Annotated in this window: 118 protein-coding genes, 1 tRNA gene, 1 other RNA gene and 1 pseudogene (1 of these 121 only partly in view); 31 read left to right on the forward strand and 90 right to left on the reverse strand. The window is 46.3% G+C overall.

All coding sequences use genetic code 11. The features are described from left to right. Window positions 1–174: 174 nt before the first annotated feature. The gene (locus BAZ21_RS02325) at window positions 175–714 is read left to right on the forward strand and encodes a hypothetical protein (protein ID WP_068496683.1); all 540 of its coding nucleotides are present in this window, start codon (window positions 175–177) and stop codon (window positions 712–714) included. Window positions 715–854: 140 nt separating this feature from the next. Here BAZ21_RS02325 and BAZ21_RS02330 read toward each other — a convergent pair whose 3' ends face one another. The 5 genes from BAZ21_RS02330 to BAZ21_RS02350 form a co-directional block, all read right to left on the reverse strand. Then, window positions 855–1,184 (reverse strand): carboxymuconolactone decarboxylase family protein, encoded by a 330-nt coding sequence (locus BAZ21_RS02330; RefSeq protein ID WP_007429852.1) that lies wholly within the window; start codon window positions 1,182–1,184, stop codon window positions 855–857. A gap of 118 nt (window positions 1,185–1,302) precedes the next feature. After that, window positions 1,303–1,527, reverse strand: a complete 225-nt coding sequence (locus BAZ21_RS02335; protein ID WP_068496685.1) for a hypothetical protein — start codon at window positions 1,525–1,527, stop codon at window positions 1,303–1,305. A gap of 138 nt (window positions 1,528–1,665) precedes the next feature. Next, window positions 1,666–2,010 (reverse strand): hypothetical protein, encoded by a 345-nt coding sequence (locus BAZ21_RS02340; RefSeq protein ID WP_007429850.1) that lies wholly within the window; start codon window positions 2,008–2,010, stop codon window positions 1,666–1,668. Window positions 2,011–2,113: 103 nt separating this feature from the next. Beyond that, entirely contained in the window at window positions 2,114–2,686 is a 573-nt protein-coding gene (locus BAZ21_RS02345) for a xanthine phosphoribosyltransferase (RefSeq protein ID WP_068496686.1), read from the reverse strand. An 85-nt stretch (window positions 2,687–2,771) separates the two neighbouring features. Next, window positions 2,772–3,377 (reverse strand): DedA family protein, encoded by a 606-nt coding sequence (locus BAZ21_RS02350; RefSeq protein WP_007429848.1) that lies wholly within the window; start codon window positions 3,375–3,377, stop codon window positions 2,772–2,774. A 140-nt stretch (window positions 3,378–3,517) separates the two neighbouring features. Between BAZ21_RS02350 and BAZ21_RS02355 the strand changes: the two genes are divergently transcribed. Continuing rightward, window positions 3,518–4,624 carry a YkvI family membrane protein gene (locus BAZ21_RS02355; RefSeq protein WP_068496688.1) on the forward strand — a complete coding sequence of 369 codons (1,107 nt, stop codon included), beginning with the start codon at window positions 3,518–3,520 and terminating at the stop codon, window positions 4,622–4,624. Here the strand turns inward: BAZ21_RS02355 and BAZ21_RS02360 are convergent. Further along, window positions 4,621–5,745: a glycosyltransferase family 4 protein gene (locus tag BAZ21_RS02360; protein WP_068496690.1), complete on the reverse strand. Its 1,125-nt coding sequence runs from the start codon at window positions 5,743–5,745 to the stop codon at window positions 4,621–4,623. The genes BAZ21_RS02355 and BAZ21_RS02360 overlap by 4 nt on opposite strands. 228 nt (window positions 5,746–5,973) lie before the next feature. Here BAZ21_RS02360 and BAZ21_RS02365 point away from each other — a divergent pair, with 228 nt between their 5' ends. Further along, window positions 5,974–7,134: a GGDEF domain-containing protein gene (locus tag BAZ21_RS02365; RefSeq protein ID WP_068497069.1), complete on the forward strand. Its 1,161-nt coding sequence runs from the start codon at window positions 5,974–5,976 to the stop codon at window positions 7,132–7,134. Window positions 7,135–7,222: 88 nt separating this feature from the next. On the opposite strand, the gene BAZ21_RS02370 is transcribed toward BAZ21_RS02365, so the two are convergent. After that, complete coding sequence (locus tag BAZ21_RS02370) at window positions 7,223–8,008, reverse strand: pseudouridine synthase (RefSeq protein ID WP_068496692.1); 786 nt, start codon at window positions 8,006–8,008, stop codon at window positions 7,223–7,225. Continuing rightward, complete coding sequence (locus tag BAZ21_RS02375) at window positions 8,005–9,618, reverse strand: RsmB/NOP family class I SAM-dependent RNA methyltransferase (protein ID WP_068496694.1); 1,614 nt, start codon at window positions 9,616–9,618, stop codon at window positions 8,005–8,007. The genes BAZ21_RS02370 and BAZ21_RS02375 overlap by 4 nt, the downstream gene beginning before the upstream one ends. 163 nt (window positions 9,619–9,781) lie before the next feature. On the opposite strand from BAZ21_RS02375, the gene BAZ21_RS02380 reads away from it, so the two are divergent. Continuing rightward, window positions 9,782–10,309, forward strand: coding sequence for a thioredoxin family protein (locus BAZ21_RS02380; protein WP_068496696.1), 528 nt, complete (start codon window positions 9,782–9,784; stop codon window positions 10,307–10,309). An 85-nt stretch (window positions 10,310–10,394) separates the two neighbouring features. Here BAZ21_RS02380 and BAZ21_RS02385 read toward each other — a convergent pair whose 3' ends face one another. Genes BAZ21_RS02385 through BAZ21_RS02395 form a run of 3 tightly spaced genes read right to left on the reverse strand, consistent with a single transcriptional unit; the run spans window position 10,395 to window position 12,894 of the window. After that, window positions 10,395–10,955 carry a DUF309 domain-containing protein gene (locus BAZ21_RS02385; RefSeq protein ID WP_068496699.1) on the reverse strand — a complete coding sequence of 187 codons (561 nt, stop codon included), beginning with the start codon at window positions 10,953–10,955 and terminating at the stop codon, window positions 10,395–10,397. Continuing rightward, a complete protein-coding gene (locus tag BAZ21_RS02390; RefSeq protein ID WP_068496701.1) occupies window positions 10,956–11,765 on the reverse strand; it encodes a GTP pyrophosphokinase in 810 nt (269 codons plus the stop codon). Window positions 11,766–11,799: 34 nt separating this feature from the next. Next, on the reverse strand, window positions 11,800–12,894 hold the full coding sequence (locus BAZ21_RS02395) for a quinone-dependent dihydroorotate dehydrogenase (RefSeq protein ID WP_068496703.1): 1,095 nt from the start codon (window positions 12,892–12,894) through the stop codon (window positions 11,800–11,802). Between the two features lie 219 nt (window positions 12,895–13,113). Between BAZ21_RS02395 and BAZ21_RS28780 the strand changes: the two genes are divergently transcribed. Further along, a complete protein-coding gene (locus BAZ21_RS28780; protein ID WP_007429837.1) occupies window positions 13,114–13,260 on the forward strand; it encodes a hypothetical protein in 147 nt (48 codons plus the stop codon). A 28-nt stretch (window positions 13,261–13,288) separates the two neighbouring features. On the opposite strand, the gene BAZ21_RS02400 is transcribed toward BAZ21_RS28780, so the two are convergent. The 3 genes from BAZ21_RS02400 to BAZ21_RS02410 all read right to left on the reverse strand — a co-directional run bounded on the left by BAZ21_RS02400 (window position 13,289) and on the right by BAZ21_RS02410 (window position 16,551). Beyond that, window positions 13,289–14,707 (reverse strand): L,D-transpeptidase, encoded by a 1,419-nt coding sequence (locus BAZ21_RS02400; RefSeq protein ID WP_068496705.1) that lies wholly within the window; start codon window positions 14,705–14,707, stop codon window positions 13,289–13,291. 158 nt (window positions 14,708–14,865) lie between these two features. Next, the gene (locus tag BAZ21_RS02405; protein WP_007429833.1) at window positions 14,866–15,108 is read right to left on the reverse strand and encodes a ferredoxin; all 243 of its coding nucleotides are present in this window, start codon (window positions 15,106–15,108) and stop codon (window positions 14,866–14,868) included. A 162-nt stretch (window positions 15,109–15,270) separates the two neighbouring features. After that, window positions 15,271–16,551: a DNA polymerase IV gene (locus tag BAZ21_RS02410; protein WP_068496707.1), complete on the reverse strand. Its 1,281-nt coding sequence runs from the start codon at window positions 16,549–16,551 to the stop codon at window positions 15,271–15,273. 300 nt (window positions 16,552–16,851) lie between these two features. Here BAZ21_RS02410 and cimA point away from each other — a divergent pair, with 300 nt between their 5' ends. Next, window positions 16,852–18,468, forward strand: a complete 1,617-nt coding sequence (gene cimA, locus BAZ21_RS02415; protein ID WP_068496708.1) for a citramalate synthase — start codon at window positions 16,852–16,854, stop codon at window positions 18,466–18,468. A gap of 38 nt (window positions 18,469–18,506) precedes the next feature. Here the strand turns inward: cimA and BAZ21_RS02420 are convergent, their stop codons facing one another. The 4 genes from BAZ21_RS02420 to BAZ21_RS02435 all read right to left on the reverse strand — a co-directional run bounded on the left by BAZ21_RS02420 (window position 18,507) and on the right by BAZ21_RS02435 (window position 22,543). Then, window positions 18,507–19,070, reverse strand: a complete 564-nt coding sequence (locus BAZ21_RS02420; protein WP_084011500.1) for a TlpA family protein disulfide reductase — start codon at window positions 19,068–19,070, stop codon at window positions 18,507–18,509. Window positions 19,071–19,275: 205 nt separating this feature from the next. Beyond that, the gene (locus BAZ21_RS02425) at window positions 19,276–20,013 is read right to left on the reverse strand and encodes an exonuclease domain-containing protein (RefSeq protein WP_068496712.1); all 738 of its coding nucleotides are present in this window, start codon (window positions 20,011–20,013) and stop codon (window positions 19,276–19,278) included. Further along, window positions 20,010–21,092: a DUF294 nucleotidyltransferase-like domain-containing protein gene (locus tag BAZ21_RS02430; protein ID WP_068496713.1), complete on the reverse strand. Its 1,083-nt coding sequence runs from the start codon at window positions 21,090–21,092 to the stop codon at window positions 20,010–20,012. The genes BAZ21_RS02425 and BAZ21_RS02430 overlap by 4 nt, the downstream gene beginning before the upstream one ends. 47 nt (window positions 21,093–21,139) lie before the next feature. Then, window positions 21,140–22,543: an ammonium transporter gene (locus BAZ21_RS02435; protein ID WP_068496715.1), complete on the reverse strand. Its 1,404-nt coding sequence runs from the start codon at window positions 22,541–22,543 to the stop codon at window positions 21,140–21,142. Window positions 22,544–22,836: 293 nt separating this feature from the next. Between BAZ21_RS02435 and BAZ21_RS02440 the strand changes: the two genes are divergently transcribed. Both BAZ21_RS02440 and BAZ21_RS02445 read left to right on the forward strand, forming a co-directional pair. Beyond that, window positions 22,837–23,268: a MerR family transcriptional regulator gene (locus tag BAZ21_RS02440; protein ID WP_068496717.1), complete on the forward strand. Its 432-nt coding sequence runs from the start codon at window positions 22,837–22,839 to the stop codon at window positions 23,266–23,268. Between the two features lie 42 nt (window positions 23,269–23,310). Beyond that, window positions 23,311–23,982 (forward strand): zinc metallopeptidase, encoded by a 672-nt coding sequence (locus BAZ21_RS02445; protein WP_068496719.1) that lies wholly within the window; start codon window positions 23,311–23,313, stop codon window positions 23,980–23,982. A gap of 97 nt (window positions 23,983–24,079) precedes the next feature. On the opposite strand, the gene BAZ21_RS02450 is transcribed toward BAZ21_RS02445, so the two are convergent. Further along, window positions 24,080–25,009 carry a LysR family transcriptional regulator gene (locus tag BAZ21_RS02450; protein ID WP_068496722.1) on the reverse strand — a complete coding sequence of 310 codons (930 nt, stop codon included), beginning with the start codon at window positions 25,007–25,009 and terminating at the stop codon, window positions 24,080–24,082. A 96-nt stretch (window positions 25,010–25,105) separates the two neighbouring features. Beyond that, the gene (locus tag BAZ21_RS02455; RefSeq protein WP_068496723.1) at window positions 25,106–25,729 is read right to left on the reverse strand and encodes a rhomboid family intramembrane serine protease; all 624 of its coding nucleotides are present in this window, start codon (window positions 25,727–25,729) and stop codon (window positions 25,106–25,108) included. Between the two features lie 119 nt (window positions 25,730–25,848). On the opposite strand from BAZ21_RS02455, the gene tpx reads away from it, so the two are divergent. Then, a complete protein-coding gene (gene tpx / locus BAZ21_RS02460) occupies window positions 25,849–26,367 on the forward strand; it encodes a thiol peroxidase (protein WP_007429822.1) in 519 nt (172 codons plus the stop codon). Between the two features lie 93 nt (window positions 26,368–26,460). Here the strand turns inward: tpx and BAZ21_RS02465 are convergent, their stop codons facing one another. The 4 genes from BAZ21_RS02465 to BAZ21_RS02480 all read right to left on the reverse strand — a co-directional run bounded on the left by BAZ21_RS02465 (window position 26,461) and on the right by BAZ21_RS02480 (window position 29,901). Then, window positions 26,461–26,853, reverse strand: coding sequence for a DUF1499 domain-containing protein (locus BAZ21_RS02465; protein WP_029390272.1), 393 nt, complete (start codon window positions 26,851–26,853; stop codon window positions 26,461–26,463). 215 nt (window positions 26,854–27,068) lie between these two features. Beyond that, window positions 27,069–27,263, reverse strand: a non-coding RNA gene (gene ssrS, locus BAZ21_RS02470) — 6S RNA. 52 nt (window positions 27,264–27,315) lie between these two features. After that, on the reverse strand, window positions 27,316–28,083 hold the full coding sequence (locus tag BAZ21_RS02475) for a YesL family protein (protein WP_007429820.1): 768 nt from the start codon (window positions 28,081–28,083) through the stop codon (window positions 27,316–27,318). 237 nt (window positions 28,084–28,320) lie between these two features. Continuing rightward, a complete protein-coding gene (locus BAZ21_RS02480) occupies window positions 28,321–29,901 on the reverse strand; it encodes a DEAD/DEAH box helicase (protein WP_068496725.1) in 1,581 nt (526 codons plus the stop codon). A gap of 325 nt (window positions 29,902–30,226) precedes the next feature. On the opposite strand from BAZ21_RS02480, the gene BAZ21_RS02485 reads away from it, so the two are divergent. From BAZ21_RS02485 to BAZ21_RS02500, 4 genes are all read left to right on the forward strand, one after another. Beyond that, the gene (locus BAZ21_RS02485; protein WP_068496727.1) at window positions 30,227–31,048 is read left to right on the forward strand and encodes a YitT family protein; all 822 of its coding nucleotides are present in this window, start codon (window positions 30,227–30,229) and stop codon (window positions 31,046–31,048) included. Between the two features lie 172 nt (window positions 31,049–31,220). Continuing rightward, the gene (locus BAZ21_RS02490) at window positions 31,221–31,409 is read left to right on the forward strand and encodes a hypothetical protein (protein WP_007429817.1); all 189 of its coding nucleotides are present in this window, start codon (window positions 31,221–31,223) and stop codon (window positions 31,407–31,409) included. 220 nt (window positions 31,410–31,629) lie between these two features. Next, the gene (locus BAZ21_RS02495; protein ID WP_068497071.1) at window positions 31,630–32,808 is read left to right on the forward strand and encodes a putative glycoside hydrolase; all 1,179 of its coding nucleotides are present in this window, start codon (window positions 31,630–31,632) and stop codon (window positions 32,806–32,808) included. A 165-nt stretch (window positions 32,809–32,973) separates the two neighbouring features. Continuing rightward, entirely contained in the window at window positions 32,974–34,344 is a 1,371-nt protein-coding gene (locus BAZ21_RS02500; protein WP_068496729.1) for an MATE family efflux transporter, read from the forward strand. Here BAZ21_RS02500 and BAZ21_RS02505 read toward each other — a convergent pair. The 5 genes from BAZ21_RS02505 to BAZ21_RS02525 form a co-directional block, all read right to left on the reverse strand. Next, entirely contained in the window at window positions 34,341–34,550 is a 210-nt protein-coding gene (locus BAZ21_RS02505) for a DUF3906 family protein (protein ID WP_068496731.1), read from the reverse strand. The genes BAZ21_RS02500 and BAZ21_RS02505 overlap by 4 nt on opposite strands. 143 nt (window positions 34,551–34,693) lie before the next feature. Then, window positions 34,694–35,665 carry a 6-phosphofructokinase gene (gene pfkA, locus BAZ21_RS02510; RefSeq protein WP_068496733.1) on the reverse strand — a complete coding sequence of 324 codons (972 nt, stop codon included), beginning with the start codon at window positions 35,663–35,665 and terminating at the stop codon, window positions 34,694–34,696. A gap of 23 nt (window positions 35,666–35,688) precedes the next feature. Continuing rightward, entirely contained in the window at window positions 35,689–36,768 is a 1,080-nt protein-coding gene (locus BAZ21_RS02515) for a tetraprenyl-beta-curcumene synthase family protein (RefSeq protein ID WP_068496735.1), read from the reverse strand. Between the two features lie 215 nt (window positions 36,769–36,983). Next, on the reverse strand, window positions 36,984–38,399 hold the full coding sequence (locus BAZ21_RS02520) for an MATE family efflux transporter (RefSeq protein WP_068496737.1): 1,416 nt from the start codon (window positions 38,397–38,399) through the stop codon (window positions 36,984–36,986). 207 nt (window positions 38,400–38,606) lie between these two features. Further along, window positions 38,607–38,804, reverse strand: a complete 198-nt coding sequence (locus BAZ21_RS02525) for a cold shock domain-containing protein (RefSeq protein ID WP_007429810.1) — start codon at window positions 38,802–38,804, stop codon at window positions 38,607–38,609. A 172-nt stretch (window positions 38,805–38,976) separates the two neighbouring features. On the opposite strand from BAZ21_RS02525, the gene BAZ21_RS02530 reads away from it, so the two are divergent. The 5 genes from BAZ21_RS02530 to BAZ21_RS02550 all read left to right on the forward strand — a co-directional run bounded on the left by BAZ21_RS02530 (window position 38,977) and on the right by BAZ21_RS02550 (window position 42,946). Continuing rightward, window positions 38,977–39,210, forward strand: coding sequence for a hypothetical protein (locus tag BAZ21_RS02530; protein WP_029390276.1), 234 nt, complete (start codon window positions 38,977–38,979; stop codon window positions 39,208–39,210). A gap of 7 nt (window positions 39,211–39,217) precedes the next feature. Further along, the gene (locus BAZ21_RS29460; RefSeq protein WP_007429808.1) at window positions 39,218–39,406 is read left to right on the forward strand and encodes a hypothetical protein; all 189 of its coding nucleotides are present in this window, start codon (window positions 39,218–39,220) and stop codon (window positions 39,404–39,406) included. A 199-nt stretch (window positions 39,407–39,605) separates the two neighbouring features. After that, window positions 39,606–41,402, forward strand: coding sequence for an oligoendopeptidase F (gene pepF, locus BAZ21_RS02540; protein ID WP_068496739.1), 1,797 nt, complete (start codon window positions 39,606–39,608; stop codon window positions 41,400–41,402). Window positions 41,403–41,516: 114 nt separating this feature from the next. After that, on the forward strand, window positions 41,517–41,912 hold the full coding sequence (locus BAZ21_RS02545; RefSeq protein ID WP_068496740.1) for a LapA family protein: 396 nt from the start codon (window positions 41,517–41,519) through the stop codon (window positions 41,910–41,912). Beyond that, the gene (locus BAZ21_RS02550; RefSeq protein WP_068496742.1) at window positions 41,909–42,946 is read left to right on the forward strand and encodes a M42 family metallopeptidase; all 1,038 of its coding nucleotides are present in this window, start codon (window positions 41,909–41,911) and stop codon (window positions 42,944–42,946) included. The genes BAZ21_RS02545 and BAZ21_RS02550 overlap by 4 nt, the downstream gene beginning before the upstream one ends. Before the next feature lie 152 nt (window positions 42,947–43,098). Here the strand turns inward: BAZ21_RS02550 and BAZ21_RS02555 are convergent, their stop codons facing one another. From BAZ21_RS02555 to hemE, 8 genes are all read right to left on the reverse strand, one after another. Beyond that, window positions 43,099–45,048, reverse strand: a complete 1,950-nt coding sequence (locus BAZ21_RS02555) for an ABC-F family ATP-binding cassette domain-containing protein (protein ID WP_068496744.1) — start codon at window positions 45,046–45,048, stop codon at window positions 43,099–43,101. A gap of 148 nt (window positions 45,049–45,196) precedes the next feature. Next, a complete protein-coding gene (locus tag BAZ21_RS02560; protein ID WP_068496746.1) occupies window positions 45,197–46,003 on the reverse strand; it encodes a DUF92 domain-containing protein in 807 nt (268 codons plus the stop codon). 160 nt (window positions 46,004–46,163) lie between these two features. Beyond that, complete coding sequence (locus BAZ21_RS02565; RefSeq protein ID WP_068496748.1) at window positions 46,164–46,787, reverse strand: fumarylacetoacetate hydrolase family protein; 624 nt, start codon at window positions 46,785–46,787, stop codon at window positions 46,164–46,166. 38 nt (window positions 46,788–46,825) lie between these two features. After that, the gene (locus BAZ21_RS02570; protein ID WP_068496750.1) at window positions 46,826–47,596 is read right to left on the reverse strand and encodes a glycerophosphodiester phosphodiesterase; all 771 of its coding nucleotides are present in this window, start codon (window positions 47,594–47,596) and stop codon (window positions 46,826–46,828) included. 33 nt (window positions 47,597–47,629) lie between these two features. Further along, complete coding sequence (locus BAZ21_RS02575) at window positions 47,630–49,009, reverse strand: CapA family protein (RefSeq protein ID WP_068496753.1); 1,380 nt, start codon at window positions 49,007–49,009, stop codon at window positions 47,630–47,632. A 136-nt stretch (window positions 49,010–49,145) separates the two neighbouring features. Next, on the reverse strand, window positions 49,146–50,591 hold the full coding sequence (gene hemY, locus BAZ21_RS02580) for a protoporphyrinogen oxidase (protein ID WP_068496755.1): 1,446 nt from the start codon (window positions 50,589–50,591) through the stop codon (window positions 49,146–49,148). A gap of 7 nt (window positions 50,592–50,598) precedes the next feature. After that, window positions 50,599–51,540 carry a ferrochelatase gene (hemH, locus tag BAZ21_RS02585; RefSeq protein WP_068496757.1) on the reverse strand — a complete coding sequence of 314 codons (942 nt, stop codon included), beginning with the start codon at window positions 51,538–51,540 and terminating at the stop codon, window positions 50,599–50,601. Between the two features lie 29 nt (window positions 51,541–51,569). Beyond that, window positions 51,570–52,616, reverse strand: coding sequence for a uroporphyrinogen decarboxylase (gene hemE, locus BAZ21_RS02590; RefSeq protein WP_068496759.1), 1,047 nt, complete (start codon window positions 52,614–52,616; stop codon window positions 51,570–51,572). A 232-nt stretch (window positions 52,617–52,848) separates the two neighbouring features. Between hemE and BAZ21_RS02595 the strand changes: the two genes are divergently transcribed. Continuing rightward, window positions 52,849–54,069 carry an MFS transporter gene (locus BAZ21_RS02595; protein ID WP_068496762.1) on the forward strand — a complete coding sequence of 407 codons (1,221 nt, stop codon included), beginning with the start codon at window positions 52,849–52,851 and terminating at the stop codon, window positions 54,067–54,069. A 112-nt stretch (window positions 54,070–54,181) separates the two neighbouring features. On the opposite strand, the gene BAZ21_RS02600 is transcribed toward BAZ21_RS02595, so the two are convergent. Then, the gene (locus BAZ21_RS02600; protein ID WP_068496764.1) at window positions 54,182–54,826 is read right to left on the reverse strand and encodes an O-methyltransferase; all 645 of its coding nucleotides are present in this window, start codon (window positions 54,824–54,826) and stop codon (window positions 54,182–54,184) included. A 171-nt stretch (window positions 54,827–54,997) separates the two neighbouring features. Between BAZ21_RS02600 and BAZ21_RS02605 the strand changes: the two genes are divergently transcribed. Then, window positions 54,998–56,152, forward strand: coding sequence for a THUMP domain-containing class I SAM-dependent RNA methyltransferase (locus BAZ21_RS02605; protein ID WP_068496766.1), 1,155 nt, complete (start codon window positions 54,998–55,000; stop codon window positions 56,150–56,152). 242 nt (window positions 56,153–56,394) lie between these two features. Then, window positions 56,395–58,374 carry an LTA synthase family protein gene (locus BAZ21_RS02610; RefSeq protein ID WP_084011494.1) on the forward strand — a complete coding sequence of 660 codons (1,980 nt, stop codon included), beginning with the start codon at window positions 56,395–56,397 and terminating at the stop codon, window positions 58,372–58,374. 105 nt (window positions 58,375–58,479) lie between these two features. On the opposite strand, the gene BAZ21_RS02615 is transcribed toward BAZ21_RS02610, so the two are convergent. From BAZ21_RS02615 to BAZ21_RS29465, 14 genes are all read right to left on the reverse strand, one after another. Beyond that, on the reverse strand, window positions 58,480–58,749 hold the full coding sequence (locus BAZ21_RS02615; RefSeq protein ID WP_068496768.1) for a hypothetical protein: 270 nt from the start codon (window positions 58,747–58,749) through the stop codon (window positions 58,480–58,482). Between the two features lie 99 nt (window positions 58,750–58,848). Beyond that, the gene (locus tag BAZ21_RS02620; RefSeq protein ID WP_007429791.1) at window positions 58,849–59,070 is read right to left on the reverse strand and encodes a DUF1450 domain-containing protein; all 222 of its coding nucleotides are present in this window, start codon (window positions 59,068–59,070) and stop codon (window positions 58,849–58,851) included. 23 nt (window positions 59,071–59,093) lie between these two features. Beyond that, window positions 59,094–59,396, reverse strand: coding sequence for a heme biosynthesis protein HemY (locus tag BAZ21_RS02625; protein ID WP_068496770.1), 303 nt, complete (start codon window positions 59,394–59,396; stop codon window positions 59,094–59,096). 151 nt (window positions 59,397–59,547) lie between these two features. After that, window positions 59,548–59,814 (reverse strand): hypothetical protein, encoded by a 267-nt coding sequence (locus BAZ21_RS02630; protein ID WP_068496772.1) that lies wholly within the window; start codon window positions 59,812–59,814, stop codon window positions 59,548–59,550. Window positions 59,815–59,953: 139 nt separating this feature from the next. Next, a complete protein-coding gene (locus BAZ21_RS02635; RefSeq protein ID WP_068496774.1) occupies window positions 59,954–61,210 on the reverse strand; it encodes a M14 family metallopeptidase in 1,257 nt (418 codons plus the stop codon). Window positions 61,211–61,329: 119 nt separating this feature from the next. Then, window positions 61,330–62,139: a glutamate racemase gene (racE, locus tag BAZ21_RS02640; RefSeq protein WP_068497076.1), complete on the reverse strand. Its 810-nt coding sequence runs from the start codon at window positions 62,137–62,139 to the stop codon at window positions 61,330–61,332. Window positions 62,140–62,348: 209 nt separating this feature from the next. Then, window positions 62,349–62,675 (reverse strand): YtxH domain-containing protein, encoded by a 327-nt coding sequence (locus BAZ21_RS02645; RefSeq protein ID WP_068496776.1) that lies wholly within the window; start codon window positions 62,673–62,675, stop codon window positions 62,349–62,351. A 97-nt stretch (window positions 62,676–62,772) separates the two neighbouring features. After that, the gene (locus BAZ21_RS02650; protein WP_068496777.1) at window positions 62,773–63,420 is read right to left on the reverse strand and encodes a helix-turn-helix transcriptional regulator; all 648 of its coding nucleotides are present in this window, start codon (window positions 63,418–63,420) and stop codon (window positions 62,773–62,775) included. 8 nt (window positions 63,421–63,428) lie between these two features. After that, a complete protein-coding gene (locus tag BAZ21_RS02655; RefSeq protein ID WP_068496779.1) occupies window positions 63,429–63,869 on the reverse strand; it encodes a DUF86 domain-containing protein in 441 nt (146 codons plus the stop codon). A 24-nt stretch (window positions 63,870–63,893) separates the two neighbouring features. Beyond that, on the reverse strand, window positions 63,894–64,181 hold the full coding sequence (locus BAZ21_RS02660) for a Dabb family protein (RefSeq protein ID WP_068496781.1): 288 nt from the start codon (window positions 64,179–64,181) through the stop codon (window positions 63,894–63,896). 81 nt (window positions 64,182–64,262) lie between these two features. Then, entirely contained in the window at window positions 64,263–64,688 is a 426-nt protein-coding gene (locus BAZ21_RS02665) for a phage holin family protein (RefSeq protein ID WP_068496783.1), read from the reverse strand. Window positions 64,689–64,910: 222 nt separating this feature from the next. Next, on the reverse strand, window positions 64,911–66,029 hold the full coding sequence (locus BAZ21_RS02670; RefSeq protein ID WP_068496785.1) for a polysaccharide deacetylase: 1,119 nt from the start codon (window positions 66,027–66,029) through the stop codon (window positions 64,911–64,913). A 634-nt stretch (window positions 66,030–66,663) separates the two neighbouring features. After that, window positions 66,664–67,212, reverse strand: a complete 549-nt coding sequence (locus BAZ21_RS02675) for a hypothetical protein (RefSeq protein ID WP_068496787.1) — start codon at window positions 67,210–67,212, stop codon at window positions 66,664–66,666. A gap of 195 nt (window positions 67,213–67,407) precedes the next feature. Next, window positions 67,408–67,590, reverse strand: coding sequence for a polymorphic toxin-type HINT domain-containing protein (locus BAZ21_RS29465; protein WP_068496791.1), 183 nt, complete (start codon window positions 67,588–67,590; stop codon window positions 67,408–67,410). Window positions 67,591–68,130: 540 nt separating this feature from the next. On the opposite strand from BAZ21_RS29465, the gene BAZ21_RS02690 reads away from it, so the two are divergent. Then, a complete protein-coding gene (locus BAZ21_RS02690; RefSeq protein ID WP_007429779.1) occupies window positions 68,131–68,715 on the forward strand; it encodes a helix-turn-helix domain-containing protein in 585 nt (194 codons plus the stop codon). A 211-nt stretch (window positions 68,716–68,926) separates the two neighbouring features. Here BAZ21_RS02690 and BAZ21_RS02695 read toward each other — a convergent pair whose 3' ends face one another. The 4 genes from BAZ21_RS02695 to BAZ21_RS02710 all read right to left on the reverse strand — a co-directional run bounded on the left by BAZ21_RS02695 (window position 68,927) and on the right by BAZ21_RS02710 (window position 74,144). Then, the gene (locus tag BAZ21_RS02695) at window positions 68,927–70,624 is read right to left on the reverse strand and encodes a ribulokinase (protein ID WP_068496794.1); all 1,698 of its coding nucleotides are present in this window, start codon (window positions 70,622–70,624) and stop codon (window positions 68,927–68,929) included. Continuing rightward, entirely contained in the window at window positions 70,621–71,331 is a 711-nt protein-coding gene (gene araD / locus BAZ21_RS02700) for an L-ribulose-5-phosphate 4-epimerase (RefSeq protein ID WP_068496795.1), read from the reverse strand. Before araD ends, BAZ21_RS02695 begins: the two co-directional genes overlap by 4 nt. 358 nt (window positions 71,332–71,689) lie before the next feature. Further along, on the reverse strand, window positions 71,690–72,796 hold the full coding sequence (locus tag BAZ21_RS02705; protein WP_068496797.1) for a GntR family transcriptional regulator: 1,107 nt from the start codon (window positions 72,794–72,796) through the stop codon (window positions 71,690–71,692). A gap of 196 nt (window positions 72,797–72,992) precedes the next feature. Continuing rightward, entirely contained in the window at window positions 72,993–74,144 is a 1,152-nt protein-coding gene (locus BAZ21_RS02710) for a sn-glycerol-1-phosphate dehydrogenase (RefSeq protein WP_068496799.1), read from the reverse strand. 166 nt (window positions 74,145–74,310) lie between these two features. On the opposite strand from BAZ21_RS02710, the gene BAZ21_RS02715 reads away from it, so the two are divergent. Continuing rightward, window positions 74,311–74,514: a hypothetical protein gene (locus BAZ21_RS02715; protein ID WP_068496801.1), complete on the forward strand. Its 204-nt coding sequence runs from the start codon at window positions 74,311–74,313 to the stop codon at window positions 74,512–74,514. A gap of 143 nt (window positions 74,515–74,657) precedes the next feature. Here the strand turns inward: BAZ21_RS02715 and fabV are convergent, their stop codons facing one another. From fabV to BAZ21_RS02730, 5 genes and pseudogenes are all read right to left on the reverse strand, one after another. Then, the gene (gene fabV, locus BAZ21_RS02720) at window positions 74,658–75,836 is read right to left on the reverse strand and encodes an enoyl-ACP reductase FabV (protein WP_068496803.1); all 1,179 of its coding nucleotides are present in this window, start codon (window positions 75,834–75,836) and stop codon (window positions 74,658–74,660) included. Between the two features lie 523 nt (window positions 75,837–76,359). Further along, a complete protein-coding gene (locus BAZ21_RS02725) occupies window positions 76,360–76,929 on the reverse strand; it encodes an HD domain-containing protein (protein WP_068497077.1) in 570 nt (189 codons plus the stop codon). 117 nt (window positions 76,930–77,046) lie between these two features. Then, the gene (locus BAZ21_RS29470; RefSeq protein ID WP_256019483.1) at window positions 77,047–77,214 is read right to left on the reverse strand and encodes a hypothetical protein; all 168 of its coding nucleotides are present in this window, start codon (window positions 77,212–77,214) and stop codon (window positions 77,047–77,049) included. Between the two features lie 30 nt (window positions 77,215–77,244). Beyond that, a pseudogene (locus BAZ21_RS30090) lies at window positions 77,245–77,352 on the reverse strand (hypothetical protein); the annotation flags it as partial. Between the two features lie 2 nt (window positions 77,353–77,354). Then, on the reverse strand, window positions 77,355–78,098 hold the full coding sequence (locus BAZ21_RS02730) for a YggS family pyridoxal phosphate-dependent enzyme (protein WP_068496805.1): 744 nt from the start codon (window positions 78,096–78,098) through the stop codon (window positions 77,355–77,357). 252 nt (window positions 78,099–78,350) lie between these two features. Here BAZ21_RS02730 and pdxR (BAZ21_RS02735) point away from each other — a divergent pair, with 252 nt between their 5' ends. Beyond that, a complete protein-coding gene (gene pdxR, locus BAZ21_RS02735; protein WP_068496807.1) occupies window positions 78,351–79,775 on the forward strand; it encodes a MocR-like pyridoxine biosynthesis transcription factor PdxR in 1,425 nt (474 codons plus the stop codon). Between the two features lie 217 nt (window positions 79,776–79,992). On the opposite strand, the gene BAZ21_RS02740 is transcribed toward pdxR (BAZ21_RS02735), so the two are convergent. Then, complete coding sequence (locus BAZ21_RS02740) at window positions 79,993–80,532, reverse strand: methylated-DNA--[protein]-cysteine S-methyltransferase (RefSeq protein WP_068496809.1); 540 nt, start codon at window positions 80,530–80,532, stop codon at window positions 79,993–79,995. A gap of 392 nt (window positions 80,533–80,924) precedes the next feature. After that, on the reverse strand, window positions 80,925–81,644 hold the full coding sequence (locus tag BAZ21_RS02745; protein WP_068496811.1) for a type 1 glutamine amidotransferase: 720 nt from the start codon (window positions 81,642–81,644) through the stop codon (window positions 80,925–80,927). Between the two features lie 405 nt (window positions 81,645–82,049). Between BAZ21_RS02745 and pdxR (BAZ21_RS02750) the strand changes: the two genes are divergently transcribed. Then, complete coding sequence (pdxR, locus tag BAZ21_RS02750; RefSeq protein WP_068496813.1) at window positions 82,050–83,480, forward strand: MocR-like pyridoxine biosynthesis transcription factor PdxR; 1,431 nt, start codon at window positions 82,050–82,052, stop codon at window positions 83,478–83,480. A 69-nt stretch (window positions 83,481–83,549) separates the two neighbouring features. On the opposite strand, the gene BAZ21_RS28380 is transcribed toward pdxR (BAZ21_RS02750), so the two are convergent. Next, window positions 83,550–83,879 (reverse strand): hypothetical protein, encoded by a 330-nt coding sequence (locus BAZ21_RS28380; RefSeq protein WP_141694933.1) that lies wholly within the window; start codon window positions 83,877–83,879, stop codon window positions 83,550–83,552. Window positions 83,880–83,985: 106 nt separating this feature from the next. Beyond that, window positions 83,986–84,070: transfer RNA gene (locus BAZ21_RS02760), tRNA-Leu, on the reverse strand. A 379-nt stretch (window positions 84,071–84,449) separates the two neighbouring features. Between BAZ21_RS02760 and BAZ21_RS02765 the strand changes: the two genes are divergently transcribed. Continuing rightward, on the forward strand, window positions 84,450–84,914 hold the full coding sequence (locus BAZ21_RS02765) for a GNAT family N-acetyltransferase (protein ID WP_068496818.1): 465 nt from the start codon (window positions 84,450–84,452) through the stop codon (window positions 84,912–84,914). Here BAZ21_RS02765 and BAZ21_RS02770 read toward each other — a convergent pair. After that, window positions 84,865–85,380, reverse strand: coding sequence for a GNAT family N-acetyltransferase (locus BAZ21_RS02770; protein ID WP_068496820.1), 516 nt, complete (start codon window positions 85,378–85,380; stop codon window positions 84,865–84,867). The two genes, BAZ21_RS02765 and BAZ21_RS02770, sit on opposite strands and share 50 nt — an antisense overlap. Window positions 85,381–85,411: 31 nt before the next feature. Next, entirely contained in the window at window positions 85,412–85,927 is a 516-nt protein-coding gene (locus BAZ21_RS02775) for a hypothetical protein (protein ID WP_068496821.1), read from the reverse strand. A gap of 298 nt (window positions 85,928–86,225) precedes the next feature. On the opposite strand from BAZ21_RS02775, the gene BAZ21_RS02780 reads away from it, so the two are divergent. Next, window positions 86,226–86,558, forward strand: a complete 333-nt coding sequence (locus tag BAZ21_RS02780) for a hypothetical protein (protein ID WP_256019493.1) — start codon at window positions 86,226–86,228, stop codon at window positions 86,556–86,558. Between the two features lie 315 nt (window positions 86,559–86,873). Here BAZ21_RS02780 and nspC read toward each other — a convergent pair whose 3' ends face one another. The 4 genes from nspC to BAZ21_RS02800 form a co-directional block, all read right to left on the reverse strand. Next, window positions 86,874–88,013, reverse strand: a complete 1,140-nt coding sequence (gene nspC, locus BAZ21_RS02785; protein ID WP_068496824.1) for a carboxynorspermidine decarboxylase — start codon at window positions 88,011–88,013, stop codon at window positions 86,874–86,876. A gap of 8 nt (window positions 88,014–88,021) precedes the next feature. Continuing rightward, on the reverse strand, window positions 88,022–89,221 hold the full coding sequence (locus BAZ21_RS02790) for a saccharopine dehydrogenase family protein (RefSeq protein ID WP_007429757.1): 1,200 nt from the start codon (window positions 89,219–89,221) through the stop codon (window positions 88,022–88,024). Between the two features lie 249 nt (window positions 89,222–89,470). Next, window positions 89,471–91,351 carry a molecular chaperone HtpG gene (gene htpG / locus BAZ21_RS02795; RefSeq protein WP_068496825.1) on the reverse strand — a complete coding sequence of 627 codons (1,881 nt, stop codon included), beginning with the start codon at window positions 91,349–91,351 and terminating at the stop codon, window positions 89,471–89,473. Between the two features lie 192 nt (window positions 91,352–91,543). After that, the gene (locus tag BAZ21_RS02800) at window positions 91,544–92,155 is read right to left on the reverse strand and encodes an SMI1/KNR4 family protein (RefSeq protein WP_068496827.1); all 612 of its coding nucleotides are present in this window, start codon (window positions 92,153–92,155) and stop codon (window positions 91,544–91,546) included. 242 nt (window positions 92,156–92,397) lie between these two features. Between BAZ21_RS02800 and BAZ21_RS02805 the strand changes: the two genes are divergently transcribed. Then, window positions 92,398–93,528, forward strand: coding sequence for a phosphodiester glycosidase family protein (locus BAZ21_RS02805; protein ID WP_068496828.1), 1,131 nt, complete (start codon window positions 92,398–92,400; stop codon window positions 93,526–93,528). Here the strand turns inward: BAZ21_RS02805 and BAZ21_RS28785 are convergent. From BAZ21_RS28785 to garR, 11 genes are all read right to left on the reverse strand, one after another. Next, on the reverse strand, window positions 93,522–93,734 hold the full coding sequence (locus tag BAZ21_RS28785; protein ID WP_176718076.1) for a hypothetical protein: 213 nt from the start codon (window positions 93,732–93,734) through the stop codon (window positions 93,522–93,524). The two genes, BAZ21_RS02805 and BAZ21_RS28785, sit on opposite strands and share 7 nt — an antisense overlap. After that, the gene (locus tag BAZ21_RS30170) at window positions 93,701–93,817 is read right to left on the reverse strand and encodes a DUF6386 family protein (RefSeq protein ID WP_373441508.1); all 117 of its coding nucleotides are present in this window, start codon (window positions 93,815–93,817) and stop codon (window positions 93,701–93,703) included. The genes BAZ21_RS28785 and BAZ21_RS30170 overlap by 34 nt, the downstream gene beginning before the upstream one ends. A gap of 193 nt (window positions 93,818–94,010) precedes the next feature. Beyond that, window positions 94,011–95,315: a pectate lyase family protein gene (locus BAZ21_RS02815; protein WP_068496833.1), complete on the reverse strand. Its 1,305-nt coding sequence runs from the start codon at window positions 95,313–95,315 to the stop codon at window positions 94,011–94,013. Between the two features lie 267 nt (window positions 95,316–95,582). After that, entirely contained in the window at window positions 95,583–96,719 is a 1,137-nt protein-coding gene (locus BAZ21_RS02820; RefSeq protein ID WP_068496835.1) for a 5-methyltetrahydropteroyltriglutamate--homocysteine S-methyltransferase, read from the reverse strand. 122 nt (window positions 96,720–96,841) lie between these two features. Continuing rightward, complete coding sequence (locus BAZ21_RS02825; protein ID WP_068496836.1) at window positions 96,842–97,744, reverse strand: LysR family transcriptional regulator; 903 nt, start codon at window positions 97,742–97,744, stop codon at window positions 96,842–96,844. Window positions 97,745–97,889: 145 nt separating this feature from the next. Then, entirely contained in the window at window positions 97,890–99,299 is a 1,410-nt protein-coding gene (locus BAZ21_RS02830; protein ID WP_068496838.1) for a glycoside hydrolase family 1 protein, read from the reverse strand. Between the two features lie 76 nt (window positions 99,300–99,375). Then, entirely contained in the window at window positions 99,376–101,256 is a 1,881-nt protein-coding gene (locus tag BAZ21_RS02835; protein ID WP_068496840.1) for a beta-glucoside-specific PTS transporter subunit IIABC, read from the reverse strand. A gap of 184 nt (window positions 101,257–101,440) precedes the next feature. Further along, complete coding sequence (gene licT / locus BAZ21_RS02840; protein ID WP_068496842.1) at window positions 101,441–102,298, reverse strand: BglG family transcription antiterminator LicT; 858 nt, start codon at window positions 102,296–102,298, stop codon at window positions 101,441–101,443. Between the two features lie 223 nt (window positions 102,299–102,521). Further along, window positions 102,522–103,880, reverse strand: a complete 1,359-nt coding sequence (locus BAZ21_RS02845) for a GntT/GntP/DsdX family permease (protein ID WP_068496844.1) — start codon at window positions 103,878–103,880, stop codon at window positions 102,522–102,524. A gap of 64 nt (window positions 103,881–103,944) precedes the next feature. After that, complete coding sequence (locus tag BAZ21_RS02850; protein ID WP_084011495.1) at window positions 103,945–105,381, reverse strand: four-carbon acid sugar kinase family protein; 1,437 nt, start codon at window positions 105,379–105,381, stop codon at window positions 103,945–103,947. A 42-nt stretch (window positions 105,382–105,423) separates the two neighbouring features. Continuing rightward, a complete protein-coding gene (gene garR / locus BAZ21_RS02855) occupies window positions 105,424–106,317 on the reverse strand; it encodes a 2-hydroxy-3-oxopropionate reductase (protein WP_068496846.1) in 894 nt (297 codons plus the stop codon). A gap of 245 nt (window positions 106,318–106,562) precedes the next feature. Between garR and BAZ21_RS02860 the strand changes: the two genes are divergently transcribed. Further along, on the forward strand, window positions 106,563–107,183 hold the full coding sequence (locus tag BAZ21_RS02860) for a GntR family transcriptional regulator (RefSeq protein ID WP_068496848.1): 621 nt from the start codon (window positions 106,563–106,565) through the stop codon (window positions 107,181–107,183). Between the two features lie 83 nt (window positions 107,184–107,266). Here the strand turns inward: BAZ21_RS02860 and BAZ21_RS02865 are convergent, their stop codons facing one another. Together BAZ21_RS02865 and BAZ21_RS02870 are read right to left on the reverse strand one after the other, a co-directional pair. Further along, complete coding sequence (locus BAZ21_RS02865; protein ID WP_068496850.1) at window positions 107,267–107,608, reverse strand: carboxymuconolactone decarboxylase family protein; 342 nt, start codon at window positions 107,606–107,608, stop codon at window positions 107,267–107,269. Then, entirely contained in the window at window positions 107,605–107,991 is a 387-nt protein-coding gene (locus BAZ21_RS02870) for a tautomerase family protein (protein ID WP_068496852.1), read from the reverse strand. The genes BAZ21_RS02865 and BAZ21_RS02870 overlap by 4 nt, the downstream gene beginning before the upstream one ends. Before the next feature lie 111 nt (window positions 107,992–108,102). Between BAZ21_RS02870 and BAZ21_RS02875 the strand changes: the two genes are divergently transcribed. Continuing rightward, window positions 108,103–108,978 (forward strand): LysR family transcriptional regulator, encoded by an 876-nt coding sequence (locus BAZ21_RS02875; RefSeq protein WP_068496853.1) that lies wholly within the window; start codon window positions 108,103–108,105, stop codon window positions 108,976–108,978. Window positions 108,979–109,077: 99 nt separating this feature from the next. On the opposite strand, the gene BAZ21_RS02880 is transcribed toward BAZ21_RS02875, so the two are convergent. From BAZ21_RS02880 to BAZ21_RS02890, 3 genes are all read right to left on the reverse strand, one after another. Then, window positions 109,078–111,006, reverse strand: a complete 1,929-nt coding sequence (locus tag BAZ21_RS02880; RefSeq protein ID WP_068496855.1) for a PTS fructose transporter subunit IIABC — start codon at window positions 111,004–111,006, stop codon at window positions 109,078–109,080. Between the two features lie 67 nt (window positions 111,007–111,073). Further along, window positions 111,074–111,985, reverse strand: a complete 912-nt coding sequence (pfkB, locus tag BAZ21_RS02885; protein ID WP_068496857.1) for a 1-phosphofructokinase — start codon at window positions 111,983–111,985, stop codon at window positions 111,074–111,076. Between the two features lie 2 nt (window positions 111,986–111,987). Further along, window positions 111,988–112,734, reverse strand: coding sequence for a DeoR/GlpR family DNA-binding transcription regulator (locus BAZ21_RS02890; protein ID WP_068496859.1), 747 nt, complete (start codon window positions 112,732–112,734; stop codon window positions 111,988–111,990). Between the two features lie 662 nt (window positions 112,735–113,396). On the opposite strand from BAZ21_RS02890, the gene BAZ21_RS02895 reads away from it, so the two are divergent. Beyond that, window positions 113,397–113,807: a DUF4183 domain-containing protein gene (locus BAZ21_RS02895; RefSeq protein ID WP_068496861.1), complete on the forward strand. Its 411-nt coding sequence runs from the start codon at window positions 113,397–113,399 to the stop codon at window positions 113,805–113,807. Window positions 113,808–113,966: 159 nt separating this feature from the next. Here BAZ21_RS02895 and narI read toward each other — a convergent pair whose 3' ends face one another. The 3 genes in view from narI to narH are tightly spaced (at most 2 nt apart) and all read right to left on the reverse strand, a layout consistent with a single transcriptional unit that may run on beyond the window. After that, window positions 113,967–114,665 (reverse strand): respiratory nitrate reductase subunit gamma, encoded by a 699-nt coding sequence (gene narI, locus BAZ21_RS02900; protein WP_068496863.1) that lies wholly within the window; start codon window positions 114,663–114,665, stop codon window positions 113,967–113,969. Window positions 114,666–114,667: 2 nt separating this feature from the next. Beyond that, the gene (gene narJ, locus BAZ21_RS02905; protein ID WP_068496866.1) at window positions 114,668–115,333 is read right to left on the reverse strand and encodes a nitrate reductase molybdenum cofactor assembly chaperone; all 666 of its coding nucleotides are present in this window, start codon (window positions 115,331–115,333) and stop codon (window positions 114,668–114,670) included. Window positions 115,334–115,335: 2 nt separating this feature from the next. Further along, window positions 115,336–115,343: the end of a nitrate reductase subunit beta gene (narH, locus tag BAZ21_RS02910; RefSeq protein ID WP_068496867.1), read on the reverse strand. The gene runs 1,495 nt beyond the window's last position; only the last 8 of its 1,503 coding nucleotides appear in the window; its start codon lies beyond the right edge, outside the window; the stop codon is at window positions 115,336–115,338.

The raw sequence follows: 115,343 nt of genomic DNA on the forward strand, positions 1-115,343 counted from the left end.
GATAGATCATACCATGCTCACATCAAGATGTCAAACCTTTTATATTTTTTTATCCCCTTGATAAATAAGGAATAATAAATTAAAATAAGAACACAAGTTCTCAGGAACGTAGGTTCTATGTTCATTCAGCCAAATATGCGTTATCACCATATTCCCCTAAGGCGGTGAATGGTTATGATCTCTTCAGCTACTGCTCAGAATGAATTGTCTCTTGTGAAAAGTTATTTGCTTCTTATCTTTATTCAAAAAGTATTTGAGCGGGACAGTCTGATTCTTGAAGAGAGCGGTGTTCTGAAAACACCTGTTCTTTATGTCGAAATGGTTAACGCAGCATTAGATCGTACTGGAATTCTACTATCGGAAGTAAAACATGAATTCAATAAATATCATATTCGTGTTCTGGATATACAACAAAACCACTCAGGCGTTCACGCCACCTATATAAGTAAAGGAAATAAAAAGCAGTTCAGTATGGCTATGCCTGCATTTCGCAAGGAAATGTATGAACGAATGCGTGCATATCTGGGGCTCCCAACCTCTATGCCTCATACAGCTGCCTTTCCTTTACCTGAAAAACATCGCCCCGAGTTTCCAGACAGCCGCTCAGCTACCAAGCCTCTACGGTTCGCTGAACGGAATCTGTTTACCCCTTCCCAGGTATATAAGCGTAAATCGCTTCGCCCTGCTGCTACTGCCACAAGTGGAAGCGCGTAATCCCCGCACAGCTCGCAAACAATAGAAGCTTCCGCAAGCATCAACCGTGCTCGGAAGCTTCTTTACATCATTATTAGCTAAGGCTATCCATTTCTACCCGCTATGAACGGTGTATGATGAATTCCCATAAATCATTCGCTTTATTGCAGCGCCTTCTGTACACGGGTAACCCCTTGGCTAAGTGCGTGTCCTCCCCCTACCGCTGCAGCTACAGCAATGGTCTCCATAATCTCCTGATCACTGGCTCCCTTGGACCGAGCCTCGTCCACATGATAAAAGGTACATATCTCATTGTTAGCAAATAAACCAATGCCGAGCGCAATCAGTTGCTTGGTTTTCTCATCCAGACTCCCGGCTTGAAAGCACTCTCCGGTGAAACGATGATAGGCATGGACTACCTCCGGGAGCTTATTTTCCAAATGGCTGATTTGATCCTTGTAGGCATGGACTTTTTCATTCATAACCGTCATTGACACAGCACGTCCTCTCATGTTGAGTTATTCTTCATTACTGTGTCCGGTTTGGAGTTCCTGTATGCCTGATGAGCCATCAAGTTATGATATTCAACCACATTTGAAGCACATGCTTCTAATTATCCAGTTCTACCGGATTGTGACGCGGCTCACTGAACGGCTGATATGTATAATTGCGATCCAGCTTGACCACACGTCGATTCTGGCGGCGAATAAGCACTTGCTCATCATCCCACGCCAGAACAATACCAATGACATCGTTGGACTCCAATCCATCCCGCACGACACGCACTTTCTCACCGGAAAGCCGATAGGCATCCAATTCTTCATCTAAAATCATTCTGTTCCCTCCTTTACACACTTTTTGGCACAACGACCAGCACATATATATAATTAAAAAGCTTAAAAAGAGACCTAAACGAATCATCTAGGTCTCTTCTCTCTTACTACTTATATGGATTGCCAACAGAGCGACAAATTATCCCGACTGATTTACACTGTGATCATGTTCTTTTGTATCGTTCTTCTCGTACCAGAAGTCCAGCACTTGTGCAGACAACACTCGCTGATCTACATACTCCACTTGGTGGGCAGTAAACTCTTCTTTCCAAGAGAAGGACAATTCCTCGCATAGGTTAACCAACGTCAACAACTCTGACCAGGCCACATAGCGTTTATACCAAAAAAACTGAGGATGTTCGATCATATAGGGATACAAATCGTCGAATTCCGTATGCTTACAATCCAAGGCGCGTTCAAAATGTACTTTAGCCGCTGCCAGTTTTTCCAGAAAAAACTGTTCGGTCAATTGTTCTTTCCCCATGTTGCTGCCTCCTCTCCCAAAACCTTATCTATATTATAAGCGAAATTGAGGTTCATGCAAAGGTTATTATTACAAATAAGAATCAGGAGCAGCCGAATTGTTACTATTCAGCAAACTCGATCTTACCGTCAGCCAGCGATGAGATTTTGACCAATGACTCTACACGAATGCCCTGTTCACGAATTGTTCTCGCTCCAGCTTGGAAGCATTTTTCCACTGCAACGCCGAATCCGACCAGTTCGGCTCCCGAACGCTGAATGATTTTCACCATGCCTCGCGCGGCATCGCCATTTGCGATAATATCATCAATGAACAACACACGATCATGTTCGTGAATAAATTGACGGGATAGCATAATATCCGTGACAATCCCTTTCGTAAACGAAGGTACGCGTTCGCACAGCGCGTCCGGATCAGCCAATAAAGTCTTTTTTCGACGAGCAAATACCAACGGTACTCCCAACTCCAGCGCTGTCGCAAAGCCGACGGCAATGCCTGAAGATTCCACGGTCACGACTCTGGTGATTTTTTCTTCCCGGAAACGGGCTGCAAACTCTCGTCCCATTTCCATCGTCAGTTCCGGATCAACCTGGTGGTTAAGCAAACCCTCCAGCTTCAACACCTGATCTGACGCAATCACACCCTCATTTAAAATTCGTTTCTTTAATACGTCCATTCCATGACCTCCCAAGGCATTCCTATGCGGTAAAAGTACCATACTTCACCTGCCGCTTTCAAGCCAAAGCCTGCTTTCCATATGGTCATGTAACATTTTTTTTACGCTTGTTCCAGAACCATGCGGTGATTCCACCCAAAACGATCAATAGAATGACGACCAAACCTACCCGATGCGTTACCTTCTCCATCAGCTTTGCCACCTGTTCCCAGTGCATGCCCACCGCATGTCCAATCCCCAGAAACGTACCGCACCACAGCAGCGCTCCTGCTGATGCATAACTGATATAGCGAAAAACGCTTAGACGGGTTGTACCTGCCAAATAGGAGGACACATGTCTCAGGCCGGGGACAAAATAACCAAACAGAATCCCCCAGGTGCCGTAGCGCCCGAACCAATTTTCAGAAGAGGCAATCCTTGAGGGGGTAAGCCTCACCCATTTACCGTATCGGTGCAACAGCGGCTTGCCCAGCAGACGCCCCAGCGTATAGCTAAGCATCATACCCGTCATACTTCCGGAAAATGTAACTGCCAGCGCTGCGATAAAGTTGTAGTGTCCTTGAGACACGAGCCCGCCGAAGGCGATCATCAGCACTTCGTCAGGGATCGGCATACCAGCTACTCCAAGGGCAAGCAAGCCGAACATTGCCAAATATCCGTATTCTAGTATCCATGCAAGGATTTGACCCATAAATTACGCTCCCGTCAAGCTATTCATTGAATTCACTATAATTATTTCAGTTTCATCCAGTCATGTCCCATTTCAGTTGAACATAGTTTGTATTATATGCTCACTGTAGCGTTATTCAAGCAGGCAAGGAGGGACTGGGGATGAAACGTAATATTCATGTTTTGCAGATTGCTTTTACATACATCGGTACAATCGTCGGTGCCGGATTTGCTACCGGACAAGAAATATTGCAATTTTTTACGCAGTATGGACGTTGGGCTACACTCACGATTATGCTGTCCACAATCATATTTGTATGGCTGGGTACGAAAATGATGCTAATCGCTCATGATATTTCAGCCAGGTCCTACGAGGACCTGAACAAGCACCTTTTTGGCGCCAATGCCGGAAAATGGATCACCTGGTCCACGCTCACTGTGCTGGTCGGCGTGAACAGCGTCATGCTGGCAGGAGCCGGCTCAGTTTTTGTGGAGCATCTTCATCTGCACTACCAGACCGGACTGCTCATTACACTGATCGGAACTTACTTGCTGCTGAATAAAGGCATTAAAGCGATTCTGCATATGAACACCATTGTTGTCCCGCTGATGATTACCATATCTCTTCTGCTCGTTCACAGCACACTGTCCATGCCAAATCCGCAGAGCTTTATTACGAATACGACAGATCACAGTACGTTACGGACATGGATTTCTCCACTCCTGTATACGTCCTTCAATCTGACGATGGCACAGGCCGTGCTTGTCCCGCTTGGCAGCCAAACTTTCTCCCGCAGAACCATCCGTTGGGGCGGCATTTTGGGCGGAATTGGTGTCGGGTTTATGCTGATGGCTGCACATTTTGTCATGTCAGCGCATATGCCTGGCATTCAGCAATTTGAAATTCCGATGGGCAGCATTGCTTACCAGTTGGGCTCGATGGTCGAAATTATATACATTGTACTTATTTTTATGGAAATCTTCAGTACCTTTGTGGCCGACATCTATGGAATCAGTCTGCAAATTCGTCAGCATATCCAAATTTCGCCCAAGCTTATCACATTATTCATTATGCTCACATGTTTTCTAATCAGTCAGTTCGGTTTCAGCTCACTGTTATCCGTCCTCTATCCTATTTTCGGAATGCTCAGTCTGATGTGGATTGGTAAACTAATTATGGCAGGACGCAGGAGGCCCTTCCGCTCCTCACGTCCTCACTCCAGCTTTCGGCATTCAGATTCCAAACCAGGTGATAAGCGCCATGGTTAACGTGGAAACTTCAAATACATTTTCTTCAGCTCATTAACCGCCTTACTCAAGGAATAACTTGATTTGGCCTTTTCGCAGGCAGATCTAGCCAGCTCATAACGATAGGCAGGATCTGCAATAACTTTTTCCAATGCGTCTGCCAGTGCCTCCGGATTGTCGGGTGGCACGAGCAGACCATTTACCCCATCCTCAATTTGCTCCGGTATTCCCCCCACCTTTGTACCGACCAATGCCAGACAGCTCAACGCAGCTTCCGCAAATACGGAACCAAAGGCCTCCGCCCGCGAAGGCAGAACGAACACATCAAAAAAAGGCATAAATTCTTCCGGATGAAGAGTATATCCATAAAAAATCGTCTCATGGTAAATATCCAGCTGACGTGCCATCTCTTCCAGCTCAGGGCGAATCGGACCGTCTCCGATAATATGAAGGACATAGCTCTGATTTCTTTTTTTCAATTCAGCACAGGCCTTCAACAATATGTCCAGTCCTTTGGCCGGAACGAGGCGGCAGACTGTAATCAGCTGTGTCACTTCATTTTCGTGTGGGATGGGCTTAAAGCGCTTCTCATCGTATCCATTCGGAATGACCACAATTTCTTCCGGATTCTGTACATACGGTGCTAAATAACGCTGGAAAGAACGAGATACCGCAATCAGGCGATCTGCCTTATACTCCATTTCTCGATAGAGCGATATCAGAAATTGATGTTCAGGCCCGTGTTCCTCTATTTTACCGTTTAGAATGAGCTCCTTCTCATAAGAAGAGTGGATCGTCTGCACGAGCGGGATGTCAGGAAAAACATTTTTCATAGCGATCCCGGCAATCGGATGATGAGCATGAATAAGATCATAGGGCTTCTGAATGCGAAGCCGGGTCCACCACAAATAGTCACGGTACGTCTGGATATATTTTTGTACAACTGGATACTGTCCATACTGCGTCCAGTCAAAGGTTTCAAAGGTTACTTCATCCCTACCCTTGTTGCGAATCCGTTTAGGGATAGAAAATAGCTCCATCTCCCAACGGGGAGAAGCAAATCGCTCTTGCAAATATGGAATCATAGATGAAACGCCACCCGGTTGCTCGGGTGGGAAAAAGAGAGCCTGTAGCAATTTCATGACGTGCTTCCCCTTTCAAGCCATTGTACTGACCGGAACACAGGTTGTATGTATAGGTTTCCGGATTTTCTGAAAGATGATATATTGAGAATAAATGTTAAGTACAAAAGAAAATTATAACATTTTAATTGGAATCAATCCTGTCTATTGTATCGGAACGATATCGCCCGTTCAATAGATTTACTATCTAGACAGATGGAGTCGGTGACGTTGACGTTGTTGTCCTTAATGGGAACATGGGGTTTCCCATCTTTAGCCGGGGCCGTAACTGCAGCCTGCGGTTTGTATATTATACTCATGATGGCACTTATGTGCGTGATCATATATAGCAGACAACGAAAAAAAGCCTATATTCTTTTTTCCGTTGCCGCTATCTTTATTATGACATATGAAGCCATGAATCTCTATTCGGCGAGTGGAGGCAAGATGCTGCTGCACGGAATCGTGTGGAAAAACACGCTGGAGGCATTTGCCTTCGTGCTCATCAATGTCGCCGTATTTCAACTCTACCGAAAGCTAAAACGTGCGGAAACATGGACTCTGCTGTTACTGGGCGCGTTATTGATATTGCCGGTTCTTGCCTGGGCTTTCAGCCTGCTGCCCGCTTGGATTAGCGCAGCAAAGCTGGTGGAATTTACTCTGTTTTATCGAGTATTGGTGCTTATACTGAGTATGGTGTTCATCACCCCGAGAATCGGCCAGCCCAGGAAATTTACAGCCGGCTTGCTTCTGTATTTGCTCTGGCTCGGTTGTCTGTGGCTGGGAAGTGATATCCCTGTAGAGGAAGGCACGGAAAATGCAATTCTGTGGATCTCATTTTTGCCGCTGCTGTATTACACCACGTTGTTTATCATCCTGTTTGAACGGATTGTGGAGCTGCTTCAAAGAATTTACCGTTCTTCCATCACAGATGGTCTGACGGGTCTGTACAACCGTAAATACTTTTCGGGACGACTGCGACGATACTTGGAGCAGGGAATCCGCGTATCGGTCATTTTTTGCGATATCGACAATTTCAAAAAACTGAATGATACACAGGGTCACGCCCGCGCGGATGAAGTGCTGAAGCAGGTCGCGCAGATTATGGAGGATGAGCTGGATGAAATCGGACTGACCGGGCGTTACGGCGGCGAGGAACTGGTGGCGATGGTTGTGGATCGACGAGCCAAGGTCGAACATGTCGCAGAACGCATTCGCGAGCGGGTCGCCGAGGAAAGCATCGTGACCATCAGTGTCGGCCATAGTACAGTCAAAAAGGAAATGGACCCGGATGAACTGGTCAAGCAGGCGGATCAGGCGATGTACATATCCAAAACGACAGGTAAAAACAAGGTTACAGCTTATAAGGCATCGGAAGTGAAAAAAAGCCGAACAGCAAAGGCACAATAATTTGTAGCCGTCATCCGTTATCTATATGATACAAAATGACGCACAGTGAGCTCTAATATGAGCCTGTGCGTCATTTTACTGTATATCCTCATGAAGTCTCCGAGGTTGCAGATGCCAAATCCCGCCCGATCCATGCCAGCTCCTCGTGGGTCAGCTCACGATAGCTGCCCAGCGGCAGCTGTTCGTCCAGCATTAACGGGCCCATGGCCGTTCTTTTAAGATAGGTCACCTTTTTACCAACCGCCTCGAACATACGCTTCACCTGATGAAATTTCCCTTCATGGATCACAAGCGAAATATAGGAAATGACTTCTTTATCCGCCTGCTGCAGATGTTCATACCGAAGAATGGTCAGCTGAGCGGGAAGGGTAACATAGTCGTCATCCAGCTCCACTCCAGCAGCAAATTGATGAATATCCTCTTCCGTGACATGACCCGATACGGTAGCTTCATACGTTTTGGGGACATGACGGCGTGGAGACAGTAGTTCATGCGCCAGCTTGCCGTCGTTGGTCAACAACAATAGCCCTTCTGTATCTTTATCCAATCGCCCTACTGGAAAAGGCTCAAAATGTCGTTCCTCCGCACTCAGCAAATCCAGCACCGTCCGTTCCCGCGTATCCTCGGTTGCAGAAATTACACCGGGCGGCTTGTGCAACATAATATAAATATACTCCCGAAAAACAACACGTTCCCCGTTCACTTCGATCTGATCGTTGTACGGATGAACCTGCAAGCCGCTATCCTTGATGGTTCGACCGTTCACCGTAATGATCCCTTGCTTTACCTGTCTCTTGATATCACTGCGCGAACCGTATCCCATATGGGTTAAAACTTTGTCCAAACGCTGCGTTTGTCTGCCCTTTCCACTCATACCGATGTCCACCTCCAGCCTGTTGGATATTCATTTTTGAGCATACCGTCCTGCCACTTTCCCCATCCGGCTGCATATCCATCAATACATATGAGAACGTAGCCTTTGGGCTGTGCGTCGTTCTTCAATGTGATTCGCTGAACCGGGATGGATAATGTCTCGCCCTTCAAATAACGGATCGCTTCAGCATCTGAACTAGAGAGGTTTATACTTCTAACCGCCTCAGACGGCCGCAAAGCTACCGCCAGCGGGTGTGAAGGGACAAATCGACCATTCTTGTCAGTTCCTATAAACCAGCCCGGACGCACCACTTTAAGGCCGTCCAGACGATGTGAAGCCAGCGGCGACTGATAGATGCGATCTCCATAGACGACCGTATAGCCCGTAAACGATATCTCAAGCTGCTCTTCTACAAACTGGCGATAGGACTCCATCACATCATGCGATGTGCGCACAGCCTTTACAGCCGTTTTGCCGGAACGGGACTTGCTACCCTCAAAGCCGCGTCCGGTCGCTCCTTTGCCTGGCTTCCCATCCATTCCTTTTTTACTTCGTTTGGCATCTCCAGCGGCATGCATGCTCTGTCCGTTTCGAGTCAACGATTCCTCAACAGACAAATGCTGTTTCCTGCGCGGCCGTTCCACATCCATGTTCAAAGCCTTTTCTGCCACAGCGGCACGACTGCCCTGATGCTGCAATACAGCGATAAAATGTCCCTCGCCCTCTACAAGATGCGGCCAAAGGCGTGCCGTCCCACGCAGCTCAGGATGAGCTGACGCAACCGTTTCACTCACCCATTCCGGATGTCCTGGTGCAAAGCCTGCTCCTGAAGGAACAGGAATAACCTCAAAATCGGGGTGAGCCGCCAGAAACTCCGCGATCATCCCCTCATTTTCCTCTGGTGCAAAGGTACAGGTCGAATAAACAATCCTTCCCCCGTCGCTCAACATCGAAGCCGCTACACGCAAAATGTCTCGTTGCATGACCACACATTTTTCCACAGAGTGCGTTTCCCATTGCTTCGCCATGTCTTCATCCTTGCGGAACATGCCTTCTCCCGAGCAAGGTGCATCAATTAAAATCTTGTCAAAAAAATGAGGAAAGGCCTGAGCGATCCGGTCCGGGCTTTCATTCAATACCACAGCATTACGCACACCGTATAATTCCACATTTTTAGCCAACGCCTTGGTTCGTTCCGTGCTAATATCATTCGTCACCAATACGCCGCTTCCTTGCAGCTTGGCGGCTATTTGAGTCGATTTCCCCCCCGGCGCAGCGCACAGGTCCAATACAGCCTCATCCACAGACACATCTAGCAGCTCTACTGGAGACATTGCACTGGGTTCCTGCACATAATACAGCCCCGCATGGTAGTAAGGATGTAACCCGGGCTTCGTACCGTGTGGAATGTAAAAACCTGTACTGCACCACGGTATCGGCCGCAGCTCAAATGGCGAAATCGCCTTAAACGCCTCCACTGGAATTTTTAGCGTATTGACGCGTATTCCTGCGTGTGGCGTGTGATCATAAGCAGCCATAAAAGCTTCAAATTCGTCGCCGAGCAGTTGCTCCATACGCTTCACAAATGCTGTTGGAAGCTGTACACCCATAATCGTAATCATCCTGTCCTGTTAAAATAAAATTTATTGTACCATAATCAACCCATGATGCCGCAATATTCGTGTAATTTGCAAACTTTCACTACAGGCTGTAATGTTGTATAATAATGAGATTCTTAGCCATATAATTTGAATTTTGATAGGAGAGATTGCAGTGAACGCCCAAAAATCCAACAAAAAAAAGCTTATACCTGTCATTGGTTTTTTTGTTGTGCTAGCCATTTTGATTGGAGTGCTGCTCGCTTTAAATTCAGGCACTAAAAACAATCTTTATGGCGTGTCCACAGCTTCTTTAAAGCCAGCCACTCAAGAATTGTTGAATGATCCGAACTATCAGCAGATTATTAAGCCAGAGGATCTGCAAAGCAAAATTGATAAAAAAGAAAGCTTTTTCGTATATCATTTTGCCTCCGACTGTGTTCATTGCCGCGCCACTACTCCCCAGCTGATGCCTTTGAGCAAACAAGAGAACATTACGATGCACGAGTTTAATCTGCGTGAGTATGAGGACGGCTGGGACAAGTACAACATTGAATATACCCCTACGCTCGTCTATTATGAAAAAGGCGTTGAAAAGGATCGCATGATCGGCGGCTTGAAGGAAAACCCTTCCGACAACGGCTATACGCTGGACGATTTCAAAGCCTTTTTCGAAAAATATAAAAAGAACGTAACCTCCTAGAGGTCGTTTGCACATTCTGGAACGATAAAACAGCCCGATCCGTTTTTATGGGATCGGGCTGTTTGCTTATTCGGCACGCTTCGAATTACGTCGTGTCCTTCGTTCCAGGCGAGGAGCCGTCAGCGTCCTGTCTGCGCCTGCTTGAAGCTTCCAACGCCTGCTGACGCTGCTCATGCTTTTCCCCACGTCGCGGGCTTTGCTGCTGCGGATTATTGGCGGGAATGAGCGGCGATGCATTCTCTACGGCCCGGCGTAACCCGGGCTCGACAATTTCAATCGTCAGATCCCGATAAACCGGTGGCTGATGTTGAAGATCTTCCTTGCCAGCGGCAACAAACCCGGCAAGCTGGCGGGCACAAGCGCGCGCCTCGTCCACCAGCTTCGCCATATTAATGCCCAGCGCCTGCGGTGGAGCATGCTCCAGCCTATGTACCGCACTGTCCAGCATCATATGTCCACCACGATAGTTACCATTGCGAAAATGAAACAGCCCTACAGCTATTTGCAGCAAACCTTTATATACAGGGTCACGGTCCAGCTTAAGCCACAGCTCTTCCAGCACCTCATGACATTCAAAATAATCCCGATCCCGATTGAAGTATATCAAGTATGTCACGTACAACGGTTCATAGGAAAGGTTCAGCATTTATTCATCCCTGTCTTCTTCCTTGGTGGAGGATTGCAGCATCTGCTTAACTTCATCGTGAAGCTGCTTGATTCCTTCCATATCGTGTTGCTCCCACAGCTCATTAAACCTGCGCTGTGCATCAATCGTTTCACTAATCTTATGGTAAAAATACAAGCGATGCATACCTGTTAACACTTTGGAAACGATATTTGCTTCATCCTCAAATTTTTTCTGTGCTTCCAATATTTCAAGACGAATGGAAGACATCTCATTATCCAATACAAAGGCTGCCTCAGCGGCCTTTTTCAACCGTGTCCGCATTTCATCCGGCAAGCTCTCACGATACTTATAGCTGAGTGAATGCTCGATGGTGGCCCAGAAATTCATAGCCAATGTACGGATCTGAATTTCCGCCAGCACAATTTTCAATCCCAGCGCCGTCTGCACCGGATATTCCACAATCATATGAAAGCTGCGATAACCGCTATCTTTATAGTTGGTGATATAGTCCTTTTCATAAAGCACAGTCAAATCCTTGCGCCCTCGAATGTACTCGGCTACCCGCCGAATATCCTCAACAAATTGACACATAATACGGATGCCCGCAATATCCTCGATTCCCGTCTCCAGCTGATCAGGAGAAACCTGCAATCTCTTCGCTTTATCGAGGATGCTTGATATTTTTTTAACCCGTCCGGTTACGAATTCGATAGGAGCGTATTCCTCGCGCTTCTTCAGCTCCGCACGCATTGTTTTGAACTTGACCTTAAGCTCCTCCACCGCCTGATCATATGGCAGCAAAAATGTTCCCCAGTCTCTTCCGTCCATCCCGTACCTCCTGTCTCTTCCGATACCACATTTTTTATCTGTGATCTGCACCAACAGCCTCGGTTATGTGTCTAAAGCCGTCCTTTCGAAGCAGTTCACGCAAACCGGCGTGTATAGCCCGGTTCACTTCCGGTCCCTCGTAAATCAAGGCTGTATAAATTTCAATCAGGCTCGCGCCTGCTTTAATTTTGTCATAGGCATCACGGCTGGTGAAAATGCCGCCCGATCCGATAATAGGCAGCTTTCCCTCCGTCTGGCGGTATACCCGTCCGATAACCTCTGTAGAACGGTCACGCAGCGGCTTGCCACTCAGTCCTCCCGTTTCACTCGCATTCCGGTGTGTCAAACCAGCCCTGGATATGGTTGTATTGGTCGCAATAATACCATCCACTCCACTGGCAGCAATCGCATCCGTCATATATTCCAGTTCCTCATCCGATACGTCTGGCGCAATTTTGACCAGCACAGACTTGGCTTCGCCATACTTGGCCGCCTGCACACCCATCTCTGCCCGAACCGCTTCCAGCAATGACTTTAGTTCACTGCCATGCTGGAGCTTTCGCAAATCCGGTGTATTCGGGGAGCTAATATTCACTACAAAGAAGTCCGCATACGGATATAGCGCGGAAATACACTTTTCATAATCCTTATGGGCATCCTCATTGGGCGTGATTTTGTTTTTGCCAATATTAACAGCGACCGGAACAGGCCGATGTTTGAGTGCAGCCAATCGTTCGGCCATACTCTCCGCACCCAGATTGTTAAAGCCCATCCGATTGACCAATGCCTCATCAGGAGGCAATCGGAACAAGCGAGGCCGATCATTCCCGGGCTGTCCGACAGGTGTCACTGTGCCTACTTCCATAAAACCAAACCCGATCGAGGAAAAGCCGGCAACCGCTTCCGCATTTTTATCCAATCCCGCAGCCAGTCCAATCGGGTTGGGAAAATGAAGGCCGAACAGATCAACGGCAAGATCCTCCGTTTTCTTGACTCCGTACATCCCTCGCAGCGTTGCTGCTCCACCGGGTAGCGCCCCCGCGTACTTTAAGCCATCCATAACTACATGATGGGCCGTCTCCGGACTCATTTTGAAAAAAACAGGTTTTACAATCCTTCGATACAACACGTTGTCATCCACTCCGTTCTATGCCCTTGCACAATCCTAAAAAAACATCTCTACAAAATAGTTTAGCTTTTTCCATACCAAAAAGAAAGTAATTTGCAAGGTACGGCAGCAGAACAATTCAGTTGTCATAGAGATGTCATTGAAAATGTATAATCAAACCATTTACAATGGACATAGTAAGACAGGGTCCTAGCCCGTCAGAAAAGAGGGATTGCTGATATGAAGACCAAGCGCAAGCCGCCCAGTCTGCAAAAGAAAAAGGACGAGGTGAACAAGAAGGCGATTGTATGGACCGCCGTCAGCTTTGTTCTCCTCATCGTTGTGATCGTCCTGGTCATTGTTTTAGCACAAGCGGGAACCCGTTAAACAACAAGTAGCTCTTGCACCGAAAAGATTAATTTAACCAGTGATAGGTTTTGCGGGGATTCGTCTGATCATGCTTCGGCTCACTCGTAAATCGGGAATCAGGGACAAGCACTTGATCAGGCAATCCCCCAGTACCAATGACCACTTCCGTACCTGAAGGCACAAGAGCAAACAATTCCTCCACATCCCTCTTGCCCATGCGAACGCAACCCAGCGACTCATTTTTCCCAATGCTGTCTGGCTCGTTGGTACCATGGATGGCATAATTCGTTGCAGACAGCTGCATTCCACGGCTACCGAACTCACCATTGGATTTACCGTTTGGATTCACTACTTTGTCGCTAATTACAAATTTCCCTTCCGGCGTTTTTTCTCCACCCAATCCCACTGGATAATTCCGGATGAGCACATTGCCACTCAACAGTCCGAGCCTGTGCTTGGATTTGTCTACCACAATTCGCAGCGGCTGCCCCAGAAAAGGCCGTCCATGTAGCGACGATGCCAGTAAAGGACTGCTGCCAGCCTGTTGATCTGATTCCTTCCCTGTCCGTTGTCCCGGTGAAGCAAGTAAATTACGCACAGGTATAAAAGCCTTCTTCATCTCCTCTGTCGTACCGTACATCGTGTTATCAGGAAAGTTTCGGGTCAGCTCATCAAGACTCTGGGGAAGACGTTGATGCTGCGAACGAAAAGCACGCATGGAGCTATTCAGCACAGCCAGCTCCTCCTGGCCGGCAGCCCATACCAGACCTGCTTTGCGAAGATTCTCCCTGTCCGACGGCTTGCAAGCACACGCAGCAGCGTCGTAAGACTGAACAGCTAATCCACCATTACCTTTGTTTTGCACACTGAGTAATGGCTGCATTCCATCTCTCCAAAGTAACCATGAGCCGCTTTGCTCCATGCCCAGCACGGTGGTTTTGGGGGGCAGGCGATCCGTCTTTGTCAGCATATCAGCAAGCGCCGTTTCAGCTCCGCTCCCTTTTCGACCTTGAGCCGTAAACACGCCACCAGCATTAGTCCCACCGATCTGAGCTGCCTCATTTGGAACAACATTCGGTACTTCTGCAGCTTTCACGTTATCGACTGCTGTGCGTTCGGTTCCGGGTGGTACGGATGCGTTCTCATTTGAATGCTTCGGTGCGTTGGCTGAGGGGACCCATATGAGCAAGAGCACCATGAGCGCAGTTAGCAGATGGCGTGTTCGGGCTGTTCGTCGCTCCTTCTCCTTGGACATCTGAACCAGTTTATCCTGATATTCCATCCATACGTCTGCCGGAATCTGTTTATGCTCGAAGGCTTCAAACACTTCCCCCGCCCGATTGAAGCAATAATTTGCTTTGCCCTCCTGACCGCTGCTCTCATACTCTTTACCGAGTAAATACCAGGCCATTTTATTATCAGGATGCTTTTTTACATACGATTTAAGATGAGGCGAATGGTCCATCGGATCCTCCTGATCGTGTAATCTTGCATACTTCCTATTATGTATATCGGTCGAAGCGGACCAGATGGACAGCATAAAAAAACAGCACCGTCAGCATACCTTCACCGTTATGCGGCGAAGGTAGCTGTCGATGCTGTGTCCGTCCAAGAAGCCTACACTTAACCTTCTTTGTTGAACGGCTCGTCTGCAACTTTGATGGAATCTGTAGGGCAACCATCACAAGCATCCTGCATATCATCATACAGGTCTTCTGAGATCGCCTTGATGCCTTGGTTTGCATCTCCCTCAAAGATGACTTCCGCCAAACCTTCATCATCATAATCATAAATGTCTGGTGCTGTAGCGCCGCAGGCTCCACAAGCAATGCATGTATCTTTTTCTACCCAAGTGTATTTAGCCATAACTGTCCTCTTCCTCCTATACAATCAAACAAACCAGCTTTTGCATTCTATTCACATATTAATACAAACGAAAAATTATTACAAATTATTTTCCTTTATCCTAGATGCAAAAAACACTTATAGTATAACCCTCCGCTGATCTTCATAAATTTACCAAAAAGTTCACTCAGGGGACGGAAGATTGTCTTTTTGCAGTGAAGTTCCACGCAATTTGGAATTGCGAAGAAGCACTGAAGGATCATCTCCCAGCATCCCGGCAGTCAAAATTGCATTTTCACCAAATTTGTCGCGCAGCGCATCCATCGTCTTCAAAAGACTTTCTTTCTTCGGCTGGTCCTGGTATTCGAAAAGATCCAGCTGAACGGCCGCTTCCTCCTTCGGAATGAGCTGCTGCAGCGTAATCCCCAGCAAGCGCACAGGCTTGTCCTCTCCCCAATGACGACGATACAGCGCACAAGCTTCCTTATATATGTCTTCAGCACTTTCCGTAGGAGTACTTCTAATCTGAGAACGCGTAAAAGTCTTCATATCTGGCGTCCGAATCGTCAGCTGAATACCTCCTGCCAGCATACCGTGTCGTCGAAGCCTCCGGGCTACCTGGTCGCTAATGTTAAGAAGTATCCGCTGAGCCTCTTCCAGCTTCACCACATCCATAGGCAAAGTAGTCGTATGACCGATAGATTTGTTAGGCTCCCGTTCCGTGCTGACTGGAGAATGATTAATCCCGTTAGCCGCCAATTTGAGCCACGATCCAGTCACGCCAAATACACCAATTAACATTTGTTCATCCGCCTTGGCCAGTTGCCCGATCGTACGAATGTTCATTTGCAGAAGTTTGTCTGCCGTTTTGCGACCCACACCAAACAATTGACTGCAAGGAAGCTTCCACAAAATACCGGGCACATCACGCAGACGTAAAACCGATATTCCACGCGGCTTTTTCAGATCAGAGGCCATTTTCGCCAGCAGCTTGTTGGGCGCTACTCCAATGGAGCAGGGCAAGCCAAGCTCATCATCTACTCTGCGCTGGATTTCCTCTGCAATTTCCAGAGGTGTTCCAAACTGCCTGGAACCTGTAATGTCCAGGTAACATTCATCAATCGAAGTGGCTTCCAGCATAGGCGTATACGAATAAGCAATGCTCATAAACGCTTTGGAATAACGACGGTACAAGTGAAAATCAGGCTGTATTACGATGAGCTGCGGACAAATCCGGCGAGCCTGCTGAACAACCATCCCTGTTGAAATCCCCAAGCGTCGGGCTTCGTAGGAGCAGGTTACAATTACACCTCTGCGCAGCTCACTACTGCCAGCTACGGCGGTAGGCACCCCCTTATATTTCTCCGGCTCCTCCGCTGCATGAACGGAACAATAAAATGCATTCATATCCACATGCAAAATAACTCGTCCACCGACCGGATAATAAGCACTGACATCTTTCACGCTCAACCCTTCTTTTAACTGTAAATTCACCCGTTCTTACAGGAACATGTCTCTTGGTTTAAATTTAAATCTGAATTCTCCTTCTATTTTACATGAGATTTTACATGAGAATAAAGACTTTCCGGCCAAAAAATGATAATTATATATTACATTTGAAGTCATTAGTTGATATAATCGAGTATCATACGAACAAGACAGGCTGACGCTTTCCTGTTTTTAAGCGTTAAACAACTAAACAAATCAGCTTAAAAAAGCAACGTTTCATTAAAATCTGAGCAATCCGCAAAGGAGGAGTCCCTCATGTCCACCGCTATTTCTATCTTTGATACAACGCTGCGAGACGGTACTCAAGGAGAAGGAATTAGCTTGTCTGCTGACGACAAATTGAAAATCGCCAAAAAACTTGATGATCTCGGTGTTCATTATATTGAAGGCGGGATTCCCGGGAGCAACAGCAAGGATATCGAGTTTTTCAAACGGGTGCAAGAGCTAGGACTTCAGGCCAAAATTGTCGCCTTCGGCAGCACGCGCCGCAAGAATAGTATCGCCGCAGAGGATGTCAATCTGCAGCGGATTCTGGAATCCGGCGCCCAGGCTGCTACACTGGTAGGAAAATCATGGGATTTTCATGTACACACCGCCTTACAGACGACACTGGAGGAAAATCTGTCCATGATTTATGATTCCATCGCCTTTTTAAAACAAGGAGGCATGGAGGTGATTTTTGATGCCGAGCATTTTTTTGACGGCTATAAAAACAACCCGGAATACGCACTCGCCGTTTTGAAAAAAGCAGAAGAAGCAGGCGCGGACTGGCTCGTGATGTGCGATACAAACGGTGGCACCATGCCGCATGAAATACAGGAAATTGTCACTACGTTGCATAGTCAATTGACAAGATCACAATTGGGTATTCATACACACAATGACTGTGAATTGGCAGTAGCTAACACGCTTAGCGCAGTTCAAGCAGGCGCAAGACAGGTCCAAGGCACCATTAACGGATACGGTGAGAGATGCGGTAATGCCAACCTATGCTCCGTCATTCCAAATTTGCAGCTCAAGCTTGGCTACGATTGTCTGGATGATAACAAGCTGAAGCAGCTCTACAATACAGCCCGCTTTGTTAGCGAGGTGGCCAACGTCAATATGCCTGTGAACCAGCCTTATGTCGGCAATGCAGCCTTTGCCCATAAGGGCGGCATCCATGTGTCAGCTATTTTGCGTGACTCGCGAACTTACGAGCATATCGTTCCTGAATTGGTTGGGAACAAGCAGCGGGTACTCGTATCCGAGCTGGCTGGACAAAGCAACGTGGTGTCCAAGGCGCAGGAGCTCGGCATCACCCTTGATCCATCCAGCGATGAAGCGCGTGGTGTCATTAGCCGCATCAAGGAGCTGGAGCATCAGGGCTACCAGTTCGAAGGAGCCGATGCTTCGCTGGAATTGCTTATTCGGGAAGCAGGCGGTGAAGTGAAAGAAATGTTTTCATTTGAGTCCTTCAAGGTGCTAGTAGAAAAAACAGCAGGCAAGCCAGTCGTATCCGAGGCGTTCTTGAAGCTAAATGTCGCAGGGACGAGTGTTTATACCGCAGCTGAAGGAAATGGACCCGTCAATGCACTTGATAATGCACTTCGTAAAGCTCTTTCCCAATATTTCCCTGCGTTACGCGACATGCATCTGGCTGATTACAAGGTACGTGTGCTCGACGAAAAAGATGCCACCGCCGCCAAAGTACGAGTACTCATAGAATCTAAAAATTACGAAGACGTCTGGAGTAACGTAGGCGTATCCGAAAATGTAATTGAAGCCAGCTGGGAAGCTCTCCTGGACAGCTTCCGTTATGCGTTGCTGGAAGCACCGACTCCCAAAAACGAGCAGGCAGGCCTTACTCACCAGGGGTTAGTTAACCACTAATCAGACGATAGCATGATTCTAAAAGGTGTCTTTAGGGCCTATCGGGACCTCAAAGACACCTTCTTTTTTTGAAGCATCTGTATTTTACGTTCCAATTCCTGCTCACTCAACATGCCGAGTATAATTTCGTGCACCTGTCCATGATGATCAACCAATACATGAGTCGGAAACGCTGCTCCCCCAAACCGTTCGAACAATGCCCCTTGCTCATCAAGCAAAATCGGAAATTGCAGTCCCAAAGCGCGGGAAAATTTCTGCACATCCTCCAGTCGATCATAGCGAGTTACATTGATCCCATATACATCTACATCTTGTTTGTACTTGCGATACAACTCATTCAGCATAGGCGCTTCCACACGGCACGGATCACACCATGAAGCCCAAAAGCTAATAATCAGCGGTTTGTTGCGTGTAGCTCCTACATCGTGGGAGTTACCGTTTAAACCCTTTAAGATCATGGAAGGAAGCCGGTGGCCGGGTTTTAGCTTTTTGATTTCCCCATCCTTATATTCCTCCTGGGAAAGTACACTTTTAATGGGCAAGCTTGTCGCATAAGCCATGTTTGCAGTAACTAACGATGAAGTCGCTCCGACAACCAGTATAGCCACCCCTAATCTAATACAATCAAGCCTTTTCACAATCCAATCACCTGACTTTCATTGGGCTACTTTGAAGTTCTCCATAGGATACCCAGTCAGCTCCCAACTCTAACCCTCCGAATCCGCACAAAAAAACAGCAAACCCACGAACTGATCGCGGACTTGCTGTTTTTTTGTGCAATTTGATTACTGACGCCTTAGTGCTAATTCAGGCATGACTTAAATGTGCATAAACATCTGCCAAATTCGTCACGTTGCGCTTGAGCATTTCCTGAACATACGCCGCCCACAGCTTAGCTGTCATTTTTGCATCCTCTAACGCATGATGCCGCCCCTCAATCGGAATACATTGATAGGTCAGCAATTCATCCAAGCTGTACGTTTCATGTTGTTGTGGCTCAAGCCACTTGGCAAGCATCATCGTATCCAGCACACGGTGAGTCAGCTGAACTTTAGATGTTTTCCATAAAGCGGCATTCAAAAAAGCCTTGTCATGAGCGCTGGCATGCGCTACAAGTACACGCCCACCTACAAAGGACATAAAATCATGCAGCCCATTCATAAGCGATGGAGCCTCATCCGTCATTTCCCGGGTAATCCCGGTTAACTCGGTAATATGCTCAGGAATCACTGTACGTGGATTGACAAGCGTATAAAACTGCTCTTTTTCCATAATCGTATCCCCGACTACCCGAATCGCTCCAAACGATAAAATCTCATCACCATGCTGCGCAGAAAATCCCGTCGTCTCCAGATCAAAAACAACCGTCTCCAAACGCTCCAGCGGGGTCCGCAAAACTTCAGAGCGCCGTTGCTCCCGGGTTAAGGAGCGAATAAACGCCATCTGCTGAGCCGTAGGAGCCCCCATTACAGAAGCGATGGCAGACGGTACTCCTCCTCTGCGGAGAGCGCTCCAAAAGCCGCCTCCCTGCGCTGGTTCTTTCATGGCCTTCTCCCTTCCATAAATCGCAACTGTCTTTGCAACGCACGATGGAGTCGTCGCACCGTCGAAAGAGCCTCGCGCAGCTCGTGCCAGCCCTTGCCTTGCTTCAGCGGCTTGACGTCCAGATAGCCGTTGCTGATCAGCAACCCATCCTTTTCCTGCACTGGAGTAGCCGTTCGAAGCTGAAGTGCAATCCGAAAGGCCCGCTCACAAGCGTCCAGCAAAGGCAGTGGTGCGGCTTCCAATTGCGCCAGGCGCCTCAGTCTTTTCAGCGTAGAGGTTTCCTCTACTCCGTGCTGCAACGCCAGAAAGCGCACTGCATTTACCAGCGGAATATACAGCCCGTATTTTACATCAAAATCGCCCGCGTGCTCCCCAAAGCGTTCGGTGACGATCTGACCCAAAATATTAAGTGTCGCTTTATGCCTGACCGTGTTCCTGAGTACCGCTATAGGCAAATCGGGATGTTTTCGGAACAGCCCATAAAAGCTTCGTTTCCATTCGCATGACAATTGTTCATCTCCAGCGATATGCCTCATATCAGATGAGATGATCAGATAACGGATCGGCTCCCAGGCAAAATCATCCGACCATTTCGTTAGCTGCTCCTGCCACTCAGACAAAGTACGACGCCACAACGGCTCCGAACACATCACTTTCCCCTCGCATTTGGGATAGCCCAAATGCTCCAGCATTGCAGATACTCTGCGACCAAATTCTCTAAAATACAATTCTTTATCAGCAGACACCATATCACTAATAATCATACCGTTATCCTGGTCACTCCATAGCGTCGACTCCGAGCGCCCCATGCTTCCGAAGGCTATAAATGCGTAAGGGACGGGAGGGGGGCCGAAGCCATCCTCAACCATCCCTTTTTCGCACATTTGTACAGCTCTGGCCGCGATGCGGTCATGCATTTCATTCGCCGTTTGTAACCAGTCTGATAACGGAGCGGAGGCTTGGGAAGCCAGCAGCCATTTTTGAGAATCGACCCTGGCCTGCCTTAGCGATTCAGGCGTGTCTGCTTGATCAATCGCTTCGGCGGAACTCACCCAAGGGGCCATATTTTGCAGTTCCATACTACCATCTCCTCCGCTCTCCATACTGGCTCTTTATATTTTACAACTTAGTTTACAATTCCAGAACGCTTTTCGGCCTCTGCAACCAACTTCATTTGTTCCGGATATCCATACGTACCGTGTTCACTGATATCCAGCCCCATGGTTTCTTCCTCTTCTGTAACACGAATACCCATAATTGCTTTCATTGCACCCAGAATAATGAAGGAAATGACGAACACGAAGGCAAAAGTACCAACCAGGCCAAGCAATTGTACTCCTAATTGTGTAAATCCGCCGCCATAGAACAGCCCCGCTTGACCTACACCTGTTACTTTTACAAGCTCAGGAGTAGCGAACAACCCTGTCGATACCGCACCCCACATCCCTGCAATACCATGCACAGAAAAAGCATACACCGGATCATCTACTCTTGCGCGCTCAAACCATTGTGCTGTGAAAAAGGTGACAATCCCCGCTACTGCACCGATGACCAGAGCTGCCCAAGGAGCTACAAATGCGCACGCTCCTGTAATAGCAACCAGAGCAGCCAATACACCGTTCAGCATTGCTGGAATATCCGCTTTACCATAAACCATCCAGGACACCAACAGAGCAAACACCCCGCCTGCTGCTGCCGCAAGATTCGTCGTTAGTGCCACGTATCCGAAAAATCCGTCATTCATAGCCGAAACCGCACTGCCCGGATTAAATCCAAACCAGCCAAACCAGAGAATAATAACGCCAAGGATCGAGTACACCTGATTGTGACCAGGAATAATGTTTGGTTTGCCATCCTTATTAAACTTGCCCAGACGCGGTTTAAGCAGCAGCGTAGCAACAAGTGCCGCCGTAGCGCCTGTCAGATGGACTACCGTTGAACCGGCATAATCCTGCATCCCCAGTTTACCAAGCCAGCCGCCGCCCCATACCCAGTGAGCTACAACCGGATAGATCACGATAGAGAACAAAATACCGAAAATAATGTACACACTTAATTTTGCACGCTCTGCCATTCCTCCACATGCGATGGAAAGAGATACCGCAGCAAAAGCAAAGTGAAACAAAAACATAATAGTAATTGGAACATCCAGAGCGGAAAGAGAATCAAACGATGCGGCAGCATTGGTACCACTCATAAAGAAACCCGTCAATCCCATAAATCCGTTGCCGCCATCATTACCAAAGCCGAGTCCAAATCCAAGAGCCCAGAAGGACAAGGCCGCAACTCCCGTAGTAAGAATTGTTTTACCAGCGACATGCCCCGCATTCTTCATTCGTGTCGAACCAGCCTCCAGCAACGCAAATCCCGCTTGCATGAAGAACACGAGTATAAATGCCAAGAAGGTAAATGCCGTATTTAAGCCTGCTTGAAGCTGAACATTTGTCGGACCGTCAGCAGCGAATGCACCTACCGGAAAAGCCAGTACCGTCACCATGGTCAATAATGCAACTAACCACTTTTTTCTCATGAAGCCCACTCCCTTGAATGTTATGTTTCTTTACATTTCGTGAAATTCTTATTGTCATTATAAGCAGAATACATGAAAGTTGACAAGATTTTTTTTATTATGTTAAGAAAACGAGGGGTTGAACCTCTCATGTCACATTTACTAACTATAAAAGTAGCTTGTTTCAGTCCTGAAAAGCATAACGTTTGACTGTATGGTTGAGAATCATGTAAAATATTCTTATTAAGCACTTGATTTGCAGATCGAAATTTTGAAGGTTGAATGAAGAGTGCGAGGTGAGGATAGATGGGGATATGAAGCTGTATCGAATTGGTGAACTAGCCAAGACGGCTGGTGTCAGCGAACGAACCATTGATTATTACACAAAGCTCGGTTTGATCACACCTGAAGAACGATCATTGAAAAATTATCGGCTTTATAATGATGAAACCTTAAACAGGCTTGAACGTATTAACCAAATGAAACAAGAGAAGTATAGCCTCGAGGAAATCAAACAGACACTGATTAAATGGAGCTCGGTTGCAGGAGAAGATCACGTCACCGACAAGCTGACGAGTCTGGAGATGCACATGCAGCGTCTGGAGCGTGAAGTCAATGAGTTACAGCCTCTCCTAGGGCAACTCAAGCCCGTTCAAGCTCGCAAGTTGCTTACAGGTCTACTCCCGCAAAGCGCTGCTTGTATCGAAGCTCTGAAGTATTTGCTGGAGCATAGCTCTTTGATGTAGATTCCCAGGCTGTATGATGAAACAATAATGGAGGGTTGCTTTATGATGGGTATGTATATATTGATTATTCTTGCGTTCGGATTATCCTTATGGGCGCAATTTCGTGTAAAAGGTACTTTTAACAAGTGGTCTGACGTTCCCAACGAAAATGGGCTGACAGGTTATGATGCCGCCCGGCACATGCTGGATCGTAATGGTTTGCATGACGTTCCTATTGAACCGGTGCCCGGTGCATTATCTGACCACTATGACCCGATACATCGAGTGGTACGCCTGTCCGAGCCAGTATATTATGAAAAATCCATTTCCGCGGTTGCTGTGGCTTGTCACGAGGTCGGTCATGCGATTCAGCATAAAGAGCATTATCCGATGCTGGCACTGCGTCACCGTATCTTTCCGATCGTCAACTTTGCATCTGGTATTGCACCGTTTCTGCTGATTGCCGGTTTCTTGTTCAGCTTTACGAACCTGATCGGCTTGGGTATTATCTTTTTCTCGGCCACGGTTGCTTTTCAATTAATTACATTGCCGGTCGAATTTAACGCTTCCAACCGCGCACGTGAAATTATGGTTTCTGAAGGCTTTATCCGTAGTGATGAAGAACGAGGTATCGCCAAAGTATTGAATGCAGCTGCATTAACCTATGTGGCCGCCGCTCTCGTTTCCTTGCTGGAACTGATCCGCTTGATTGGTATTTTTAACAGTCGCGACTAATCGCTTGTATTGCAAAAAAAGGTTGTTCCTCCGCCATGTGACGGTAGAGGAACAACCTTTTTTTCTATCTATGCTAATACTCTGTACTCACTTGTGTTCAATCTGCTTTAGCACTCCTATTCGGAGCAACTGCTCCACCTTGAAGACCAAAATAGTCCAACAAAAAAGTACGAAACGATTTGGCAACCAATGGAAGCTTGTCATCCCTGCGATGAATCAAGCCAATCGTTCGCGTCACCTCGGGATCAACAATCGACACCCTTGCCGGCTGAAGGGGATTGGTCTGAAATAATGCCATTTCAGGCAAAAGACTGACCCCCATACCGGCTGCAACTAATCCGCGAATTGTATCCGTCTCCTCGCCTTCAAAAGCGATATCCGGCGTAAAACCAGCCTCCAGACAAGCCTGCCATACAATCGGACGCAGCGAATATCCGTCCCTGAACAGGATAAACTTCTCACCTTTAAGCTGATTTAGCGTTATATGTTTGGCTGTAGCCAAAGGATGATTAGGTGGCAGGACTGCAAACAACTCCTCAGTCAGTACCACGTCCCCCTCAACATGATCATGCCGATCCGGAAAAGGAGATACAAAAGCCAAATCCACCTCACCTGCGGACACATCACGGATCAAACTCGGATACATCCCCTGTTTGAATCTGAATTTAACATTGGGATACCGCTTACGGAACTCAGCCACCACCGTAGGAATAAGATGAATCCCCAAACTGTGTGGAAAACCGATGCGGATTTCGCCCCTTTCAGGGTCCAAAAACTCATGCACTTCCAAAACAGCCCGTTCCAAGTCCTTTATAATCGTTTCAACCCGTTTGCAAAATAGCTGTCCCACCGGCGTAAGCTGCAAGTTGCGGCCCTTTTGCATAAAAAGATTAACCCCCAGCTCCTCTTCAAGCTGATGAATTTGCCGACTAACCGCAGATTGCGCCACATGTAGCTCCTCGGCTGCCTGAGTGACATGTTCTTTTTGCGCTACTTTCATGAAGTATTGCAACTGTCGTAATTCCACTCCGATATTCGCTCCAATCTGTTTTTCAACATCCGGAGGAAGATGTTATCGAACATCATCCTCATTATTATCCTGCTACTTACGATAAAGCTGTCTTTAGTGACGTTTACGCTGGCCAGTTAATCTAATCATCAATCCATACAGGAAAAACCCACTGAGCAAGCCGCCAAAGTGAGCGGTCCAGTTAATGTTCGCCACAGCGAAAGAAAACAGGATACCAAACCCGAGCAGCGTGTACAGTGTTTTGCGTGAAGCGTCATCCATAAATGAACGTTGAAACAGGGCAACGTACAGAAATGCACCATAGATGCCATATATCGCTCCTGAGGCTCCTACAGAGACCGTCGTTTCCGCTACCATGTTGTAATGTGCGATGGACATCACATTCCCTACAATACCTGTGACCAGATACAGCAGAACATAGCGCAAGGAGCCCAGCAAGCGCTCCAGCGGTGGAGCAAAAACAAGGATCGCGAAGGAATTAAACAAAAGATGATCGAACCCTGCGTGCAAAAACATAGCTGACACATAGCGCCATAGCTGGTCAGTGAAAGGTGCCTCATTAATCAGGGCGCCATACCGTATCAGCGTTAAGCTATTCTGCGATCCACCCTGTACGGTAAGCACAATAAACATCACAATATTGATGAGCAAAATCAGACAGGTCACCGGATAAAAACGCAAATAACTTTTCCAGTTCTCATAACGTAAAAAAATCAAGGCAATCCTTCCTTCACGGGGTGTCTCCACCTTATTCAAATTGGACAATGTCTTTTATAAAAGATTATAATAGATTTCGGCAACGATAACCAACCTAAAAACCAAGGAGGCTATTACATATGGCACAAGAACGTACAGGAGCTGCTACTTTTAAAGGCAATCCATTGACTCTCTTAGGTCCTGAATTGAAAATTGGAGATCAGGCACCTGATTTCAAATTGCAGAAAAACCTGCTGGAAGCAGCTACGCTTCAAGACTTTGCAGGCAAAGTCAAACTGATCAGTGTCGTTCCTTCTTTGGATACAGGCGTGTGCGACGCACAGACTCGACGTTTTAACCAGGAAGCGGATTCCCTTGGAGATCAAGTCGTAGTATTGACTGTCAGCGTGGATCTTCCGTTTGCACAAGCTCGTTGGTGCGGAGCTGCGGGCATTGACCGCGTATTGACATTGTCCGACTACAAGGATCATTCCTTCGGTGAAGCTTATGGCGTGTTCATCAAGGAATTCCATTTGGATCATCGGGCTATTTTTGTTATTGACCAAAATGACAAAATCGCTTATGTGGAATACTTGAGCGAAATGTCCGAGCACCCTGACTATGATCAAGCGATTGCAGCGGTGAAAAAACTCGTCTAAAATCAAGACCGAATATTAAAAAAGCGAGTGAAGGGTTGCCTTCCTCGCTTTTTTTGACATGGGTCTATCCCACCACTGCTCATACGTCTACAATCACTGCACGACCTTATAAGCAGACAGCTTCTTGTCAATCATCGCGAACAGCTGCAAAATGATACGATAATTCGCGCCTAAGTCCCCCAGTGATCCGCGTGACGCAGAATAAATATCCACCGCACTCCGAACTGGCGAAACAGACAATATAGAAACAGTAATATCGACAGTTCTGCCGAACGCCGTTCGCTTCTCCAACGTAATCTCTCCTACGGATGCTACCTCATGGAGTACCTTATAGCCAGGAATCTTTTTTAAGATCGATGTTACTTCTTCCCAAGCCTTGTCTCTCGATAAGTTATAATAGCGTGTCTTCATTTGGGGGTCCTTGACCCGGTCGCTTGTACTTTCTTGGCTGCGCACAATCCCCACCAGAGTCCTCTTCAACGACAAGACATTTCCTCCTTCACGATAATCGTTGCCATCATGCGGCACATCGGTTTTCTTTTGCTGCAAGCGCTTTATAAAATATGATAAACAACCAAAAGTGAGCCCGATCATACCTGCGGCATGCGACCTTAGTCCTCATGTCTTAGTTTAACATTGTTGCATACAAAAAACACCCTGTTTCTGCACGAAGCAGTACCAGAGTGTGTTCATTACGTTGCGGAGTACCCGCTGATGCCGTTCGACCATAGCGTCTTCTGAACCTGCTTTAGCAGGTGGGTGATCGCAGAACAAACTTTTGAAGTCCCCTTGTCAGCAATTGACAGGGCTTTTCAGCTATTCATCCGTATAGATCTCCCTAGACATTGTCATTGGTTCAAAACAACAAATGACCGTAACGCGCATCGCAGGATGTGACCTTATTATAGCGCTTCTAACTCAGAAAGTAAATGCTAGGAGAAATCTGTTTTATTTTTGGAGGTTATCACTTTTCTTGTCTTCAACGCTTTCCTGCTCCTCATCCTTCTGCTTCATCTTTTCCATCTGATCCTGCATTTTAAGGAATGTTCCGTAAAAATTAAAGAAGGCAAACCAGGCAACAACACTGCCGATAAAGAATAAGAAGAGCACGGGATATTTAACCCCGATAAATATAACAACAGCGCTGCCGAGCATAGTGGAAAATACACGAAATGGTCGAATCAGCGTCAGTAAAACCGCATTTTTCATAATTTGTCCGATAGACATATGGTAATGAGCCACCATCGAAAAGAAGTTAAACATAGACACAAGCAAAATAATGATAAGAATAAGCATGATAACGCCCACGATTTGCAGGTTGCTGAGTTGTGTCATATAAACGGTATAATCCACATACATGATAACAAACAGTAACGTGTAAAAGATGCCCCCGATCAGGCTCTGCTTATAGTTTTCCTTGTATCCTTTAAAGAAAGTACGAAATACACCGGTATCTGTGTCACCCATCACCCATTTGCGAACAACGGTAAACATAGCCGATGTGGCCGGGAATAAGGTAAGCGGTGCCAAAATAGCCATTGCCCAGTTCATTTGTAAAGATTCATTAGCCAAATTCTGATTCATGACAAGTAGTTTGAGTATGAGGCAGAACATAAAAGGCGACGAACATAACACCCATAATAAATTGGTAGCTGCCAGTCGGGTAATCCATTCCGTCAAGCGGTAAATACCACCCATAGCTCCTTTAAACTCCAATGCTAGTCTCTCCCTCCGTGAGCCTTGACAGTTCCAAGACTCATGTTGCTATGCCTGAAAAATTCCGGCTGTTGATTATATCATAACGTATTTCATCCCTAATGCGCCAGTGAATTCAACAGGTAGTTCGTCACAGCAGGTCCCTTTGCCAAGAAGGGGGTTATTGAGCATCATCTGCCACTAAAACAAAAAAAAGCCGAAGCTAGTATTCACTTCGGCTTTTCAATATATTAATTCTTATTCGGAAGAGGAATCTTCACGTCTTGCAGGACGACGAGTTTCTCCATTGCTGCTCGTGCGTGGTTTGCGATCTCCACTGTAGCGGCTTCCAGAATCACGGTTGTAGCCACCGCCTTCTTTGCCACGGTTGTAACCGCCATATCCGCCTTTACCGCCACTGCCGCCAGAACGGTTGGAATTATAGCCTCCGTTGCTGCGACCGCTATAGTTGGACGGCTTGCGACCGCCAGAACGAATGTCCGGTTTACGACGTTTTGCACGGATTGGATCTTCAGGAGTCAGCTCAATTGATGCTTCTCTCTTCTCACCAGTCATCAGTTTCAGAGCTGCGGAGAGAAGTTGAACAGAATCATATTGCTCCAGCATTTGAATCGCCAAGCCTTTGTACTCGTTCAACTCACCTTTTTCTACAGCTTCCAGAAGGCGTTCTGCAATGATGCGTTGTTTGCCTTCCAGAGCCTCGGCCAGTGTTGGAAGCGGCTTGCGAGGAATACGGTGACGGGTTACACGTTCGATGAAATGCAAATGATCAATTTCACGAGGCGTTACGAAAGACCACGCTTCCCCTTCTTTACCTGCACGTCCAGTACGGCCAATACGGTGAACATAGCTTTCCGGGTCTTGTGGAAGGTCAAAGTTCACAACGTGAGTTACGCCGGAAACGTCCAAACCACGGGCAGCCACGTCAGTCGCCACGAGCACGTCAATGCTTCCATCGCGGAATTTGCGCATAACAGCATCGCGCTGGTTTTGAGATAAGTCACCATGCAAGCCGTCTGCAGAATATCCACGTTTTTGCAGAGCTTCAGCCAGCTCGTCTACCCGACGCTTGGTACGACCGAATACGATGGCGAGTTCTGGGGATTCCATATCGATCAGACGGCTCAATGCTTCGAATTTTTGCCGTTCAGGAACTTCAATATAGGCCTGTTCAATCAGTGGAGCGCTAACTTGTTTAGGAATAACTGAAACATGCTCAGGGTCTTTGAGGAATTGCTCAGCCAGTCTTTTAATATTAGGAGGCATTGTAGCCGAGAAAAGCATCGTTTGGCGTTCGTCCGGAACTTGCTTCAAAATGGATTGGATATCTTCCATGAAGCCCATATCCAACATTTCATCCGCTTCATCCAAAACAACCGTGTTTACGTCTTCCAGCTTGATGGTTTTGCGGTTAATATGATCGAGCAGGCGTCCTGGTGTACCGATAATAATTTGAGGTTTCTTTTTCAAAGCGCGAATCTGGCGCACGATATCTTGACCGCCATAGATTGGCAAAGTGCGAAGACCTTTAAAGCGGGACAGTTTTTCAATTTCTTCAGCCACCTGAATCGCAAGCTCGCGTGTTGGAGCCATAATCAGTGCTCTAATTTTTTCGTCGTTTTTGGCAATTTTGCTAATCAGTGGGATACCAAAGGCTGCGGTTTTACCAGTACCTGTTTGGGCTTGGCCAATCATGTCTTTGCCTTGGAGTGCAACCGGGATGGATTTAGCCTGAATTGGTGTAGCTTCTTCAAAACCCAGCTCCGTAATCGCCTGAATTACTTTAGGTTCAAGATCAAATTCTGCAAATGTCGTCAAATTTATTCATACTCCTTCATAATGGTGGATGTGGTGGACAATCCACAATGTTGTCTGTATTCTTAAGTAGCGATATTATTGTATAAGTTTTCCCCAATACAGTAACAGTTTATTTTGGCTTAAAACTGCAAGTTTCTGTAATGACTCAGGGAACCCTATCCGATACATCTTAAACGAATTTACCCTTTTTAAAACAGTTTAAATTTTAAGTGTTTCTCTGGACATAGGTCCCTACTCAAGAATATCCACATCGCATTATAGCACAGAACAATTCATGAATACCAGCAAGTTGCTTCCCGCATAATTTAAATGAGGTGAAAAAAAGTTGTTAAAAATAGTGTTAAACTGCTTCATAGTCATTCTTGGAGCCGCTGCCATAGCATGCGGTTTTAATCTGTTTCTCGTGCCCCATCACCTGCTGAGCGGGGGAGTAGCCGGGCTTTCCATGTTAATCGGCTATTTCACAAAATTCAATATCAGCACCATGTATTTTGTCATCAATATCCCGATGCTTATTGCAGGCTGGTTTATTTTGGGCAAGCGATTTATCAGCCTGAGCATCTTATCCGTTGTTGTTACAACGTGGATTTTGGCCTGGGTTCCGGTGCAATCTGTCGTATCGGATACACTGTTGGCCTCCGTCTTTGGCGGGGTACTGATCGGCGTTGGAGCAGGAATTTCCTTTCGGGTGGGAGGGTCTACTGGCGGTTTTGACATTATCGGCTCCATTGTTACCCGTTATCGTGACTTCCCCGTAGGAACTGTACTTGTCGGGCTGAATGGGCTGATCATTCTCGCGGCAGGATTTTTGAACGGAGATTGGAATATTGCGCTGGCGTCAATGCTGTCCATTTTCGTGACTGGGAAGGTCTTGGATCAAATTTATGTAAGCCATACGAAAATCACCGTCTACATCATTACAGGACACACCGAAAAACTATTGAGCCGGATGTTGGCCACGCCACGCGGTGTCAGCAAAATCAAAATTGAAGGTGCATTCTCACATACGGAAAAGGATATGCTAATGACTGTTACAACACGCTATGAACTGGTCGAATTAAAGCGTATCATTAAGGAAGTGGACCCGTCTGCTTTCGTTAATATTGTGGAAACCGTTGGAGTCATGGGTTCCTTCCGCCGAAGATAAGCATGTACCCGAGTGTCAAAATTCAGTTTCTGTGGTACACTATACGTGCGCTGTTCCCATCATATTTAAAAGACCGCTTTACCTGCTATTTCACAGGCACTTTGCTTTTCCGATTCGTAATGAATGATTCTTTTGGAATGATTCCGAACAGGAAAGGGTGATTATTGTGGAAATGGAAACGGTAAAACTGTCCGACATCGTCTTAAGATGGTATCCTGAAATGCTCCCTTCTCTCAAAAAGAATGAGCTGAACTCGATGATTGTCCTTCGGGACGGGATGTCCATACTCAAGCCAACGGATGCGCTAGAAATTATTCAGTACAGTATTTGTGAGCACCAGAATGATAATTATCTTCAATAAATCGCTTTACTCAGTGCCGCTTCTTCCGGTTGTGCCTACAGCCGTGAAGAAGCGGCATTATTTATGCAATGATGTGGATTCATCGATCGATCGTTGGGTTAATCATGTAAAACTGTGCCTGATGGCTGACACCAGTTTTGGTTACAAAGATGTTGTTTTTTGGATACCTGAATTTACGTATAATCAGGTAAGCGACAGACATAAGGGAGAGAACTGGGGAATGAATATGATTTGGGCAATGATGTTAATCGCCTTGGGGATGAGTGGAAATGGAGAACAGACAGCCAATACATCAAGCGTCAAAGATACGATAGCAACAACGCTCGGCAGCGTCATGATTCAGGCCCAGCACAGTAGCATGAAGGTAGATGCATCCAATCCTCCGGTCAAATTAGACCCGCAGCCGACCACGCCAGCTATCAAAGGCATTTATGTGACGGCTTATAGTGCAGGCGGTTCGCGTATGAATCAGCTGTTGGATCTGATTGATAAAACAGAGCTCAATGCTATGGTCATTGACATTAAAGATGATGCAGGTTACATAACTTATCCAACGACCAGCCCCGAACTGCTGAAATTGGGCAAGCCCCAAAAATTTATTCGCGATATTTCCGGATTGATGGACCGTTTGCAAAAGCATAAGGTTTATCCAATTGCCCGGATCGTAGTATTTAAAGATACCGTGCTAGCTAACAAAAATCCCGAAATGTCGTTCCGCAATCCTGACGGGTCGATCTGGAAAAACGGCAAGGGAGACGAGTTCGTCAATCCTTATAACAAAGAGGTATGGGATTATAATATCGCCATTGCCAAGGAAGCCGCGCAGCTCGGTTTTAAGGAGATTCAGTTTGACTATGTACGTTTTCCCGAAGGCTTCGAGAAAAGAGCAGATAAGCTAAAATATACCAAGTCGGAACAATCACGCTCGGATGCTGTAGCCGAGTTTGTACAATATGCTCGCAAACAGCTTGCTCCCATGGGTGTGCGGGTGTCTGTAGATATTTTCGGGTATGCCGCATCTGTTCCTGCTGCCGAGGGGATCGGACAGGATTTCACTAAAATCTCCGAAAATGTGGACGTCATTTCGCCGATGGTCTATCCAAGCCATTACACAACAGGGTGGTTTGGTGTCAAAGACCCGGATAAAAATCCTTATCAGACGATAAAAGGCTCCATGGTCGATACACATAAAAAGCTGGATCCAACAGGCAAGCTGAAGCCGATTATTCGTCCGTGGATTCAGGATTTTACCGCCAGCTGGTTGGGCAGTGGCCATTATGCCAAATATGGGAAAATTCAAGTCGAGGATCAAATTCGAGCGCTGAAGGATATGAAGGTGGATGAATATTTGCTCTGGAATGCAACAAACCGCTATACGATCGGAGTAACGTATAAGTAATGTATTGATTCCCACTTTAAAAGGCTGCTTTCTCGTTATGAATAACGGGTGCAGTCTTTTTTGTTGCTGTTCAAATGTTACAGTATCCCTTACAATAATTCTTGACATGTTATGATATATCTTGTGATATCATAGTAACAATTCTTTAGTAAATGAGGAAACAAAATGCAATTAACACTTACAATGAGTCAGAAATGGAAACAGCTATTTTACATTTTGCTACCCATCCTGATTACCCAACTCGCATTATCCGCGATGACTTTTTTTGATACCAATATGTCCGGGCACTTTTCTCCTGCCGACCTGGCTGGTGTAGCTATCGGAGTAAGTCTGTGGATTCCCGTACAAACAGGCCTCAATGGCATACTGATGGCGATCACACCGATTGTGTCCCAATTGGTTGGGGCACAGCGCAAAGATAAAGTTTCCTATTATGTCATTCAAGCGCTTTGGCTTTCTCTTGCGCTGTCCATGATTGTTCTGATTGCAGGCATTTTTCTCGTCAATCCTATTTTGAACAGCATGAAATTGGAACCAAGGGTTCATAACGTTGCACTTTACTATCTTTGTGCGATGGCATTTGGTGTTATTCCATTATTCGCCTACACTGTGCTCCGAAGCTTTATGGATGCCTTGGGACAAACACGATTTACAATGGCGATCACCCTGATGTCACTCCCCATCAATATTCTGTTAAACTATTTGCTCATTTACGGAAACTGGGGTTTTCCACGTCTGGGTGGTGTGGGGTCTGGGGTCGCAACCGCCACTACCTACTGGATCATTATGCTGGTCGCTGGCATCACTGCGCATCGAGGAAAGAAATTTTCCGAATATCGAATCTTCCGCAAAATATACGGAATTTCTTCCAGTGCCTGGAAAGAGCTTATTCATATTGGAGTACCGATTGGATTTGCGATATTTTTTGAAACTGCCATTTTCTCTGCCGTCACTCTATTAATGAGCAGTTATAATACAGCTACCATTGCCGCTCATCAGGCCGCCATGAACTTTGCAAGCACGCTGTATATGCTTCCACTTAGCATTTGTATGGCACTTACAATTCTGGTTGGTTATGAAATAGGAGCTAATCGTCCGCAGGATGCCAAAACCTATAGCGTACTGGGCATCAGCACCGCAGTGGGTCTGTCACTGATTACAGCTATTGTACTGCTCATCTGGGGTGAGCAGGTGGCTCGACTGTATTCCACCGATCCGAAAGTTATTCAGTTGACCCAGCATTTTCTAATCTATGCGATTTTCTTTCAAATCTCAGATGCGATCGCTACGCCTACTCAAGGAGCACTACGGGGGTATAAAGATGTCAATCCGGCCTTTCTGCTCACATTCCTGTCCTATTGGGTCATTGGGCTTCCCGTGGGATATGTACTAGCACGCTGGACATCCTGGGGGCCCTACGGCTACTGGATCGGTTTGATTACAGGTTTGGCAGTAGGCGCTGTATTGCTTCTCTGGCGTCTGATGCTGGTACAACGTCGTTTTACCGCAAAAAAACAACACGCAGAGGCTGTCTAGCCTTTGCGTGTCTCGATAACATATGCTGCACCTGGAGTTATTCTTTTCTTCTCCACAATAGCCACCTCATTCAGCTTGGGGGGATACAGAAAGTGTCTCTCCACATGCTGATCAATTTCCTTAAATGCCTGTTCTTCATTTTCAGCAGCGAGAATGACTGTCAAAGCTCCATCTGAGCTGTCCACTTCGATTTTGAACAAATACATGCGTTACAGCCTCCTCACAGTATTCAAAGTTCAGGATTTTTGCAAAATCCTCAGTTAAAAAAATAGCGGATGACTCGGGTCATCCGCGTGATTTTACGTTTCTTCAAAGACTAGAACCGATCTGCTATAAGTAAAGGCTCCTATTATTGGGACAAACGCAATGCCAGCTCGTAGAGTTCCATATTGAATTCTTTTTTCGTGCTTACTACCTTGCCAATATCTGTAGCTACCAATTTACCATCAATGATTCCGCAAGCCTTGTCAGATACGCCTTCGATCAATTGGCGAACAGCAAAGTCACCCAAACGGCTGGCCAGATTACGGTCAAACGCAGTTGGCGTGCCCCCACGCTGGATATGCCCAAGCACCGTAACACGCGGCTCATACGCCGGACAGTTTTCCTGAATTACTTTTGCTACATCTTCGCCTTTGCCTACGCCTTCAGCAACGATAATGATACTGTGGCGTTTGCCATGCTTAAAGTTTTGTGTCATCCGATCAGATACTTCGTTCAGGTTAAACTCTACCTCAGGCACCAAAATAGTTTCCGCGCCGGAAGCCAGTCCCGCATGCAAAGCAATATCTCCGCAATGACGTCCCATAACTTCCACAATGGAAGAACGTTCGTGGGATGACATCGTATCACGCAGCTTATTGATCGCGTCCACTACGATACTAACCGCCGTATCAAAACCAATCGTGTAGTCTGTGAAGGAAATATCATTGTCAATCGTACCCGGAAGACACATGGTTTTAATTCCTTGCTTGGTCAGTTTGTTAGCACCTTGGTAGGAACCGTCGCCACCGATCACGACTACACCATCAATTCCACGGTCACGCAAAATTTGCGCGCCTTTCTTTTGTCCTTCCTCAGTCGTAAACTCAAGGCAGCGGGCAGATTGGAGTACCGTACCCCCACGTTGGATAATATCTCCGACGCTTCTCAGATCCATCGGGAAAATATCATCGTTCAAAAGGCCTTGGTAGCCACGTTGAATCCCGAACACTTCCAGTCCAAAATACAAACCGCTGCGCACAACGGCGCGAACTGCTGCGTTCATCCCTTGTGAATCTCCACCACTTGTTAATACTGCAATTTTCTTAACTGCTGTCATGATTTATGACCTCCTCAAAATAATCATATAAGCCTTCTTATCCATCGACTGTTCAATAAGAAAAACAACCGCATGAGCGGACTGTTTTTCATCAAACGTCTCGAAACAGCGCGCACATCCTGCTGCTCGCTAACTTTGGGGTCGGATAAATATAAAGCCAGCAATCCCTCGATAATCATCCGGTGAAAGGAGCTGGCAGGGACATCTGCAATATCAGCCCGCGCCCGATTCACAACGTAGGCGATCCGGTCCAGCATCATGTCGGTATCTTTATAATAGTTGCAAAAGTTGAGATCTCCGCCCTTCCGGTCTTCGTCTTGATCGATTAGATAATCCAGCAAAATATGAAGACTGCACACATGTGGAAAATACGATGCATGTATTGAGGCAGCCCCCGCATCTGTGAGATGCCGGTCGCTGGCAGCAAGAAACAGCATAAAGACCCCCAGGGTTGAACCCGTAGCCGCAGCAAATTCATTCCAGCGCAACTCCGGTGTACGATCCTTATGTAACGACCACCAGTCCAAAAGCGCTTGTTCCCGCAGCTCGGGTTTAATATGCTTGTATACTTGCAAATCCGTGTATAATCCCGCTAAATCCTGAACGTAAGGCATTGCCGCCTCATAGCCCGGAAGCCTGCTTACACAAGACTGACAGGTTGTCACCAGCCCGGTCAAATAACCGTCATCCTCCTGCTCCCGACGCAATTCATAATAGTTCACTGGCTTAGCTGCCGGATCAACCGCATCCAGCATAGACTGGTGCAGCAGCCTGAAATCATCCGGGTCCATAGACGTACTCCGATCACACAGGTTATCCAGATAATCGCTAATGGTCTGGTACGCCACGATCAGCGGAATTAGCGTCTGTCGCGCAGACATATTGGCTGCGGCATAAACCGCGCCACCTACGCAGTGAAACGTCTTTTCCGCTATACTCGCAAGTGCCTGACCTCTCAACTCGGGGTCCGGGATCTGCTCCGCCTTGCTCTTCCAGTTGCTCAATTCTTGTTTTGTTTCAGGGAGAATATGCTTGTACATTCGGCTCATTAGACCTATGGGGCCTCTCGGTACTTGATAACGTCCTTGCTCAACATAACTCAAATGACGGTGCCTCCACATTGTTGTCTACGTAATTATACCTATCCAAACCATATTCATTATAATATGATCGTCCTTTTAGCACAAATGAACAACCTCACTTTTTTCTTTATTATCCGAGGATTTTGCAAATCATGATCCAAGAAAAATGGGCTATTTTCACAAAAAGAGATACACCTGTAATATTTAATTAGTCATGGATAGCACAAACGTCCTACTTATCCCTCATCCTTTGCTGGCTTCATACCTTGTGGGACCTCTACCATGCTCGCTTGCTTCCACTTCCCGGAAGCATAATAGAACACGACGGCCACCGCAGAGATAACGAAACCAACAGGAAAGCTCCACCATACAGCATCTAGACCATACTCATCGACAAACGCATAGGCCAAAGGTATACGGATACCCCATAATGAAATAATGGTAATGAAAAGCGGTATCATTACGGAGCCCGTAGATCGCACAACACCTGTAATGACATTGGTAATACCAAATATAACAAAGGACCACAAGGTAATCAGATTAATCCGCATCCCCAATTCCAACGCACCACCTGTAGAAGGGAGGAACATCAGCAGGGCCTGACGGTTAAACAGGTAAATGAATACCACAGCTCCGCCGGTCAACACAAAATTGTACACAATCCCAATCCAGGTTGTCCTGCGGACTCGATCCCAATGTCCGGCTCCGATATTTTGAGCAGCAAAGGAAGACACAGCTGCACCTAACGCCATTGCCGGCATCTGCACATAGCTGGACAAATTATTCGCTGCCGTATACGCCGCCGCTGCCACAGTCCCGTAGCCGTTAATCAAATTCATTAACGCAATTGCGCTGGTGGAGACAGCAATCATTTGCAGACCCATCGGCACTCCCTTACGGATCAGGGTCCAAATAATCTTCCAGTCGAATCTCAACAAGTGAAGCTCTGAAGAGGTAATACGCAAAAAATATTTTACACGATAAAGATAAATGAGAATCAGCACAAAACTGATCCCTTGAGCGATCAGGGTAGCCACTGCGGAACCTCCTATGCCCATTGCGGGTATCGGCCCCCATCCGAATATGAACAGCGGGTTAAGCAGTACATCCAGCACGACGGAGACGAGCAGAAAATAAAACGGTGTTTTGGAATCTCCTGCCCCTCTCATGACGGTCATAATGTAATTATAGCCGTACAAAAAGGGCATACCCGCGAAAATAATACGCGTATACGTGATCGCCATGTCCACCGATTCGGCAGGTGTATTAAGCACATGGAGAATCCACGGAACACCCAAAAAACCGATAATGCCTATAGCCAAAGCGAGCACCAGAAAAAAAACGGCACTTGTGCCTACTACTCGCTTGGTTTCAGCAATGTCTCCAGCTCCGATATGTTGTCCGATCAATATGGTAGCGGCCATCGTAACGCCAAAGATCGAACTGATAAGAAAAAACATGATAATATTTCCGTTGGAGGCAGCAGTCAATGCGGCCTCTCCCAGAAACTTCCCTACCCAGATCGAATTGATGGTTCCATTCAGGGATTGCAGAATGTTTCCGAACAGCATCGGCAAAGAGAACATAAACAGCGTTTTGGCAATGGGACCGTCAATTAATGAAGGCTTAGAACTAGCCTCTGCTGCGCTCATTTTATCAACTCCTTCATTTTAAAATGACTTCCGCTTGGTTATATTACGTATAATACCCTATTCCAACTCAACCTCTTCATATCATAAACGTTTTTATGCAAAAAAGCGCAGTCCCTTAAATTTAAGGAACTGCGCTTTCAATTCATTGTTTAACCGTAATATATAAGACATCCGTAGAACGGAACAATTCTTACAATTCAGTTACACTTACAGTTTGATAACGTTAGCTGCTTGTGGTCCACGGTTACCTTCAGTAATTTCGAATTCAACCGCTTGACCTTCTTCCAAAGTTTTGAAGCCGTCGCCTTGGATTGCGGAGAAGTGTACGAATACGTCCTCGCCACCATCCACTTGGATGAAGCCATAACCTTTTTCTGCGTTAAACCATTTAACTGTACCTTTCAAGTGAACAACCTCCTAAAAATACCGCCATCTATGGCGAATATCCATATTATACTTCATGCTTTTTCACAATGCAATTGATGTTTTTGATGAATTTTCAAGCTGGAATGATTTGCTTTTGCGGCGGAAACTGCGGTATCATGAACCAAAACATCTATATATCGGAGACATGCATATGATGAAAAAACACGAAATATACAAAAAAGACAAGTGGAACATGATGACTGTCGAAGTGCAGGGCCGTTACATCGTTCTAAGGGAAATATCCGATGATTGGGGCGAGGAAGCCCACACCTTTTTGAGCCGTCCGGCGTTGATGCAGTGGGCTCAAAATCGGTTTCCCAAGCAGTCCTTTCAAGATAACGAGGAAGAGTGGCAGCGGATCATGGACGCTTTCAAACAGGTATAGCTGACTCATGGTGTCCAACAGCTATCTCATCTTCATTATTTTGGCCTTCACGCTGGGCGGAGTGCTGATCATGAAACGTGATACGATACCAGCTCCTCTCAAAAAGTGGATGGCCCTCACTGCCGTGATCATGGTTTGCCTTGCCTTTTATCTTATTGTATACAGCTTATTAAATATAGGTTCCAACCCACAGTAAGGAAAATTATACTTTCGGAGGTAAGAGGTCATACTATGGCATAACAAGCCATGGTATAAGGAGGATATGTCGTTATATGCATCCTGTAAAACCTCTTGCCCTGCTGCTTGCGGTAAGCGTGGCGGTTTCTTCGTTTTGGCATCCGTCCCTTGCCGCCGCAGCCCTACCCCACATTATGTTCGATCAGAGGAGGCTCCCCATGAGTAAAATTGTAAAACGCGCCGATGCGCCGGTAGAAGATACATGGAAACTGGAAGACCTGTTTCCTGACCGCAAAGCATGGGACCAAGAATACGAAGAAGTCAAACAATTAGCCAAAAAGGCTGCACAATTCCAAGGCAAGCTGAATTCAGCCGAAGCGATTGGCAACTGCTTTAAACTGGAAGATGAACTGTCGCTCAAAACCGAGCGGGTCTATGTGTACGCCCATCTGCATCATGATGAGGATACGGCTGAACCTACATATCAAGGGCTTTCCCAAAAAGCCAAAAAATTAGGCGTTGAGGTTAGTGAGTCGCTTTCTTTCGTGACACCGGAAATTTTGGCTCTGCCGGATCAACAGCTCGATGCCTTTATTGAAGATCCGAAGCTGGCGGATTACAAATTTACCCTTCAGGAAATGAAGCGGGAAAAGGCGCATGTTTTGGGCAAAGCAGAAGAAGCGCTGCTCGCTCAGGTTGGCAATCTGGCTCAGGCTCCGCAAACGATTTTCGGTATGCTGAACAACGCCGATTTAAAATTTCCTAAAATTAAGGATGAAAACGGCAAAGAGGTTGAGCTGACCCATGGCAGCTATATTCAATTTCTCGAAAGTCCACACCGTGAAGTACGTGAACGTGCTTTTAAAGCAGTCTATGACACGTATGCCAAAAATAAAAATACGATTGCTTCCACACTGAATGCCAATGTGAATAAAAATATTTTTTATTCGCGTGTTCGCAAATATCCTTCCGTATTGGAAATGTCACTATACGGTGACAATATTCCGAAGGAAGTGTATACGAATCTCATTGATACCATTCATGAAAGCCTGCCTCTGCTCCATCGTTATATCAAGCTGCGTAAAAAGCTTTTAGGTGTGGATGAGCTTCATATGTATGATTTGTTCGCTCCGCTTGTGGACGAATACAAAATGGACATTACGTATGAAGACGCCAAAAAGCAAACGATGGAAGGTCTTAAACCACTGGGCAAGGACTATCTGGCTTCATTGCAAAAAGGCTATGATGAGCGCTGGATTGACGTATACGAAAATGAAAATAAACGTACAGGCGCTTACAGCTGGGGAGCTTATGGCACCCATCCTTATGTGCTCCTGAACCATAAGGATAACCTGAACAGCATGTTTACACTTGCTCATGAAATGGGGCACGCGTTGCATTCCTATTATTCAGACAACGCATTGAAGTACAGGGATGCACAGTACACCATTTTCCTGGCTGAAGTAGCTTCCACGACCAATGAAGCATTGCTGATGGACTATCTGCTGAACAAATCTACCGATCCAAAAGAGAAAATGTATCTTCTCACCTACTATGCGGACCAATTCCGTACAACGGTATTCCGTCAAACGATGTTTGCGGAATTCGAGAAGATAGTACATGAACGCGCAGAACAGGGAGAATCCCTTACGCCGCAGCTTTTGTCGGAAATTTACTATGATCTGAATGTGAAATATCACGGTCCAGGCATGAAGGTAGACAAAGACATTGAAATGGAATGGGCGCGTATCCCCCATTTTTATAACAGTTTTTATGTCTACAAATATGCTACCGGCTTCTCGGCAGCAACCAGCTTCTCGAAACAAATTCTCGAAGAAGGTCAGCCAGCCGTTGACCGTTACTTGGGCTTCTTGAAGAGTGGCGGCAGCGATTATTCCATCAATATTTTGAAGAATGCTGGCGTTGATATGTCCTCACCGCAGCCAATTCGCGAGGCGATGAGTGTATTCGAGGAAGTCATTACGGAAATGGAAAAGCTGACGGAAGGCAAATAGAACCGTGCACGCATACAATCCAGCATTGAAACGATGCACGGATAAATCCCTTGTCCATGGCGGGCAAGGGATTTTATAATGTACCGTAAGAATGGAGCGGGAGGAGGTGGCAATTTGAAAACACAATGGTCTTTAATCGCTGCTCTTGTTATCGCCTTGTTAACGGCTGTATTTGCGGTCATTAATGTGAAATCGGTTCAAGTGAACCTTCTGTTTAGTGTAGTGAATATCCCCTTGATCCTACTTATTCTTGGCTGCACTCTTTTAGGTGGACTTATCGTCGGTTCATTCGGTATCTTCCGCCAATATAAGCTTCAGAGAGAACTTAAACGTCTGACTGCTCAGCTTCATACACTGCAAGAAGAGCATAACTCCGCGATGAAAGCAAACGCGGGCATGGCCTATGACATGCTTGATTCGCCCAGCACGTTGTCTACGTCCGACAAAGATACAGAGCAACCGTCCTCTAACCCTGATCGGTTGTCCAAAAGAGAAGGAGCAACAAAATGACGATTCAATTGAATGAAAATTACATGATGAGCTTTCTACAACAGCTGCTGAACACGCCCAGCCCCAGCGGGTATACTCATCATGTAATGGAACTGATCCACAAGGAAGCCGAAAGCCTCGGGGTTCCGATCGAATGGAACGCCAAGGGAGGCGCCATCTTGACCTTGGAAGGTCAAGAAACAGGCCATATGCTGGCGCTGAGCGCGCATGTGGATACATTGGGCGCGATGGTGCGCTCGATTACCAATCAAGGCACCTTGCGTCTGACATCCGTCGGCGGCTTTACGATGAATAGTATTGAGAACGAATACTGTCTTATTCATACCAGAAGCGGACAAACGTATACGGGCACCATTCTGTCCACTCATCCATCCGTGCATGTCTATGACGATGCAAGAGGTTTTGAGCGCAAAGAAAGCCATATGGAAATACGGATTGACGAGCTGGTCGAATCAAAGGAAGACGTGATTCAGCTTGGCATTGCTGTGGGCGATTTTATTTCGTTTGATGCCCGTCCGATCGTAACACCGAGCGGCTTCATCAAATCACGGCATCTGGATGATAAAGCCAGTGTGGCTGCGTTATTTGGTTTACTGCAATCCGCCGTATACGAAGGCTGGAAGCCTCGGCATACCGTTAAACTGCTCATTTCCAACTATGAGGAAGTAGGACACGGAGCGGCATACATACCCGAAGGAATCACGGAGATGATAGCTGTCGATATGGGCTGTATAGGTGAAGATCTGAGCTGCAAGGAAACGGATGTTTCGATCTGTGCCAAGGATTCCTCCGGGCCCTATGATTATCATATGACGACTCGTCTGATTGAGCTGGCCAAAGAGCTTCATATTCCGTATGCGGTTGATATTTATCCGCACTACGGCTCGGACGCCTCGGCTGCACTGAAAGCAGGCAACAATATCCGGGCAGCACTGATCGGCCCCGGTGTACACGCCTCCCACGCGATGGAGCGTACGCATAAGCAGGCTGTGTTGAACACTGCCCGTCTGCTTGCGGCTTATGTGACGGTTTAATCTGGATGATGACAACCGCCCTGTTACATCAGACAATAGACCAGTAATTAAAAAAAGCAAGTCTTCCGGTTTTACGGAGACTTGCTTTTTTAGCCTGAGCAACAAGAAAAAAATCGCTCCTGCACCATGTTGGTTACGTGCTATATGAATGCTTATGACTTGCTTTGCTCAATTTGCTCGGCAAGCTCGTTCAGGTAGGTCCAGCGCTCCATTTGATATTCCAGATGCTCTTCGGCCTTCGCTTGCTCAGCCATAAGCTCCTGTAGCCGGGCCGAATCACTGAAAGCCTCTTCCATTTGTCGCTGGATGTCGGCTAACTTCTCTTCGGCTTGTTCAATCAGGTCGTCAATTTGCTCATATTCCCGCTGTTCCTTAAAGGTGAATTTAAGCTTGGTTTTGCTTGTCTCCTTGACCGAATTCGAAGCACCTGCTGACTTTGGCGCAGAAGACCGAGCCGAAGAAGCTGTACCCGGCGAGACAGGCGTAGCCGTAGATGATTGAGCATTTTTGCTCATCCATTCTGCATACTCGCTGTAGTCGCCCACATGCACTCGTACCTGTCCTTCGCCCTCAAATGCCAGTATTTTATCCACTGTCCGATCCAGGAAGTACCGATCATGAGAAACGATGAAAACCACGCCCGGAAATTCATCCAGATAGTCTTCCAGTACAGAAAGGGTCTGAATATCCAGATCATTTGTAGGCTCATCCAGTAGCAGCACATTAGGGGCGGACATCAGGACACGCAGCAGGTACAAGCGCCGTTTCTCCCCCCCGGACAATCGCGAAATCACCGTCCATTGTGCGTTGGGCGCAAACAGGAAACGCTCCAGCATTTGTGCAGCTGTAATCGTTGATCCATCTGCTGTACGAATTACTTCAGCCTCTTCCTTGATGTACTCAATGACACGCAGTGATTCGTTCATCTCCTGATGCTCCTGAGTAAAATAGCCGAGTTTCACAGTCGGTCCCAGTACAACACTGCCGGAATCCGGTTCCACGAGCTGGGCAATCATTTGCAGCAGGGTAGATTTCCCACTGCCATTGGGACCCAGGATACCGACACGATCCCCTGGAACCGCGATATAGCTCAAATCCTGTATCAGCTTGCGGGAATCTACCGATTTGGACAGATGCTCCAGCTCCAATATCTTTTTGCCGAGACGCGTAGAGGCTACGGACATTTCTACAGATCCTGAACGAGCTTCCGGCTGCTGATCCCTGAGCTGCTCATAGCGCTCAATACGCGCTTTCTGCTTGGTCGAACGAGCCTTTGCTCCCCGGCGAATCCAGGCCAGCTCATTACGCAGCAGGTTTTTCCTTTTCTGTTCCGATGACGCTTCCCGCTCCTCGCGCTCTGCTTTCAGCTCCAGAAAACGGGTGTAGTTGGCCTCATAACGGAAAAGCCGTCCATGATCCAGCTCCAGCATGACATTCGCAACTCGATCCAGAAAATAACGATCATGCGTGATCATTAATAGCGCACCGCGTCTTTTTTGTAAATATTGCTCCAGCCATTCCACGGACTCATTATCAATATGGTTGGTAGGCTCGTCCAGAATGAGCAGCTCGCAGGGTTGGATCAAAGCCGCCGCTAAAACTACCCGCTTGCGCTGACCGCCGGAAAGGACGCCCATACGCTCTTCAAACTGGGTAATTCCCAGCCGGGTAAGTATATTTTTGGCCTCGCTCTCCAACTGCCATGCCTGGAACGTATCCATTTGCTGGCTTGCCCGCAACAGACGGCTTTGAAGCTCCTCGCTGCCCGGATTCAGTTCCAGCAACTCCATGGTTTCCGTGTATTCACGCACGGCTTTCATTTCTGGCTGGTTGCCGTGAAAAATATGCTGGAGTACCTTCATCTCAGGATCAAACTCTGGGTTTTGCGCCAAATACTGAATACGTACATCATTGTTCACTGCAATATTTCCATCATCTGGCGGCTCCAGTCCGGAAATTACTCGTAAAAACGTCGATTTTCCGGTACCGTTCACACCGACAACTCCTATTTTGTCATGTTCATCCATACCAAAGGAAGCATCCTGAAACAACACTTTTTCACCATAGCTTTTCGTTATATGTTCAACGGTCATAATATTCATACGGATTCCCTACTCTTCCCCAGTTTTGTACTGCATCCTGTTTATTTTAACACAGACACAGCTAATGATTAAAAAAAACCGTTACCTGAACCATGTCAGTACGGTTTTTAGCTACAAAATGTCAGGATTAAAAAGGATTAGGGCTCTCTCAGATTAAAAGAAAAATACCTGCAAGAGCAATCAGCCCTCCGAAAATAGAACTAATGCTATTCACCCGATCATTACTCATCCAATGCCAGCCACGCACATAAACCGTTGCTTGTCCACAATGCGAGTCTACTTCTACTTCCCGCCCACAAACCGTGCAGGAACGCATCCGCTGTACCGTAGCACCAAGATAGGAATCAGCAAAGGCCCCCGCACTGCCGGATATGCCTCCAATCAATGCCCATAGCCATATCGACAAGATCGGCGTCCCTATGGCATATTCAAAGGCCCATGCACCTATTCCGATCAGTACGCCCCCAGTCAAGGCCGCAGTCGTTCCCATTGCAGATACGCCTCCCGAGGTTCCGGGTGCCAGCACCTTCCCGTTAAGCACCGAACGCGGCGGCTTACGGCTCAGACTGCCGAATTCCGTTGCCCACGTATCGGATGTGACTGTAGCCATGACACCAACAAATGCCAGCTGCCAGGCCATGTGGGGCCATATGGCATACCCCAGACATAGCAGCATACCTAATCCACCATTGGCCCATACCTGGCCTGCATCTCGATTGCCGGTTTTGGCATACGATTTTTCAAGCTCTGCCTTGCGCTCCTTTTTGAACCTTGACAGGAGAGTTGATGTAATGAAGAACAAGAGCAAAGTACCGAACCAGAACAGATTGCCTGCCCCATAATACACAGTTCCCATCAATACAGCCGCGACAAAGCCGGATAACGTTAAGGATTTTTTATAAAAAGCAGCCCCCGCCACCACAGCAGCGCCAAGCAAGCCAATGATCCAGTCCATGAAATACCCCCGCTTGTGAATGGAATCTTTCTATTATTGTGCATCGCTCTACGCTGATATAAAAGCCGTGCCCGATGCTTTGGCACAGGACACGGCCTTTACAATTCTTACTTATAGGGATCGACCTTACTCATCTTCATTCAGTTTTTTCACAGACTATTTAGGCGATGGTGCAGCTTCCCTGACGATCACTTCCCCAGAAAAGCTCGAAGCGATCCCCGCTTGTGATAGGACCAACACCGTCCGGAGTGCCTGTAAAAATGATATCACCCTCACCCAGCCCATAATGAGTCGCTATGTATTCAACGATGTTTTCGATGGAAAAAATCATATCCCTGATATGACCGCGTTGTACTTCCTGTCCGTTTTTGAGCAAGCTAAAATCCTGCTGCCCCAGTACGTCCAGGTTCTCCAAGGGCAGGAAAGGCGTCACAGGAGCAGCCGACTTAAAGCCCTTGGCAGCCGTCCATGGATGACCTTTTTTCTTAAGAGCACTTTGTACATCACGCAGCGTAAAATCAATGCCGAATGCAAAAGCGCTCAGACACGTATCTACGGACATCCCCGGCTCGTAATTACGCCCGACAGCCACAACCAGTTCAGCCTCAAAATGAATATCACCTTTCCCCTGAGGAAGCTCCAGCGTGGCACCATCCAGCGGCACAACCGCATGGGAAGGCTTTAAAAAAATCATCGGTTCTGTAGGAACATCATTCCCCAATTCCTCTGCATGCAGCTTATAATTGCGTCCAACACAGTAAACATTACGAATTTCCGTGTTCATTACAACCGCCATCCTTCCCACATATGTAGTACATTGATTTAACGAATAAGATTACGTATATAATGCCACAATCGGTGCTTGGAATGCAAAAAAACCTGCTCCCAGCGATCCGGCCAGTTGGTACAAATCATCAATTCAGGATGCAGTGCGGACAATCTCCGCATGATACGGCGGTCATCCACCGTCCACGCCATAACCGTAATACCACGTCCCGTCAGGTTCTTCAATAGACTACGATCCAGACGCGGATAGCCCATGGATAAAAAAGAGCATTGCAGCTTCTCCAGTTGCTTCGCCAAATCGTCCGGACGCGCGTCGATAATCAGTCCGGTACGGATCTCAGGTGCCAGCTCTTTGGTGCGGCGTAAAGCAGCACGCTCAAAGGAGGTCAATACCACCTCACCCTCCATGTCCCTCATCCTAATTTCACGGAGTACGGCTTTTTCCAGACCTGGATACATATCACCCGCTGTTTTAAGCTCAATATTGAGTGAAACCCGGCCGTGGCACAGATCCAACACCTGTACGAGAGAAGGGATTTTTTCTCCGTAATATTTCGCATTTTTCCAACTACCTGCATCTAGTTGTTGCAGCTCTTTCCAATCCGAGTCCTTTACCCGTCCCGTCCCATTCGTCGTTCGCTCCAGCGTAAAATCATGGATGACCACCGGAACACCGTCCTTCGACAGTTGTACATCCAGCTCAATCCAGTGTACAAACGGCTGCTCCAGCGCAAGCCTAAAGGCCGCCATCGTGTTCTCGGGAGCAATGCCTGAAAAACCACGGTGAGCCACGCACAAATGATTCATCCCAATCATGACCTCCATCCACAAAGGAGTTCTTCATCTTACTGTACCATCCGCACCTATCGTGACATTTCCCGGCGACAGTGCTGCTACTCTCTGCAAAATTTTGCTGGCCTCCGCATCCTTCAGCGGGATCGGTTGACCGAGCTCGGCCCGGTAAGGAGTCAGTTTCATGTCGCAAGCCCCGCTACGGGTACAGGTTGCCTGAAATATCGCTGTGTCCCAAGTGGCTGGCACCGTTGATTTGGAAAAAATAAAATTGCCTGTGCTGTATGCGATCCATTTGCCTTTATATTGCTCCAGCCCTTGAAGCACATGCGGGTGACCGCCGATGACAAGATCGGCCCCGGCATCAATAAAGGCGTGCGACAACTCGGTTTGATGTGGCTCCAGAGTAGTGGCACGCTCCTTCCCCCAATGGGCAATGACAATCACCAGATCTGCCTGCCTTCGTGCCTCGCGGATGGACTTCACGATGGCAGTCGAATCATATGCTCCGGCAACACCAGGCTGTTTGACACCTGCATTCCAATTGGCCTCAGGCATGACACGTGTAGCTCCCAACAACGCAATTTTAATGCCTTTGCGGTCAAAATAGTGCGGCGCGTACGCTTCTTTGGCATTACGTCCGGCTCCAGCATGCGCTATACCCTTTTCATCCAAATATTTCAGTGTATCCAGTAATCCGCCTGTACCCTGATCCAAAATATGATTATTGGCCAGATTTACAGCATCTATCCCTGCTGCGGCCAACGCAGTTAACGCCTTGGGAGAAGATTTATACACATAGGTTTTATTCAACGCACCGACACCACCGGTTGTCACCGGCGTTTCCAGATTGGCAATCGTCAGATCGTCTTTGCGAAACAAGCTTCCAAGATATTGATAGGGAAAATCAAATCCGTTCTTCTCCAGCCTCTGCTCAACTTTACCGGAAAACTGCACATCCCCTACAAAGTGAAGTGTGACTGTGGATGAAGCCTTCCCGTCATTCTCCTGAGGTGAACCCGAGTCTGAAGTGTTGCCTACGGGGGCTTGCGTATCAGACGGTGTCACGGAACGATTGCCCGTATCTACAGCAGCATCACCAGCTTGCTTCGTGCCATCGTCAGCAGCATGCTCATCTACATTGGAGCCATCGTTCAGTTGTTTACTGGACAAGGCTGTAACATTTTTACTAACCGGGGCAGAAGAGCGTTCTTCCCCAGCAGGCCCTGTTGAGATTTTGTTCGCTGATTGCGATAGCTCTCCGTTGTCCGCAAGTGTGCTGCTGCCGCGTTCAAATATGTAATAATAACCGAAAAGGCCTATGATCATTAGCAGCAGGACAAGATTCGTCATAATCCAAGCCTTGCCTATTTTGATTTTTCTCGCTTTCTTCCTACCTTCATTTCGCTTTGATCTGGGAGGGTGCATTCTTCACTCCTTCTATGCCATAGCATATACATGAATTCCTTTAATTCAGCGAATTTTTCACCTTCTCCATTATATATCAAATTTCAATATAAATAGAACCCCTCGCCTGAAACACGAAGGGCTTATCATCGAACATTTACACCTGTACCTTGACCACTTCCTGCTGTGTCGCTTGGACGGCATTAGCGGCCCACTCCTTGGCCTGACGGATGCAATCCGGCAAGCCGATCGCATCATAGCCAGCGCCCAAAACATACACTCCCGGCATGGCAGTTCGCAGTTCTTCCCGCAGATCGGCTATAGCCTGCGGATGCCCAACTGGATATTGCGGCATGGAATTGCGAAGGCGTGTGATTTCCGTAAACAGTGGAGTCGCCGTAACTCCCATCATTTCTTTTAAATCCTGCCGTACCAGCGCAATCAAATCATCATCCGGCAGGTCCACGGTTTCTTCCTCTCCTGCTCGCCCAACATAGCAGCGCAGCAGCACCTTATCATCCGGGCTAGTATGCAGCCACTTGGCAGACGTCCACGTACAAGCCGTCACACTGCGTCCCTCTTTGCGGGGAACGAGGAAACCGGAACCGTCAAAGACGTTCTCAATATCTTTTTTATCGAAGGCCATGACCACGTTTGCCACGGATACGTAGTTAACGGCCTCCAGTGCAGCCACATTCACATGCTCTCGCAAGAGCGATGCAGCGGCAAAGTTTGGAGTCGTTACAAAAATATCGTCCGCCTCCAGCGTCTCTCCATTGTCCAGTATAACGCGATAGGCGCTATCTTCACTTTCTGTTGTCTTTGTGAATTCGGTAACAGCAATTCCCGTGCGCAAATCACAGTCATGCAAATCATTCAGCAACGCATGAACTAAACTTTCCAGGCCTTGACGAAAGGTCAAAAAGACGCTTTTTTTCGTGCCTGTATGCGTCTCGGCTGGTTTTCTCCCAGTCATCATCCCGTGAATGAGGCTTCCGTATTGCTGCTCAACCTCAGCAAATTGCGGGAAGGTCGCCTGCAAACTTAGCGTCTTCATGTTGGCGGCGTAGATACCGGCCAGCAGCGGCTCGGTCACATTCTCCAGCACTTCCTTGCCCAGTCGGCGTTCAATAAAATCACCCAACGCCTCATCTCCCGGTTCATGGCGGGGCGGAATGACAAAATCCATCATAGCCCGTAATTTCCCACCCAAGGAGATCAATCCGCTGCGCAGAAATGGTTGCAGCTCTGTTGGAATGCCCAATACCAGACCGGGAGGCATCGGATGAAGCTTTCCTTCATGCAAAATGTATGTCTTTTTGGCGTCTGGGTTCGTGCCTACCAGCTCATGATCCAGCTCCAGCTCTTTCGCCAGGTCTACCATGGCCGTTTTACGGGCCAGAAAGGAATCCGGCCCCTTTTCAATCACAAACCCGTCTTTATGCAGCGTTTCAATTTTGCCGCCCAGCACAGGAGCCTTCTCCACCAGTGTAATTCGTGGTGTGTAGCCAGCTTCCTTGTACATTTTCCGTGTGTAAAAAGCTGCACTAAGTCCGGTCAAGCCTCCGCCTACAATCACAATCTTGCGTAATTTTTGCTCCATTATGTCCTCATCCCTTTTTCCATTGGTCTATGATGACATCACTAAGCGTCTCCATATACAGCGGATCACTGTTGAGTGAATCTATGCGCTGAAAACGCATATCCAGCTCCTTCGCTAAAGCCTGCGCTTCAATATCCAGATCGTATAGCACTTCTAAGTGATCGGATACGAAGCCAACTGGCGCAGCGAGCACATACTCCACCTGCTCTTCCTTGAGACTGTGCATGGTATCCAAAATGTCAGGCCCCAGCCAAGGCTCTGCTGTACGACCGGCGCTTTGCCACGTAAACTGCCAATTGGTAATTCCCGCCTTGTCTGCAACAGCCTGCGATGTAGCCATTAATTGCTCCACATAGGGATCACCCATAGCCAGAATCCGCTCAGGCAAGCTGTGTGCACTGAACAGAATACGAACCTCGTCCCGATTGGCCCCGGCTTCTTCAAAAAGCGCCAACTTGGCATTCACACGCTCGGTGAGCGTTTTAATCAGCTTTGGATGAAGATGATAGCTCTCCACAAAAGAGATGGCCAGATCAAGCTCCTGTGCCTTGGCCTGCGCACGCTTAATGTAAGTACCAACACTCATAACAGAATAATGCGGAGCCAGCACGACACCCACCGCTTTACGGATGCCATCCTGCACCATCGCTTCCACACCATCCTCAATAAACGGCTTGGCATGTTTGAGTCCCTGGTAACAGATAAATTCAATGTCCGGGTTGCGATTCTCCCGATTTAAGGTTTCCTGCAGGTTTTGAACCTGACGATCCGTATTCTGACGCAGTGGAAAAACACCGCCCACAATAGCTTCATAACGGTCTTTTAATTCTTTTAATTGCTCCGGCGAGGGGGCATTGCCGCGACGAATATGTGTATAATAGGCTTCCACCTGATCCAGACTCTCCGGCGTCCCGTAGGACATGACCAGTACACCCACTTTGGTTTTCATTAGCAGTCACCCCTTGAATATTTCTAATGTCAATTCTTTGGCAAAACGGAGCGAGAATACTCGTGTACATATTCGGTAAGCTCTCTTAGCTTATCTAGCGAGGCTTCAGGAAATAAACCGTGACCCAGATTAAAAATATATCCTGGCTCCAGTATTCCTTCATCAATGATTTTTTTTGCATACTGCTTGATAACATCTATTGGGGCGGTGAGCACATAAGGGTCCAGGTTTCCCTGCACACCAAAACTGTTCCCCAGACGCCGACGTCCTTCAGGTATACTTACCCGCCAGTCCAGTCCAATCACATCGGCTTTTACCCCACTTAAGTGGGGGAGCAACTCACCGGAGCTTACACCCGGAAAATAAATTTTAGGTACATTCAGATCGGACAATTCATGAAAAATACGTGTAATGGTGGGCAGCACATAAGTCTGGAAATCATAAGGCGTAAGCGCGCCTACCCAGCTATCAAACAATTGAAATGCCTTACCGCCGTTAGCGATATGGGCACGAACGTATGTAATAACCATATCCCCCAGCTTATCCATCAGACGATGCCATAGCTCAGGCTCTCCATACATCATCGCTTTGGTGCGAATATATCCTTTGGATGGTCTTCCTTCTATTAAATAGCTTGCAATTGTAAAAGGTGCTCCAGCGAACGTAATTAATGGCACTTTCAGTTCACGGTCCAAAATACGAATCGTTTCCAAAATATGACCCAGATCGCGTTCCACATCAATCGGACGCAGATTGTCTACATCCGCAGCTGACCGGATCGGATTATCAATAACCGGGCCAATATTTTTGACAATATCAAAATCAACCCCAAGCGAGGCTACCGGATTCATAATATCAGAATATAAAATAGCAGCGTCCACCCCAAGCTTGCGCACGGGCATTAAAGTCACTTCTGCGGCCAACTCGGGCTGGCGACAAATTTCTAGCAACGTGTATTTTTCTTTAATTTTGCGATACTCAGGGTCATACCTTCCGGCCTGCCGCATGTACCATACGGGAATATGATCCACAGCCTGCTTGCGGCAAGCGCGAATAAAGGTATCATTGTAGGTCATGACTTCAGCCTCCAGTTCGAATCATAAATACTATATTTTATTATGCCCTTTTTCAAGAGTCGTAACAACCGCCGCTCTCGAACAAAACATGACAAACCCATGACATTTGGATAAAGTTTCAATGAAATGTGTTATACTAGAGGAATCGCTTTTTTAAAGCTCTGGGGAAATTATATATGGATAAACATTTATTAGAACAGGATGAGAATGGCAGAAAGGAAGTGAGCGCACATTGAAATCGTGGGAGACATGGAAAATCAACCTTATAGTGCTTTGGTTCGGTCAATTTCTGGTCAACGCGGGTATTACAATGGTAACTCCGTTCCTCGCCCTGTATCTGGCTCAAGACCTCCAAGTAAAGGGAGAGCACGATATCGGTCTATGGGCCGGAGTTATTTTTGCCGCAAACTTTATGACCTCATTTATATTCCAGCCTTTGTGGGGCAAGCTGGCTGATCGATATGGGCGCAAAGTCATGCTGCTTCGCTCAGGCTTCGGTATGGCTCTCGTTATCGGATGCATGGGCTTGGTCACCCATCCCTGGCAGCTGTTGGCACTTCGTCTGCTGAACGGTACGATTTCGGGCTTCAACCCGGCCTCCATTTCCCTGGTGTCGGGTACCACGCCTAAGGAGCGAACTGGATTCGCTATGGGCATTATGCAATCTGGCCAGATGGCTGGCACGATTCTTGGCCCTCTGCTAGGTGGCTTTTTGGCTGACCTGGTCGGGTTCAGACCGATCTTTTACATTACAGGAGCTCTTGTTTTCCTCGCCTCTTTAATTGCAATGTTCCTGGTTAAAGAAAACTTCAGCAAAGCGGAAGCCGCACGCACTCCGCAAATTTCGGTGCTTGCCGGATTAAAGGAGTTAAGCCATACGCCTCAGCTCCCAGCTTTGTTCACCGTAACATTCCTGCTCCAGTTTGCCATGATCAGCACAGTATCACTACTACCATTGTATGTGCAAAAATTATATGGCTCCGCAGAAGGAATCGCACTTATTGCCGGCTTCGTAACGGCCATTACTGGCGTATCCAATATGGTAGCTGCACCGCTGCTTGGAAGATTGAGTGACCAAATAGGAGCACACAAGATTTTGACTATCTCACTACTCGGAACGGCAGTCATGCTCATTCCGCAGGCTTTTGTCAATGAAGTTTGGCAACTTATCATTATCCGCTTTTTTATGGGTGTGTTTATGGGAGGTTTGCTGCCAAGTGTAAATGCACTGATTCGACTGTATACGCCGGAAGGTATGGAAAGCCGCTCTTTCGGCTTCAACACCAGCTCGCTGGCGCTAGGGAATATGCTGGGTGCTGTTATTGGTGGGGTACTGTCCGGGTTTATCGGCATCGAAGGACTGTTCATCATGTCAGGTGTCCTGCTGATCGTCAACATATTCTGGGTACGTGTGAAGCTTTTTAGTCATAAGACCACGCATGATTTCAGGTAAGACAACCCTCTGGTGAAATATAGCCCTCCAGAACAGATAAGAACCTCCGCTCCACGTTACTGTGCAAGGAGGTTCTTTTTGGGTGCAGCTATAGAAGATGGGAGGCTGCGCGCTATTTTACTCTTGCTAGTGCTAAACCATCATAGGCTGGCAAAAGCGTACTGACCAGACGCGGGTCTGTAGCGATCGTTTCATTAAAGCGTCTCACGGCCTGTACGGCAGGCCCATTCTTATCTGTATTCAGCGTACGTCCACGAAGGAAGCAGTTATCCCCGGCAATGATGGCACCCGGCTTTGCCAGAGCAATCGCATATTCCAAATATACCGGGTAATTTTCCTTATCCGCATCAATGAAAAAAAAGTCGAAGGTTCGTCCTTCTTCCTGAAGCGCCTTCAAACTGTCCACTGCAGGCCCAATACGATATTCGACACGGTCACCGTAACCGTTCTTTTCCATATGTCGATGTGCCAGTACCGCATACGCTTCTTTCAGCTCCAATGATACAATTCGTCCCTTTTCTCCCAGTCCACGGGCCAGACATAATCCGCTGTATCCGCCCAGTGCGCCAATTTCCAATACCTCCCCGGCACCCGACACCTCAATTAAAAAAGTCAGCAGCTTGCCATAGGGATGAGCAACCGATACCTCAGGCATCCCCTCTCCAATGATCGCCTCCCTGATGCTGCGCAGCGCTTCATCCTCCTGTACCAGTTGGTCTACATATTGTTCAGGCGTCATATTTGGCGTAATTTCCATGTATCATCTCTCCTTCTTGCTTTTATCATAACGCAGGTTGATCACGGTGTCCTTCGTAAATGATTTGTCTGAATGATTTGCCTGACTGATTTGTCTCTTTGTGTACAATGACCTATACTATAGGGATTGAACCAAGCTTACATGATTATGGGGACGGAGTGAATACGTTTAATGACTCAACTGCAACTAATTGCAACTGCGCCGATGGGACTTGAAGCCGTCGTAGCCCGGGAGCTCAAAGAGCTCGGATATGAGAATCTGACCGTCGAGAATGGCCGCGTCGTTTTTTCCGGGGATTACATGGATATATGCCGATGTAATCTGTGGCTTCGCACATCAGATCGCGTTCTTATTAAAATGGGTGAATTCGCTGCAACTACCTTCGACGAGCTGTTCGAGGGCACCAAAGCATTGCCATGGCAGGATTGGATTCCTGTGGATGGTGAGTTTCCCGTAGAGGGACGTTCGCACAAATCACAGCTTAGTAGCGTACCAGCCTGTCAGGGAATCGTCAAGAAGGCCATTGTAGAAAAGCTCAAGGAAACCTACCACACAGATTGGTTTGCCGAGGACGGCCCTCGTTACGTCATTGAGGTCATTCTATTGAATGACCGGGCATTGCTGACGCTTGATACGACCGGGCCAGGGCTGCACAAACGCGGCTACCGCAAGCTTGTTACCGAGGCCCCTCTCAAAGAGACGATGGCTTCTGCTCTTATTCAGCTTAGCCGCTGGAGCCCGGATCGCCCCTTCTACGATCCGTGCTGCGGTTCCGGTACTTTATTGGTCGAAGCCGCCATGCAAGCCTGGAATATTGCGCCAGGCCTGAGACGCACCTTTAATTCCGAAAACTGGCCTGTCCTTGGCAAAGAGTTATGGAATCAAGCTCGCGACGAGGCGATGGATTTGACCCGCGATGATATTCCTTTTGAGATCGCAGGCAGCGATATTGACCCAAGTGCCATCGAAGTGGCGGAGGCGGCTGTGAAGGCGGCAGGCTTTGCTAAAGACATCTCACTGAAGGTGATGCCTGCAAGCAAGGTCAGACTCGAGGGCCAATATGGTGTAATGATTACAAACCCACCTTATGGCGAAAGACTGGGCGAGCAAGCCGAGGTGGAAAAGCTGATCCGTACACTCGCACGCACGGCAGCCGAAATGAAGACCTGGTCCTTCTTTGCGATCAGCTCCACCAAGCAATTTGAGCATTATTGGGGCCGCAAGGCAGACAAGCGCCGCAAACTGTTTAACGGCCGGATTGAATGCCAATACTATCAGTATCTAGGTCCTCTACCTCCGCGTCGCAAAGATATTTCGCCGTCGTAGTCCTAAATAGATGTAGCTCAGGCCAGGAAACGAACCCTCGTTCGACTCCTGGCCTGGTTTGTGCTGCACAGCCTGATAAGCGGTATCGCTGCATCTATTACTGAAAGGAAAATGCTGTATTTTTATTACTTAATCATTGAAATGCGCCAGATGAGCGCTATAATTATTAAAGGCATTTCGGTTTTAACATGATGTTAATCTATAGTTTATACTAGCCGAACATTTCTGCCGGAGGGGGTAAAGTGTTGGTTATTCGCACGGCCAGTGCAAGTCGCACTGGAAACATGTTCAGCAGATTACTGCTGTCCCGATATTTCGGGTTGGGTCTGTTTTTTGTATTTATGATTGGCAAGCTCGTGCTGATTCATTATAGCCTGCATGCCCAAAATATTGACATGAATACGCTGGATTATGTCATCGCTATTGGCTCGCTCTTGCTTGTGAGCTTCTGGACCTTGTGGCTGCCACGTCGCGGACGTTTGGTTGCGCTGGTGGTGCTCGATATTCTGCTCACCGCGCTCATTTATTCCGACATGGTCTATTATCGGTATTTTCAGGATTTCATTACGATTCCCGTCCTGCTTCAAGCCGGACAAGTTGATTCCCTGGGGGGAAGCATCCTGTCCCTTATGTACTGGTGGGATATTTTCTTTTTTGCAGACTGGATTCTGTTCATTCCGTATCTGATATTCGTGGCTTCCTTAAGGCGTCGGTACACCACAAATGATACTTATGTGGAAACGTCCCGAAGCTCGCTGACCAAGAGATTTCTGCTTGGCTTCTCCAAAGGCGCTCTGGCATTCCTGATTGGCTATATTTTCACCTTTGGACCGATCAAATATTATACTTCCACGTGGGCAACCGGCATATTTGTCGGTAATTGGTGGTCGATGGCCTTATACAATGTAACCGGATTGATCGGATTCCACGGATATGATATCTACCGTTATGGTCAGGATCATTTCGGACCTCAGCCTACATTGGCTCAAGCGGAATCCAATAAGGACAAGGAATGGTTTAATCAGCATCAGAGGCTGCTTCAAGTGAAAAATGACCTGTCCGGCAAGTATAAAGGCAAAAATGTGATGGTCATTCAAGCTGAAGCGTTCATGAACTTTTTTATTGGCAAACAGATCAATGGTCAAGCGATTACGCCTAACTTTGACAAGCTGATGCAGGAAAGTATGTATTTCAACAATTATTTTCACCAAACTGCACAGGGTCGCACTTCGGACGCGGACTTTTCTACACATGCTTCATTGCATCCGCTACCTACGGGTTCGGTATTTATCCGTTATGCAGACCATAAATTCGATACATTGCCTTCTATTTTAAAGGATACTGGCTATAGTCCAAATGCGTTTCACGTATACGACAGCAGCTTCTGGAACCGCTACACGATGTACAAGGCGATGAATTATGACAAGTTCTACAGTAAAAAAGATTTTGAAATAGATGAGCCACTGGGCTGGTCATTGGGAGACAAATCCTTCTTCCGCCAAACGCTCAATGATCTCACGACCGAAGTCAAACAACCGTTCTATGCCTATATGGTCGGCATTTCCAGCCATCATCCGTACAACCTGTCCCCTGACGCAGTAGATCTGGATGTCGGCGAGTTTGAAGGCACGATGTTCGGAGACTATCTGAAATCCGTCCATTATGTAGATGAAGCATTGGGCGAACTGGTAGAGCAGATGAAGAAAGACGGTTTGTGGGACAATACGATCCTGATGTTCTACGGAGATCATGACAACTCTATTAAAGATAAAGCACTGTATGAAAAGTTTCTGGGCAAGCCACTCACAGACTTGGACATGCAGAAGATCATGAACCAGGTGCCGCTGCTTGTGCATCTTCCTGACGGAAGTCATGCTGGAACCTACACGGAACCGACAGGACAGCTGGATTTGACGCCTTCCGTCATGCATCTGCTCGGGATCTCTACCAAACCCTATCATTTTATGGGGAACGATCTGTTTAGCGGAAAACCGCGTATGGTCGTGCTGCGCAGTGGTGCTTTCACGGATGGTCAAGTGTACTACATTCCATCTGAGGATGGTACATTCTCCAAAGGGACCTGTTACAACCTGTCTACAGGCCAGCCTACGGATGTGAATGCCTGCGGGCCGGGGTATACCGAGGCTCTCAATCGGTTGAACATTTCCGATCAGGTCATCACGTACGACCTCATTCGCCAGTGGGAATCACAAACGAATTAGTGACGAGGGAAACAAAAAATCCCGATCAATCAGCCTATACGTGCTGTTGATCGGGATTTTTGTATTCACAGTCGCTAGACTGCGCTCATTTGCAATGATGAATGCTTAGGGACGCAACGTCTTTTTCGCCTGCTCAAGCCGCTCTGCCTCTTCATCCAGCATTTCCTCGGCAACTTCTACTGCATCGTCACCAAGACTATCCTTCGCCTGCTGTATGGCATGCTCTGCATGGGTACGAGACTGCTCCGCCTGCTCAATCAATTGCTCAGCCGGATGTGACAACGCCTGAGACACGGCATTGTGGAGCTTGTCCACCGAGTTTTGTGTCTGGGCCTCGACACTGTGATCGTCGAGATTGGAATCATACTGGGCCATGAGTCACTCCTCCTTCTTCTGGGCAGTGGTCTACACCCATTAGCATGGATCAGAAGAAGGGAAACTATGCAAAAAGTTGTGAATACTATGCACCGGGAGCTATTTTATAAAACGCGCAGCCTTTTCCAAGACCTCATCCTCTGTGGCCGCACTCACATAACGTCCGTTCACATACACAAACGCCCGTTTTCCACAAGGACCGCAATACGATTTGCAGCCGATTTTGATCTCGGCATCCGGTGCCATCTTTTGCAATTTGGGCAAGATTGTTTTCAAGCGAATATGATTACATTCATCACATACGCGAATATCATTGGCCATCTGTCATTCCTCCGTGCTACGGCTTAATGGTCGCCGTGATTACCTTGGGAAGGGTTAGTAATGACAAATCCTTCTTCGGGGAAGTACAAGTAATCAATTTTCACACCATCCAGCAGTGGCTGACCGGTTTCCAAAATAACATCAATACCTTTATCTGTAGATACTACAGTATCTGTCTCTTTAGGCGTGTCCAAATCAAGCCCGTAATGAGCATGATCTCCGTGAGCATGAGTAATGACAACACGCAAGTTTTTCCCTTGGTTCTCTGCCTTATCCAGTTCAAGCTTCAATACTTTGGCTGCGTTACGAGTAATTTTGCAGTTCATGTAACTTCATCTCCTTCATATTCTTTAAATGAAATGTGGTCTTTGGGATACCTGTCACACCACATAATTTTTCTCAGCATAACAAAAGGCAATATTCCTATTGTAAAGAAAATTGCAAAAAATCGCAATCACGAAATTCATAAGTTCGCGTTTACCGAACACGTATATGCTGCTTTTCAAGCACATCGGGATACTTTCGTTCGACACGGGTTACAAACCAATTCATGAGCAGCAGCGTCACCCCAATGTCATCAATGGGCATAAAGGGCATGACATCAGGCAGCACCCAATAAAGCAACACAGGAACGGCAAAAAGTAATTTTTCACTCCAAGGAATCTTCGAAGAGGTAATCAATCGAGGCATACGCCGAATTACATGTGACCATTGACGGAGAGACAGTAATCTTTTCCACTTCATAGGTTGTTCACTCCATTTCCAATGCTCCTAAGCAGTATATATACCCGTTAAAGGGATACATAAAGAGGAACACTTGTAAAAAACGTGTTCCCCCTACATACGTTCGAATGAATCATTGCGTTTCAAATGGCTTAGTCTTTCACCATGACAGCACCGCTGCCATTAACATACCCACTTCTGCTGCAATGTCGTCGTAATCACGCATGGGCAGCGGGTTTACACCCAGACCGACCTCAACCGTAAACCCCGGTTTACCAAACCGCTGTATAAACCAATCCTTGTAGCCTGCATCGCTGCCCCCGAGCTTTACCGCCCGATATCCTGTCGCGGCAGCTAGCCGCAAGGCCAAATCTCTGCTCTCCTTGGGCTCCAGATCCCGATAATTCCAATAGATTTCCTGTCCCTGACTGTGGATGGATAGCACCATATCAAACTGTTCGCGCTCCGTCAGATCGACAAGTGCCCTGGATTCCGGCTCAGACAAAGGTGCAGGCCCTGCATAGTCTCTTCGAGACGGCCCTGTTTTACCGCGTCTGCGCACCTCCTCTTCCCAATACGCCGGAAATTGATCATTGAGGTCGACACCACGAATATTCGCCTTCCACCCCCGATAATCAGCACGGCCTTCATTCCATTTTCTCAGCTCTTGATACATCGGATGAGTCGGAAGCACACCCTGCTGCACCAGTTCTACCCCGTCCGGGTTGACCATCGGTACCACCCATAACGAAGCGTGCTCCAGCAAATCCTGCGGAGAACCACCATACACCCATGTTGAAGTTCCCGCTTGCTTCGCTCGCTCACCCCGGAACTCCTTTTCTTCCTGTTCCCCAGCAGCACTGATTCCTTGCGCATATTGCTCTATAAAACGCAGCAAACAAGGCGTCGTCAGCCATTCATTCGCATGTACAGAGGCGTTGGCGTGAATTTTTCGCGGTCCCCTCCCGATGCGTACATAGGGGATATCCTTCCCCATGACACTCGTGCCGATGCTGCCAACTTCAATAAACGGATACCTGCGGGCCAAGGCCGCAAGGTCTTCCATCAAATCCTCATACCCATACTCTCCACGCAAACGTACAATCTGATCCTGATGACCAACAGGAATAACAATTGTTTGTCCTTCCACAAACTCATGCTCCGCAAGTTCGGAATTGGCCAACAGCAGCTCATCAAGTTCCACACCAAACTGCTTGGCAATCTGCCTCGCGTACTCACCGGGCTGAATGACGTATTGACGATCCGCTGACGGGCGAATATATAGCACTTGACCACAAATCAGATAGGGTTGAGTGGTGGCCCACGGATTATCTGCGATCAAAGTATCCGCCGTTAATTTAAAAGCCGAGGCGACTCGGTGTAATGTATCTCCTTTTTGAACGATGTATTCCCTCATCTTCTACGCCCCTTCCATCTGCCTTAATGCATGTTATGCAGATGCTGCGTGTCTTGATGTAGCGAAAAGCAAAACAACCGTCTTCTTTTGTCCAATGACAAAAAAAGACGGTTGACTCGTCAATCCAGATTGGTCACTTGCCAGACGACAGGGGTTTGCCGAATTTGCTCCCCGAGCCACTGAGCGGCAATGCGCTGGAACAATTCCGGATCACCGGAGCAAAAAAGCTGATGCACCGGCGTTTCATCCCCGGCCTCCAGCCTGCCCTTGTTATACAAAATGGTACTCGTCTCACGAGCCGTTTCGTCTGCCGAGCTAATCAGCTTCACCGCAGGGCCCATCACTTCCTGAATCGTTTCCTTTAAAAAAGGATAATGTGTACAACCCAGAATCAGGCAATCAATCGGATACATTTGAATGGGCTTCAGCGACTCCTTCACAACCTGCGATGTCGTCTTTGAACGGAACTGTCCCTTTTCCACCAAAGGAACAAGCGCAGGACAAGCGTGGCTCACCACGTCTACATAGGGAGACAATTGCTTGAGCGCAGCCGTGTAGGCCCCGCTTCGGATGGTACCGACAGTCCCAATCACCCCGACATGTCCGGTGGCAGTTGCGCTGATCGCAGCACGAGCCCCGGGATGGATGACTCCAATCACCGGAATGGACACCTTTTGGCTTATATAGTCCAATGCCGCGGCTGTTGCCGTGTTGCAAGCAATAATAATGACTTTCGGATCAAACTGAATCAGAAAATCAACCATCTGCTCCGTAAATTTTTTAACCTCTTCCGATGGTCGGGGGCCATACGGGGTGCGCGCAGTATCTCCAAAATAAATGATTTTTTCCCGCGGAAGCTGACGCATGACTTCTTTGGCAACCGTCAGACCTCCTACACCGGAATCCAATATTGCAATCGCTTGCTGCACGTACACACCGCTTCCTTTTTTGTTCAAATATAAGTTGTTCCCTCTCGGGAAGCTATCCGTTGCTACATACCTTATGTCGAATTCATGTAAAAGGTACCCCAAAAGATTACCCTAAAACGATGAAGTGAGCAACAAAAAGACTTCACCCGAATGGGAGAAGCCACGAATCCAAACGATATTCAGTTATTTCACCCATCACTTACAGACAATTACAGAGCATCTTCTTCTGTATCCTCTTGAACAGGAGTGGATGAAACGCTAGCCTCGGGAATCATTCCGCCGTCTTTTTTACGCCATTGCCCAATTTCATGAATGACGGCTGAGGCCGCTTCCTTAATCTTGTCGGTATACTGGATGGAGGTATCTGAAATTTTCCCCGCAAGCTCTTGTCCCTTATTGCTTACGTGACGCGCCTGATCTGTAATATCCTGACGCAGCTCGCGACCTGATTTGGGGGCAAATAACAACGCAGCCAGCGAACCGGCAAGACTACCTGCCAACGCGCCACGGATAAAGCTTTTGTAGTTCTCCTTCATCATCATCTCTCCCTTGTGCCCGGGCGAATGCCCATCTGTTAGTGCATTATAAGCACGGGAAGCTTGTCATGATACAGGGAACAAGCCAGAAAAGCTTTTACTTTTTTCGGGAGCGGATACGGTACAGGCAGCAACGGCCTCCATCTGCCAAACAATCCTCACGGACCACCTCGGCATCAAGCAGCTCCTCGAACATTTGCTGTTCACATTCACAAGCCTTGCGGTAACGGCCTGCAATTTGAGAAATCGGACAATTATATTCCACAAGAGAATAACTGCCATCCTCTTCCTCGCGCCACTCTGCCATATAACCGGAAGCATTCTGGATACCTGAAAGCTTTTCCACACGCGAAGCCAGTGTAGTTTCATTTTCCATATAGGGGGCGTACCGCTTCATCATTTTGCGTTTTCTACCATCAAACAGAGAGTGAACGGCTTCCATTCCCTGCTCTTCATCCAGTTCCTCTAGCAGTTCCAGCAGCAGATGATCATAATTGCGGGGAAACTGCTCACTGCCCTGCTCGCTCAAACTGTACAAAAACGTCGGACGTCCCATCGCCTGTCTCACAATCGTAGCAACGATCAGCCCATCCTGCTCCATCAATTTGAGATGCCTGCGCACCCCCATTTCAGTAATGCCCAATTGAGCTGCCAAGCTTCCGACGCCCACAGGTCCCTGGGTTTTCAATAGTGTCATAATCATGCGCCTGGTGGGCATTTCGGGTACGATATACTTATCCGTCACTTTTGCCTTTACACTCCCTCGGGCCGCGGACCCAATTCCTTATTTAAATAATCATGCACGCTGAAAACAAAATGCTCCAGCAACTCAGGCAGCTTGGGTGTAAGCGGGTGAAGGCTTGTCCGGTCCCAATGAAAATACTCCTGGACCAAGGGTTTACGCAAAGATACCAGTTCTAATAACGAACGAAATACGGTATCATCCAATACGCCTTCCTCATGAATGATACCGATAATATCCTCATAGCTGCTGGCGTCGCGCATAATAAATCCGTCAATGATATAGCTTCCTACGTCCGTTACCGTCTCAATCGCCAGATGAAGGCAGCGCTCCTGCACCAGCCCCTGCAACAAATCGCCGTTCCAGGTGGCAAATATATGGCGGAGTCCTGCGGCAATGTCGGGAACGGCTTCTAGGCGAAGCTCAATTTGTTCCCGGTTGACATAATACAAGTTACTGCACCTCCAGTCATCGCTTTAGATTTCATAATCAACTGCGATAGATACATCCTTCGCTTCATTCATGTGTACAATGATTTCCTGATGCACAGGGTGTACCTGATACGTTTGCAGGTCCTCCAGTGTTTCGACAACAGCTGTAAGGGAAATATCATAAGATCGTTCTGAACGAATTACATCTGTACCTACTTCGAGTGACAGCAATTCTTTGATCTTGCCATCCATGCTGCGCAAAATGGATGCCGTATGCTCAATGCTTTCAGGGGAGCGGTCTTTCAATTTGAACAAAACAATATGTTTAATCATGCGTATAAGCTCCTTATCTTAAAAATGTTCTCTTGAAAATTTTATCATAACGCCCCACATACGGAAAGAAGCATTGTAATTCTAGCGATCTTTTCCTCCATCTTTACCGTCAGACTCCTTGTCCTTCAGCAGGGCAAAAAAATTCTTGAGCTTCGGAGGGAGCGGCAGCCCCAATCGAGAGCAGTTTTCCGTAATAGAGATCAGCTCGTTGGATAAATAAAAATACGTCGCCGCTCCTTTCATAATTTCCGTCCCCATCAGGAGATCCACGTGATGTGCCAAAGAAATCACCATCAGCATCAAAGCTTTTCTCATTAAACCCCAAAAACCGACTTTGCTGCTCAGGCCTTGTCCGCTCTTAATGGCTGCGGCCACTCCTGTCACATAATCAATAGCCATGGCAAACGTGAACAGCACCATCAGCTGATTCCAGCCGCCAAAAGCAAACGTAATAATGGCTCCTGTAGTAGCACAAAACACACTAAACATACTTGGATTAATATTCATACCTATTCCTCCTCTCGGGGCGGTTACTGTAATATATGCAGCGACGCAGCAACCCGCAAAGCCATATGACCTGAATATGGCTGCCAATTCATAGATTCATATAACAAACGCCAAGCGGAGTCTGAGGCACAACAAAAAACCGTGGAATTTATCCACGGTTCTGTAAGCTCGAACGGATGCAAACCATTTAAAAACCGGTTTCCTTCCATCCATTCTATTCAATTAACGATGATCGTTCCAAAAGTTAAGCGGAGTCAGGTTGTTGTTCAATGGCTCGAACGAATAGCCTTCTTTCTGCAAAGCCGCCATAATTTGTGGTAGCACCTTGATCGTAGATGGCTTATCATGCATCAGAACGACTGGTGTTCTGCCCTGCTTTTTCAATCTTCGAATGTCACTTAAAACGGTCTTTACAAAATGCTCGGGATTTTTGGTATAACGCCAATCATTAGAATCTATATTCCAATCCCAAATATGATAGCCTGCACCTGTCAGTTGGTCGCGGTAGGCTTTCTTCAAATACGGTTTGCTGCCATAAGGCGTACGAATTAGAGAAGTGCGTTTCCCAGTTGCCTGGAATAAAATCTCATTATCCTGATTCATTTCTGCAAGTGCTGCTGCAGGAGATGCATAGATTTTCTTCACCTGATGACTCATTCCGTGTAAGCCCAGACTATGCCCCTCTTCTACCATTCTCTTCATCACAGCACTATGTTGACGAATTTCCGGTCCTAGCATGAAAAAAGTAGCCTTGGCATTATATTTGTCCAGAATATCCAGTAGCTGCGCAGTGTGCGCTGTAGGACCATCGTCGAAGCTCAAATAAATCGTACGGCTGGATGAGGAAGCATTCCCCGTGTTGCCTGGCTTGACAGTTGCATGCTGCTTAATTTCCGCTGCAAATGTATTCACAAATTGTGCATCAGACAAGCTTGCATTTGCGTTCTGAATTCGATACAGATTACTTGACGGAAGCGTAATGGTAAATCCGAACGCATCTGCCAAAGTGCGAATTGGCACCATCGTGCGTCCTCCACGTTCGAAAACATCACCTTGGGTCAAACTCAGCGTAAAGCTGCGGTTATGTCCCGTCAATATCAGTGTGTTCCCGCTAGCCGAAGCAGAAATGCCCATCTTTTGCCCTAATATAACGATAGGTACATACAACTTGTCATTTTTCATCACTGGCTGAATCGTATTGGAATCTAGTAACACATCATTGACGCCCAACAAAGGAGCCTTAGCTTGTGCACTCGCCGTATTCGTATGTATACCCAGCAGCCCCAAACAACAGATTGCCATCAAGCATACTGCCATCCATCTTACTTTTAAAAACTTCATCCACTACACCATCCTGTGCTGTATTTTATTATCTGCGGGAGCTATCTCTAGCTTGTCTATGAAGTTATACAGACATGACGATATAGACATTCACTCAACATTTAGAACATAAACGCATCTCAACTGACTGAATCCAAACGTCTTTTCGTCCCCCATATATATTAATAGATTACCAGACTATAGTAAGTAAACATAGTAAAACAATTTGACAACAATCTCGCAACCCCCTTGCCCGAGAGGTTACAAAGTTGTGAATAAATCCATTGAGTTAAATACCCTCTTTGTAGTCGGTCCAAGTAACTCTCTACCTCGCCCGTATTCTCATTCTTGGAAAGAACCCGATCCCCGACTTTAATGTCCTCGATTGGTTTCTCCCCTTCGTTAGTTATAAACTTAACTTAAACGGGCTGTTCGTTGTGATTTTATTTACAATTTCAATATATTTCGGAAAAACCGTAGAAAACGAAGGTAAGGTATTCTGAGCAAAACATGGCCGTAAGGGATGATGAGGGTTAAGTTCTTTCAGGACATGCTACCCAATTCATTCGGCACTGGGTGTACCTTTAAAGTTTTAAATGAAAACAAAAAGAAACCCACTAATATTCTTAGTGGGCGCATAACAACAATAAATCATTTAACTGCTGTAAGGATAATAAGACGATAAATCTTCGAATAAACAATTATAAACACTAGATGTGTCTTCCTGTAATTCTAAAACTATCCCCGGAACTGCTTTAGTCAACTCAACGTCATCTAATAACGCATATCCTTTGCCGCTGAGAAATCCTTTAATTTTTTCATCATACATATTTTGATTCGGAAGAAAGGGAACATTACTACTTTGTACAACAACCCTATTATCCTTTATTTCATATTTTAGATACTTAACCACCACATACGGTGCAATTACTGACATCTGTACGTCAACTCTGTAAACATTGCCGTTTCCAGTGATAAATTGCTCAAATTGTTGACTACCAATAGGAGAGTCAATATCGGATAAATTTATGCAAATACTAAAACACTTTGAATAATTAAAATCCGTCATATTCTCAATATGTTTGCCTACGAAGAGTTCTTTGAAGTTCTGTAAATAATAGTCTCTATCCACATAGGATGATAGAAGAAACGATAAGTCACCATTTTTATATACATTCTCTATAACTTTTATTATATCCGCCAAAATAGTTCCCCTCCTTAATCAACAGGATAACCGTGAAGATTCCCTTTACCATCAATATGAACCTTTATCCTTATTGTACCATTATCCCAAATCTTAACGGTACCGTCCGGCTTGACAACTGCGCCATTCAACCAAGCTCGTTGGGTAGGTTCAACTCCATTTTGTCCGTCCGCCCACTGAGACTTACCTGATACGTTAACCAATATTATGAACCCATATACTCAAATCGCTTACAAAATACGTGTGGAAATCGGCAACAGTAAAGTTATACACCTTAACTTTTTCATCGTGCTTTACAATATTGATTTTATCAATCGTTAAGGTATTTCCGTTACTCTGCTGTAGCTTATCCCCAATCTGCAAGTCTGCCGCTAGCACCCATCCTTTGCCTTCAACCCAAAACAGATGATTGTCGGTTGTCTCAATGACTTGGTTACCTACTGTAAGTTCATAGATGATTTCCTTTCATTTCGATACAGATGCGTGACTTCCTTGTAAGCCTGCTCACCAGTCTCTTCATTCTTGGAAAGAACCTTATTACCTACCTCAATCAGACATGCACAGCAAAGCGTTAAATGCCAAAATGGTTGTAAGAAACCATATCATTACCTTTTTATAATGCATCTAGCTGTATAATCCTCCTTTTTCTCGTTGCAAAAATTACATGCCGAGCTGCAAAACCCACTTTTCTCTCTATATATCCTTACAATCATAAGAAAAGAACATATTACCTCCATTTCCACAAATAATGTTACTTTTTAAGTATTGACACCTTAAACTTCCAATTTTATAGGCCTAATGGTCCTTATTTTCCATAAACCGGTTAAGCCCATGGGATTAAAAGAAAATCGGGAGAAGAGTCACTTGCAAAGCCCCCTTCGGATATAGTAGTATGTGTTTAAAAAAATCGGAGGATATATGCCTAAACAACAAGACAAACATTCCATTCAGGCGTGGTCTCTGATCAATCGCAAATATTTGGGAAAAGGTGTGCGTGTCAAACGTTTTCGCAAGCCAACACGCTGTCAAGTACGCAATCGCGTTCTGCTTGCCGTTCTGATGGCGAATGACATTAAACTGTCCCAACTTGCCGAGGAGCTTTCCATCTCCTCACGCAGCGTGAGCGCGTGGGTATATGAGGGCCGTATTCCTGGCAACACCAATCTGGAAAAGACGTGTAATACACTTGGTTATCCGCACCATATTTTGTTTAATGAAGAGGTTGTTCGGCGTTCACCGCTCATCTGTCAACCAGCGCCGTCTCGTTTTATGAAACGGACTGTAACTCGTTCTCCGGTCAAAAATCGGATCTTGGCGGGTCTATGCATGGTTCATGATATTTCGGTGACCGATGTCAGTCATTGGATTGGCGTCCATCCCGGCACATTCCGAAAATGGTTGCACCAGGGTACCGTTCCTTCCCAAACCTTCCAGGATCAGGCGGAACAGTTTTTCCGTATTCCAAAATCCATTTTGTTTGCTGATGCCATGCTGAAAAAGTAAAAATGTCCCTTAAAACGAAACGGATGTACTTTTTATGAAAGTCTTTGAAAGGAACGCATTACCATCTTTCATTTGATGAGACTTTCACACCATGTGATTCACACAATATAACAAGCAAAAAAAGCACAGTTTGCCGATTTCTCGGCGTACTGTGCTTTTTTAGATACCATAGAGCCTCACGAGGCTTCTGGTTTATATGTTCTTTAACTACTTAAGATTGAGTGCTTGCCACTTCTGATGAACGTCCGGCTTCTTCCTTGATGGCCTTCAGCTTTTTCATGACCGGGTTGCCTCCACGTCCAAAGTAGTCGTGAAGACGGCTGTATTCCTCGTACAGCTTATCATAGATGGCCGCGTTCTCAGGGATCGGCTTAAAGCTTTCGTCCCGTACACGCGCCATATGGCGCGCTGCTTCGACGATATCGTCATATCCCCCGGCTTTAGCTCCCGCAGCCACGGCCGCGAACATAGCCGCGCCCAGCGCAGGAGTTTGGGTAGAAGCTGCGACCTTAATCTCACGTCCAGTTACATCGGCATATATTTGCATCAACAAACGGTTTTTCTGCGGCAACCCACCGCAAGCGTACAATACGTCTACCGGTACGCCGTTATGATGGAACGCATCGACAATTTTACGTGTTCCGAACGCTGTTGCTTCCAGCAATGTACGATACACTTCCTCTGGTTTCGTCAGCAGCGTATACCCGACAATCAGACCTGTCAGGTTGGTATCAACCAGCACAGAACGGTTACCGTTCCACCAGTCCAGCGCCAGCAATCCGGTTTCACCCGGTTTATATTCAGCCGCTTTACGCTCCAGCCATACATGGACGTTTACGCCTTCCGCAGCGGCCTGCTCCTTCACCTCAGCCGGAACAGCATGCTCCACGAACCATGCGAAAATATCTCCTACTGCCGATTGTCCAGCCTCATATCCGTAATAGCCCGGGATAATGCCGTTCTCTACAACGCCGCACATACCTTCTACTTCTTTTTCTTCCTCGCCAAGCAGCATATGACAAATAGAAGTTCCCATCGCCATGACCAGCTTGCCTGGTGTAACCACGCCTACTGCCGGAACAGCCGCATGCGCATCCACATTCCCTACCGCTACCGCTGTTCCCGGGTTCAGGCCGAGTTTTGCAGCCATTTCTTCTGTCAATCCACCTGCCCGACTGCCCAAATCATAAATCTCACCGCGAAGCTTCGTATCCGCCAGATTTTCCAGACGCGGATCAAGCGCCTTAAAAAATTCACGGTCCGGATAACCATCGCGGTGATGGTAAATGGACTTGTAGCCAGCTGTACACTGATTGCGTTTCAGTTCTCCACTCAGCTGAGAAATAACCCAGTCGGTCGCTTCCACAAAACGATCAGTTTGATCATAAATGTCCGGTGCCTCATTCAGAATTTGCCAGATTTTTGCGATCATCCATTCAGACGAAATTTTTCCTCCATAGCGGGGTTGAAACGCCTCTCCGCGCTGCGAAGCAATTTCATTCAAACGATCCGCTTCATCCTGTGCTGCATGGTGCTTCCACAGTTTTACCCAGCTATGCGGGTTATCCTTCAGCTTCTCGTCAAAGCACAGCGGTTGCCCTTGTGCGTCGATCGGCAGCATCGTACAGGCCGTAAAATCAATTCCGATCCCGATGATGTCATCTGGAGAAATTCCCGTTTCCTTCATGACAGCAGGTACAGAAGTGGTCAGCACTTCAATATAATCAGCCGGATGCTCCAGCGCCCAGTCCATTTCCAGCTTTCGTCCGCTACCTGGCAGCACTTCATCAATAACCCCATGGCGATATGGTGTTACATGTGTAGCAATTTCGGCTCCGTTTGACAGGTCAACAATGACCGCACGGCCGGACTCGGTTCCATAATCGACACCAATGGTATACTTGCTCATTTGTGCGCCTCCTCCTTTTTCGTTTGGCCGTAATAAGCGTTTGCCCCATGCTTGCGCAGAAAATGCTTATCCAGCAACGCCTGATCCATCGAGGTTAATTCCGGATTCAGGATGAAGGAACGGTACGCCATTTTGGCGACTTCCTCCAGCACAACTGCATTATGAACTGCATCATGAGCATTTTTACCCCAAGTGAACGGCGCATGCTGATTCACGAGTACACCCGGGATGTCTGTTGGACTAATATCCTTAAAGGTCTCAATGATCACATTCCCTGTCTCCAGCTCATATTCCCCGGCAATCTCCTCCGAAGTCATCGCACGCGTACATGGAACTGTCCCATAAAAATAGTCACCTTGAGTTGTACCTAACGCCGGAATCGCACGTCCTGCTTGCGCCCAGCTTGTAGCCCAGGAAGAGTGGGTATGCACAATGCCTCCAATTTGCGGGAAAGCACGGTACAACGCCAAATGTGTAGGTGTATCTGACGAAGGGCGAAGATCACCTTCAACAATGTCACCTTGAAGATTAAGCACAACCAATTGCTCGGCTTTCAGGTCTTCATAGGCCACACCGCTTGGCTTGATAACAACCAATCCCTGCTCACGGTCGATACCGCTTACATTTCCCCAAGTAAAAGTAACCAGACCATGCTTTGGAAGAGCCAGATTGGCTTCCCATACTTCCTTTTTCAATTGTTCCAACATGTATAAGACACTCCTTTTACTATCATTTCTGAAATCTGCAATGGAAGTGACTGAACCCAACTTCTGATAAAAATGACAGGAGGGTCGTTATGACCCTTTATCCTTGGTTCCGCTTTCATTATACACTTGTACGTACAACTTAGCCAGTCTTTTTTTATGTCTTTTTTCGATCAATTTCCACACCTGTTTTCAGAAAAAACATAGCAAAAACAGCCTATTTTCTGCAATTGAGAAAACAGACTGTTAGTGTGACGAGAAGTGCGGCGAGAGTTATGCCGATAAAATATACCGCTTTGAAGCCGTATACTCACTAACTTGTCCTTACATGTTAATAAATAAAAGCAACTGATATTTTATCCTACATTTCCCGGGCATTTCCCGGCGCTGGCCCTGTGGATTCGCGAACAATGAGCTCAGACGGTATAATCCACTGACGATCCTCTTCACGATAGCCCTTCTCTTCAATCATCGACAGCATGGTATCGGCAGCACGCAGCCCCAATTCTTCCTTGGGATGTCGAATGGTCGTTAGCTTGATTTCCGTTGCTGTCGCCAAAAATGAATCATCAAACCCAACCAGCGATAAGTCATTGGGAATGCTCAGGCCCGCCGAACGCACAATATCCAGTAGTCGGACAGCCAGCTCATCATTATAGGTCACCCATCCGGTCGGACGCTCCCCCGCCTCCATCGTCAACAGATCCGATGCACGTTGTAACGGAAGCTCATTTTTTTCTTCTGTCCGGTAAGTCGTTATTGCATTCGGGTGTAATGTCACCCCATATTTGCGGTGAGCAGCCACAAACCCCTTCATACGCAGAATTCCCTGCATATCATCGGTTTTGAAAAATCCGGCCAACCGTCGGTGTCCCAGCTTGATCAAATGCTCAGCCGCCAAAAAACCACCCTTTTCATCATCCACACGCAGACAAGGCGCATCCATTTCCTCATAACGCGCATTGATCATCAAATAAGGGATTTGGCGATTTTCCACGGTCAAGTAATAATTCAAATTGGGATTGCGCTCCCCGCTTTTGGTCGGTTCAATAATAATTCCGCTCAGCGGCTGACTCAGCAGCATTTCCAGACACTGGCGTTCCTGCTCGGGGTCATTCCCTGTGCTGGACAGCAGCAGCTTGTAGCCCTGACGGCTTAATTTGGATTCAATCCCCTGTACAATAGAGGGAAAAATATAATCGGATATATAGGTCGTAACCACCCCAATCGTCCGTGGATCTTCGGGTTGTTTACGATCCCGTGTCGCGACAAAGGTCCCTTTGCCCTGCATGCGAAACAGCCAGCCTTCCTGTACCAGCTCGCCCAGCGCCTGACGCACCGTTTGCCGACTAACGGCAAATTGCTCAGACATCTCATGTTCAGATGGAAGCTGGCTTTGAGGCTCCAGTTTGGATGAATGAATCCATGATAAAATTTCCTGTTTAACTTGTATATATTTGGGCGCCATAATTTCCTCCGTACTTGCAATATCGTGTACCCGTTTCGTATTCCACGATTATAGCATATCGTTCATTTGTACATACAAATGTTATAGGACCAGGATATTGTTGTATAGCCGCCGGAGGCGTAAACCCATTCACAATCCTTTCCTTTGCTACGCATGCTTGGCTAAATATCTAAAGGGCATCTGCAGAGCTTGCACATTACGAACGCAGCAGTTGATGCTCATTCATATACTTGAGCCCTGTGTAGCGGTCACGCAAAGTATGGGCCGTGCGCAAAGCACGAGCAAGCTGTTCCTCCGTAACTCCAAGCTCGGCAATAGTGGACGGGCCACCGACCTGAGCGAGCCATGCACGCATCTGTTCCGATGCAGGCAAGTCCCGATATATTTTAAAAGCCTCCTCATCCTGACTGGCAGCCAATTCCCTGTACATGTCAGACAACAAGGCGGAAGCTACGCCCACTTTAGCACCATGCAAAACCTGCTTGCGTCCCTCTGCAATAAAATCCATTTCAATTCGGTGGGAAATATGGTGTTCTCCTCCCGACGCTGGACGCGAATGATCGATCATCAGCATCGAAATGCCGGATGCAATCAGCGCGTTCATTAGCACCTCAACGCCTGCCTTGCTGCCTGCCGCAATTTCATCAACATGCTCTACACAAGCATGCAAAGCCTCTTCGGTGATCCGGTTAGCCACGGGTGAATACGGCTCATTCCCCAAATCTCTGGATACATGCCAATCCGCTAATGAGGTGAATTTCCCGAGCATATCGCCAAAGCCTGCGGCAGTCATCGTCTGTGGTGCACTCGCCAGTACGGACAGATCCGCAAAGATCGCTTCTGGCGGAACCGCCTGAAATGTCTGCTTGCTGCCGTCTACGATCAGCGGCGCACCTGCCGAGGTAAAACCGTCTACGGAGGCGGCCGTCGGTATGGACAAGAACGGACGATTCATTTTATAGCATACGAAGCGAACCAGATCGTGAATCGTACCGGAGCCTACAGCCAGTACAGCCTGACTCTGATCTTTCACGCCTAGCAGCACCTTCATAATGTAGGTTTCATCGGCAATAACATCTCCCACAGCATTGGGAGGCAGCCGTACGATATCAACCGTCAACCCTGCCTCACGTATCAGCTTAGCCACCTTTTCGCCTGCCGCTGCCGAAGTATGCTCATCCTCTACCAAGGTTACATGACGATACCCCTGTTGGTTCAAATAAGGGACGACAGCTTCAAGCGCTCCATCACGCACCTCGATAAACAGCTCTACCTTGCGGTGGGGGTGATCAGCGTTGCTTGCCTGCGCCTCTGCGTTCCACTGCTTGATCTGCTCATTCATATTCATTTCATCAGCCTCCTGAAAAGGAATAATTTGCATAAAAATGACCCATATTGATAAAAGATTCAGTTTGAAAACGATTACCACTTAATTGTACGCACAAGTTCATACTCAAGTCCAGAGAAAAAGTACAAGTTACTATACTATTCATACATTAGAGAGGAAAATGATTATGAAATTTAGTACAGACACTGCCTGCGCGCTTGGATTACTGGCAGGTACGACTTTTGGCAGCGGTATTGCTTTTCTGTTCGGTTGGCAAGCCTATCAAGCTCTGACTTCTGTCAGCGTCTTTGGCATTGCTGGAATTATCATCACCATTGCTGTTTTTCGCTTGCTTCACCGCAAGTCGCTTTCTTCGTCCAATTCCCGATAAATTCAATTCGGTGGAATAACTCGCAATTTGCATCTGCCCGCATACATAAGAGGATTTTGCAAAAATCCTGATAAAAAAACGGGCCACACAAGCTATTTGCATCGCTTGAGTGTACCCGTTTTTATTTGACTCATATTTGATTCTTAATGGGTGTGAACCTCTGGATCAACATCCAATTCATAATCAATTTCTTCAAACCCAAATCCAAATAATTGAAGGAAATCTAGACGGTACTGTTCGAGATCGCCCCGTTCAGACACGTTTTCTGTAGTGATCTCGGACCAGGCAGCTTTGACAGCCTCCTGCACATCCTCTCTCATTTCCCAGTTATCCAGACGAATGCGCCCTTCCTCATCGGTTTCCACAGCTGACCCGCTATACAGTTTTTCGAACAGACGCTGCGCCTGCTCAATGCATCCCTCATGCAATCCCTTTTCTTTCATGACCTTAAACAGTAAGGAAATATACAGAGGCACAACAGGAATAGCCGAACTCGATTGTGTAACCAGAGCTTTATTTACAGAAACGTAGGCTTTACCACGATAACGCTCCAGTTGTTTCGTTAACGTATGCGCTGTAGCTTCCAAATCGTTTTTGGCTTGACCAATCGTTCCTTTACGATAAATGGCCTCCGTGATCTCCGGACCAATATACGAGTAAGCCAGTGTGGCTACCCCATCAGCCAGCAAATCAGCTTCCTCCAGCGCCTTGAGCCATAAGGACCAATCTTCGCCCCCCATGACCGTGATGGTGTTCTCAATTTCCTCCTGCGTAGCCGGTTCCAGCGTAATTTCCGATACGATACCTGTATTCGTATTCACCGTTTTATTCGTAAACGGCTGTCCGATCGGCTTGAGAACGGAACTGAATGTTTCGCCAGTATCCGGATGAGTCCGCCGTGGTGAAGCGACACTATATACAATCAGGTCTACCTTGCCCAGCTTTTCCTTCACCAGCTTCAACGTCTCTTGCTTAATTTCATGGGAAAATGCATCTCCATTAATGCTTTCCGCTATGTAGCCAGCCGCTCTGGCTGCTCTTTCAAAGGCCACCGTGTTATACCAGCCTGCTGAAGCCGTGCGTCCCTCTGCTGCAGGACGTTCAAAGGATACCCCAATGGTATCAGCCCCCATGCCAAAGCTCGCAGCAATGCGGGAAGCCAGCCCATAGCCGGTGGATGCCCCGATTACGAGTACCTTTTTAGCTCCTTGTATAGCCGTGCTGTCTTTGATGTAATCGATTTGACGATTGACATGAGTCGCACATCCTGTAGGATGCGCAGTCGTACATATGAAACCACGGATTTTCGGTTTAATAATCATTGTAAATATCCCCCTATTTTGGCATTCACTTAAGTTCGATGGAATGGTTGCCCAGTCATAACTATATAGTAAAATAGCTTGCGGCTCAACCTAGATTACAGCTACAAACACATATTTTCCAGCTCTATTAAATTGTCCGTATGGTCAATGCTATATTTGAATGTACACGGAAACCGTTCTTTTCGACAGATTAACAAGTTATACTTCCATTTTATCAAAGACCGCTCTTTATTTGTTGTAATCATCAGGGGAAATCCCTCAGACATTTGTATGACTTTTGAGACAACCCAACCTCAAATAAAAAAGGTTCGCAATTACTGGATAAGCAATTCACGAACCATACTTGTAAAGTGATGCGGTCGAGAGGACTCGAACCTCCACAGGAGGTTAGCCCACACGGACCTGAATCGCGCATGCGATTGGGAGCTAAGAGGAGCGGCCAATATGCTGTCCGGTGAATCCACACGTAAGCCACGCAATAAAGTGCCAGCACCTTTCAAGCTCAAACCTAAAGTTCGTAATGTTAAAGAAAATCTCTTTCATCTTTTAAATTGTTTGGATCAATACCAGCAGCCATCAATTTTTTTTCACCTTCAGCTTCAATTAACTCTTTTAATTGGGATAAAACAGGATCGAAATCTGTATGTTTTCCAAGCATAAATGTCATTTTATGTTCAATAGACAGCCACGTTTCAATAGGTGCCTCATTATGCTGTATTTGAGCTTCTAGTTTATCCAACGCATTCGCTACTTTTGCTTCATATGTCTCTTTTTCTTCAAATTCAAACCACAGCTCATAAAATTGTTGCCCATTTTCGTCATCTAAAGTATCACGTATTTTTTCAATTGCGAGTATCTCATTCTTTCTTTTTATAGCTTTCCTTTCAGGACTATTCATTGTTTCGAAAGCAGGAATATCTGTTGCATAAGCTTCCACCAAGTCATGAATTATCAACATTTTTAAAAGTCGCTCACTATTTAATTTTCTTGGTAAATAAGGTTCTATAGCCATTGCCATAAGTGTAGTTAGCCAAGTGTGTTCTGCAACACTTTCTCTACGTCCATTGGACAACCAGCTATGTCGAAGCTCCATTTTCAGTTTTTCGCCTAACTTTATAATCTCCAGTACATTTTTTAATTTTTCCAAAATTATCACCTGCTTCTAAATGATTCTGATTACTAAATTAATAAAGACTCAATCAGTTAAGCACTATTCTGAAAGGTTGCTGCTATCTCCTTCAAGCTTCCGGCTCCTACAGTCCACCATATAAAGGAAATTGATCTCTCGTACTTTTCCAAAAATCTGTTCTTTAACCGTCGAGCTCTTGGGATTTTTCAAGGCAAGTCCAATAAGCTGGGCAATTCCTTTCATTTCCATACGCCCTAATCCTCTAGATGTCATAGCAGGAGTCCCAAAACGAATGCCACTCGTTACTAACGGACTTGCAGTATCATGAGGAATAGCATTTTTATTAGCGGACCTCCTTGTGACCCAGGAAACATTGTTATTAATAATCTCTAGTCATCATGCTTTACTTTCTCATTCCAATAATATTCATCCGGCAAATATCGTTGGCCAAATACACTTGTCCCTACGCGGATGATCGTGGCCCCTTCTTCAATGGCTACCTTGAAATCTCCGGACATTCCCATCGAAAGGATGTCCATTTCTACACGCGGGATATCTTTTTCCTTAATTTGTGTTTGAATAGACTTTAATAATTGGAAACAGTGGCGAGTCTCGTCGTTTGTAGCACCTAGCTTCCCAATTGTCATCAAGCCTTTTATATTCAGCGTTTCGAACTGGGACAACTGTTCCACCAGCTCCATTGCGGACTCAGGCGAAGCGCCAAATTTGCTTTCTTCGTAGGACGTATTGATTTGCACCAATATATCCATGGTTTTATTCTCTTTGAGAAGTTGATTGTGCAACGCCTGTCCCAACTTCAAACGGTCTACAGAATGAATGAGCGTTACATATTTGACAACATCTTTTACTTTATTTGTTTGCAGATGTCCAATGAAATGCCATTCCACCTGTTCATATTGCTGCATAAGCGGGAACTTGCCCCGCAGCTCTTGTGCTTTATTCTCACCAAATAAGGTTTCGCCAGCTTGCATAGCCATTTCTAATTTTTCAATTGGCACCGTTTTGGTCGCCAACAACAATTTCACATCTACTATTTTACGACCTGAAGCTTGACAAGCTAATTTCATTTGTTCCCTTACGGTTTGAAGGTTCTCTTGGACTAAATGATTCATGTTCTACCCTCTTTCTATTCTTTGTACGCTTTTGTTTGCCATATGACCATAATAGAAATCAGTACGTTCATCATGAACAAGCTGGTTTCTCCTCTGTGATCGACCCCGTTCGTGTTCCATTGTAAGGGCGAAGAGCTTTATGCTAGTATATCAACAGATGGATTGGTTATATATATCCAAAACATATCTATTCCAGCAGTCCAAAACTATAGATGATGTCTGTTTATTCTAGGAAGGCAGGGATGCGAATTCATGAAAGTAGATCGCACCAACACAAGACCCATATGGCAGCAATTGCTTGACCAGGCTATAGAACATATTACAAATGGCGTTTGGAAGCCTGGTGAAGTCCTGCCACCTTCTCGGGAGCTTGCTAAACAGTTAGGAGTTTCTCGTTCAACCGTACAAATTGTTTATGAAGAACTACTTACCCGGGGTTATACAGTGACCTCGCGTCGCGGGGGAACACGCGTAAATGATTGGAGTCAGATTGCGGGCAAACAAAAAGAAGGTTTGGCTTCGCCTATTCCTCCGCAGCTCCCTGATCTGCCTCATCTCGTTGATCAGTCACAACAATGGTTCAGAAGCAAAGATAACCTGAATTCGGTTATTGACTTTAGCCCCTATCAACCTTATTTGGATTCGCACTTTCAAAATGCTTGGCGCAAGTCCTATTTGAATGCCTCTTCAGAATTAAGCGCATCCTCATGGTCTTATGGGGATGCTTATGGATTTGAGCCTTTGCGCAAACAAATCCAACGCTATTTATCCCTTGAACGTGGCATTCACGTTCAAACAAACCAAATTTTGTTGACATCCGGAGCACAGCAAAGTATTGATCTCATCGCTCAAGCCCTCTTAACCCAGGGTGACACGGTTTCGGTCGAAGATCCCGGCTACCCTGTGGCATGGATGACGATGAGATACCGGTACATGAAGGTTGCTCCAGTTCCAGTTGATGAATATGGCCTTGTCGTGGAGAAGGTGCCGCCTGAAGCCAAACTTATTTTTGTCACTCCGGCTCATCAATGTGCCGTTGGTGTGATGCTATCGGCACCGCGCAGGCAGCAGCTTTTGCATAAAGCCGCACAACAACGAGCCTGGATTATTGAAGATGATTATGACAGTGAGTTTCGATACCGCGGCGAACCGGTGCCGACTTTATATAGCCAGCTTCCACAAAATTGTCTTTACTTAATGAGTTTCTCAAAATTGACTGCACCAGGCATTCGAATATCTGTTGTTATTGGACCTACAGAAGCGATTGCTCAGCTGGCTCGCGTTCAAGCGTTTACCTATCGCCATCTTCCCATCATGGAACAAGTAACGCTGACACATTTCATTGAGCACGGCTATTTCATGCGCCATATGCGACGAGTTCGAAATATCTATCGCCGGCGGCACGAAATCATACAAAAGTCAATTGTGGCAAGTGGCCTTGGGGATAAATTTACATTGAGCGGGATTGAAACGGGTCTCCATGTATTTCTGGAAGCTGATGAATGTTTTGATGAGGATACGATGACCCGCCGTGCGCTTCAACGGGGAGTTCGTGTGCATCAACTCCATTCCTACTGCTTGGAGAGCAGACGCAAAGGATGGGTGTTGGGTTTTGCAAAGGTAGACGAGGGACTCATTGAGGAAGGAATATATCGACTGGCTGAAACGGTCTTATAAAAATATGTGAAGATCATTCATCACGGTGATTCCGTGATGAAATGCGTTTTACTTCAAAGTTCACAAAAGAACCACCGTCTCTGCTAACAAGATTCGTGGTTCTTGATTGTTGTTTGAGTCCCATCTTCTATAAACGACTTTGTTGTGTTTGCCGGGAGCCAAAGCTCTGACGGGGTGCAAGAAAAGGAAGGATTGCCGCAATCATCATATAGCATGATTAGAGCGCAGTACCCCTAGTAGGTGTAAAAAACTTCGACATATCTACGCCTTCATGTTCAAGTAGTTTGATTTTTTTATCTATGCCTCCAGCATAACCTGTCAGGCTCCCATTCGCCCCTACAACCCGATGGCAGGGAATAATAATAGAGATTGGATTATGGCCCACAGCTCCACCGACTGCTTGACTTGACATGCTTGCCTTGTTCGTTCGAGAAGCTACAATTTTTGCTATTTCCCCATAAGTGATGTATTTCCCGTATGGAATCTCACAAAGAATATCCCATACCGCTTTACGAAATGCACCGCCATTCGGCGCTAGGGGCAAATCGGAAATCGCTGGATTTTGACCAGTAAAATACTTGTCCAACCAATCTTTCGTTGTATCCAAAACAGGTAAATCACATTTTTCAGTCATTTCTTCCGTCACAGGACCTCCAAAATACTTTTGTCCCTCTAGCCATAGGCCAACAAGATTTTGACCATCACTCGCTAGCGTAATCGAACCTACAGGTGATGAATATTGTGTCGAATAATACATATTTTCCTCCTAGAACTAAGTATAATTCACAACGAATTTCACAAATTAATAGTTGCATAACTGCGCCAAGGATGCCATGCCACTGCCAAAGCTAAGATTTCTTTCGAATTATGAGGCGCAAGTGCTTTTTTTACCCCATAATCTGTATGTGGGAAAGCATCCGTCACAAAAACTGAAATCTATACTGCCCCAGTACCGCACGAACTGTCATCTCAAATGGTTGAAGATGTTCTTACAGACTTATGGTAGCGAGCACCCTATCCTGGGTAGAACTAGAAAAGAAGCAGCTCTATAGCCACTGCTTTTCTACTTTTTTTGTAACGTTTTACTTATTTGAGTTCATAATTGATCCAGATTTACAACGATTCATATATATCGGTATATTCCCAGTGCTATTTCTCCAGATATTTAGCATTAAATTTATCCAAAAAGACAAACAGGTGATTATTCATTGTGGTATAATCATTTTTCCTTAATTCATCTGGTTGCTGAACAAAACGTTTGTTTTTGTCCCCAGCCAATTCCTCTTCTGAATGTGCGATCAAAAGCTCAATCAATTCAGGATTGAACTCCATGTGACATTGAAATCCATACACAAATTCTTGGTATCTTACAATTTGTCTTGGGCAACCTTCGCTGAATGCTATCACTTGGCTTCCTTCTGTTAATCCAGGCATGTCATTATGCCAATGTCCTACAACACTGGTATTACCGAAATGAGAAAAGAACTCTATCTTCTTCCCTTCATCCGTAAATGTTATCGGGAAACAACCAACTTCTTTTTCAGGACTATGCTCATATCTCGCCCCAAGGGCTTCCCCAATGAGCTGGGCTCCCAAACAAACTCCTAATACAACCTTGTTGGATTCCACGCACTTCTTAATCAGGGCCACTTCTGAAGCCGCATCAAAGTGTGGACACATTTCAATGGTTGTGCTTGGGGATTGCGGTCCACCCATTACAATTAACAAATCAATTTCCTCTACCGAATGAGGAAGCTGCTCACCATTATAGACCCTTGAATAGCCAACGCTATGTCCTTTTGCTTCGGCCCATGTGAGAAAAGCGCCTGGCCCTTCGAAAACTTCATGAATAAGAAAATGGATGTGCATATGAGAAATTCCTTTTCATCTTTAATTTTGTATGTTCGTTCATCAAATTCATAACCTTTATTCTATAGAAGAAATACAATCTAAACTTTGTCATTTTCAAATAAATGCCCTTTAAGTATAGCAATTATTTGACCGCTAGAAACGGTCCAAAAATAGTATTTTGAACAATCCTTTTCATCCGTCACCTCCGTGGATTTTTTTGGGGACCGCACATGAATCAGAAGAGAATATAATATCCAACGTGAAGTGTGCCGGATCACCATAGCCGCCTTGATCGATCTGACAGTTTGCCAAAATAACTTTGTGCATGTTAGTATATTCACTAATGGATTGTTAGTGATATAAAAAAATACATGTTTTATGTAATCCATACTTCATTGTTGGATCGTATCCGAGGTGAAACCGATGTTGACAGTAAACCGAAATGATAAACAGCCGATTTGGCAGCAATTACTCGACCAAATGATTCATAACATTACAACCGGGAAATGGCCTCCTGGTGAATTATTGCTTCCTTCTCGTGAACTCGCCCAATTGGTTGGGGTTTCGCGTTCAACGATTCAGATTGTATATGAGGAATTATTCAGCCGCGGGTACACAGTAACATCCCGCCGAAGCGGTACAAGAGTCAGTAATTGGGCGCATGTGCCTCATTCACCAGAAGAAGCATCCCCCCAAGAACCTACAACTCCTGAAATACCAAAAATAAATATTGATGTAAGTCATTTATACAACTGGATCAGAGGCAAAAAAGACCAAAAGGTAGAGATCGATTTTAGTCCTCATGAGCCGTATTTGGATGATCAATTCCAAAAAAAATGGAGGCAATCTTTTCTACAAGCCTCCTCAGTAACAGACTTGGACAATTGGGCATACGGTGACACCTATGGGCTTGTATCATTACGCGAGCAGATTCGACGTTATTTATCACTTGAGCGAGGCATCCACGTGGATCTCGACCAAATCCTTTTAACTTCAGGCGCACAACATACTCTCGATTTGATCGCTCAGGGTCTTCTACAAGAAGGGGATACCGTATCGATAGAAGACCCCGGCTTCCCTGTTTCCTGGTTGACAATGAACTATCGACATATGGATGTTGTTCCTGTTCCAGTGGATACTTACGGGCTGCAAGTTGATCGTGTTGACCCTCAATCCAAACTTGTTTTTGTAACACCCGGACACCAATGTGCAGTTGGAGTCATCATGTCAGAACCCCGCAGGCAGCAATTATTACACATGGCCGCACAACATTCATTTTGGATTGTCGAGGATGATTATGATAGCGAATTTCGCTATCGGGGTGACCCGCTTCCAACGTTATTCAACCAGCAACCGCAAAACACATTGTATATGATGAGCTTTTCAAAATTGGTTGCCCCCGGTATTCGTATATCGGCCATTGTTGGTCCTAAAGAAGCCATTCGCCAGCTTTCCCAAATTCATGAATTAACCTATCGCCAGCTTCCCATTATGGAACAATTAACGCTTGCTCATTTTATTGAGCACGGTCATTTCATGCGGCATATGAGAAGAGTGCGAAATGTATATCGGCGTAGACACGAGGCCCTGACGAAAGCCATTATTGCGACAGATCTGGACAAACGCTTCCAATTAAGTGGTGTAGAAACTGGATTGCATATGCTTCTTGAAGCTGAAGCATCATTTGATGAAGAAATGGTAACGAATCAGGCACTTGAAAAAGGGATTCGCATTTATCCCCTTAGCACATATTGTTTGGAGAGCAATCGAAAAGGATGGGTACTGGGCTTCGCCAAGGTTAATGAGGTAGCCATTGAAGAAGGTATTGATCGGCTAGCAGAAATGCTGACATAACATATCTTCCATTTTGCATAAATCCATCGGTAGACTTCTTTTAAACGTTGTACTTCATTTTATAATTCGTCACAAATAAAGAACAAGCCATGCGTACACGAGCTTCTTTGTCACACGGCCTGTTCTTTTTTCATCGGTCAATACCTCGTTTGTTCTTCCGCTGGCAAATACGCTACCCTTTTGGAGCAATGATTCTCTGGACAGGAAATCTAGCCCATTGCAGGCTTCGTCCAGAATCAATAGTTTGGGAGAGGCCATCAAGACGCGTGCAATTAGCAGTCGCCTTGGTTTGCTCTTTTTGAAGGTGTTGGTTATAACCCGAGATGCGTGCAGGCCACTAATAACAAGGTGCTGCGTGGTTTCATTCAGATGAATTTGCTCCTGAAAGGATGATATCATATTGAGTTTCACGCGACATAGAAGGTTACGATCTTTGACTCTGCAACCAACATAAAAAAGGTGCGCAATTGCCTAAGCAACTACGAACCATGTTTGTAAGGTATGATGCGGTCGAGAGGACTCGAACCTCCACGGGGGGTTAGCCCACACGGACCTGAACCGTGCGCGTCTGCCAATTCCGCCACGACCGCATGCTATGTATGAACACCGATGTTTTCAACCACCGTAATTAAGATTATATCTCTCATCGACCATAAAATCAAGGATTTTTTATATTATATTTTTTATAAATGATCCCTGAAAATATACAAAAAAACTGGATGTCACACACCATTTATGGTAAGATGAACGCATCAGGAAAGGAGGTGCGTCAACATTAGTAATCACATGTTGAGCGTATCCCTTACCCGGTCCGCTATTTTCTAATTTTCAGAGTTAGTGGAGGCGCGGGATACGGATCAAGGCTTTAGCCAAGCGCCACGGGTAGAAAGACCGTCCACGGACGGTCTTTTTTATTTCCAGCATAGTAGCTATCGAATAAAGTTACATACTGTGAACAGAGGCGATACCGTGTCTATTAGACCAGCGAGCGTAGAAGAATTCAAGGATTTGGCAGCCATCTGGCTGGAAGCTTCCATAGAAGCCCATCATTTTATTGCTCCTTCATATTGGACATCACAAGTTACCGAAATGGAGAACAAGTACCTTCCCCTCGCTCAAAACTACGTTATTATGCAGGATGATCATGCGATTGGCGGCTTCGTTTCCATGATCGATGGATACTTGGCAGCGCTTTTTATACGTGTTGGTTCTCAAAGAAACGGCTATGGTAAATTGCTATTGGACTGGGTCAAGAAGCAGCATGATGAAATTCAATTAATAAAGGTATACCAATCGAACACGAAAACATTCAACTTTTATACTAAAAATAGATTTATCATTCAAGAGGAAGCTGTTGGTTCTGAAATGGGTGAAAAAGAGTTTGTCATCGTTGGGAGTTCAGCCCGTAAACCTCGGTATATAAAAGCTGTTTAAACGGAGCAAACTCCTGTTCTGACAGCGCATCTGGATAACTCATAATTTGAAGCCGCAAATCAGCCTGCCCTTCTCTTAAAGGAGGCTGTACATATTCAAACTGATTCAGATGAAACCCCAAACGTTCATAAAAACGTATTCTTCTCCGAGTCCATTCATCTACTGGCGGCTCAACCTCCAGCACTACCAGGTTATCAGACTCTGAGATGAACCTGCTCATGAGCTTTTTACCCAGCCCGCCACCACGTATACTCGAATCCACCGCAATATGCTCGACAAACCGAAAATGCGTAAATTCCCAGCCCGCCAAAAATGCAACTGTATGGTCTTGCTCATTCTTTTCAGTAAGGATGCGATAGCTAGGATGCTTCAATAAAGCCTTTTGTGAATCAAACGTCCTGCATTCTGATGCTGGAAAAGAAGCTTCCATGATCGCATATATTTCAGAGAAGTCGTGTTCATTCATTTTATGATCTCCAGGCTCCTTTCCCCTAACTCTAAACCTTGTTCAATTCCATAAGCGTCAGCAAAATATGTTCCAGCAACTCCGGGATATCCTCCATCTGTTCTTCGTTTATTTGCCTGGAAAAGCGGAGTTCAATCCTGTTGTGATATGTAGATGTCTTCTCTCCATAAATCTGGCTGAGCGTTTGTACAGGCCGAAGATCAGGCTTCCAAATTTCGCTCAGTATATCCTCTATTCGGCTGCATTGCGTCTCAATCTCATGAATCTCCTTATTAAAACGCAGCAATAAGCTACATCCCGGAATTTGATCTTCGATTTCTAAAATCTCTGCTGCCAGGTTGCTTAAATCTGCTTTTAAGCGAATTTCTGCTGTCACACCCGAGTGTCCCTTCAGTCTGAACTGTACGCCAAATTCACGCGACATCACGGACATTTCCAATCTATCGATCCGCTGCGTAATTTCAATACGGGAATCCAGATTATCCAGATCGTAAACCGCATTTTCCATAGCCACTTTTAAATTATCAAAAACGGTCGGATCGAACATATATTTTTCACCTCTTTCTATCGCCCCATTTTATTTATCGAAACAACATTAATAGTTTACCAATTAAATAAGTATACCATACATTATATGCATCCAAGAAATTCAAGCGATTTTCCATAAAAGGGCTTCATTTAAAACATAAAACAATGACTTTGTAACAAAATATTCTATTTTATTGATAAATACACCTTTTTATTCTTCCATTTCCCTGGTAAATGATATACAATTATCCCTGAAAAAATTACCAATAAATTCATATATATGAATGTATATTCCAAAAAAAAGAGGGGATTTATTCATGAAAAAAACGTTGTTAGCTTCATTAGGTTTGGGACTTATCCTAAGCTCTTCTGCAGGTGCGGTTTCAGCCGAAAAAGCAAATCCAGTACCAGTAACAAAAGAATCAACTCTTGCCTCTGTAGTTGAATATAACGAGCAGGAGCCAAATGATTCTTTTGAACAAGCTAACGAGCATGGAAACTATTATTTTATAGGTGATGCTGTCGTTGGAACCCTTGGTAAAGAGGTACAGGGAAGCTGGGAAGCCTACGATGTATTTAAAATTATGGCTTCTAGATCAAACGAAATCTTGTTTACAATTCAGGGCGACAAATATCCTGATCTTGGTTAGAACTAACTCTTTACGATAGTAATGGTACTAGGATTAAACGATCAAGAAACGGTCAATATTTTTTAAATGCAGATCTTGAAAAAGGTAAGGATTACTACCTAGCTGTCACTGTACCGGGACTTCAGCCTGGAGGAAATGTATTTAACTATAGAGTCTTTTCTGAAGTTGTAAGGTAGAACTATGTTAAGATACATGTAAAACTCCTGTATAAAATTCAACTACACCAAAAAGCCACGCCCCATCTCTAGGGCGCGGCTTTTGGTAGTTCAGTTATTTCATTCATTATGGCTCAGTTCGTTTCATAACGTCTAGAGCTTACGACAAACGTGAGCTAAAGTCCTCGTAGGAGAACTGGCGGATCACCTTAATGCCTTCTTCGTCGTTATAGCTGGCGATAGCCGGCAGGTTGACTCCGTTAAACATGTGGTTTTTGACCATCGTGTAATGGGCCATGTCGCAGAATACAAGCTTGTCTCCAGGCTTCAATGGCTCCTTGAACGAATAGTCTCCAATCACATCTCCGGCCAGGCAGGTAAGACCACCAAGTCTGTAGGTGTACGCATGCTCACCAGGCTTGCCTGCACCAATGATATTCGGGCGGTATGGCATTGCCAGCACATCAGGCATATGACATTCAGCCGAAGTATCCAGAATGGCAATATCCATTCCGTTTTTCATCGTATCCAGGACTGTGGCAACCAGATATCCGGTATTCAGAGCGATAGCTTCGCCCGGCTCCAGATAAACCTGCACTCCGTATTTATCCTGAAAATATTGAATACAGCGTACCAGCGTGTCCAGATCATAGTCTTCTCTCGTAATATGATGACCGCCGCCAAAATTGAGCCATTTCATCTGCTTAATGTATGGACCAAATTTCTCATCCACAACTTTAATGGTGCGCTCCAGCGTATCTGAATTCTGTTCACACATCGTGTGAAAGTGAATACCGTCTACGCCTTCCAGTTCCTCAGGCTTAAAGTTAGCCAGGGTCACACCCATTCTGGAGTTGTTGTAGCAAGGATCATACAGCGGCGTTTCGATTTCCGAATATTCCGGATTCACCCGAATTCCGATGTCGATTTTTTTGGAAGTTACGCCTTGCACTCTGCCTTTGAACCGTTTCAGTTGATCAAAGGAGTTGAAAACGATATGGTCCACATACTCCAGCAGCTCATCAAATTCACGGTCCACATAAGCAGGTGCGTATACGTGAACCTCCTTATCCATTTTTTCGCGACCGAGTCTTGCCTCGAACAACGAACTGGAGGTTACGCCTTTTAAATATTTGCCAACCAGAGGAAAGGTCGAAAACATCGAAAATCCCTTAAGAGCGAGCAGAATACTGCAGCCTGTACGTTCTTGAACGGAATTTAAAACCTCAAGGTTTTTGACAAGAAGTCTTTCGTCAACAAGATAACAAGGTGATGGAAGTCCGGTAATATCAATATTCATCGCAGACCTCAATCAAGCAGCGTTGGCGTAAAGTTCTCTTGCCATGGCAATCCGTGTTTATTCAGTGCTTCCATGAATGGATCTGGATCAAATTCCTCAACGTTGTAAACGCCTGGTTTCTTCCAGATGCCTTTAATAATAAGCATAGCACCGATCATGGCAGGAACACCTGTTGTGTAGGAAATGGCTTGGGAGCCAACCTCTGCATAACATTCCTCGTGATCACAAACATTGTAAACATAATATGTTTTAGGCTTTCCATCTTTGACGCCCTGGATGATACACCCAATGTTCGTTTTACCTTTCGTTCTTGGTCCCAGAGAAGCCGGGTCCGGCAAAATGGCTTTCAGGAATTGCAGTGGAATGATTTGTTGTCCTTCATACTCAATAGGCTCTATGGAAGTCATGCCTACGTTTTGAAGTACATTCAAATGATTCAAATAATTGTCCGAGAACGTCATCCAGAAACGGATTTTTTTCACGCCTTTAATGTTCACTGCAAGAGATTCCAATTCTTCATGGTACAAAAGATATATGTTTTTCGGTCCAATTTCAGGAAGGTCATATACCTTTTTCTCAGAAAGCGGCTCAGTTTCAATCCACTCTCCATTTTCAAAGTAACGGCCCTTCGCCGTAATTTCGCGAATATTGATTTCCGGATTAAAATTAGTTGCAAAAGGATATCCGTGGTCCCCTGCATTCGCGTCCACAATATCAATCGTATGAATTTCATCAAAATAATGCTTTTGGGCATAAGCCGTAAATACTCCAGTCACACCTGGATCAAAACCGCTGCCCAGCAGAGCTGTAATTCCCGCTTTTTCGAATCTTTCTTTGTAGGCCCATTGCCAGCTGTATTCAAACTTCGGCGTATCCGGCGGTTCATAGTTCGCCGTATCAACGTAATGAACACCTGTCTCAAGGCAAGCATCCATTATCGTCAAATCCTGATAAGGGAGAGCCACATTGATAACTACATCCGGTTGAAAGCTTCGAATCAAGTCAATGACCATGTCGGTGTTGTCAGCATCAAGCTGAGCCGTTTGTATCCTAGTACGACCTCCACCCAGCTTCTCTTTAAGCGCATCGCATTTCTCAACAGTTCTGCTTGCGATACAAATTTCTTCAAATACATCTGGGTTTTGGCAACACTTATGCACCACAACGCTGGCCACGCCACCGGCGCCAATAATCAATGCTTTTCCCAAAATAAATAACCTCCTTATTCCATACGCTAATCGCTAATCATTCTTGCAAACAAAATGATTATAAAGACATCCCACCAAATAATCAAGAAAAACGATAATTTGCTGTGTCAAAATTCACATCAGCATGTCACAAAAATTTTACAAACCCCAAAATCAGGAATAAAAATGCAGCAAATAGTGTCCACAATGTTTCATCATGAATAAAGCCGCCCCCGGTGCGGGAACGGCTTTGTGCAGAATAAAAATTTGTTAAACCATGATTTTGCAAATATCGTTCGTAAATTCAACCGGATCTTGCAGCGGCAAGCCTTCGATCAGCAAAGCTTGATTATACAGCAAAGCCGTATAGAGGTTTACCTTCTCCTTGTCCTCGGCAAAAGCCTCTTTCAAAGAGTTAAACACCGCATGGTTTACGTTGATTTCCAGCACTTTATTTGCTTTGACATCGGCGTTATTCGGCATGGCGTTCAAGATTTTCTCCATCTCAATCGTCACTTCGCCGTCTGCGGACAGACATACCGGATGCGTCTTCAAGCGTTTGGAGGCTTTGACACTGGATACCTTGCCCTCCAGCAAGCCCTTCATGTACTCGAACAGCTCTTTATTGTCATTTTGCTCCGCTTCTGTTGCTTTCTCATTTTCGTCAGTCTCAATGCCCAAATCGCCACTCGAGACGGATTTGAATTCTTTCTCTTTGTAGTTTAAGAGCATTTTAATAGCGAACTCATCAATGTCGTCGGTGAAGTACAAAATTTCGTAGCCTTTGTCGGCTACCATTTCGGTCTGCGGCAGCTTTTCAATACGCTCGTTGGACTCCCCGGAAGCATAATAAATATACTTCTGCTCCTCAGGCATCCGAGATACATATTCATCCAGTGTAACCTGCTTTTTCTCTGTAGAAGAGTAGAACATGAGCAAGTCCTGAAGAGTCTCCTTATGGCGGCCATAATCGTTGTAGACACCAAATTTCAATTGTCTGCCAAATGATTTATAGAATTGGTCATATTTTTCCCGGTCATTTTTGAGCAGGGTCAGCAGCTGGCCTTTAATTTTGCTTTCGATATTCTTGGCAATCAGCTTCAGTTGGCGGTCGTGCTGCAACATTTCTCTGGAAATGTTGAGCGACAGGCTTTCGGAGTCGACCATGCCTTTAACAAAGCTAAAATAATCCGGCAGCAGATCAGGAGATTTTTCCATAATCAGCACGCCGTTGGCATACAGTTCCAGCCCTTTTTCATATTCCTTGGAGTAGAAATCAAACGGGATATTTTCGGGAATAAACAGAATAGCCTGGTACACCACCGCGCCGTCCGCACTAACATGGATATGCTGGAGCGGCTTGTCGTAGCCATAGCGTTTTTCCGCGTAGAAATTTTGATAATCCTCGTCGGTCAGCTCGCTTTTGTTCTTTCTCCAGATGGGAACCATGCTGTTAATACGCTGTTCCTCTTCGTAATCCTCGAACTCGTTATCACTGCCTTCTTTCGGACGTTTGCCTGTAACATCCATTTTGATCGGATAGCGGATAAAGTCAGAGTATTTCTTAATCAGTGCCTTTAAACGATACTCGTCCAAATATTCGTCGTAGGACTCATCTTCGGTGTTGGCTTTGATTTTCAAGACAATCTCGGTTCCGACCTCATCCTTCTCGGCCGACTCAATGGTATACCCGTCAGCACCTGTGGATTCCCATTTGTAGGCAGTATCGCTACCCAAGGCCTTTGTGGTCACTGTAACAACATCCGCCACCATGAAAGCCGAATAGAAGCCGACACCGAATTGACCGATGATGTCATGACCGTCCTTGGATTCATTTTCATTTTTGAATGCCAACGAGCCGCTTTTAGCAATGACGCCCAGGTTGTTTTCCAGCTCTTCCTGGGTCATGCCAATCCCGGTATCACGCAAAGTTAACGTTCTATTTTCCTTATCGGCAGTTACTTTAATATAGTAATTTTCCTTGTCAAAGACCAACTGATCATCTGTCAGTGCTTTGTAATAAATTTTGTCAATGGCATCACTAGCATTGGAGATCAGCTCTCTTAGGAAAATTTCCTTTTGCGTGTAAATCGAGTTAATCATCATTTCGAGCAGACGCTTGGACTCAGCCTGAAACTGTTTTTTCTCCATTCTGATATCTCCTTTCAGATATAAACCTATGTAGGGCCAGCGGATATGAGCTATGCAAACGATTCAATTTGTTAGCACTCCCATCATTTGAGTGCCAGCCTACCTTTTTTTATAACATTCCTTATTTTTTATGTCAATATCATAGTTAGGTGTACAGTAAAATCCCATTCTAGGGAATCGTTAGTCTATGATCTATTTAAACATGACGTTAAACATTTCAACAGAAGAGGGGAACAGTCCTTGCACATAAGGAAGCAGGTTTTTTCTGATCCGCAGCTCGTCCTCGTCCAGATGCTTTAAATCCTCGTGATAGAACCAGACAATAGGATAATCGCCGTCCTTATGTCTGCTGCCTGCATTTAAACAAACAGGGCCCTGATCATCCTCTGCAATCGCAAATGGAATATAGCCTGATGACAGCAGCGGTGACCATTGATTGATCAGATCATAAAATGCCTTTAGGCCTTGGCCCACAGGCAAGGGTGGAAACTCTACAAAGGTACAGTCGCTCCAGTATACCCCCGGTATGGATTCATTATCGAATTCCAAAGTCACATAATGGTAGGACATAATGAAGCTTCTCAGCAGGGGCGGCAGCTCAAAATGGTAGGTTTGCTCAAGCTCCCGAACCTCCTCTTCTGTAATCTGCGAAGGAAGAGGCTTCCACTTGATCCACCCTTCCTTGTCAACGACCCCGTCACGCATTTCGAAGGGGACATTCTCTACCATCTCCATAAAAAGTGCTTCATCCATCTGTGCAAATAACTCCTGCATGGATGCGCGCATACCCGCTTTCTTGTCCATGTCCTTGCACCTCTTTCCTCTCAATTGGCATGATGACGTGCTACCATGTGTTTTTAAGTTCAGCTTATCAGAATTTGCTATTTTCATCATTTGCGGAATATTAGTATTACCAGCGCAATGGCTCATGGTTACGCCAGGTAATCCAACGCTCTGTCTCGCATACACTTACAACTCATAAAACCCGATATAAATACGAGCACCTTGATAAAGTGTCAAGACTACATAAGGAGATTGATCTATTCATGAAAAGAATCACCGCACTTGTTATCCTGTCCTTGCTAATCCTTGCAACCCCGATCTATGCTGCTGCACCAGCACCCATGCTGGTCTATGTGGATCAAAGTAACCATTCCTTTATCCCGCTTCGCCTCCTGAACAGCTATGAAGGGATTACACTCAACATGACGCCAGCGGACAAAAAGATAGAGATTGCGCAAGGCAATACCCGGCTTACATTATTTACGGGACAAGCTACTGCCAAAGTGAATGAGCAGACAGTCCGTATGCAAAATGCTCCTTTTACCGATAACGGTTCTACCTATGTCCCCTTGCAGTTCATCAGCCAATATCTAAACCTACAGGTCTCATGGCAAAAGGAACTCTCAGCTGTACGCATCAAGCAAGGTACAACGTCCGTCACACTTCCGGTACTTACCGGCAAGCTACCCGGAAACACTACACCCATCACGACAGCGCATAAAAGCTTTAAGGTCGGATCACACACCTTCTCCGCCAAGGTAGTCACGATCTCCATGCTCCATCCCAAGGTGAGTCTGGACGTGGCGCTGGCAGGCAATACTATCGGCAAGGTGGAGGACTTAAGCAGTCTCGCCAAACGCAATCAAGCGGTTGTAGCCATCAATGGCACATTCTTTGACGCCTATACCAAAAGCTCCTACAAAACGCCTTACGGCTACCTGGTCAGCCATGGAAAGATGTTAAAGAAAAGCTCTGGCGACCAGCGAACGGTCTTCTCCTATGATGCTAATCATTTAGCCGAGCTGGTTTCCGGTTCTGCTTTTGAACAGCGAATGAGCCAAGGCAACGTTGAAGGTGCACTTCAAGCCGGGCCTCGTCTGGTGACGAACGGACAGGTGTCCCTCAATGTCAAAGCAGAAGGCTTCAAGGACCCCAAAATATTAACAGGCGGCGGAGCCAGAAGCGCACTCGGAATTACCCGGGATCATAAGCTGATTCTCCTGACCACAGGCGGAGCCACCATTCCACAGCTCGCCCAAATGATGAAGCAAGCGGGCGCTTATCAGGCCATGAATCTGGACGGCGGTGCTTCCAGCGGACTGTATTACAATGGCTCTTACCTCACCACACCCGGCCGTCAAATCAGCAATGCCATTATCGTAAAGTATCAATAGAAGATATAAGGGCTGTCTTTACGGATGTGTACACCGTGGGGATAGCCTCTTTTCCATTTTCCCCAGTTCCGGTTGTTCCGGCTTACCCCTTCAGGCGGCTTGTCTGAGCCGTTACGGGTTGGTCCTGTAACCTGCAAACGGATCAAACTTGTAAAGCTATTGCTTCCCTCGTTCAGCTCACCCAGCTCGTCCTCTTCAATGGACACCAATCCAGATCATCGTTCAAACGATGCTTAAGTGCCTCCGTATCAAATACACACAGGGTTGCGTAACTGTCGTGAATTGAAATGGGCTGCTTGCTTTGGACGGCTAATTACCAAATCATTAAGGGAAATTCTCCCTGTATGTAAAGTATAGCAATGCTTGCTAGACCAGACAATATGCCAAGGCTACCATCTATCCTGCACCAAAAAGGCCTTCCCACACTGTAGTGAAGGAAGGCCGCGTTATGGATGTAATCAATACTAATCTGCTACTAAGGACTACTCCAACTCAACTGAAAATTGATATAACCATTCATCAATGCTGTGGTCAGGTACATTTAAAGCACGGTAGGTCGCTGGAACATCCGGGTATCCTCCTACGTCTTTCTGACTATCAATTATCTTTCCTCGACCAGTCAGGAAATCGGAGATCATTCGTTGATCTGTTGCATCCCGGTCCTTCGTCCTTGCTCCTGCATGCTCAGTGACTTCCTTCACCACTGCCGAGGCAGCTAATGCTTTAAGTCCTTCAACCCAAACAGGTGGATTGTCAAGTTCCTTGATTTCGCCAAAAGTCAGCGGGGCTGACTTGCCATTACGGTCATAAGCAAGATTATCTTTGAGATAAGCCCAGTTGTCTTTACTGTTCGTTCCGACCAATCCTAACCCTTTAATCGTATCTGCTCCATGCTGCATGTAATTCCCGACGATACTGACTCTAGGGCCTTCCGGTTTGATCCCCGTATCCGCCCATTCCCTCTCCACGAATCCGAGCCGAATAGCCCATTTTCCCGGATTATAAATGACATTGTTAACAATTACGCCCGTCGAGAATGCTTTGAACCACGGATTACGTTCCATATTATGGGCATAAAGATTTCCGATGACTGCCACATCCTGGACGTAATCATGAACGAGCGTGCCCATGGAATGGGGGCCCTTCTCATGAACGGAATTATACAGTCCCTCGGCGACAATACTATTACTAAGTGTTACACGGTGGGTAGTCGCCTTGGTTCCGCTGGTACGAGGACCTGAGAAGGACATGTTCTCATCTACTCCCCAAGAAAAGGAGCAATGGTCAATGACAATGTTATAAGCGGAGGCTCCGTAAGTGGACACATCTGGCTCAAAGCCTGCACCTTGAGCACTGTCACCGTCGCCCATCCGAAACCGGACATGCTGCATCAACACATCATGCGTTTTGATCTGCAAACCTCCCCGGATGAATGTAATGCCAGGGGAGGGGGCCGTCTGACCTGCGATGGTCACGTAGGGTTCTCTCAGCTCAAGACGCTCCTTTTTTAGATTGATGACACCGCCGACTTCAAATACAATAATCCGCGGTCCCTTGGTTTCCAACGCCGCACGAAATGAGCCTGGGCCGTCATTGTTCAGATTGGTCACCTTAATTATCTTCCCGCCCCGGCCTGCTGGAGTGTCAGTCCCGAATCCCACGGCCCCCGGAAACACCGGCTGGGCTTCGGCTTGACCAGCTGTTACAGCCCCCATCATCCATACCCACAACAACAACATACATAAGCCCGCTTTCAATCCTTGTTGCAAACATCTTCGTACATCCATCTAGAATATTCCTCCTTTGTTTCTCATATTAAAGATAATATATATATTCCTAATATAACTTTTTTTGAGAGTAGTTCCAACTATTTTAGCGCAAAAAGATTGTGAATCAGCCGCTATTGTCGATTTTGAGTTTTGTGCATTCACCTATTTAAAAGATCGCAGTATAGACAGGGAGTGCCAGCGAATTCCTCATGTAGACAAAAAACACGCCCACAAGTGGCGTGTTTTTGTAATTATAAATCTCTCCAACCCAATTCCTCTAAACCCTTACTTCCAAATCTCGTCCGCAATCTCTTTAATGAAGGCAAGCTTTTTCCACTGCTGCTCTTCCGTCAAAATATTGCCCTCTTCTGTTGATGCAAAGCCGCATTGCGGGCTGAGGCAGATGTGGTTGATGTCGACGAATTGAGTCGCTTCCTTGATGCGGTTAATGACTGTCTGCTTGTCTTCCAGCTCTCCCGTTTTGGAAGAAACAAGACCCAGTACGACCTGCTGGTCCTTCAGATGCTTGAGCGGAGTGAAATCGCCTGCACGGTCGGTATCGAATTCGAGATAGTAGCCGTCGATGTTGTCGATACCGAACAGGGTTTCGGCAACAGGCTCGTAGCCGCCTGAGGATGCCCAGGTAGAGTGATAGTTACCACGGCATACATGAGTCGTAACGACCAAGTCAGCTGGAAGATCATTTACGGTTTCCTGATTTACGCGAGCGAACAGCTTTTTGGTTTCTTCCACATTCTCGCCCGCGTGCTGTCTGGCTTCCCAATAGTTCTTATCGCAAAGCATGCCCCATGTGCAGTCGTCCAGCTGCAAGCTGCGGCAGCCCTCATTATACAACGCTTGAATCACAGATTTGTAAGCTTTGGCGATATCTGTAACCAGCTCGTCCAGATTGCTGTAATAGGTGTCCGTCGTTTCTTTATTCTCTCCACGCAACAGCTCGGCCAGAAATTGTGCCGGTGCAGGGATCGTCTGACGGGCAATGGCATCCTCACCTGCTGCTTGCTTCAGGAATTTGAAATCTGCAATAAAAGGGTGACGGGAATGTCCAATTTTACCGGACAAGCGTGCGGTTTCCGCTCTGGTTTCCACGCCTTGGAACTGGTATCCGTTGGAAATCTGTACCTTTTCCACGCCGTCCAGGCCCCACATAAAATCAAGATGCCACCAGGAGCGTCTAAATTCGCCATCTGTCACGGCTTTCAGCCCTACCGATTTTTGCTTTTCTACCAGCTTGATAATTTCGTTGTCTTCAATTTTTCTCAGCTCATCCGCAGAAATTTCATTATTTTGAAAATGAATTCTGGCGTCTTTAATGGCTTGCGGGCGCAGAAAGCTGCCAACCATATCATGTCTGAAAGGGGTCACTTTACGTTGGGATGCATTGTCAAGGATGCTGCTCATTTGGGTTATCTCCTTTTTACTTCTGTAGTGAAGTTCTTGCAAAAAAGATAACATACATTTTCAGCTATAAGGTAACTCCAATAAACTATAGCTAGTTATAGCCTAAAGCTATACCCAACCTTTTATTCCCCTATCGCTTCATGCAGCGCTTCTACATAAACGGTAGCCAGCTTGGAGAGCGCAACGTTTTTATGACAAATCCATCCTACATTAATAGACTCGTCACATTCCAATGGCACGGAAATAATCTCGTTACCGTTCAGATCCGCACTGATGACCCCGGTAGAAATGGTATAGCCGTTCAAGCCAATCAGCAGGTTAAAGAGGGTCGCCCGGTCATTGACACGGATGCTTTTGGGATGCGACAACGTGCTGAGGATTTCCTCGGAAAAGTGAAAGGAATTGTACTCCCCTTGCTCAAAGGACAGATACGGATAGGGGCGAAGCTGGTCGATGGTTACCATGGATTGCCGGGATAACGGATTTTTGCTGCTGATAAAAATATGCGGTTTCGCCGTAAACAGGGTGTTAAATTGCAGGTTCGCATCTTTTAGCAGCTTGTGAATGACCTTGGCGTTAAATTCGTTCAGATACAGGATTCCAATCTCACTGCGCAAGCTTTTGACATCCTGTATGATTTCATGGGTCTTCGTCTCCCGCAAAGCCAGCTCATATTCATCCTGTCCATATTGATTCACCAGATTTACGAATGCATTTACAGCAAAAGCATAATGCTGTGAGGAAACGGCAAAATGCTGTGGTGAAGGCTTGGCATCCAGATAGCGGCTTTCCAGCAGCTCCGCCTGTTCAACAACCTGGCGCGCATATCCGAGGAATTCCACGCCTTCCTTGGACAAAGAAATCCCTTTATTGGTACGCTCAAAAATAGTAATATGAATTTCTTCCTCCAGATCCCGAATCGCGTTCGACAAACTGGGCTGGGAAATGAACAACCGCTTTGCCGCCTCATTCATGGAGCCACGATTGGCAACCTCGATGACATATTTTAATTGTTGTAAGGTCAATTGCTTGATGTCCTCTCAATTTAGGTTTTCTCTATTATATAACACTTGATAACTCCGCTGTTCCAAGATCCCTCTACCCCCAAAAAAACACCCCTCAAAATGGTAACATCCATTTCAAGGAGGTGCTTTTGCACTGCCGCTTTAATTAACGAATTTCACCATTCGTGGCAATCAGCTTTTGATACCAATAGAAGCTTTGTTTACGAATACGACGCAGATCTTTGAGATCAAACTCTTCCCGATCAACATAGATAAACCCGTAACGCTTACTGGAGCCCTGATGGGTACTAACAAGATCAATCGCAGACCACGGACAGAAACCAAATACTTCTACACCGTCTGTAATAGCCAATTGAATCTGCTCGATATGTTTCTTGAAAAAGTCAATACGATAAGGATCATTCACTACATCACCATCTTCAAGCTTGTCAAAAGCTCCCAAGCCGTTCTCTGTCACGATTAAAGGCAAGTGGTAGCGAGAATAGATTTGGCGTAACGTGGTTCTAAAACCGACCGGATCAATCTCCCATCCAAATTCCGTCTTTTGCAGGTTGGGGTTCACGGAACCTCTGTATGCTCCCGGTTCACCCACAATTTCATGCTGATCTCCTGTATGTGAAAAATCATTTCCGTCATCTAAACTTTCTCCTACGGTTTGAGAGGTATAATAATTAAATGCGATAAAGTCCGGGTTCCCCTTCGCTAAAATGTCCATATCCCCTTCTTCAATAACAGGCTCATAGCCTTTCTCAACCAAATAGCTCCACGCAATGTGATTGTAACGGCCAAATACAGCCATATCCAGATAGAGCCAGTTACGAATGGCCGCATAGTTATCAGCAGCCAGTGTATCTTCCGGTTTCGAACTAGCCGGATATATGACCCCGATATTCGGTGCTGGTCCAATTTTTGCGTCAGGCAGCATCTCATGACACAATACCATCGCTTTCGCCTGTGCGACTAGCATATGATGATTTTGCTGGTACAGCACCTTTTGCGGATTTTCCAGACTTGTATCTAAAGTGCCAATCGAATCAGGGTGGAGAATCAGCATGTTCTGCTCATTAATGGTTAACCAATATCTCACCCTGTCTCCAAAGTTCTCAAACAATGTTTTGGCATACTGCTCGAAGGCATCAATCGTCTCCCTCTTCGACCAACCGCCTTGTTTTTCAAGAGCATAGGGCAGATCAAAATGATACATCGTAACAATCGGTTCAATGCCATATTTAATTAATTCGTCAATTAATGAGCTGTAAAACGCGATTCCCTTTTGATTAACTTCACCTGCGCCCTGCGGGTAAATACGTGTCCAGGCAATAGAGAAACGGTACGCTTTAAAGCCCATTTCAGCCATCAGAGCTACGTCTTCTTTGAACATATGATAATGATTACTGGTTACCTTAAAATCAGTGACCCCTTCGACGTGGTTAGCCATGTCAATGACAGAGGGTCCTTTTCCATCTTCGTCCCAGGCACCCTCTACCTGATAAGCGGAAGTTGAACCTCCCCAGAAAAAATCCTTGGGAAATGCCTTCAATTGATTATGTTTCATGATATAGTCCCTCCAGTTATCGTTATATCCTGCTCATGATCGTAATCCATGTGGGTGATGTCGGCACTTTTCTGTATCACACAACTAATGTTAACAATACGTCATTTTTCTGAATTTGCTCCAGATTTGTCTCAAACATGTCCACTTTATTTTTCGTCTGTGTGACGATGATAGGTGTGACGATTTCGTATCCTGCTTCTATAATCTGCTCTCTATCGAATTGGATCAACAGGTCCCCTTGTTTAACGATATCTCCCTCTTGAACTGCTGGATTAAAAAACTTGCCTTTCAGGGCTACAGTGTTAATTCCAACATGAATCAATATCTCCGTGCCCGCATGGGTAGTCAAACCTATAGCGTGTCCTGTGGGAAACAGTGAGGTTACAACTCCATCTATCGGTGCTACAACCTCACCTGCAGACGGTTCAATGGCTAAACCTTTTCCCATAGCACCTGTAGAAAACGCAGAATCGTTAACTTGTCTCAGCGGTGCAATCTTGCCTGTGATGGGGCTGTATATGGTTTCTTTCTTGAGGTCAACAGCCTTGCTTGCTGTAACAACTGGCACAGATTCTTCCACTTTTGTGGAGTCAACCGTTTCCGAAGTCTCTCTTTTCCCCTTGTTTTCATACCCAAAAGTAAGGGTCAGTACCGTTGCCACCGTAAATGAGCACGCAATTGCAATAACGTAAACCAAGGTTGGCGCATAAACTGGAATAGCAAAAATGTTATGAAAAACATAAGCTGTCATTTTTACTCCAAAATGTCCATTAATAGCTCCGCCTGTAGCCCCTGCGATAATAACAATCGGTATAACACGTTTAAAACGAAGCACCAGACCATATATGATTGGCTCTGTCACACCAGCCAGCAACCCTGTAATACTCGCCGAACCCGCAAGGGTTCTAAGCGTTTTATCTTTTTTCGCCTTCAGGAAAACACCAAATGCGACACCAACTTGAGCAAATACGGCGGCAGCGGCCATCGCCTCAATCGGATCACCGCCAAGGCCGATATTGTGAATCGAGATCGGTGCAAAACCCCAGTGAAGTCCGAAGACGACCATAAAGATCATAAAACCGCCAAGAACTATCCCTGACAAAATGCCGCTTACACCAATTAACCATGTCACCCCTGACGAAATCCAATCGCCTACCGTTGTACCGAAGGGTCCGAATGCGATCGCAGACAGCGGAACCATAATCATCAAAGCCAGCATTGGAACTAAAAATAGCTGTAAATCCTTAAAAATAATCTTCTTCAAAAGCTTTTCCACAAAGGCATATATGCTGATAGATATGAAGATCGGAAAAACGCTGGACGAATAATCCATCATGACGACCGGTATTCCCAGAAATGATACATCAGAACCTTTGTCCATCAGCCCCGTAAAATTGGGTTCCATCAGGGCTGCACCAATAACACCGGCTACGTAAGGGTTCGCCTTCAGCTTTATACCGAGCGTGATCCCGAGCAAAATCGGCAAGAAGTAAAATACAGCATTCCCCGCAGCGGACAGGATCAGGTAGGTATCACTTGTCGCAGACATCCACCCCAGCATGGTCAGAACAGTCAGGAGTGCTTTCAGTATACCCGAGCCTGCCATCGCCGAAATCAGCGGGGAGAAACTGCCGGAAATAACTTCAAAGATCTTAGATACAACCGATGTCTTCTTCCCACTTGATTCACTAGTTGCTTGGGTATCCGATCCAAAATCCCTGTTTCTCATGATCTCCGTATATACATAGGCAACGTGACTCCCAATAACCACTTGAAATTGTCCCCCGCTTTCGACAACGGTAATAATGCCTTCGTGCTTCTCCAGTTCCTCTCTTTCGGTCTTTCTTGAATCTTTCAGGCCAAATCTGAGACGTGTAGCACAATGGACAAGCCCATTGATATTTTCTTCACCTCCGACAAGACGTACGATATCATCGCCCATTTTCTTATGATCCATGTTCATTCTCCTTTTGGTCAGATTGCCTGAAAACAAAAAAATACCTAAACGAAAGGCCATTAAGATCAAAGAAAATGATCATTGCCATTCATTTAGGTATCGCCTGCTTAACCAGTAACAATCCTTATATTTAAGTTGTGAGCCTACTATAAATCACTCAGAAATCGTTTGCAAGCGTTTTTTTCTAAGAATCAACCATATCATTTCTGGTAGTTACACGTTGTATATGAATCGTCAAACACACTTTTTCGTCAATCGACATAGCACTTTCATGTTTTAACTCCAAATACTGATTAATTAAATGGGTACACTGAAAAGCCTGCGCATACTTATCTTTGACCTGCTCATACAAAAAGTTGTCACCCGAAGCCCGTTGCTCTTGTTCATTACTCAGCAATCTTTGTGCAAAGTATTGCAAATGAGTAATAAAACGGGAATAGTTAAATGAAGTTTCATCCAGCGCCAGCTCATAGTAATCGGTTACGATATTAAAAATATCATCTATGATCTCTGTAATTTCAACCGTTTGTTTCATACCCTGACCATCTTGTCTTGCATTTACAAAATGCATGGCAATAAAGCTCGCTTCATGCTCATCCATTTGAATGCCAAATTGAGCATCAATGATATCCAGTGCGCCCATCCCAATCATAAATTCTTTTTTGTAAAATTTTTTGATTTGCCACAAAAGCGAATTTTTAAGACCGACTGACTTTCTATAGCGGGATATGGCAAATTGAATATGGTCAATCAGAGAAATATAAATGTTATCACTAAAGATATCTCCCATTTCTTTTTTCGCGTTTCCTACAATTTCATCTGCTACTTTCAAAAACTCTACAGATGTTTCTCCAATGAGATCAATTAATTTTTGCGGAATCTTATCCGACTTTAGCACAAAGGTTTTTTCTATTTTTTCCACATCGACTCTCTGACCATTTTTCTTTTTAAAGCCCAGGCCATTTCCGATGACAACAAATTCATGGCCTACCTGATTCTCGGCCCGAATGACATTGTTGTTAAATATTTGCCGGATGATCATCTATCTGCTCACCTCGTTAATTAATGAAAAAGTTCATAGTAACAAAAAAAACCCAAATAACGACTAAATAAATTAGTCATTATTTGGGTATCGCCTGCCGACCAGTAACAATCCCGAAGAGCACTAGCTCTTCACTCAATTACCTTTATTATACAGCTTTCAAGCGAGAATAACAATACAATCCTGTTTAAAGGTTATCTAATGAATATAATTAAGATCCAAATCAGATAAAGATGCTCAGCAGCATAACGATACCGAAAGCGCTGAACCCGAGAATGGTTTCCATGACCGTCCACGTTTTCAGCGTTTGCGGCACGGACAGGTTCATGTATTCCTTGACAATCCAGAAGCCGGAATCATTAACATGGGATAAAATGATGGAGCCGGCTCCGGTGGCCAGTACCAGCAGTTCCGGGCTAACTCCCGGCATCGTAGCAGCGATTGGAGCGACAATACCGGCCGCGGTCGTCATGGCTACCGTGGCGGAACCGACGGCTGCACGGATAAGGCCTGCGATGACAAAAGCGAGCACAAGCGGCGACAAATGCGCATGCTGGGCAAAACCTGCAATCGCATCACCCACACCGCTGGCGGTCAAAATCTTGTTGAACCCGCCGCCTGCACCGATCAGCAGGATGATAGAAGCGACCGGACCCAGGCAATCGTTCGTAAACTTCAGCAGCTGCTTGCTGTCAAAACTGCGTGCATAGCCAAAGGAGTACAGCGAGAACAACAAGGCAAGCAGCAAAGCAATAATTGGACTACCGATGAAATCAATGACCTGTCTAAAGCCGTTGACTTCTGGCAAAATCAGATCCACAATCGTCGCCATCAGCATCAGAATAACAGGCAGCATAATCGTGAAGAGGGTAATGCCGAAGCCCGGCAGCTCTCTTTCTCTTGTTTCCGTAAATTGCTCCATCAACTCACTGGAAGCTTCTACTTTAATACGTTTGGAAATCCAGCTTCCGTAGATCGGACCCGCGATCGCTGCGGACGGCAGCGCTACGATGAGCGCAAGGAAGATCGTTTTACCAATATTGGCGTTAAAAATACCTACAGCCAGCATGGCCGCCGGATGCGGTGGAATGAGACTGTGCACGACCGCCAATCCAGCTACGAGGGAAATCCCGATTTTGATCAGCGAGGTTCCGGTATGCTTGGCAATAACGAATACGAGCGGGAACAACAGCACGATACCTACTTGAATGAATACCGGGATACCGCAAATGACAGCGACCACCATCATGGCCCAATGGACATTTTTTTCACCAAACACCCGAACCATGGTTTTGGCAATCTGCTCTGCACCGCCGGATTCAGCCATCAGCTTACCCAGCATTGTACCCAAACCTAGTACAATGGCGATAAAGCCGAGCACACTGGCCACACCCTCCTGATAAGCTGCCACGATACTTTTCAGCGGCATGCCTGCAATCAGACCCATGAACACGGCGCCGACGATGAGTGCGACAAACGGATTCATTTTCACTTTAGCGATCAGCAGAATCAGCCCAATAATAGAAATAAGTGCATACAATAACAAACTCGCATCATGACTGAGTCCGAATACGGAATACATATTTATAACCCCCTTGATTAAGTAAGCGCTCTCTAAGTTTGTTGAAAAACAGGGGTTCCCCCTGCTATTTTTCGATTTTCTCTACGGTTTCGAGCAATGTCCGTTCTCCACCCACATTACCGGGGAATACGATATACGGAATTCCACTAAATTTGGCTTCGTCTCCGGTCAGCCACACAGGGATGCCCGCCGCAACCTGACCGAGTACACGTGCTTTACGGATGGCAAGACCTTTGGTCGCCACATCACTGGAAGTGATTCCACCCTTGGCAATGATAAACTTGGGTACCGTCTCAAGCGATTGTACGATTTCGACCAGTGCACCGGATACCGTTTGGCTAATTTTGAAATTGTCGGCTTTGTTGTCCACCGCGATCAGCTTGCGGCTACTGTATACCACCACATTGCTGCCCGCAGCCAGTCGCTGGTTCGCTTCCGTAATGACGCGGCTTAATTCCTGTGCGTAGCCTTCGGAATCCAGTACTCGCTCCACATCAATTTCAAGTCCCACAATTCCCGGATACGTAAGCAGCTGCTCCAGCTGCCGCGTTGTTTTCTGAACATAGGAACCAACGACGACAATACCGCCATGTCCTTCCTGTCCACTTGCAATCAGCTGCTCCTTCGGCAGATATTCCTGATCGGATATCCCGGCATACGATTTCACAAAGGAAGCGGCTGTGCGGAAAATAAACGATTTCCCCTGCTCCTCAGCTTGCAGCAGCCCCAGTGACAATACATCCATATCCGCGTACGAAAGCACATTGACGATGATCGGCACGTTATCCTTCGCTTGCAGCAATACTTCTCGAACGGCGTCCGGTCCCTTGCGAATGTGCTCCAATGAAATGACGAGACATGTCGAGGCTTGAATACGGCCTTCTGTTTTTTCTTCCACCCAAGCCGTCAGATCACCGTTTTCATAGCCGAATACCTTATCCTTGGCAAACTCCGTTTCATGTACAGGGATCAGTGCATCGTCCTCCACCATGTAGTGAGTGTTGCCTCCGGTAACTCGTCCAGCCTCGAAAAAGGCTGGAATGATCAAATGACCATCATAGCTCCGTCCGCTCTGACGCTTGCCTTCTTCTGCCAGCACATCCGTTTCCAACGGGTAATACCCACGCAGCATGGAGTCACTGCGGCTGACAAAGGTAAAAGATTTTCCCTTCTCCGTGGCAACAGCCTGCACGTTGCGGGCAATATCGCGGTTAATTCGTTCTGCGGTTTCCGCATCAAGGCCACGTGTATTAGTCAGGATATAAAAGAGCGTTTCCGGCGAGTCGAATGCTTCACGAAGCAGCATTTCATCCCACTGCGTCAAAACATCGATATCATGAACCGTTTGGACACCCGTCGGGTCATCGTCCAAAACGATAATTTTCCGGCCTCTGGCATCATTGATCCGTCGAATCTCCTGTCGTAATCCCTTGTGATCCCATTCAGAAGGCAGCTGTGCTTGAAGTGCTGACAACGAGGTATATCCTGGTTTTACATTCATGTGATCTCCACCTTATTCAAATTCTTGATTAGCATGCTCTATCTACTCTGCTTTTACCTGTACACCTGCGAGTTTTTCAAAATATTGCACGATTCCGCCGTGATCATCCGCTGCTTTTCCATCAACCTTGAGTGCATGGAATATTTCCAGCAGTTGGCTGCTAAGTGGTAACGGTACGCCGATATCATGAGCGGTTTCCATGACATTCGTGATATCTTTGAGATTAATATCGATCCGTCCGCCAGCTACAAAATTACGTTCCAAAATCAAAGGAACTTTAGCCTCCAGTACCGCACTGCCTGCCAATCCGCCACGGATTGCCTGAACCATTTTTTCGATATTAATGCCAGCCTTGGCTGCAAACACAAGCGCCTCGGACATGGCAGCAATATTCAGATTGACGATGATTTGGTTAGCCAGCTTTGCCGTTGCACCGCAGCCGTTATCACCGACTAAAGTTACATCCTTGCCAAGCACATGCAGAACGTCCAGCACTTGCTCAAACACGGACTCCTGACCGCCAACCATAATCGCCAATGTGCCATCAATCGCTTTCGGCTCGCCACCGCTCACAGGAGCGTCCAGCATATGCAGACCTGCCTCATCAGCCTTAACCGACAGCTCTTTGGAGACGACGGGAGAAATAGAGCTCATATCCACAATAACGCTTCCAACAGTAGCCCCTTTTAAAATCCCGTTCTCACCCAAAATGACTTCCTTCACGTGATTGGAATTCGGCAGCATCGTAAAAATGATGTCACTGCGCTCTGCAACTTCCTTGGGTGATGCCGCTGCATGCGCCCCTGACGCGACCAAAGCAGCAACGGCCTCCTGATTAATATCAAATACGGTAAGCTCATAATCCGCTTTCAAAAGATTCAACGACATCGGACGCCCCATAATGCCTAGTCCAATAAATCCAATTTTCTTTGTCATCATAAATTCCCTCCGTAGCAAATTCAGATTTAGTTTTCGATTCGAGGTTTTTTGTAAAAATCCATTTGTAAATGCTTTTTATCACTTGTAAGCGCTATTAATTTGTCTTTATGCCTGAAATTGTACACAATAAATTCATTTTTGTATACAAAAACTTAAAAATTGTATCAAATTTTCTTTAATACATAGGATAAACATTGTTTAACCTCCAGCTTTTCGCTAAAGTAGACGTAGAGGTGAATGACATGCAGTACAGCAGCAATAACTCCCGTACAGCGCACCAGCAATCCTATGAAACGCTACGTGACATGATCCTGAACGGAACTATCCCTCAGGGAACCAAGCTGGTCGAGGAAAAGCTTGCCACACAGCTCGGTGTGAGCCGCACGCCTATCCGTGAATCCATCCGCAAACTGGAGCAGGAAGGGCTTATCGTGAATAAGCGTGTAGTCAAGCTATCCGAAACTGACCTGCGCAACACCTTTGAGCTGCGGATGCTGCTTGAAGGACATGCGGCGCGAAGTGCGGCTGCCTACCTGTCCGAGACAGAACTGGTGGCCTTGGAGCAATGTGTAGACATTGGGCGAACTGGCTCGCTGGATGAAGTAATGCAGGCGAACAAAGAGTTTCACGAGATCATTATGAGAGCCAGCAATAACTCGATGATGATTGATTTATTTGACCGAATGCAATCGGTTATTTACTTATTCCGTCATACCGTTGTCTACTATCATCGCCCCTTTCTGATCGACGAGCATCAGCATATTTGTGGGGCCATCCGGGCGCATGACGGTGATACAGCAGAACGGCTGATGAAGGAGCACCTTCAAGCCGATCTGGATTTTTGTCTGCACCTCATCAGATAGCCCCTCGCTTTATTCATTTCCATACCATGCCAAAAAAAAACCGCAAAACACTTGGAATCCCTTGTGCTTAGCGGTTTTTTGGTTTATGCTAAACTCTCTTTTTCTTTGCAAAATACGTCTTTAGCAATCTGAATAGCTGAGGCTGCCCGGGGCCATCCCACATAAAAGGCAAGCTGTGTGATAATCTCAACCAGTTCTTCCTCCGAAATCCCGTTCTCCTTGGCCAGGTTCAGATGATAGGGAAGCTGACTCACATGCTCACCCGCTACCAGAGTTGCAACGGTAATGAGACTCCGTTCTCTAAGAGATAACTGGCCTCTTCTCCATACATCTCCAAAAAGAACCTTCTCCGTATAGTCTACAAAAGCGGGCGCAAAATCACCCACCGTTTCCCGAACACTCGACCTGATTAATTTATGCTTCATCGTATCATCTGGGCAAGTCCATTGCCAAAGGACCAATTTTCATATTCAGTCTCCATCAATGTTACAAATACATCCTCTGGCCTAATCTTGCATTCAGTAGATATGAGTTCGGCTAGCCTTTGGTAAAATCTCTTTTTCTGCTCCCTAGTTCTACCTGCGCCCATCGTAATCTGGATATACAGCAGCTTGTCTGTTCTGGATACATTCAAATAATCCGGACTATAATAAAACTCGCTTTGCTTATGAGCATGAAAAACCTGAAAGTAATCCTTTTCCGGTACCTGGAAATGCTCAATCAATGCGTTCAAAATACAACGGCTAATCCAGGGCAGCTCTTGCTCTGTGTATTGCTGCTCCATGTAACCTACACGTACAAATGGCATGTTCATCTCTCCTATCCGTTGGGATAAGATGATTGTACTCCACCTATTTTCATCTGTATAATTGAAAATAATCATAAATAAATTCATTTTTATCGATGGAGATGAATGTGCATGGATCTGAAAGAGCTAACTACATTTCGCACCATTATCGAAGAAGGAACCTTCTCAAGGGCTGCTGCCAAATTAAACTACGCGCAGTCTACAGTCACGAGCCAAATCCAGAGGCTGGAGAAAGAGCTGGGATTTCAGCTTTTTAAAAGAGGCTGGGATGCGGAATTAACGGACTCAGGCAAAGTTTATGCAGAAGAGGTAGATGGGCTTATTCAGCATTGGAATTTTGTGATGGACCAGGCCAAATCTCTGAAAAAGGAAGAAATCGGCACGCTCCATATCGGTGTGATTGAAACGGTAGCGGCTACCGTACTCCCCTTGGTTCTACAGCAGTTTCGGGAGCATAAGCCGAATATTACGTGTCATTTTACAGTTGGCAACACGGACACGCTCGCGAACGCTCTGATGGATCACACACTGGATTTTGCAATTGCCGGGGACCCTCACTCCGTTCCTTCCCTACACTTTGAACCCGTTTATTACGAACAAATCGCTTTTATCGTGTCCCGTAATCATCCCTTGGCAGCAAAAAGTGGGCTTCACCTGGAGGATTTGTATGAATATCCGCTTATAGCCGGGGGTAAAAACTGTCTGTACCATATCCGGCTGGAAAGAGAGTTTTCCCGTTTCCCGTCAATGCCGTTTTTGTATACCGTCAGTCAAATTTCGTCTATACCCTCATTCGTAAAAACGATCTCTTCAGTTGGAGTGGTTCTATCGTCATTACCTTTGCCGGATGAACTGGTCACCATCCCCCTCCGGCTAACGGACCCGAATATTCCCATTGGACTGTTGCAGAACAACCAGCATCAGCAGTATATGTCTTCAGCGCGAAAGCTGTTTATGCAGCTGGTTAAGGAGCTTTATAGGCGATAGGCTCAAAATTTGCAGAAAGGAAAAGCCGCCAAACACTCAGAAACCTGGTGTTTAGCGGCTTTACGATGATGAAGACCAAAGGAAAAGCGTTGATGCCAGTTATTTCGCTTGAAGCGGTTTTTTCCACAGTCCCAGAATGAGTGCGGAAATCACGGAGCCAATCGCCACTGCAAGCAAGAACAGCAAAGCATGATTGGCAAGAGCCGCTACAAAAATACCGCCGTGTGGAGCTGGAAGATTGATTTGCCAGAGCTGCGTCAGACCACCAGCAATCGCTGAACCTACAATACAAGAGGTTAAGACACGCAGAGGGTCAGCAGCTGCGAATGGAATTGCTCCTTCTGTAATAAAGGACAAACCGAGTACATAGTTCGTCAAACCAGACTTGCGCTCTTGTTCCGTAAATTTATTTTTGAAGAACGTTGAAGCCAATGCGATCGCCAGCGGAGGTACCATACCACCTGCCATAACAGCAGCCATCATAGCCCCGTTCGTGTTACCGCTGGAAGTAAAGACACCGATCGAAAATGCGTAAGCCGCTTTGTTGAAAGGTCCACCCATGTCAATCGACATCATGCCACCCAGAATGAGACCCAGAATCACTGCATTACCTGTACCCAAATTGTTCAGAACATTGACAAGCCATGTATTAATTCCACCAAAAATCGGATCGAACAGATAGAACATAATCGTGCCAGTAATGAGGAGTCCAAATACCGGGTACAACAAAATCGGTTTTAAACCATCCAGTGCTTTTGGCAGACCTGCCAAAGCTTTACGCAGCAAGATAACCACATAACCAGCCATGAAACCTGCTGCCAGACCACCTAGGAAACCTGCATTCGAGTTTACAGCCATCAGACCGCCAACCATACCTGGCATCAATGCCGGACGATCCCCAATACTCATCGCGATAAAACCGGCCAGTATCGGAATCAGGAAGTGGAACGCACCTGTTCCCCCGCCAATCGTTTGCAGCAGCTTGACGATCGGGTTCTCTGTTCCCGCCATCTGTTCGAACAGGAAGGAAATGGCCAGCAAAATCCCGCCGCCTACAACGAACGGCAGCATATGGGAGATACCATTCATTAGATCCTTGTAAATTTTACTGCCGACGCTCGTTTTTTCCGCTGTCGCTTCCTCCGCGTTCCCCTTACCTTGGCTGCGGTAAACTGGAGCATCGCCGTTCAGTGCTTTGCGGATCAGTTCTTCAGATTTACGGATACCATCGCTTACTGGTCTTTGCAGTACAGGCTTACCGTCAAATCTGTCCATTTCAACCTTTTTGTCAGCCGCGACGATTACACCTTTGGCACGGCGAATTTCATCCGCTGTCAGTACGTTTTGCGCACCCTCCGAGCCATTCGTTTCTACCCGGATATTTACACCCATCTCTGTCGCTTTCTTAATGAGAGCGTCTTCAGCCATAAACGTATGCGCAATGCCTGTAGGGCAGGCGGTCACTGCAACCACAAACTCGTCTGAATTCGGGTTACCCACGATAACATCCGGCGTTTTCTGTGCTTTGTCAGTCTCTTTCTTCGCCTCTTTTGCTTCTTTAGCTGCTTCTTCTTCCGCTTGCTTGGCATCAAACAGCTCCGACACTTCGTCCGGTGTTTGCGTTTTCATCAACTTGTCGATGAAATCGGTATCAATTAGCAGCCGGGAAAGAGCTGCGAGTGTACGAAGATGTGTATTAGCTGCACCCTCTGGAGCTGCAATCATGAAAAATACTTTTGCAGGTTCGCCATCCAGCGATTCGAATTCTACGCCTTTACTGCTTTTGGCGAAAACCACGGTCGCTTCATTCACAGCTTTGGTCTTGGCATGCGGCATCGCAATGCCGCCACCAATTCCTGTGCTGGATTCTGCTTCGCGTTTGTAAATCATTTCCTTGAACAATGCCCGATCATTCATGCGGCCACTTGCTTCGAGACTGGCGATGAGTTCCTCAATCGCCCCGTCTTTTGTCGTAGCCTGCAAATCCATGATCATCGTTTCTTTAATCATCAGGTCTGTTATTCTCATTTTTCACACTCTCCTAAGTTCGGTCAGCGTGTGGACACACGCATAATAAGCTCATGGTGTAGCGGGATTACCAATTTGAAATCGTGACTTGCGGCCGTAATTGTTCAATTTTCTCTCTAGTAGCCAGATCATCGGAGAACGCGGTTGCGCTTCCGGATGCCACTCCTGCACGGAATGCCTCGATCGGATCGCCAAGCAGAGCCAGCGTACCCACGAATCCAGCAATCATTGAATCACCTGCGCCTACAGAATTTTTAACCGTTCCTGCTGGTACATTTGCGTGATACACTTCATCTGCCGTAATGAACAATGCCCCTTCTCCTGCCATGGAAATCAGTACATTTTTTGCTCCTGCTTCCAGCAGCTTACGGCCGTAAGTGACAATCTCCTCCTTTGAATGAATAGTTACGCCAAACAACTCTGCCAGCTCATGGTGATTCGGCTTGACGAGCAGCGGCTTATGAACCAGTGCCTTCATCAGCGCCTCACCTGTGGTGTCGATGACGAATTCAGCCCCGGTTTGCTGGCATACACTAATCAACCGATTATAGAAGTCTCCTCCAAGTGACGGCGGGATACTTCCCGACAAGACGACAATGTCATTTTTCTGGAGACCCGACAGCTTCTGAACCAACGCATTCGCCTCATGCTCATGAATCGCAGGTCCCAAGCCGTTTATTTCCGTTTCGTCGCCATGCTTGAGCTTTATGTTGATCCGCGTATCGTCTTCGATGATTACAAAATCAGTTTTAATGGATTCTTCCCGCAATGTATCATCGATAAACCTGCCTGTGAATCCACCGAGAAAGCCAATCGCCGTGCTGTCTGCGCCCAATTGGTTCAGTATCCGGGATACATTAATTCCCTTGCCACCCGGCAATTTTAAATCTCGTTTCATCCGGTTCAAATCGCCAAGCTTCAAGTCATCAACTTCCACGATATAATCAATAGAAGGGTTCAGTGTTACTGTATATATCATTGTTATCCCTCGATTATCTTAGTTTTCTGAGCAATGGATCGGCGTGAGCGTTCAGGCACCGATTCGGTAATAAGGATAGCTTCCTTGAGTTCAAACAGTTTGGCGAAGGTAACCTCTCCGATTTTACTGGAATCCGCCAACACATAGGTTTTGCCGGACAGCTGGTGGGCTCGCCGCTTAATCAGCGCCTCTTCAGGATCAGGGGTGGTATACCCCATTTCCACATCTACCCCGTTCGTTCCGAGAAAGCACTTGTCGAATCGAAAATTGTCCAAATTCTGCAGGGCAATACTCCCGATTACGGCTTTGGTATGAGTTTTCATCATCCCTCCCAGTAGATAGCTTCTGATTCGCTTGCTTACCAGTGCTTCTACGTGGGATAGGCCATTTGTCACGACCGTCACGTCTTTAGCTTCAATGTAAGGAATCATCGCCATCGTTGTTGTTCCCGCATCCAGATAAATACATTCGCCATCCAAAATTTCTTTGGCTGCTATACGGGCGACTACATTCTTTTGTTGAACGTTTCTGAATGTTTTTTCGTCCATGCCGGGTTCCTGGCTTTTCTGATTCAGCAAGGTTGCCCCACCATGAATACGCTTTAGCAACTGACGGCCTTCAAGATCTATCAAATCACGCCGAATCGTTGACTCAGAAGCCCCCAACAGATCAGCTAATTCCTGCAATTTTACAACACCACATTCTTGTAAGCGCTGTATTATTAACTTGTATCTTTCTTCCGTCAGCATCTTCATTCCTCCAACTGTTCATATCGTACCACAAACTCTACAAAAAACAATCATTTTTATTCAAAAAGCTTCAAAAAACTTCACCACAACTTCTTTTTTTTACAAAATGGTGAATTCCTGCTCCTATCATCATGGTTGCGTTTACATTGTAAGGAAAGACTATCCATTTTTATGTAAATCAATTCTTTTCACATAAGAATTCAGCCATAAACGTTCAGAAACATTCGTAGCAAAAAGCTAAACACCGGGGTTTGGATCCCCTCCATGTTTAGCTCATTATGGCCGTTTGGCCTCAGTCCTTGACGACCCCAATGACAAATCCATCATGTCGATTCGTATAACATAGGCAACAAAAAAAGAGAACATATGAATAGCATTCAATTGCGCAAAAAATATAAACCTCCCTTTTTCACCAATTCATATATTCTATCATGAAACCTAATGCCGTTGCTGGGCTGCCTATATCGTCGGGATTGACTCCCGTTTAAGTGTTGAGCAAAAATTAACAGGAATTCGCACCTTTGCAGCCGACTCCCATTCCGGAGTACGTGAATTGCCTGAATGGCTAAAGACCTCAGATACTCTTCCCCATCCAATCCATATCCAGATGAACTACATAAACTATGAGATACATCTGGAATATTAGGAATGGAGGAATTCCTATGTCTATCATCCGAATCCACCTGGAAGCAGACAGTGTTGTTTCCGGGAACATTGCTGTCACAACGAATATAAGTATCACTCCAGTCGTCAACCGTTACACAGCTACTGTTGTGCTTGGTGACATTATAGGAGAAGTGACCACCATCCCGGCATCAAGCTTTACGAATGATAGCGGTACTGCAGTCGCGGCCAACGGACTTGTTGTTCCGACCAGCAGCGGATACTACAATGTATTTGTCAACGGGACGCTGCAGCGAGGCGGGTTGACTAATCTTTCAGCCGCGAATCTAATTATCAATACAGGCTTGGTTGTCGGCGTAACGGTAGTCATTGAGGTTATCAATTTCAGCATGAGCGCCACCTCAACCTCTGTCAACAACGTCACAGTGACGACTACAATAAGCGACTAAGCTGAGCCAGCATAAAATAACTATAAAAAAACCGCCAAACGTGTTGGGCATATCCCTGTGTTTAGCGGTTTGTTTCTATATGAACCAAATGATCATCGGAAATTTTAGCCATAGGGAACTCCCCCTTGCACATCACACTGACAACCAGGATGGGCCCAGTCAGGTTCTCTCCCGTCTCCGGTAACTGTTTCTGGAACGGTACTGCTGCGGGGCTCTCGCCGGATAACGTGCGGGAAAAGAAAACATATGGACCAGATGGGTAAACGGAATGGAAGCGAACAGAAGAAACGCCAGGATGATGTGAAGCTGAAACACGAAAGGAACCGTGTCCATCAACCCGTATTGCGGATTGAAGGTGAACAGGCTGCGAAACCAAGGCCCGATGGTCGTACGGTATTCATAAGTCACCACAGTCGTATTATACACGATGGTCATATAGGTTCCGATGGCAGCGATGATCAGGACTAAACTCACTGCAAAATAATCGCCAAAACCCGCATGAGCCCTTACCCGGCGGTTCAAGATTTTGCGCATGAGCAGAAGAACCAGACCGCAGACGACCATCAGACCGGCAAAACCGCCCCCCGCGATCGCAAATATATGATAGGTCTCATCGGATATGCCGAAGAAATGATAAACACTGCGCGGGATCAACACACCCATGATATGGCCAACAAACGCAAAAATGATCCCGTAATGGAACACAGTCGAACCGATTCTGAGCCATCTTTTTTCAAAAATCTCCGTGGAAGGCGCCGTCCAGCTGACCTGACGAAAAGCAAACCGATAGAGCAAGCCGAAGATCATCACCGCCAAGGTGAGATAGGGAAACACGACCCACCAAAAGATACCAATCATCATTATACCTCCATTGAATTGCACATTTTGTAGACGGGTAAATCCGAATCGCTACGAGCCGTGCCGTCCATGCCAAACAGAATAGGGTAAGGCAGTTCATCCAGATCGGCGCTCTCCCGCTTGCTCTCCAGCATGCGAATCTCTTCTTCCGTAGGGACCTCGAAAACATCGGTCATCAAAAAGTTCAACAACCCGGAATAGGGGCTGTCTCCAGACAGATGCTTCCGAATCCGCTCCGTGGCTGCGGCCAGCCGAAGTTCCAGCGCGCGCACATGAACATTGTCGGACCTTACCGCCAGCAGCTCGTACAGCAGCGGAATGAAGTCGCACAGCTCCCCGCTCGGCATCATAAAGCCAGCATCCCGGACAATATGCTGAAGCAGAATCAGAGCTGCCCCACGTTCCCTGTTGTCACCCAATTCATGAGCGGTCAGGTAGAGTCCGGTCTTTTCCTTCCAATCGAACGTCCAAACATAAATTTCCTGAAGCTCCTTGAGAGGAACCGAGAAGATGGCCTTCGCCGCCTGGTCAAACCTGCTCTCCAGCTCATGATCCTTCATTTCCTCTCGGACAGCTGCAAGCAGCTCCTCCTTCATTTCCTGAAAATCCTCACAGGGATATCCGAGCAATCTGGCGCAAGCCACGAGCAAAACGGGCTTATGTTCCATCTTCAATGAT

The organism is Paenibacillus kribbensis (genome assembly GCF_001705305.1).
GTDB lineage: Bacteria > Bacillota > Bacilli > Paenibacillales > Paenibacillaceae > Paenibacillus > Paenibacillus kribbensis_B.

What these genes read in the sequence shown, in the direction of transcription:
- BAZ21_RS02725 (WP_068497077.1), bottom strand. Translation starts at nt 76,929, where the DNA reads ATGGAGCTTCGACATAGCTGGTTGTCCAATGGACGTAGAGAAAGTGTT.
- pdxR (WP_068496813.1), top strand. Translation starts at nt 82,050, where the DNA reads ATGTTGACAGTAAACCGAAATGATAAACAGCCGATTTGGCAGCAATTA.
- BAZ21_RS02360 (WP_068496690.1), bottom strand. Translation starts at nt 5,745, where the DNA reads ATGAAATTGCTACAGGCTCTCTTTTTCCCACCCGAGCAACCGGGTGGC.
- BAZ21_RS02625 (WP_068496770.1), bottom strand. Translation starts at nt 59,396, where the DNA reads ATGAACTGCAAAATTACTCGTAACGCAGCCAAAGTATTGAAGCTTGAA.
- BAZ21_RS02705 (WP_068496797.1), bottom strand. Translation starts at nt 72,796, where the DNA reads ATGGCGCCCAAATATATACAAGTTAAACAGGAAATTTTATCATGGATT.
- BAZ21_RS02870 (WP_068496852.1), bottom strand. Translation starts at nt 107,991, where the DNA reads ATGCCATTTGTACGTGTAGGTTACATGGAGCAGCAATACACAGAGCAA.
- nspC (WP_068496824.1), bottom strand. Translation starts at nt 88,013, where the DNA reads ATGAATATTGATATTACCGGACTTCCATCACCTTGTTATCTTGTTGAC.
- BAZ21_RS02365 (WP_068497069.1), top strand. Translation starts at nt 5,974, where the DNA reads ATGGGAACATGGGGTTTCCCATCTTTAGCCGGGGCCGTAACTGCAGCC.
- BAZ21_RS02340 (WP_007429850.1), bottom strand. Translation starts at nt 2,010, where the DNA reads ATGGGGAAAGAACAATTGACCGAACAGTTTTTTCTGGAAAAACTGGCA.
- BAZ21_RS02635 (WP_068496774.1), bottom strand. Translation starts at nt 61,210, where the DNA reads ATGAGGGAATACATCGTTCAAAAAGGAGATACATTACACCGAGTCGCC.
- garR (WP_068496846.1), bottom strand. Translation starts at nt 106,317, where the DNA reads ATGACAAAGAAAATTGGATTTATTGGACTAGGCATTATGGGGCGTCCG.
- BAZ21_RS02850 (WP_084011495.1), bottom strand. Translation starts at nt 105,381, where the DNA reads ATGAATGTAAAACCAGGATATACCTCGTTGTCAGCACTTCAAGCACAG.
- narJ (WP_068496866.1), bottom strand. Translation starts at nt 115,333, where the DNA reads ATGGAACATAAGCCCGTTTTGCTCGTGGCTTGCGCCAGATTGCTCGGA.
- BAZ21_RS02390 (WP_068496701.1), bottom strand. Translation starts at nt 11,765, where the DNA reads ATGGACGGAAGAGACTGGGGAACATTTTTGCTGCCATATGATCAGGCG.
- BAZ21_RS02560 (WP_068496746.1), bottom strand. Translation starts at nt 46,003, where the DNA reads ATGGACTGGATCATTGGCTTGCTTGGCGCTGCTGTGGTGGCGGGGGCT.
- BAZ21_RS02605 (WP_068496766.1), top strand. Translation starts at nt 54,998, where the DNA reads ATGACTCAACTGCAACTAATTGCAACTGCGCCGATGGGACTTGAAGCC.
- pfkA (WP_068496733.1), bottom strand. Translation starts at nt 35,665, where the DNA reads ATGACAGCAGTTAAGAAAATTGCAGTATTAACAAGTGGTGGAGATTCA.
- BAZ21_RS02630 (WP_068496772.1), bottom strand. Translation starts at nt 59,814, where the DNA reads ATGAAGTGGAAAAGATTACTGTCTCTCCGTCAATGGTCACATGTAATT.
- BAZ21_RS28780 (WP_007429837.1), top strand. Translation starts at nt 13,114, where the DNA reads ATGAAGACCAAGCGCAAGCCGCCCAGTCTGCAAAAGAAAAAGGACGAG.
- araD (WP_068496795.1), bottom strand. Translation starts at nt 71,331, where the DNA reads ATGTTGGAACAATTGAAAAAGGAAGTATGGGAAGCCAATCTGGCTCTT.
- BAZ21_RS02620 (WP_007429791.1), bottom strand. Translation starts at nt 59,070, where the DNA reads ATGGCCAATGATATTCGCGTATGTGATGAATGTAATCATATTCGCTTG.
- BAZ21_RS02600 (WP_068496764.1), bottom strand. Translation starts at nt 54,826, where the DNA reads ATGGAAATTACGCCAAATATGACGCCTGAACAATATGTAGACCAACTG.
- BAZ21_RS02555 (WP_068496744.1), bottom strand. Translation starts at nt 45,048, where the DNA reads ATGAATATTATGACCGTTGAACATATAACGAAAAGCTATGGTGAAAAA.
- BAZ21_RS02505 (WP_068496731.1), bottom strand. Translation starts at nt 34,550, where the DNA reads ATGTATTTGTTCAAAATCGAAGTGGACAGCTCAGATGGAGCTTTGACA.
- BAZ21_RS02440 (WP_068496717.1), top strand. Translation starts at nt 22,837, where the DNA reads ATGAAGCTGTATCGAATTGGTGAACTAGCCAAGACGGCTGGTGTCAGC.
- BAZ21_RS02890 (WP_068496859.1), bottom strand. Translation starts at nt 112,734, where the DNA reads ATGCTGACGGAAGAAAGATACAAGTTAATAATACAGCGCTTACAAGAA.
- BAZ21_RS02800 (WP_068496827.1), bottom strand. Translation starts at nt 92,155, where the DNA reads ATGGACAAGAAAGCGGGTATGCGCGCATCCATGCAGGAGTTATTTGCA.
- BAZ21_RS02780 (WP_256019493.1), top strand. Translation starts at nt 86,226, where the DNA reads ATGAAAAAAACGTTGTTAGCTTCATTAGGTTTGGGACTTATCCTAAGC.
- BAZ21_RS02710 (WP_068496799.1), bottom strand. Translation starts at nt 74,144, where the DNA reads ATGAATATGAATGAGCAGATCAAGCAGTGGAACGCAGAGGCGCAGGCA.
- tpx (WP_007429822.1), top strand. Translation starts at nt 25,849, where the DNA reads ATGGCACAAGAACGTACAGGAGCTGCTACTTTTAAAGGCAATCCATTG.
- BAZ21_RS02815 (WP_068496833.1), bottom strand. Translation starts at nt 95,315, where the DNA reads ATGGATGTACGAAGATGTTTGCAACAAGGATTGAAAGCGGGCTTATGT.
- pepF (WP_068496739.1), top strand. Translation starts at nt 39,606, where the DNA reads ATGAGTAAAATTGTAAAACGCGCCGATGCGCCGGTAGAAGATACATGG.
- BAZ21_RS02645 (WP_068496776.1), bottom strand. Translation starts at nt 62,675, where the DNA reads ATGAAGGAGAACTACAAAAGCTTTATCCGTGGCGCGTTGGCAGGTAGT.
- BAZ21_RS02575 (WP_068496753.1), bottom strand. Translation starts at nt 49,009, where the DNA reads ATGCACCCTCCCAGATCAAAGCGAAATGAAGGTAGGAAGAAAGCGAGA.
- BAZ21_RS02325 (WP_068496683.1), top strand. Translation starts at nt 175, where the DNA reads ATGATCTCTTCAGCTACTGCTCAGAATGAATTGTCTCTTGTGAAAAGT.
- BAZ21_RS02370 (WP_068496692.1), bottom strand. Translation starts at nt 8,008, where the DNA reads ATGAGTGGAAAGGGCAGACAAACGCAGCGTTTGGACAAAGTTTTAACC.
- BAZ21_RS02690 (WP_007429779.1), top strand. Translation starts at nt 68,131, where the DNA reads ATGCCTAAACAACAAGACAAACATTCCATTCAGGCGTGGTCTCTGATC.
- BAZ21_RS02565 (WP_068496748.1), bottom strand. Translation starts at nt 46,787, where the DNA reads ATGAACACGGAAATTCGTAATGTTTACTGTGTTGGACGCAATTATAAG.
- narI (WP_068496863.1), bottom strand. Translation starts at nt 114,665, where the DNA reads ATGATTGGTATCTTTTGGTGGGTCGTGTTTCCCTATCTCACCTTGGCG.
- pdxR (WP_068496807.1), top strand. Translation starts at nt 78,351, where the DNA reads ATGAAAGTAGATCGCACCAACACAAGACCCATATGGCAGCAATTGCTT.
- BAZ21_RS02830 (WP_068496838.1), bottom strand. Translation starts at nt 99,299, where the DNA reads ATGAAACATAATCAATTGAAGGCATTTCCCAAGGATTTTTTCTGGGGA.
- BAZ21_RS02895 (WP_068496861.1), top strand. Translation starts at nt 113,397, where the DNA reads ATGTCTATCATCCGAATCCACCTGGAAGCAGACAGTGTTGTTTCCGGG.
- BAZ21_RS02820 (WP_068496835.1), bottom strand. Translation starts at nt 96,719, where the DNA reads ATGAGCAGCATCCTTGACAATGCATCCCAACGTAAAGTGACCCCTTTC.
- BAZ21_RS02495 (WP_068497071.1), top strand. Translation starts at nt 31,630, where the DNA reads ATGAATATGATTTGGGCAATGATGTTAATCGCCTTGGGGATGAGTGGA.
- BAZ21_RS02660 (WP_068496781.1), bottom strand. Translation starts at nt 64,181, where the DNA reads ATGATTAAACATATTGTTTTGTTCAAATTGAAAGACCGCTCCCCTGAA.
- BAZ21_RS02865 (WP_068496850.1), bottom strand. Translation starts at nt 107,608, where the DNA reads ATGAAGCATAAATTAATCAGGTCGAGTGTTCGGGAAACGGTGGGTGAT.
- BAZ21_RS02770 (WP_068496820.1), bottom strand. Translation starts at nt 85,380, where the DNA reads ATGAATGAACACGACTTCTCTGAAATATATGCGATCATGGAAGCTTCT.
- BAZ21_RS29460 (WP_007429808.1), top strand. Translation starts at nt 39,218, where the DNA reads ATGGTGTCCAACAGCTATCTCATCTTCATTATTTTGGCCTTCACGCTG.
- BAZ21_RS02345 (WP_068496686.1), bottom strand. Translation starts at nt 2,686, where the DNA reads ATGGACGTATTAAAGAAACGAATTTTAAATGAGGGTGTGATTGCGTCA.
- BAZ21_RS02845 (WP_068496844.1), bottom strand. Translation starts at nt 103,880, where the DNA reads ATGTATTCCGTATTCGGACTCAGTCATGATGCGAGTTTGTTATTGTAT.
- hemH (WP_068496757.1), bottom strand. Translation starts at nt 51,540, where the DNA reads ATGAAAACCAAAGTGGGTGTACTGGTCATGTCCTACGGGACGCCGGAG.
- BAZ21_RS02745 (WP_068496811.1), bottom strand. Translation starts at nt 81,644, where the DNA reads ATGCACATCCATTTTCTTATTCATGAAGTTTTCGAAGGGCCAGGCGCT.
- BAZ21_RS02695 (WP_068496794.1), bottom strand. Translation starts at nt 70,624, where the DNA reads ATGAGCAAGTATACCATTGGTGTCGATTATGGAACCGAGTCCGGCCGT.
- BAZ21_RS02775 (WP_068496821.1), bottom strand. Translation starts at nt 85,927, where the DNA reads ATGTTCGATCCGACCGTTTTTGATAATTTAAAAGTGGCTATGGAAAAT.
- BAZ21_RS02355 (WP_068496688.1), top strand. Translation starts at nt 3,518, where the DNA reads ATGAAACGTAATATTCATGTTTTGCAGATTGCTTTTACATACATCGGT.
- BAZ21_RS02550 (WP_068496742.1), top strand. Translation starts at nt 41,909, where the DNA reads ATGACGATTCAATTGAATGAAAATTACATGATGAGCTTTCTACAACAG.
- BAZ21_RS02500 (WP_068496729.1), top strand. Translation starts at nt 32,974, where the DNA reads ATGCAATTAACACTTACAATGAGTCAGAAATGGAAACAGCTATTTTAC.
- BAZ21_RS29470 (WP_256019483.1), bottom strand. Translation starts at nt 77,214, where the DNA reads ATGGAAATGAAAGGAATTGCCCAGCTTATTGGACTTGCCTTGAAAAAT.
- BAZ21_RS02405 (WP_007429833.1), bottom strand. Translation starts at nt 15,108, where the DNA reads ATGGCTAAATACACTTGGGTAGAAAAAGATACATGCATTGCTTGTGGA.
- BAZ21_RS02670 (WP_068496785.1), bottom strand. Translation starts at nt 66,029, where the DNA reads ATGAAGTTTTTAAAAGTAAGATGGATGGCAGTATGCTTGATGGCAATC.
- BAZ21_RS02715 (WP_068496801.1), top strand. Translation starts at nt 74,311, where the DNA reads ATGAAATTTAGTACAGACACTGCCTGCGCGCTTGGATTACTGGCAGGT.
- BAZ21_RS02665 (WP_068496783.1), bottom strand. Translation starts at nt 64,688, where the DNA reads ATGAATATTAATCCAAGTATGTTTAGTGTGTTTTGTGCTACTACAGGA.
- pfkB (WP_068496857.1), bottom strand. Translation starts at nt 111,985, where the DNA reads ATGATATATACAGTAACACTGAACCCTTCTATTGATTATATCGTGGAA.
- fabV (WP_068496803.1), bottom strand. Translation starts at nt 75,836, where the DNA reads ATGATTATTAAACCGAAAATCCGTGGTTTCATATGTACGACTGCGCAT.
- hemE (WP_068496759.1), bottom strand. Translation starts at nt 52,616, where the DNA reads ATGACCTACAATGATACCTTTATTCGCGCTTGCCGCAAGCAGGCTGTG.
- BAZ21_RS02880 (WP_068496855.1), bottom strand. Translation starts at nt 111,006, where the DNA reads ATGAGAATAACAGACCTGATGATTAAAGAAACGATGATCATGGATTTG.
- BAZ21_RS02520 (WP_068496737.1), bottom strand. Translation starts at nt 38,399, where the DNA reads ATGAGCGCAGCAGAGGCTAGTTCTAAGCCTTCATTAATTGACGGTCCC.
- hemY (WP_068496755.1), bottom strand. Translation starts at nt 50,591, where the DNA reads ATGGAGCAAAAATTACGCAAGATTGTGATTGTAGGCGGAGGCTTGACC.
- BAZ21_RS02740 (WP_068496809.1), bottom strand. Translation starts at nt 80,532, where the DNA reads ATGTATTATTCGACACAATATTCATCACCTGTAGGTTCGATTACGCTA.
- BAZ21_RS02860 (WP_068496848.1), top strand. Translation starts at nt 106,563, where the DNA reads ATGCAGTACAGCAGCAATAACTCCCGTACAGCGCACCAGCAATCCTAT.
- BAZ21_RS02385 (WP_068496699.1), bottom strand. Translation starts at nt 10,955, where the DNA reads ATGCTGAACCTTTCCTATGAACCGTTGTACGTGACATACTTGATATAC.
- BAZ21_RS02445 (WP_068496719.1), top strand. Translation starts at nt 23,311, where the DNA reads ATGATGGGTATGTATATATTGATTATTCTTGCGTTCGGATTATCCTTA.
- BAZ21_RS02430 (WP_068496713.1), bottom strand. Translation starts at nt 21,092, where the DNA reads ATGGAACTGCAAAATATGGCCCCTTGGGTGAGTTCCGCCGAAGCGATT.
- BAZ21_RS02330 (WP_007429852.1), bottom strand. Translation starts at nt 1,184, where the DNA reads ATGACGGTTATGAATGAAAAAGTCCATGCCTACAAGGATCAAATCAGC.
- BAZ21_RS02435 (WP_068496715.1), bottom strand. Translation starts at nt 22,543, where the DNA reads ATGAGAAAAAAGTGGTTAGTTGCATTATTGACCATGGTGACGGTACTG.
- BAZ21_RS02350 (WP_007429848.1), bottom strand. Translation starts at nt 3,377, where the DNA reads ATGGGTCAAATCCTTGCATGGATACTAGAATACGGATATTTGGCAATG.
- BAZ21_RS02425 (WP_068496712.1), bottom strand. Translation starts at nt 20,013, where the DNA reads ATGAAAGAACCAGCGCAGGGAGGCGGCTTTTGGAGCGCTCTCCGCAGA.
- htpG (WP_068496825.1), bottom strand. Translation starts at nt 91,351, where the DNA reads ATGGAGAAAAAACAGTTTCAGGCTGAGTCCAAGCGTCTGCTCGAAATG.
- BAZ21_RS02375 (WP_068496694.1), bottom strand. Translation starts at nt 9,618, where the DNA reads ATGGGTGTACAGCTTCCAACAGCATTTGTGAAGCGTATGGAGCAACTG.
- BAZ21_RS02875 (WP_068496853.1), top strand. Translation starts at nt 108,103, where the DNA reads ATGGATCTGAAAGAGCTAACTACATTTCGCACCATTATCGAAGAAGGA.
- BAZ21_RS02615 (WP_068496768.1), bottom strand. Translation starts at nt 58,749, where the DNA reads ATGGCCCAGTATGATTCCAATCTCGACGATCACAGTGTCGAGGCCCAG.
- cimA (WP_068496708.1), top strand. Translation starts at nt 16,852, where the DNA reads ATGTCCACCGCTATTTCTATCTTTGATACAACGCTGCGAGACGGTACT.
- BAZ21_RS02570 (WP_068496750.1), bottom strand. Translation starts at nt 47,596, where the DNA reads ATGAATCATTTGTGCGTGGCTCACCGTGGTTTTTCAGGCATTGCTCCC.
- BAZ21_RS02400 (WP_068496705.1), bottom strand. Translation starts at nt 14,707, where the DNA reads ATGGACCATTCGCCTCATCTTAAATCGTATGTAAAAAAGCATCCTGAT.
- BAZ21_RS02805 (WP_068496828.1), top strand. Translation starts at nt 92,398, where the DNA reads ATGAAAAGAATCACCGCACTTGTTATCCTGTCCTTGCTAATCCTTGCA.
- BAZ21_RS02530 (WP_029390276.1), top strand. Translation starts at nt 38,977, where the DNA reads ATGATGAAAAAACACGAAATATACAAAAAAGACAAGTGGAACATGATG.
- BAZ21_RS02835 (WP_068496840.1), bottom strand. Translation starts at nt 101,256, where the DNA reads ATGGATCATAAGAAAATGGGCGATGATATCGTACGTCTTGTCGGAGGT.
- BAZ21_RS28380 (WP_141694933.1), bottom strand. Translation starts at nt 83,879, where the DNA reads ATGATATCATCCTTTCAGGAGCAAATTCATCTGAATGAAACCACGCAG.
- BAZ21_RS02490 (WP_007429817.1), top strand. Translation starts at nt 31,221, where the DNA reads ATGGAAACGGTAAAACTGTCCGACATCGTCTTAAGATGGTATCCTGAA.
- BAZ21_RS02730 (WP_068496805.1), bottom strand. Translation starts at nt 78,098, where the DNA reads ATGAATCATTTAGTCCAAGAGAACCTTCAAACCGTAAGGGAACAAATG.
- licT (WP_068496842.1), bottom strand. Translation starts at nt 102,298, where the DNA reads ATGATCATCCGGCAAATATTTAACAACAATGTCATTCGGGCCGAGAAT.
- BAZ21_RS02335 (WP_068496685.1), bottom strand. Translation starts at nt 1,527, where the DNA reads ATGATTTTAGATGAAGAATTGGATGCCTATCGGCTTTCCGGTGAGAAA.